Annotated in this window: 113 protein-coding genes, 1 pseudogene and 1 riboswitch (1 of these 115 only partly in view); of the genes and pseudogenes, 52 read left to right on the top strand and 62 right to left on the bottom strand. The window is 70.4% G+C overall.

The window, feature by feature from the left end:
- The first annotated feature begins 195 nt into the window (after nucleotides 1-195).
- Nucleotides 196-1,077 (top strand): bifunctional methylenetetrahydrofolate dehydrogenase/methenyltetrahydrofolate cyclohydrolase, encoded by an 882-nt coding sequence (locus JNB62_RS12295; RefSeq protein ID WP_220301185.1) that lies wholly within the window; start codon nucleotides 196-198, stop codon nucleotides 1,075-1,077.
- 208 nt (nucleotides 1,078-1,285) lie between these two features.
- On the opposite strand, the gene JNB62_RS12300 is transcribed toward JNB62_RS12295, so the two are convergent.
- From JNB62_RS12300 to JNB62_RS12310, 3 genes are read right to left on the bottom strand one after another with little or no spacing between them, the layout of a single operon-like run.
- Nucleotides 1,286-2,017, bottom strand: a complete 732-nt coding sequence (locus tag JNB62_RS12300; RefSeq protein ID WP_220301186.1) for an amino acid ABC transporter ATP-binding protein — start codon at nucleotides 2,015-2,017, stop codon at nucleotides 1,286-1,288.
- Nucleotides 2,014-2,964, bottom strand: a complete 951-nt coding sequence (locus tag JNB62_RS12305) for an amino acid ABC transporter permease (protein WP_222856038.1) — start codon at nucleotides 2,962-2,964, stop codon at nucleotides 2,014-2,016. Before JNB62_RS12305 ends, JNB62_RS12300 begins: the two co-directional genes overlap by 4 nt.
- Nucleotides 2,965-2,989: 25 nt before the next feature.
- On the bottom strand, nucleotides 2,990-3,844 hold the full coding sequence (locus tag JNB62_RS12310; RefSeq protein ID WP_220301187.1) for an ABC transporter substrate-binding protein: 855 nt from the start codon (nucleotides 3,842-3,844) through the stop codon (nucleotides 2,990-2,992).
- 177 nt (nucleotides 3,845-4,021) lie between these two features.
- On the opposite strand from JNB62_RS12310, the gene JNB62_RS12315 reads away from it, so the two are divergent.
- Entirely contained in the window at nucleotides 4,022-4,324 is a 303-nt protein-coding gene (locus JNB62_RS12315; RefSeq protein ID WP_220301188.1) for a hypothetical protein, read from the top strand.
- Nucleotides 4,325-4,334: 10 nt separating this feature from the next.
- Here JNB62_RS12315 and JNB62_RS12320 read toward each other — a convergent pair whose 3' ends face one another.
- The 9 genes from JNB62_RS12320 to JNB62_RS12360 form a co-directional block, all read right to left on the bottom strand.
- Nucleotides 4,335-5,390 carry an RNA polymerase sigma factor gene (locus JNB62_RS12320; protein ID WP_220301189.1) on the bottom strand — a complete coding sequence of 352 codons (1,056 nt, stop codon included), beginning with the start codon at nucleotides 5,388-5,390 and terminating at the stop codon, nucleotides 4,335-4,337.
- Complete coding sequence (locus JNB62_RS12325) at nucleotides 5,390-5,770, bottom strand: YciI family protein (RefSeq protein WP_220301190.1); 381 nt, start codon at nucleotides 5,768-5,770, stop codon at nucleotides 5,390-5,392. Before JNB62_RS12325 ends, JNB62_RS12320 begins: the two co-directional genes overlap by 1 nt.
- A gap of 85 nt (nucleotides 5,771-5,855) precedes the next feature.
- Nucleotides 5,856-6,416: a hypothetical protein gene (locus JNB62_RS12330; RefSeq protein ID WP_220301191.1), complete on the bottom strand. Its 561-nt coding sequence runs from the start codon at nucleotides 6,414-6,416 to the stop codon at nucleotides 5,856-5,858.
- A gap of 62 nt (nucleotides 6,417-6,478) precedes the next feature.
- Nucleotides 6,479-7,282: an HpcH/HpaI aldolase family protein gene (locus tag JNB62_RS12335; RefSeq protein ID WP_220301192.1), complete on the bottom strand. Its 804-nt coding sequence runs from the start codon at nucleotides 7,280-7,282 to the stop codon at nucleotides 6,479-6,481.
- Entirely contained in the window at nucleotides 7,267-8,052 is a 786-nt protein-coding gene (locus JNB62_RS12340) for a 2-keto-4-pentenoate hydratase (protein ID WP_220301193.1), read from the bottom strand. Before JNB62_RS12340 ends, JNB62_RS12335 begins: the two co-directional genes overlap by 16 nt.
- A 98-nt stretch (nucleotides 8,053-8,150) precedes the next feature.
- Entirely contained in the window at nucleotides 8,151-9,314 is a 1,164-nt protein-coding gene (gene hpaD, locus JNB62_RS12345) for a 3,4-dihydroxyphenylacetate 2,3-dioxygenase (RefSeq protein ID WP_220301194.1), read from the bottom strand.
- A gap of 126 nt (nucleotides 9,315-9,440) precedes the next feature.
- Complete coding sequence (gene hpaE, locus JNB62_RS12350; RefSeq protein ID WP_220301195.1) at nucleotides 9,441-10,994, bottom strand: 5-carboxymethyl-2-hydroxymuconate semialdehyde dehydrogenase; 1,554 nt, start codon at nucleotides 10,992-10,994, stop codon at nucleotides 9,441-9,443.
- Nucleotides 10,995-11,068: 74 nt separating this feature from the next.
- Entirely contained in the window at nucleotides 11,069-11,764 is a 696-nt protein-coding gene (locus tag JNB62_RS12355) for a GntR family transcriptional regulator (protein ID WP_220301196.1), read from the bottom strand.
- Nucleotides 11,761-13,359 carry a fumarylacetoacetate hydrolase family protein gene (locus JNB62_RS12360; RefSeq protein WP_220301197.1) on the bottom strand — a complete coding sequence of 533 codons (1,599 nt, stop codon included), beginning with the start codon at nucleotides 13,357-13,359 and terminating at the stop codon, nucleotides 11,761-11,763. The genes JNB62_RS12355 and JNB62_RS12360 overlap by 4 nt, the downstream gene beginning before the upstream one ends.
- Before the next feature lie 121 nt (nucleotides 13,360-13,480).
- Between JNB62_RS12360 and JNB62_RS12365 the strand changes: the two genes are divergently transcribed.
- Entirely contained in the window at nucleotides 13,481-14,863 is a 1,383-nt protein-coding gene (locus JNB62_RS12365) for an MFS transporter (RefSeq protein ID WP_220301198.1), read from the top strand.
- Between the two features lie 62 nt (nucleotides 14,864-14,925).
- Here the strand turns inward: JNB62_RS12365 and JNB62_RS12370 are convergent, their stop codons facing one another.
- Nucleotides 14,926-15,534, bottom strand: a complete 609-nt coding sequence (locus JNB62_RS12370) for a TetR/AcrR family transcriptional regulator (RefSeq protein ID WP_220301199.1) — start codon at nucleotides 15,532-15,534, stop codon at nucleotides 14,926-14,928.
- Between the two features lie 83 nt (nucleotides 15,535-15,617).
- Between JNB62_RS12370 and JNB62_RS12375 the strand changes: the two genes are divergently transcribed.
- From JNB62_RS12375 to JNB62_RS12420, 10 genes are all read left to right on the top strand, one after another.
- On the top strand, nucleotides 15,618-16,373 hold the full coding sequence (locus tag JNB62_RS12375) for an enoyl-CoA hydratase/isomerase family protein (protein ID WP_374450881.1): 756 nt from the start codon (nucleotides 15,618-15,620) through the stop codon (nucleotides 16,371-16,373).
- Nucleotides 16,374-16,702: 329 nt separating this feature from the next.
- Nucleotides 16,703-17,515, top strand: coding sequence for a 3-hydroxyacyl-CoA dehydrogenase family protein (locus JNB62_RS12380; RefSeq protein ID WP_220301201.1), 813 nt, complete (start codon nucleotides 16,703-16,705; stop codon nucleotides 17,513-17,515).
- Nucleotides 17,500-19,629 (top strand): phenylacetic acid degradation bifunctional protein PaaZ, encoded by a 2,130-nt coding sequence (paaZ, locus tag JNB62_RS12385; protein ID WP_220301202.1) that lies wholly within the window; start codon nucleotides 17,500-17,502, stop codon nucleotides 19,627-19,629. Before JNB62_RS12380 ends, paaZ begins: the two co-directional genes overlap by 16 nt.
- Before the next feature lie 211 nt (nucleotides 19,630-19,840).
- Nucleotides 19,841-20,239: a hydroxyphenylacetyl-CoA thioesterase PaaI gene (gene paaI, locus JNB62_RS12390; protein ID WP_220301330.1), complete on the top strand. Its 399-nt coding sequence runs from the start codon at nucleotides 19,841-19,843 to the stop codon at nucleotides 20,237-20,239.
- Between the two features lie 104 nt (nucleotides 20,240-20,343).
- On the top strand, nucleotides 20,344-21,321 hold the full coding sequence (gene paaA / locus JNB62_RS12395; protein ID WP_220301331.1) for a 1,2-phenylacetyl-CoA epoxidase subunit PaaA: 978 nt from the start codon (nucleotides 20,344-20,346) through the stop codon (nucleotides 21,319-21,321).
- Nucleotides 21,321-21,626 (top strand): 1,2-phenylacetyl-CoA epoxidase subunit PaaB, encoded by a 306-nt coding sequence (gene paaB / locus JNB62_RS12400; RefSeq protein ID WP_220301332.1) that lies wholly within the window; start codon nucleotides 21,321-21,323, stop codon nucleotides 21,624-21,626. The genes paaA and paaB overlap by 1 nt, the downstream gene beginning before the upstream one ends.
- A 170-nt stretch (nucleotides 21,627-21,796) precedes the next feature.
- The gene (gene paaC / locus JNB62_RS12405) at nucleotides 21,797-22,606 is read left to right on the top strand and encodes a 1,2-phenylacetyl-CoA epoxidase subunit PaaC (RefSeq protein ID WP_220301203.1); all 810 of its coding nucleotides are present in this window, start codon (nucleotides 21,797-21,799) and stop codon (nucleotides 22,604-22,606) included.
- Nucleotides 22,600-23,103, top strand: a complete 504-nt coding sequence (paaD, locus tag JNB62_RS12410) for a 1,2-phenylacetyl-CoA epoxidase subunit PaaD (protein WP_220301204.1) — start codon at nucleotides 22,600-22,602, stop codon at nucleotides 23,101-23,103. The genes paaC and paaD overlap by 7 nt, the downstream gene beginning before the upstream one ends.
- A complete protein-coding gene (gene paaE, locus JNB62_RS12415) occupies nucleotides 23,103-24,296 on the top strand; it encodes a 1,2-phenylacetyl-CoA epoxidase subunit PaaE (protein ID WP_223231124.1) in 1,194 nt (397 codons plus the stop codon). The genes paaD and paaE overlap by 1 nt, the downstream gene beginning before the upstream one ends.
- A gap of 142 nt (nucleotides 24,297-24,438) precedes the next feature.
- A complete protein-coding gene (locus JNB62_RS12420; protein ID WP_220301205.1) occupies nucleotides 24,439-25,200 on the top strand; it encodes an enoyl-CoA hydratase/isomerase family protein in 762 nt (253 codons plus the stop codon).
- A 593-nt stretch (nucleotides 25,201-25,793) separates the two neighbouring features.
- Here JNB62_RS12420 and JNB62_RS12425 read toward each other — a convergent pair.
- Entirely contained in the window at nucleotides 25,794-26,609 is an 816-nt protein-coding gene (locus JNB62_RS12425; protein ID WP_220301206.1) for an LLM class flavin-dependent oxidoreductase, read from the bottom strand.
- Between the two features lie 100 nt (nucleotides 26,610-26,709).
- The gene (locus JNB62_RS12430) at nucleotides 26,710-28,362 is read right to left on the bottom strand and encodes a thiamine pyrophosphate-binding protein (RefSeq protein ID WP_220301207.1); all 1,653 of its coding nucleotides are present in this window, start codon (nucleotides 28,360-28,362) and stop codon (nucleotides 26,710-26,712) included.
- Nucleotides 28,363-28,501: 139 nt separating this feature from the next.
- On the opposite strand from JNB62_RS12430, the gene JNB62_RS12435 reads away from it, so the two are divergent.
- Entirely contained in the window at nucleotides 28,502-28,813 is a 312-nt protein-coding gene (locus JNB62_RS12435; protein WP_220301208.1) for a hypothetical protein, read from the top strand.
- Nucleotides 28,814-28,869: 56 nt separating this feature from the next.
- Nucleotides 28,870-29,439, top strand: a complete 570-nt coding sequence (locus JNB62_RS12440; protein WP_220301209.1) for a VanZ family protein — start codon at nucleotides 28,870-28,872, stop codon at nucleotides 29,437-29,439.
- A gap of 9 nt (nucleotides 29,440-29,448) precedes the next feature.
- On the opposite strand, the gene JNB62_RS12445 is transcribed toward JNB62_RS12440, so the two are convergent.
- Nucleotides 29,449-30,150 (bottom strand): IclR family transcriptional regulator, encoded by a 702-nt coding sequence (locus JNB62_RS12445; RefSeq protein ID WP_220301210.1) that lies wholly within the window; start codon nucleotides 30,148-30,150, stop codon nucleotides 29,449-29,451.
- A 136-nt stretch (nucleotides 30,151-30,286) separates the two neighbouring features.
- Here JNB62_RS12445 and JNB62_RS12450 point away from each other — a divergent pair, with 136 nt between their 5' ends.
- Complete coding sequence (locus JNB62_RS12450; protein ID WP_220301211.1) at nucleotides 30,287-32,179, top strand: FAD-binding monooxygenase; 1,893 nt, start codon at nucleotides 30,287-30,289, stop codon at nucleotides 32,177-32,179.
- A gap of 120 nt (nucleotides 32,180-32,299) precedes the next feature.
- Nucleotides 32,300-33,769 carry an NAD-dependent succinate-semialdehyde dehydrogenase gene (locus JNB62_RS12455; RefSeq protein ID WP_220301212.1) on the top strand — a complete coding sequence of 490 codons (1,470 nt, stop codon included), beginning with the start codon at nucleotides 32,300-32,302 and terminating at the stop codon, nucleotides 33,767-33,769.
- A 218-nt stretch (nucleotides 33,770-33,987) separates the two neighbouring features.
- Here the strand turns inward: JNB62_RS12455 and JNB62_RS12460 are convergent, their stop codons facing one another.
- Nucleotides 33,988-34,242: a PLD nuclease N-terminal domain-containing protein gene (locus JNB62_RS12460; protein ID WP_220301213.1), complete on the bottom strand. Its 255-nt coding sequence runs from the start codon at nucleotides 34,240-34,242 to the stop codon at nucleotides 33,988-33,990.
- A 115-nt stretch (nucleotides 34,243-34,357) separates the two neighbouring features.
- Entirely contained in the window at nucleotides 34,358-35,026 is a 669-nt protein-coding gene (locus tag JNB62_RS19235) for a DUF6226 family protein (RefSeq protein WP_308291798.1), read from the bottom strand.
- A gap of 87 nt (nucleotides 35,027-35,113) precedes the next feature.
- Here JNB62_RS19235 and JNB62_RS19240 point away from each other — a divergent pair, with 87 nt between their 5' ends.
- The 4 genes from JNB62_RS19240 to JNB62_RS12480 all read left to right on the top strand — a co-directional run bounded on the left by JNB62_RS19240 (nucleotide 35,114) and on the right by JNB62_RS12480 (nucleotide 36,997).
- On the top strand, nucleotides 35,114-35,494 hold the full coding sequence (locus tag JNB62_RS19240) for a hypothetical protein (protein ID WP_223231138.1): 381 nt from the start codon (nucleotides 35,114-35,116) through the stop codon (nucleotides 35,492-35,494).
- Nucleotides 35,495-35,684: 190 nt separating this feature from the next.
- Nucleotides 35,685-36,122: a DUF1622 domain-containing protein gene (locus JNB62_RS12470; protein WP_220301215.1), complete on the top strand. Its 438-nt coding sequence runs from the start codon at nucleotides 35,685-35,687 to the stop codon at nucleotides 36,120-36,122.
- Nucleotides 36,123-36,289: 167 nt separating this feature from the next.
- Complete coding sequence (locus tag JNB62_RS12475; RefSeq protein WP_308291799.1) at nucleotides 36,290-36,649, top strand: DUF1294 domain-containing protein; 360 nt, start codon at nucleotides 36,290-36,292, stop codon at nucleotides 36,647-36,649.
- A 9-nt stretch (nucleotides 36,650-36,658) separates the two neighbouring features.
- Nucleotides 36,659-36,997, top strand: a complete 339-nt coding sequence (locus JNB62_RS12480; protein ID WP_220301216.1) for a TfoX/Sxy family protein — start codon at nucleotides 36,659-36,661, stop codon at nucleotides 36,995-36,997.
- A 46-nt stretch (nucleotides 36,998-37,043) separates the two neighbouring features.
- Here JNB62_RS12480 and arfB read toward each other — a convergent pair whose 3' ends face one another.
- From arfB to JNB62_RS19670, 3 genes and pseudogenes are all read right to left on the bottom strand, one after another.
- Nucleotides 37,044-37,481 (bottom strand): alternative ribosome rescue aminoacyl-tRNA hydrolase ArfB, encoded by a 438-nt coding sequence (arfB, locus tag JNB62_RS12485; RefSeq protein WP_220301217.1) that lies wholly within the window; start codon nucleotides 37,479-37,481, stop codon nucleotides 37,044-37,046.
- A gap of 220 nt (nucleotides 37,482-37,701) precedes the next feature.
- Nucleotides 37,702-38,115, bottom strand: a complete 414-nt coding sequence (locus JNB62_RS19665; RefSeq protein WP_374450926.1) for an NAD-binding protein — start codon at nucleotides 38,113-38,115, stop codon at nucleotides 37,702-37,704.
- A gap of 27 nt (nucleotides 38,116-38,142) precedes the next feature.
- Nucleotides 38,143-38,586, bottom strand: a pseudogene (locus JNB62_RS19670) (NAD(P)-binding domain-containing protein); the annotation flags it as partial.
- Between the two features lie 100 nt (nucleotides 38,587-38,686).
- On the opposite strand from JNB62_RS19670, the gene JNB62_RS19245 reads away from it, so the two are divergent.
- Nucleotides 38,687-38,986 carry a hypothetical protein gene (locus tag JNB62_RS19245; RefSeq protein WP_223231125.1) on the top strand — a complete coding sequence of 100 codons (300 nt, stop codon included), beginning with the start codon at nucleotides 38,687-38,689 and terminating at the stop codon, nucleotides 38,984-38,986.
- A 13-nt stretch (nucleotides 38,987-38,999) separates the two neighbouring features.
- Here JNB62_RS19245 and JNB62_RS12500 read toward each other — a convergent pair whose 3' ends face one another.
- From JNB62_RS12500 to JNB62_RS12515, 4 genes are read right to left on the bottom strand one after another with little or no spacing between them, the layout of a single operon-like run.
- Nucleotides 39,000-39,281, bottom strand: a complete 282-nt coding sequence (locus JNB62_RS12500) for a winged helix-turn-helix transcriptional regulator (RefSeq protein WP_220301219.1) — start codon at nucleotides 39,279-39,281, stop codon at nucleotides 39,000-39,002.
- On the bottom strand, nucleotides 39,278-39,682 hold the full coding sequence (locus tag JNB62_RS12505; protein WP_220301220.1) for a VOC family protein: 405 nt from the start codon (nucleotides 39,680-39,682) through the stop codon (nucleotides 39,278-39,280). The genes JNB62_RS12500 and JNB62_RS12505 overlap by 4 nt, the downstream gene beginning before the upstream one ends.
- Nucleotides 39,683-39,726: 44 nt before the next feature.
- Nucleotides 39,727-40,320 carry a hypothetical protein gene (locus JNB62_RS12510; RefSeq protein ID WP_220301221.1) on the bottom strand — a complete coding sequence of 198 codons (594 nt, stop codon included), beginning with the start codon at nucleotides 40,318-40,320 and terminating at the stop codon, nucleotides 39,727-39,729.
- Nucleotides 40,321-40,329: 9 nt separating this feature from the next.
- Complete coding sequence (locus JNB62_RS12515; protein ID WP_220301222.1) at nucleotides 40,330-40,884, bottom strand: sugar O-acetyltransferase; 555 nt, start codon at nucleotides 40,882-40,884, stop codon at nucleotides 40,330-40,332.
- A gap of 75 nt (nucleotides 40,885-40,959) precedes the next feature.
- Between JNB62_RS12515 and JNB62_RS12520 the strand changes: the two genes are divergently transcribed.
- Nucleotides 40,960-41,100: a hypothetical protein gene (locus JNB62_RS12520; protein WP_220301223.1), complete on the top strand. Its 141-nt coding sequence runs from the start codon at nucleotides 40,960-40,962 to the stop codon at nucleotides 41,098-41,100.
- A 49-nt stretch (nucleotides 41,101-41,149) separates the two neighbouring features.
- Here JNB62_RS12520 and map read toward each other — a convergent pair whose 3' ends face one another.
- Nucleotides 41,150-41,953 carry a type I methionyl aminopeptidase gene (map, locus tag JNB62_RS12525; RefSeq protein WP_220301224.1) on the bottom strand — a complete coding sequence of 268 codons (804 nt, stop codon included), beginning with the start codon at nucleotides 41,951-41,953 and terminating at the stop codon, nucleotides 41,150-41,152.
- Nucleotides 41,954-42,002: 49 nt separating this feature from the next.
- On the opposite strand from map, the gene JNB62_RS12530 reads away from it, so the two are divergent.
- Nucleotides 42,003-42,278, top strand: coding sequence for a helix-turn-helix transcriptional regulator (locus JNB62_RS12530; protein WP_220301336.1), 276 nt, complete (start codon nucleotides 42,003-42,005; stop codon nucleotides 42,276-42,278).
- 134 nt (nucleotides 42,279-42,412) lie between these two features.
- On the opposite strand, the gene JNB62_RS12535 is transcribed toward JNB62_RS12530, so the two are convergent.
- Nucleotides 42,413-43,315: an NmrA family NAD(P)-binding protein gene (locus JNB62_RS12535; RefSeq protein WP_220301225.1), complete on the bottom strand. Its 903-nt coding sequence runs from the start codon at nucleotides 43,313-43,315 to the stop codon at nucleotides 42,413-42,415.
- On the opposite strand from JNB62_RS12535, the gene JNB62_RS12540 reads away from it, so the two are divergent.
- Nucleotides 43,302-43,958 carry a TetR/AcrR family transcriptional regulator gene (locus tag JNB62_RS12540; RefSeq protein WP_308291800.1) on the top strand — a complete coding sequence of 219 codons (657 nt, stop codon included), beginning with the start codon at nucleotides 43,302-43,304 and terminating at the stop codon, nucleotides 43,956-43,958. The genes JNB62_RS12535 and JNB62_RS12540 overlap by 14 nt on opposite strands.
- A 6-nt stretch (nucleotides 43,959-43,964) precedes the next feature.
- On the opposite strand, the gene JNB62_RS12545 is transcribed toward JNB62_RS12540, so the two are convergent.
- Nucleotides 43,965-44,381, bottom strand: a complete 417-nt coding sequence (locus JNB62_RS12545; protein ID WP_220301226.1) for a glyoxalase — start codon at nucleotides 44,379-44,381, stop codon at nucleotides 43,965-43,967.
- A gap of 147 nt (nucleotides 44,382-44,528) precedes the next feature.
- Between JNB62_RS12545 and JNB62_RS12550 the strand changes: the two genes are divergently transcribed.
- Nucleotides 44,529-45,365, top strand: coding sequence for an alpha/beta fold hydrolase (locus tag JNB62_RS12550; RefSeq protein ID WP_220301227.1), 837 nt, complete (start codon nucleotides 44,529-44,531; stop codon nucleotides 45,363-45,365).
- Between the two features lie 128 nt (nucleotides 45,366-45,493).
- Here JNB62_RS12550 and JNB62_RS12555 read toward each other — a convergent pair whose 3' ends face one another.
- On the bottom strand, nucleotides 45,494-45,859 hold the full coding sequence (locus tag JNB62_RS12555) for a DoxX family protein (RefSeq protein WP_220301228.1): 366 nt from the start codon (nucleotides 45,857-45,859) through the stop codon (nucleotides 45,494-45,496).
- Nucleotides 45,860-45,962: 103 nt separating this feature from the next.
- Between JNB62_RS12555 and JNB62_RS12560 the strand changes: the two genes are divergently transcribed.
- Together JNB62_RS12560 and JNB62_RS12565 are read left to right on the top strand one after the other, a co-directional pair.
- Complete coding sequence (locus tag JNB62_RS12560) at nucleotides 45,963-46,403, top strand: winged helix-turn-helix transcriptional regulator (RefSeq protein WP_220301229.1); 441 nt, start codon at nucleotides 45,963-45,965, stop codon at nucleotides 46,401-46,403.
- Nucleotides 46,404-46,555: 152 nt separating this feature from the next.
- Nucleotides 46,556-47,635: a winged helix DNA-binding domain-containing protein gene (locus tag JNB62_RS12565; RefSeq protein ID WP_220301230.1), complete on the top strand. Its 1,080-nt coding sequence runs from the start codon at nucleotides 46,556-46,558 to the stop codon at nucleotides 47,633-47,635.
- Between the two features lie 12 nt (nucleotides 47,636-47,647).
- Here JNB62_RS12565 and JNB62_RS12570 read toward each other — a convergent pair whose 3' ends face one another.
- Nucleotides 47,648-49,084, bottom strand: coding sequence for an XRE family transcriptional regulator (locus JNB62_RS12570; protein WP_220301231.1), 1,437 nt, complete (start codon nucleotides 49,082-49,084; stop codon nucleotides 47,648-47,650).
- Nucleotides 49,085-49,209: 125 nt separating this feature from the next.
- Here JNB62_RS12570 and JNB62_RS12575 point away from each other — a divergent pair, with 125 nt between their 5' ends.
- Nucleotides 49,210-51,090 (top strand): phosphoenolpyruvate carboxykinase (GTP), encoded by a 1,881-nt coding sequence (locus JNB62_RS12575; RefSeq protein ID WP_220301232.1) that lies wholly within the window; start codon nucleotides 49,210-49,212, stop codon nucleotides 51,088-51,090.
- A 573-nt stretch (nucleotides 51,091-51,663) separates the two neighbouring features.
- Here the strand turns inward: JNB62_RS12575 and JNB62_RS12580 are convergent.
- Nucleotides 51,664-53,649: an ABC transporter ATP-binding protein gene (locus JNB62_RS12580; RefSeq protein WP_220301233.1), complete on the bottom strand. Its 1,986-nt coding sequence runs from the start codon at nucleotides 53,647-53,649 to the stop codon at nucleotides 51,664-51,666.
- A 26-nt stretch (nucleotides 53,650-53,675) separates the two neighbouring features.
- Nucleotides 53,676-53,891 carry an AsnC family protein gene (locus JNB62_RS12585; RefSeq protein ID WP_141892890.1) on the bottom strand — a complete coding sequence of 72 codons (216 nt, stop codon included), beginning with the start codon at nucleotides 53,889-53,891 and terminating at the stop codon, nucleotides 53,676-53,678.
- 188 nt (nucleotides 53,892-54,079) lie between these two features.
- On the opposite strand from JNB62_RS12585, the gene JNB62_RS12590 reads away from it, so the two are divergent.
- From JNB62_RS12590 to JNB62_RS12610, 5 genes are read left to right on the top strand one after another with little or no spacing between them, the layout of a single operon-like run.
- A complete protein-coding gene (locus JNB62_RS12590; RefSeq protein ID WP_220301234.1) occupies nucleotides 54,080-55,021 on the top strand; it encodes an ABC transporter ATP-binding protein in 942 nt (313 codons plus the stop codon).
- Nucleotides 55,018-55,914 carry an ABC transporter permease gene (locus tag JNB62_RS12595; RefSeq protein ID WP_223231126.1) on the top strand — a complete coding sequence of 299 codons (897 nt, stop codon included), beginning with the start codon at nucleotides 55,018-55,020 and terminating at the stop codon, nucleotides 55,912-55,914. Before JNB62_RS12590 ends, JNB62_RS12595 begins: the two co-directional genes overlap by 4 nt.
- On the top strand, nucleotides 55,911-56,729 hold the full coding sequence (locus JNB62_RS12600; RefSeq protein ID WP_220301235.1) for an ABC transporter permease: 819 nt from the start codon (nucleotides 55,911-55,913) through the stop codon (nucleotides 56,727-56,729). Before JNB62_RS12595 ends, JNB62_RS12600 begins: the two co-directional genes overlap by 4 nt.
- 38 nt (nucleotides 56,730-56,767) lie before the next feature.
- Complete coding sequence (locus JNB62_RS12605) at nucleotides 56,768-57,394, top strand: SRPBCC family protein (RefSeq protein WP_220301236.1); 627 nt, start codon at nucleotides 56,768-56,770, stop codon at nucleotides 57,392-57,394.
- Nucleotides 57,391-58,080: a DUF4166 domain-containing protein gene (locus JNB62_RS12610; protein ID WP_308291801.1), complete on the top strand. Its 690-nt coding sequence runs from the start codon at nucleotides 57,391-57,393 to the stop codon at nucleotides 58,078-58,080. Before JNB62_RS12605 ends, JNB62_RS12610 begins: the two co-directional genes overlap by 4 nt.
- A gap of 165 nt (nucleotides 58,081-58,245) precedes the next feature.
- On the opposite strand, the gene JNB62_RS12615 is transcribed toward JNB62_RS12610, so the two are convergent.
- The 6 genes from JNB62_RS12615 to ribD form a co-directional block, all read right to left on the bottom strand.
- Nucleotides 58,246-59,700, bottom strand: coding sequence for an MFS transporter (locus JNB62_RS12615; protein ID WP_220301237.1), 1,455 nt, complete (start codon nucleotides 59,698-59,700; stop codon nucleotides 58,246-58,248).
- Between the two features lie 231 nt (nucleotides 59,701-59,931).
- Nucleotides 59,932-60,285: a Fe-S protein gene (locus JNB62_RS12620; protein WP_220301238.1), complete on the bottom strand. Its 354-nt coding sequence runs from the start codon at nucleotides 60,283-60,285 to the stop codon at nucleotides 59,932-59,934.
- A 37-nt stretch (nucleotides 60,286-60,322) separates the two neighbouring features.
- Nucleotides 60,323-60,799: a 6,7-dimethyl-8-ribityllumazine synthase gene (ribH, locus tag JNB62_RS12625; RefSeq protein ID WP_220301239.1), complete on the bottom strand. Its 477-nt coding sequence runs from the start codon at nucleotides 60,797-60,799 to the stop codon at nucleotides 60,323-60,325.
- A complete protein-coding gene (ribA, locus tag JNB62_RS12630) occupies nucleotides 60,796-62,088 on the bottom strand; it encodes a GTP cyclohydrolase II (protein WP_220301240.1) in 1,293 nt (430 codons plus the stop codon). Before ribA ends, ribH begins: the two co-directional genes overlap by 4 nt.
- Nucleotides 62,085-62,705 (bottom strand): riboflavin synthase, encoded by a 621-nt coding sequence (locus tag JNB62_RS12635; protein WP_220301241.1) that lies wholly within the window; start codon nucleotides 62,703-62,705, stop codon nucleotides 62,085-62,087. Before JNB62_RS12635 ends, ribA begins: the two co-directional genes overlap by 4 nt.
- The gene (gene ribD, locus JNB62_RS12640; protein WP_220301242.1) at nucleotides 62,705-63,745 is read right to left on the bottom strand and encodes a bifunctional diaminohydroxyphosphoribosylaminopyrimidine deaminase/5-amino-6-(5-phosphoribosylamino)uracil reductase RibD; all 1,041 of its coding nucleotides are present in this window, start codon (nucleotides 63,743-63,745) and stop codon (nucleotides 62,705-62,707) included. The genes JNB62_RS12635 and ribD overlap by 1 nt, the downstream gene beginning before the upstream one ends.
- A 68-nt stretch (nucleotides 63,746-63,813) precedes the next feature.
- Nucleotides 63,814-63,976, bottom strand: a riboswitch (FMN riboswitch).
- A 123-nt stretch (nucleotides 63,977-64,099) separates the two neighbouring features.
- Between ribD and JNB62_RS12645 the strand changes: the two genes are divergently transcribed.
- On the top strand, nucleotides 64,100-65,827 hold the full coding sequence (locus tag JNB62_RS12645; RefSeq protein ID WP_220301243.1) for a glycerol-3-phosphate dehydrogenase/oxidase: 1,728 nt from the start codon (nucleotides 64,100-64,102) through the stop codon (nucleotides 65,825-65,827).
- A gap of 68 nt (nucleotides 65,828-65,895) precedes the next feature.
- Entirely contained in the window at nucleotides 65,896-67,434 is a 1,539-nt protein-coding gene (glpK, locus tag JNB62_RS12650) for a glycerol kinase GlpK (RefSeq protein ID WP_220301244.1), read from the top strand.
- Between the two features lie 68 nt (nucleotides 67,435-67,502).
- Here glpK and JNB62_RS12655 read toward each other — a convergent pair whose 3' ends face one another.
- From JNB62_RS12655 to sdhC, 10 genes are all read right to left on the bottom strand, one after another.
- Nucleotides 67,503-68,363: an Fpg/Nei family DNA glycosylase gene (locus JNB62_RS12655; RefSeq protein WP_220301245.1), complete on the bottom strand. Its 861-nt coding sequence runs from the start codon at nucleotides 68,361-68,363 to the stop codon at nucleotides 67,503-67,505.
- Nucleotides 68,364-68,419: 56 nt separating this feature from the next.
- A complete protein-coding gene (locus tag JNB62_RS12660; protein WP_220301246.1) occupies nucleotides 68,420-68,986 on the bottom strand; it encodes a GNAT family N-acetyltransferase in 567 nt (188 codons plus the stop codon).
- A gap of 15 nt (nucleotides 68,987-69,001) precedes the next feature.
- Complete coding sequence (gene trpS, locus JNB62_RS12665; RefSeq protein ID WP_220301247.1) at nucleotides 69,002-70,009, bottom strand: tryptophan--tRNA ligase; 1,008 nt, start codon at nucleotides 70,007-70,009, stop codon at nucleotides 69,002-69,004.
- Between the two features lie 62 nt (nucleotides 70,010-70,071).
- Nucleotides 70,072-70,920 carry an exodeoxyribonuclease III gene (locus tag JNB62_RS12670; RefSeq protein WP_220301248.1) on the bottom strand — a complete coding sequence of 283 codons (849 nt, stop codon included), beginning with the start codon at nucleotides 70,918-70,920 and terminating at the stop codon, nucleotides 70,072-70,074.
- 30 nt (nucleotides 70,921-70,950) lie between these two features.
- On the bottom strand, nucleotides 70,951-72,195 hold the full coding sequence (locus tag JNB62_RS12675; protein WP_220301249.1) for a YihY/virulence factor BrkB family protein: 1,245 nt from the start codon (nucleotides 72,193-72,195) through the stop codon (nucleotides 70,951-70,953).
- Between the two features lie 27 nt (nucleotides 72,196-72,222).
- Nucleotides 72,223-73,449: an MFS transporter gene (locus JNB62_RS12680; RefSeq protein ID WP_220301250.1), complete on the bottom strand. Its 1,227-nt coding sequence runs from the start codon at nucleotides 73,447-73,449 to the stop codon at nucleotides 72,223-72,225.
- A 42-nt stretch (nucleotides 73,450-73,491) separates the two neighbouring features.
- Nucleotides 73,492-74,265 carry a succinate dehydrogenase iron-sulfur subunit gene (locus JNB62_RS12685; protein ID WP_141892911.1) on the bottom strand — a complete coding sequence of 258 codons (774 nt, stop codon included), beginning with the start codon at nucleotides 74,263-74,265 and terminating at the stop codon, nucleotides 73,492-73,494.
- Entirely contained in the window at nucleotides 74,265-76,088 is a 1,824-nt protein-coding gene (sdhA, locus tag JNB62_RS12690) for a succinate dehydrogenase flavoprotein subunit (protein ID WP_220301251.1), read from the bottom strand. The genes JNB62_RS12685 and sdhA overlap by 1 nt, the downstream gene beginning before the upstream one ends.
- 40 nt (nucleotides 76,089-76,128) lie before the next feature.
- Nucleotides 76,129-76,578: a succinate dehydrogenase hydrophobic membrane anchor subunit gene (locus tag JNB62_RS12695; RefSeq protein ID WP_220301252.1), complete on the bottom strand. Its 450-nt coding sequence runs from the start codon at nucleotides 76,576-76,578 to the stop codon at nucleotides 76,129-76,131.
- Nucleotides 76,578-77,009, bottom strand: a complete 432-nt coding sequence (gene sdhC / locus JNB62_RS12700) for a succinate dehydrogenase, cytochrome b556 subunit (RefSeq protein WP_220301253.1) — start codon at nucleotides 77,007-77,009, stop codon at nucleotides 76,578-76,580. Before sdhC ends, JNB62_RS12695 begins: the two co-directional genes overlap by 1 nt.
- A gap of 241 nt (nucleotides 77,010-77,250) precedes the next feature.
- On the opposite strand from sdhC, the gene JNB62_RS12705 reads away from it, so the two are divergent.
- From JNB62_RS12705 to JNB62_RS12745, 9 genes are all read left to right on the top strand, one after another.
- The gene (locus JNB62_RS12705) at nucleotides 77,251-78,414 is read left to right on the top strand and encodes an endo-1,4-beta-xylanase (RefSeq protein ID WP_220301254.1); all 1,164 of its coding nucleotides are present in this window, start codon (nucleotides 77,251-77,253) and stop codon (nucleotides 78,412-78,414) included.
- Between the two features lie 71 nt (nucleotides 78,415-78,485).
- Complete coding sequence (locus JNB62_RS12710) at nucleotides 78,486-79,601, top strand: mannose-1-phosphate guanylyltransferase (protein ID WP_220301255.1); 1,116 nt, start codon at nucleotides 78,486-78,488, stop codon at nucleotides 79,599-79,601.
- A 182-nt stretch (nucleotides 79,602-79,783) separates the two neighbouring features.
- Complete coding sequence (locus tag JNB62_RS12715) at nucleotides 79,784-80,902, top strand: BMP family lipoprotein (RefSeq protein ID WP_220301256.1); 1,119 nt, start codon at nucleotides 79,784-79,786, stop codon at nucleotides 80,900-80,902.
- 89 nt (nucleotides 80,903-80,991) lie between these two features.
- Nucleotides 80,992-82,506 carry an ABC transporter ATP-binding protein gene (locus JNB62_RS12720; RefSeq protein ID WP_220301257.1) on the top strand — a complete coding sequence of 505 codons (1,515 nt, stop codon included), beginning with the start codon at nucleotides 80,992-80,994 and terminating at the stop codon, nucleotides 82,504-82,506.
- Nucleotides 82,503-83,834, top strand: a complete 1,332-nt coding sequence (locus tag JNB62_RS12725) for an ABC transporter permease (protein ID WP_220301258.1) — start codon at nucleotides 82,503-82,505, stop codon at nucleotides 83,832-83,834. The genes JNB62_RS12720 and JNB62_RS12725 overlap by 4 nt, the downstream gene beginning before the upstream one ends.
- A complete protein-coding gene (locus JNB62_RS12730; RefSeq protein ID WP_374450903.1) occupies nucleotides 83,831-85,105 on the top strand; it encodes an ABC transporter permease in 1,275 nt (424 codons plus the stop codon). The genes JNB62_RS12725 and JNB62_RS12730 overlap by 4 nt, the downstream gene beginning before the upstream one ends.
- An 8-nt stretch (nucleotides 85,106-85,113) precedes the next feature.
- A complete protein-coding gene (locus JNB62_RS12735; protein WP_220301259.1) occupies nucleotides 85,114-85,515 on the top strand; it encodes a cytidine deaminase in 402 nt (133 codons plus the stop codon).
- A complete protein-coding gene (locus JNB62_RS12740) occupies nucleotides 85,512-86,831 on the top strand; it encodes a thymidine phosphorylase (protein ID WP_220301260.1) in 1,320 nt (439 codons plus the stop codon). The genes JNB62_RS12735 and JNB62_RS12740 overlap by 4 nt, the downstream gene beginning before the upstream one ends.
- A 72-nt stretch (nucleotides 86,832-86,903) precedes the next feature.
- Nucleotides 86,904-88,019, top strand: coding sequence for an adenosine deaminase (locus JNB62_RS12745; protein WP_220301261.1), 1,116 nt, complete (start codon nucleotides 86,904-86,906; stop codon nucleotides 88,017-88,019).
- Between the two features lie 210 nt (nucleotides 88,020-88,229).
- On the opposite strand, the gene JNB62_RS12750 is transcribed toward JNB62_RS12745, so the two are convergent.
- From JNB62_RS12750 to JNB62_RS12800, 11 genes are all read right to left on the bottom strand, one after another.
- Entirely contained in the window at nucleotides 88,230-89,186 is a 957-nt protein-coding gene (locus JNB62_RS12750; protein WP_220301262.1) for an SDR family oxidoreductase, read from the bottom strand.
- Entirely contained in the window at nucleotides 89,183-90,220 is a 1,038-nt protein-coding gene (locus JNB62_RS12755) for a bile acid:sodium symporter family protein (RefSeq protein WP_220301263.1), read from the bottom strand. Before JNB62_RS12755 ends, JNB62_RS12750 begins: the two co-directional genes overlap by 4 nt.
- Complete coding sequence (locus JNB62_RS12760) at nucleotides 90,217-91,629, bottom strand: flavin-containing monooxygenase (protein ID WP_220301264.1); 1,413 nt, start codon at nucleotides 91,627-91,629, stop codon at nucleotides 90,217-90,219. The genes JNB62_RS12755 and JNB62_RS12760 overlap by 4 nt, the downstream gene beginning before the upstream one ends.
- 165 nt (nucleotides 91,630-91,794) lie before the next feature.
- On the bottom strand, nucleotides 91,795-92,517 hold the full coding sequence (locus JNB62_RS12765) for a TSUP family transporter (protein WP_220301265.1): 723 nt from the start codon (nucleotides 92,515-92,517) through the stop codon (nucleotides 91,795-91,797).
- A 39-nt stretch (nucleotides 92,518-92,556) separates the two neighbouring features.
- Nucleotides 92,557-93,321: an alpha/beta hydrolase gene (locus JNB62_RS12770; RefSeq protein WP_220301266.1), complete on the bottom strand. Its 765-nt coding sequence runs from the start codon at nucleotides 93,319-93,321 to the stop codon at nucleotides 92,557-92,559.
- A 141-nt stretch (nucleotides 93,322-93,462) separates the two neighbouring features.
- Nucleotides 93,463-94,623, bottom strand: coding sequence for a mannitol-1-phosphate 5-dehydrogenase (locus tag JNB62_RS12775; RefSeq protein WP_220301267.1), 1,161 nt, complete (start codon nucleotides 94,621-94,623; stop codon nucleotides 93,463-93,465).
- Nucleotides 94,623-95,060 carry a PTS sugar transporter subunit IIA gene (locus JNB62_RS12780; RefSeq protein WP_220301268.1) on the bottom strand — a complete coding sequence of 146 codons (438 nt, stop codon included), beginning with the start codon at nucleotides 95,058-95,060 and terminating at the stop codon, nucleotides 94,623-94,625. The genes JNB62_RS12775 and JNB62_RS12780 overlap by 1 nt, the downstream gene beginning before the upstream one ends.
- A 145-nt stretch (nucleotides 95,061-95,205) precedes the next feature.
- On the bottom strand, nucleotides 95,206-96,768 hold the full coding sequence (locus JNB62_RS12785; RefSeq protein WP_220301269.1) for a PTS mannitol transporter subunit IICB: 1,563 nt from the start codon (nucleotides 96,766-96,768) through the stop codon (nucleotides 95,206-95,208).
- A gap of 22 nt (nucleotides 96,769-96,790) precedes the next feature.
- The gene (gene ptsP, locus JNB62_RS12790) at nucleotides 96,791-98,389 is read right to left on the bottom strand and encodes a phosphoenolpyruvate--protein phosphotransferase (RefSeq protein ID WP_374450928.1); all 1,599 of its coding nucleotides are present in this window, start codon (nucleotides 98,387-98,389) and stop codon (nucleotides 96,791-96,793) included.
- Nucleotides 98,390-98,468: 79 nt separating this feature from the next.
- Entirely contained in the window at nucleotides 98,469-98,747 is a 279-nt protein-coding gene (locus tag JNB62_RS12795; protein ID WP_220301271.1) for an HPr family phosphocarrier protein, read from the bottom strand.
- A 52-nt stretch (nucleotides 98,748-98,799) separates the two neighbouring features.
- Nucleotides 98,800-99,153: a PTS sugar transporter subunit IIB gene (locus tag JNB62_RS12800; protein WP_220301272.1), complete on the bottom strand. Its 354-nt coding sequence runs from the start codon at nucleotides 99,151-99,153 to the stop codon at nucleotides 98,800-98,802.
- Between the two features lie 129 nt (nucleotides 99,154-99,282).
- On the opposite strand from JNB62_RS12800, the gene JNB62_RS12805 reads away from it, so the two are divergent.
- The gene (locus JNB62_RS12805; RefSeq protein ID WP_220301273.1) at nucleotides 99,283-101,205 is read left to right on the top strand and encodes a BglG family transcription antiterminator; all 1,923 of its coding nucleotides are present in this window, start codon (nucleotides 99,283-99,285) and stop codon (nucleotides 101,203-101,205) included.
- 131 nt (nucleotides 101,206-101,336) lie between these two features.
- Here the strand turns inward: JNB62_RS12805 and JNB62_RS12810 are convergent, their stop codons facing one another.
- Both JNB62_RS12810 and JNB62_RS12815 read right to left on the bottom strand, forming a co-directional pair.
- Nucleotides 101,337-102,290, bottom strand: a complete 954-nt coding sequence (locus JNB62_RS12810; protein ID WP_220301274.1) for a type IV toxin-antitoxin system AbiEi family antitoxin domain-containing protein — start codon at nucleotides 102,288-102,290, stop codon at nucleotides 101,337-101,339.
- A gap of 250 nt (nucleotides 102,291-102,540) precedes the next feature.
- The gene (locus JNB62_RS12815) at nucleotides 102,541-103,125 is read right to left on the bottom strand and encodes a GNAT family N-acetyltransferase (protein ID WP_220301275.1); all 585 of its coding nucleotides are present in this window, start codon (nucleotides 103,123-103,125) and stop codon (nucleotides 102,541-102,543) included.
- Nucleotides 103,126-103,332: 207 nt separating this feature from the next.
- Here JNB62_RS12815 and JNB62_RS12820 point away from each other — a divergent pair, with 207 nt between their 5' ends.
- From JNB62_RS12820 to JNB62_RS12845, 6 genes are all read left to right on the top strand, one after another.
- Nucleotides 103,333-104,910 (top strand): ABC transporter substrate-binding protein, encoded by a 1,578-nt coding sequence (locus tag JNB62_RS12820; RefSeq protein WP_220301276.1) that lies wholly within the window; start codon nucleotides 103,333-103,335, stop codon nucleotides 104,908-104,910.
- Nucleotides 104,911-104,975: 65 nt separating this feature from the next.
- A complete protein-coding gene (locus tag JNB62_RS12825) occupies nucleotides 104,976-105,935 on the top strand; it encodes an ABC transporter permease (protein WP_220301277.1) in 960 nt (319 codons plus the stop codon).
- Entirely contained in the window at nucleotides 105,932-106,798 is an 867-nt protein-coding gene (locus JNB62_RS12830; protein ID WP_220301278.1) for an ABC transporter permease, read from the top strand. The genes JNB62_RS12825 and JNB62_RS12830 overlap by 4 nt, the downstream gene beginning before the upstream one ends.
- Nucleotides 106,798-107,616, top strand: a complete 819-nt coding sequence (locus tag JNB62_RS12835) for an ABC transporter ATP-binding protein (protein ID WP_220301279.1) — start codon at nucleotides 106,798-106,800, stop codon at nucleotides 107,614-107,616. Before JNB62_RS12830 ends, JNB62_RS12835 begins: the two co-directional genes overlap by 1 nt.
- Nucleotides 107,613-108,518 carry an ATP-binding cassette domain-containing protein gene (locus JNB62_RS12840; protein ID WP_220301280.1) on the top strand — a complete coding sequence of 302 codons (906 nt, stop codon included), beginning with the start codon at nucleotides 107,613-107,615 and terminating at the stop codon, nucleotides 108,516-108,518. The genes JNB62_RS12835 and JNB62_RS12840 overlap by 4 nt, the downstream gene beginning before the upstream one ends.
- Before the next feature lie 393 nt (nucleotides 108,519-108,911).
- Nucleotides 108,912-109,796, top strand: a complete 885-nt coding sequence (locus JNB62_RS12845; protein WP_220301281.1) for a patatin-like phospholipase family protein — start codon at nucleotides 108,912-108,914, stop codon at nucleotides 109,794-109,796.
- 67 nt (nucleotides 109,797-109,863) lie between these two features.
- On the opposite strand, the gene JNB62_RS12850 is transcribed toward JNB62_RS12845, so the two are convergent.
- Nucleotides 109,864-110,769: the 3' portion of a phospho-sugar mutase gene (locus JNB62_RS12850; RefSeq protein ID WP_374450930.1), read on the bottom strand. 996 nt of this gene lie beyond the right edge of the window; only the last 906 of its 1,902 coding nucleotides appear in the window; its start codon lies beyond the right edge, outside the window; it ends in the stop codon at nucleotides 109,864-109,866.

Below are 110,769 nucleotides of genomic sequence, written 5' to 3' on the forward strand. Positions count from 1 at the left end.
CGGTCTCACGGTCGGGTGCGGCGGTCCCGGCCCCGGTCCCGGCCCCGCCGCACCCGACCGTGAGACCGGAGGCGACGGACGAGACCCCGGGGTTCGCCCAGGGTCTCGTCGGTCGCCTCCGGTCTCAGGGTGAGGAGGCGGGGTACGGAAGCACCGGTCGCCGCACGCAAGGACCATCACGACAGGAGAACGAGCATGACCGCACAGAGACTCGACGGGCGCGCGGCGTCCGCCGCCATCAAGGACGAGCTGCGCGAACGCGTCGCGGCGCTGAAGGCCCGGGGCATCACGCCGGGCATCGCGACCGTGCTCGTCGGCGCCGACCCGGGCTCGCAGCTGTACGTCGGCATGAAGCATCGCGAGTCCGAGGCGATCGGCATGAACTCGATCCAGGTCGAGCTGCCCGCCGAGGCCACGCAGCAGGAGGTCGAGGCCGTCATCGACCGGCTCAACGCCGATCCCGCGTGCCACGGGTACATCGTGCAGCTGCCGCTGCCGAAGCACCTCGACACCGACGCGATCCTCGAGCGCATCGATCCGTCGAAGGACGCCGACGGACTGCACCCCACCAACCTCGGCCGGCTCGTGCTGAACGTCAACGCGCCCATCACGACGCCGCTGCCGTGCACGCCCCGTGGCGTCATCGAGCTGCTGCTGCGCAACGACTACGACCTCAAGGGCAAGCACGTCGTCGTCGTGGGACGCGGCGTGACGATCGGCCGCTCGATCGGACTGCTGCTGACGCGTCGCGAGATCAACGCGACCGTGACCCTCACGCACACCGGCACCGTCGACCTGCCGTCGTACCTGCGCCAAGCCGACGTGATCGTCGCCGCGGCGGGCGTCAAGCACATCGTGCAGGCGTCGGACGTCAAGCCGGGCGCCGCTGTGCTCGACGTCGGCGTGACGCGCGAGACCGACTCTGAGACCGGCAAGTCCCGCGTCTACGGCGACGTCGCTCCCGATGTCGCCGAGGTCGCCGGCTACCTGTCGCCCAACCCCGGGGGCGTCGGCCCGATGACGGTCGCGCTGCTCATGACCAACGTCGTCGAGGCCGCCGAGCGCGCCGCCGGCTGACCCCGCACCCGCAACGCGACGCGCGCTCCACTTCGGATGCGCGGTTCGCCAGGGTGGCGCGGATCGCTGCTTCGGCGGGGTGGATGCCGCACTCCGCGTCACCCGAATCGCCCGGGTGTGCATCCACGCGCGTTCAGGTGGCGCGGATCGCTGCTTCGGCGGGTGGATGCCGCACCCTGCTCCGCCCGGATCGCCGGCGTGTGCGGCGCTACGCGGTGAAGCGCGCGAGGAACTCGCGCGTGCGCTCCTCGCGGGGCGCTCCGAAGACCTCCGCCGGCGGACCCTGCTCGAGGATCCTGCCCGCGTCGAGGAACACCACCCGGTCGGCGACGTCGCGCGCGAAGGCCATCTCGTGCGTGGCCATCACGATCGTCATGCCGTCGTCGGCGAGGTCGCGCACGAGGTCGAGCACCTCGCCCACGAGCTCGGGGTCCAGCGCCGAGGTCACCTCGTCCAGCAGCAGCAGCTCGGGTGACGTCGCGACCGCGCGGGCGATCGCCACGCGCTGCTGCTGCCCACCCGACAGCCGGTCGGGATGCTCGGCTGCCTTGTCGGCGAGACCCACCCGCTGCAGGAGGGCGGTGGCCGCGGCATCCGCCTCGCTCTTCTTCATGCGGTGCACGTGCCGCAGCGCGAGCGTGATGTTGTGCTGCACGGTGAGGTGCGGAAAGAGGTTGTACTGCTGGAACACGACGCCGATGCGCGCCCGGACGGCGTCGACGTCGACCCGCGGATCGCTGATGTCGACGCCGCCCAGCACGATGCGGCCGTCGTCGATCGGCTCGAGGAGGTTGATCGTGCGCAGCAGCGTCGACTTGCCCGACCCGCTCGCGCCGATGAGAGCGACGACCTCGCCCTGCGCGACCTCGAGGTCGATGCCTCGCAGCACGTCGTGGTCGCCGAACGACTTGTAGACGTCGTCGAGTCGCAGGAGGCTCATACGATCCCCCCGACCTGCTCGCGGGCTCGCACGCGCGCCGTGTACCAGTCGGTCAGGCGGATCGTGGGGATGGCGAGCAGCACGAACAGCAGAGCGGCCACGACGTACGGCGTGAAGTTGAAGTACGCGGCCGTCTCGATCTGCGCGGCCTTGACGGCATCCACGGCGCCCAGCAGCGAGATGAGGCCGACGTCCTTCTGCATCGCGACGAAGTCGTTCATGAGGGCTGGAGTCACTTTGCGGAACGCCTGGGGCACCACGACGAGCCGCATCGTCTGACCGTGGCTGAGACCCAGGGAGCGGGCCGCGTGCCGCTGCGAGGGATGCACCGCCTCGATGCCCGCGCGGAACACCTCGCTCACGTAGGCGGAGTAGGTGAGGGTGAGGGCCAGCGTGCCCCAGAACTCCACGGGCAGCCGCACCGGGATCATCTGCAGGCCCGGGATGCCGAAGCCCACGAGGTACAGCACGATGATCAGCGGGATGCCGCGGAACACGTCGGTGTACGCCGCCGCGAGCGCCCGCAGCGGCAGCCACACCGGCCCGCGCAGCGTGCGCAGCGTCGCCAGCAGCAGGCCGAACAGCAGCACGAGCACCGCCGACATCGCCAGCACACGCAGATTCAGCAGGAAGCCGTCCCACACGCGCGGCAGCGACGCCAGCGCCACCTCGGGGTTGAAGAACTGCTGCTGCACGCGCGCCCAGCCGGGCGTGTTGATGACGAAGAGCCACGCAAGGACGGCGAGCACCAGCGTCGAGACGACGCTGATGACGATGGATGCCGCCCCCTGACGCTTGCGGAAGGCCCGGCGCTCCAACTCGACGGTGCTTACCTCGCGGGGCGGGCTGCTCACCTCGCGGGGCGGGCTGCTCACCTCGCGGGGCGGTATGGCGACCTCGCCGGGCGGGCTGCCGGCCGGGCGCGGCCAGCCCGATGAGGAGTTCATCGGGTCAGGGTAACGGCGCGCGGGTTCACTTCAGCAGCGGAGCCTGGCCCTCGCCGCCGAGCCACTCGGCGGCGAGCTCGTCGAGCGTGCCGTCCTCGCGGAGGGCATCGACGGCGGCGGTGACCTTCTCGGTGAGCGGTGAGTCCTTCGCGAGCACGAGGCCGAACTGGTCGCCGCTCTCGCCGTCGGGAGTCGGCAGCTGGCCGACCAGCACGCCGTCGGTGAGCTCGACGCCCGAGATGTAGAACGCCGTCGGCAGGTCGACGACGATCGCGTCGACCAGACCGTTCTCGAGCGCGAGCTTCGCGTCGTCGTTCGTGTTGAACGCCTGAGCCGGCTGCGTCGGCTCGATGACCGACTCGATCGCGGTGAAGCTGGTGGTGCCCGTCTGCGCGCCGATCAGGAGGTCCTTCAGATCGGCGATCGACGTCGCATCCGCCGCGGGCGAGGCGCCGGTGGTCACGACGACCTGCGTGGTCTCGTAGTACGGCGAGCTGAAGTCGACGGACGCCTTGCGCTCGTCCGAGATCGAGAACTGCTGCAGATTGACATCGAAGTCCTTCGGCCCCGGAGCGATCGCCTCATCGAACCCGGTGCGCACCCACACGACGTCGTCTTGCGAGAAGCCGAGCTGATCGGCCACCGCGTAGGCGACCGCCGCCTCGAAGCCCTCGCCCGACGCGGGGTCGTCGTCGATGACCCACGGGTAGTACGCGGGCTCGCCGGTCGCGATCGTGATCTTGCCCGGCGTCACCCAGCCCTCATCGTCACCGGTGGCGCCGGCGTCGGGTGTGCCGCTGGAGGCGCAGCCGGTGAGGGCCAGCGCAGCGACGGCGACGCCGGCAGCGGCGAGACGGATCAGGCGGGTGCGACGCGACATGATGCCTCCAGGAGTCGGGTGGCGGAGCGCGTGCTGTCGCGCCTCCGCTGGCTCCATCTTCGCGACACCTGCTCGTGCGTGCTCCCGCGGGTCGCATTGTTACAGCGGGGCCGACGCGTCTGCGAGGGGCAGAATGGCCTCGACGGACGGTGGGCCGTCAGAACAGGAGGCGCACGCATGGCCGGCATCGATGGGAAGTGGGCGATCGACGTCGTCACCCTGGCCGGCTCGCGCCGGTACGACCTCACGCTGACGGCGGTGGGCACGGCGCTGACGGGCACAGCGGTCGGCGACACCGGGCCGATCGCCATCCGCGACGGCAGCATCGCCGGAGACACCGCGTCGTTCCGCGTCGACTTCGTCGCTCCGCTGCCGCTGTCGCTCCGGTTCGTGCTGAAGGTCGTGGGCGACCGGCTCGTGGGCACCGCCCAGGCCGGACCCTATCCGGCGACGAACGTCGTGGGCGTGCGCATGCCGTGAGCAGCGCGGATCACCGCGGGTCGAGACGGGCCTCGGCGGCCGCGAGCGCCGCGCGCGCACCGTCTGTGGGCGCGATCGCCACGAGGCCGCGGTACAGCGTGACGAGGGTGTCGACGTCGAGGACTCCCGTGCGTGCGCGATCGCAGTGCACGGCCTGGATCGCGGCCTCGAGCTGGAACCGCCCGAGCGGGCGGTCGAGCGCCGCCGCCCTGCGCAGCATCGCCGCCGCCTCGGCGATGAGCGCGCGATCCCACTGCGACGCGTCCTGCTCGTCCAGCGGCGGCCAGGGCCGCTCCGCGCGCACGGGCGCCCGCGACTGCGCGTACGTGAGCAGCGCGGCCAGTCCCCACGCCTCGGCCTCGTCGTCGAGCAGCGACGCGGTGAGCACCGCGAGCCAGCGCGCCTCGTCGGCGAGCGACTCCCGCGGCTCGACGCCCTGGTCGAGCCAGCCGATCGCGTAGGCGCCGTAGATCGCCTCGAGCACAGCGGGCAGGCGGTCGGGCATGTCGGCGCGTGAGGGGACGCGGAAGGGGATGCCCGCGTCGCGGATGCGGCGCTTGGCGCGCACCAGCCGCTGCGCCATCGTCGCCGGTGCGACACCGAAGGCGCGTGCGATGTCGGCGGCCTCGAACCCGAGCACCGTCTGCAGCATGAGCGGGGTGCGCACCGCCGGGTCGATGGCGGGATGAGCGCACGCGAACAGCAGCTCGAGCCGCTTGTCGGGGATCGCGTCGGCGCGGGCGAGCTCTTCGACGGCGTCGGGCGCGTGCTCGTCGGCGAGCACAGCGGCCAGAGCCTCGTCCAGAGGCACGCCCGTGCGGTGCGCGGCCGAGCCGAAGACGTCGCGCAGTCGGTTGCGGGCCACGGTGACCAGCCACCCTTCGGGATTGGCGGGGATGCCGGCGTCCGGCCACGTCCGCAGGGCGCGCTCGAAGGCGTCGCCGAGGGCGTCCTCGGCGGCCGCGACGTCGAGCGTCGACGCCGCGACCACCGAGAGGATGCGGCCGTACGACGTCCGCGCGGCGCGTTCGGCAGCCGCGCGGACGCCGTCGACGGGACCGGGCATCAGCCCGCGAACGGGGTCCAGGCGCCGTCGCGGAAGTGCGTGGAGCTGGGCCGCACCTCGACGGGACCCCATGCCACGGACGGCGCCTTGCCCGCCCACGCGATGGCGGCGTCGAGGTCGTCGACCTCGATGACGAACGTGCCGCCGAGCTGCTCCTTGGTGTCGGCGAACGGGCCGTCCTGCACGCGCACGCCGCCGTCCCCGGCGGTCACGGTGGTGGTCACCGCGGAGGGCTGCAGCACTTCGGCCGAGATGAGCACGCCGGCGTCGTGCAGCGCCTTCGCGTACGCGTCGAACTCGCGCATGCCTTCGGCCAGGGCCTCGGGGCCGAGGTCGTCCGCCGTCAGCTCGGGGTAATGGAGGAGGAGTGTGTACCGCATGGTGTCGTCCTTTCTGGTGGGTTGCGACACCCCGATGACGATCCCGGACCGTCTCGATCGACAGCAGATCCGAGATCCGCCGGAATCAGCCGCCCAGCTCGTCGAGCATGCGGCGCTGCTCGTCGGTGAGGCCGTCGTTCAGCTCACGCCTGCCCGCAGACGCCTCGGGGCTCGGGACCGGCGGAGTGGCGGCATCCAGCGATTCCGTCTTCGAGCCCGTGGCCCTGTCGTACAGCGCTCCCGCGTGGGCCTCGACCCGGTCGTCGATGGCGGCGTAGATCGCCCATCCGATGAGCAGGATGATCGGCGGCAGCACGTAGCCCCAGATCGCGCCGAAGAATCCGCCGCCGATGCGGACGCCCGAGAAGAGCACCGTGGCGATCCAGATGAGGAAGGCGATGGCGAACGCGATGAAGAACTCGACGAGCTTCTCGCCCGCCTTCGTGCGGCTGCCCGCCGACTTGGCCGCCGACGAGCGGAACCACTTCTCGACGAGCGGCTTGACCCAGATCACGAGGGCGGTCATGACGATGCCCGCCCACAGCGCCGACCAGCCGACACGGGCGGGGGTGAGCCAGCCGACGATCAGCAGCACGACGATGTTGAAGACCAGCAGCGACACGAACCGCACGACCCACTTCTTCATGCGTTCACTGTGCCACGTTCCGGCGATCGCCGGGAATGGATGCCGGCGGCGCTGGTTGCGCGTCAGTAGGAGGCGCGGGTGGTGTCGGGGGTGGTGGGGATGAAGCGGGCGGCGAGGGCTTCGGAGCCGCGGGCGAGGAGGGAGACGTCGGCGGCGACGGCGATGAAGGCGGCGCCGCCGTTGATGTACGCGTCGGCCGCGGCCGGGTCGAACGCGTTGACGCCGACGGGCTTTCCGGCCGCGCGGACGGCGTCGAAGGTGGTGTTCACTGCGGCGATGACGTCGGGGTGTGTCTGCTGTCCGAGCACGCCCAGTGAGGCGGCGAGGTCAGCGGGGCCGACGAAGATCCCGTCGATGCCGTCGACTGCGGCGATCTCGGCGGCGCCCGCGACGGCTTCGGCGGATTCGACCTGGACGAACAGTGACACGTGCTGGTCGGCATCCTGCAGGTATCCGTCGACGCGGTTCCAGCGGGCCGAGCGTGACAGTGCCGAACCGACACCGCGGCGCCCGTGGGGCGGGTAGCGGACGGCGGCGACGAGGTCGCGGGCCTGCTGGGCGGTGGACACCATGGGCACGAGCACGTTCTGGGCGCCGAGGTCGAGCACCTGTTTGAGGATCACGTCGTCGCCGTACGGGACCCGCACCACCGGGGTGACCGGGTAGCCGGCGACGGCCTGCAGCTGGGCGAGCACGGTGTCGAGGGTGTTCGCGGAGTGCTCCATGTCGATGAGCAGCCAGTCCACCCCGGACCCGGCGAGGATCTCGGCGACCAGCGGTGACCCCGAGCACGCCCACAGGCCGACCAGCGTCCGGTCGGAGCCGTCGAGGCGGTCGCGGAAGGTCGGGTTCAGACGAAGCGGCATTCGATCACTCCCATCGGTCCGTAATCGCACCTTACGGTGTCGCCGCGCTGCACCCACATCGGGCGGGTGAAGGATCCGGCGAGGATGATCTCGCCGGCCTCCAGCCGGGCGCCGTGCTGGTGGAACTTGTTCGCCAGCCACGCCACCCCGGTGGCGGGGTGGCCGAGCACCCCGGCGGCGACGCCGGTCTCTTCGATCTCGCCGTTGCGGCTGAGCACGCCGGGCACCCACCGCAGGTCGATCTCGTCGGGACGCTTGTGCACGGTGCCGAGCACCATGGCGCCGTACGCGGCGTTGTCGCTGATGGTGTCGACGATGGTGCGGCCCTCCAGCTCGATGTGGGAGTTCAGCACCTCCAGCGCGGGGACGGCGTAGTCGATCGCGGCCAGCGCGTCCTGCAGCGTGCAGTCCGGGCCTTCGAGGGGGCGGGCGAGCACGAACGCGAGCTCGACCTCGATGCGCACGTTCGAGAACAGGTCGACGGGGATCTCGGCGCCGGAGTGGTACACGGTGTCGTCGAACATGACGCCGTAGTCCGGCTCGGTGATCCCGGTGGCCTGCTGCATCGCCTTCGAGGTGAGCCCGATCTTGCGGCCCACCAGGCGCCGCCCGTCCGCGATCATCCGGTCGCGCCACACGCCCTGGATCGCGTACGAGTCCTCGACCGTCGCGTCCGGGTAGCGCGCCGTGATCCGCGGGATCACACCATGCGTGCGGTCAGCCTCGGCCAGCTCAGCCGCGATCGCGGCGATCACGTCAGGGGGCAGCATCCACTCATCTCCTCAGGGTCGTCCGCCGGTCGGGGCGTTTCGTCTTCGCTCGTCCCTCGCTCCGCGGGGCGAGCGCGAACCCGGTCGAGACGAAACGCTCACAGCTGGTGGCCGAGCTTGTACTCGCCCTGCTTGTACTCGGGCATCGGTTCGGTGTCGTCGGGGCGCGTGTACGAGAAGCCGTCGGCACCGATCGTGACCGCCATCTCGGACGCGTCGGTGCGGGCGACGACCGGCTGCGGGTTGCCGTCGAGGTCGAGGACGAGGGATGCCTCGGTGTACCAGCTCGGGACCACCGGGTTGCCCCACCAGTCGCGGCGCTGGTTGTCGTGCACGTCCCACGTGACTACGGGGTTGTCGGGGTCGCCGGTGTAGTAGTCCTGCGTGTAGATCTCGACGCGGTGGCCGTCGGGGTCGCGCAGGTACAGGTAGAACGCGTTCGAGACGCCGTGGCGGCCCGGTCCGCGCTCGATGGCGTCCGAGCGGCGCAGCGCGCCGAGCTTGTCGCAGATCGCGAGGATGTTGTGCTTCTCGTGTGTGGCGAAGGCGACGTGGTGCATGCGCGGGCCGTCGCCGCCGGTCATCGCGGTGTCGTGCACGGTCGGCTTGCGGCGCATCCACGCGGCGTAGACCGTGCCCTCCTCGTCCTGGATGTCTTCGGTGACGCGGAAGCCGAGCGACTGCATGAAGTTCACCGCGCGGGGAACGTCGGGGGTGACCTGGTTGAAGTGGTCCAGCCGCACCAGCTCGCCGGGGGTGTGCAGGTCGTACCGCCACGAGAGGCGCTCGACGTGCTCGGTGGCGTAGAAGAACTCGTACGGGAAGCCGAGCGGGTCGGTCACGCGCACCGAGTCGCCGATGCCCTTCGTGAATCCCTCCGCGCGACGCTCGATGCGGCAGCCGAGCTCCTCGTAGAAGGCCACGGCCTTGTCGAGGTCCTCCGGGGTGCGCACGCGGTACGAGAACGCGGCGACCGCGGCGACGGGTCCCTGGCGCAGGACGAGATTGTGGTGGATGAACTCCTCGGTCGACCGCAGGTAGATCGTGGTGTCGTCCTCCTCCGTGACGTACAGGCCCAGCACGTCGACATAGAAGACGCGGGATGCTGCGAGATCCGTCACCACGAGCTCCATGTACGCGCAGCGCAGGATGTCGGGCGCCGGCGCGGTGGGCGTCGGGATCGGGTTGTCAGAGAGGATCGGCGCCTCCTGGCTCACGTAGAAGCCCGAGGAGGTGAGGGTCATGTCTTTGCGGTGCGTCATGTCGCGTCCTTGCGTTGGTGCTGGTTCGGGGCGTTTCGTCTCGGTCGTTCCTCCCTCGCTCAACGACCGGGGACCCGGTCGTTGAGCGAGCGAAGCGAGACGAAACGCAGAAGTGGATGCCGGGGCTCAGCGCGGGTCCGGATCGTCGAGGTCGGTCGGCTCGTGCGGGTCGGCCTTGCCGAACGTGGGGTTGTGTGCCGGACCGAGCGTGATGTGCACCGCCTGCTGATCGGTGTAGAAGTCGATCGAGCGGTAGCCGCCCTCGTGGCCGAGGCCCGAGGCCTTCACGCCACCGAAGGGCGTGCGCAGGTCGCGCACGTTGTTGGAGTTGAGCCACACCATGCCGGCCTCGATCGCCTGCGAGAAGTTGTGCGCGCGCTTGAGGTCGTTCGTCCAGACGTAGGCGGCAAGGCCGTACTTGACGCCGTTGGCGAGCTCGAGGGCCTCCTCGTCGGTGTCGAACGGCGTGATCGCGACGACGGGGCCGAAGATCTCCTCCTGGAAGATGCGCGCCTCGGGCGACACGTCCGCGAACACCGTCGGGCGCACGAAGTTGCCGGTCTCGAACCCGTCGGGGCGGCCGCCGCCGGCGACCAGGCGCGCCTCGGACCTTCCGATCTCGATGTACGAGACGACCTTGTCGTAGTGCTCGGGGTGGACCAGGGCACCCACCTCCGTCGCAGGGTCGTGCGGGTAGCCCACGACGACGCGGTCGGCCTGCGCGGCATAGCGCTTCACGAACTCGTCGTAGATCGGGCGCTCGACGAGGATGCGGGATCCCGCGGTGCAGCGCTCGCCGTTGAGCGAGAAGACGCCGAAGATCGTCGCGTCGATCGCCGCCTCCAGGTCGGCGTCGGCGAACACGACGGCCGGCGACTTGCCGCCGAGCTCCATCGACAGTCCCTTGAGGAACGGTGCGGCGTTGCCGAAGATGATCTGCCCGGTGCGGCTCTCGCCGGTGAACGAGATGAGGGGGACCTCGGGATGCTTCACCAGCGCGTCGCCGGCATCCTCACCCAGTCCGTTCACGAGGTTGAACACGCCCTGCGGCAGGCCCGCCTCTTCGAAGATGCCGGCCCACAGCGACGCCGACAGCGGGGTGAACTCGGCGGGCTTGAGCACGACCGTATTGCCGGTCGCCAGCGCCGGGCCGAGCTTCCAGGACTCGAGCATGAACGGCGTGTTCCACGGCGTGATGAGGCCGGCCACGCCGATCGGCTTGCGGTTGACGTAGTTCATCTGGCGGCCGGGCACCTTATAGGCGTCGTCGGCCTGCGCCACGATCAGGTCGGCGAAGAATCGGAAGTTCTCGGCGGCACGCCGCGCCTGGCCGAGCGCCTGCGTGATCGGCAGACCCGAGTCGAAGGACTCCAGCTCGGCGAGCCGCGCGTCGCGGGACTCCACGATGTCGGCGATGCGGTGCAGCACGCGCGAGCGCTCGCGCGGCAGCATGCGCGGCCACGGGCCCTCGGTGAACGCCCGCCGCGCGGCGGCGACGGCGCGATCGATGTCGGCCTTCTTGCCGGCGGCGGCCCGCACGTACGTCTCGTTCGTCACCGGGTCGAGCACGTCGAACGTGTCACCGTCGAGCGAGTCGACGAATTCGCCGTCGATGTAGTGCTGGATGCGCTCGGGCAGGCCTTCGGGCACGTGGCGGGTCTGCAGTGCGGTGTCTGTCATGGTGTCTCCTTCGTCGGAGGGGTCTGGCGGATGGAACGTCGGGGGAGGGATGCCGGGCGCCCGGCATCCCCTCATCAGAAGGCGGGAAGGCCCAGGGCCTCGTCGGGGTGCTCGTGGATCATGTAGGCGTCCAGGGTGGCGGCGCGGTGCCGGCGCGCGACCTTCTCGATCTCGCCGAGCGGCGCGCCGGCCTCGATGAGCCGCACGATGTTCTCGTGCTCGCGGACCGATTCCTGCGCGCGGCCGGGGACGAAGCTGAACGTGGAGTCGCGCAGGTGGCCGAGGCGGCCCCACTCGGCGTTCACGAGCTCGAGCATCCGGGGATTGGCGCACTTCGAGTACAGCGTCGAGTGGAACTCCTGGTTGAGGGCGGTGAAGGCGCGCGGATCGAAGTGCTCCAGCGTCTCGATCATGAGCTCGTTGATGCGTCGCGCGTCGCGCAGGTCGTCGGCGGTGAGCCGGCGTGCGGCGAGCGCGGTCGCCGTGCCTTCGAGGATCGACAGCGCCTGCATGCTGTAGCGGTAGGCCGAGTCGTCGACCATCGACACGCGGGCGCCGACGTTGCGTTCGAACGTCACGAGCCCCTCGGCCTCCAGCTGGCGGATCGCCTCCCGCACCGGGACGACGCTCATGTCGAGGTCGGCGGCGATCGTGCCGAGCACGAGCCGGTAGCCGGGGGTGAACTCCTGGCCTGCGATGCGCTCCTTGATCCAGTGGTACGCGCGCTGGGACTTGCTCTGCGCGCTCTGCGCGGTCGTGTCGGCGGTCATCGCGCACCCGGTCCCTGAGCCTGTCGAAGGGCCGCCTCGTAGCGGGCGCGCCATTCGGCGTTCATGGGGAACAGCCCGTCGACGGGATGCCCCTCCGCGACCCTCTCGGCGATCCAGGCGTCCTCGGCCTCCTGCGCGAGGGCCGCGTCGGCGACCTCCTCGGCAAGGCTCGGGGGGATGACGATCACACCATCGCTGTCACCGACGATGATGTCGCCGGGCTGGACCGTGGCGCCGCCGCACGCGATGGTGACGTCGTGCTCCCACGGGACGTGCCTGCGGCCCAGCACGGAGGGGTGCGCGCCCTTCGAGAAGACGGGAAGCCCGATCTCGGCGACGGCGTCGAAGTCGCGGACGCCGCCGTCGGTGACGACGCCTGCGGCGCCGCGCGTGCGGGCCCGGAGCGCGAGGATGTCGCCGAGCGTCCCGGTGCTGTCGTCGCCGCGCGCCTCGATCACGATGACCTCGCCCTCGGCGACCGCATCGAACGCGCGCTTCTGCGCGTTGTAGCCACCGCCGTGAGTCGCGAAGAGGTCTTCGCGGAAGGGCACGAAGCGCAACGTCTTGGCGGTGCCGACGATCTTGGCGCCCTCGAGGTTGGCCGAGACGCCGTCGATGAAGCACGAGTGGTGCCCGAGCTTGCGCAGCTGCGCCGACAGGCCGGCGGTGGGCGCGGCCTCGAGCTTCGCGCGCAGTTCGGGGGAGATGTCGCCGGTCGTTGAGCGAGCGAAGCGAGACGAAACGTCGTTCGTGTGGTCGGGGCGTTTCGTCTCGCTCGTTCCTCGCTCGCTCAACGACCGGGCAGCATCGCCATCGGCGGGCAGGCCCGCCGCCTCGCGCGAGCCCCAGGCCTCGGCGCGCTGCAGGTCGTCGACGGCGGGGAGGGAGCCGAGCGCCTCGTCGAAGCCGGCCTCGCCCTGCACGACGGTGGTGAGCAGGCGCCCGGACGACGGACCCCCGTCGACCGAGACCTCGACCTCGACGACGTCGCCGGGCACCGCGACCGATGAGCCCGCGGGCGTGCCGGTGAGGATGACGTCGCCGCTCTCGAGCGTGAAGTGCTGCGACAGGTCTGCCACGAGCTGCGCGAGCGGGAAGATCATGCCCGCGGCGGAGTCGTCCTGCACCAGCCGGCCGTTCAGCCACGTGCGCACGCGCAGGCTGTCGGGGTCCACGTGGCGGGCGTCGATGAGGCCGGGGCCGATCGGCGTGTACCCGTCGCCGCCCTTGGAGCGCACGTTCGAGCCCTTGTCGTTGGCGCGCAGGTCGTACAGGCCGAAATCGTTCGCGGCGGTGACGGCGGCGACGTGGGACCACGCGTCGGCGAGGGCGACCCGGCGGGCGGGGGTGCCGATCACGAGCGCGATCTCGCCCTCGAAGGCGAGCAGCTCGGTGCCCGCGGGGCGCTCGATGGTGCTCCCGGATGCCGCAACGGAACTCGACGGCTTGAAGAAGTACGAGGGGGCCGCGGGGCGGCGGCCGCGCTGGTCGGCGCGGGAGGCGTAGCTGAGGTGGATCGCGATGATCTTGCCCGGACGCCCGGGCAATGCCGCGAACCGCGGATCTGCGGCATCCACTGCGATGTCTACCGTCATGAGCTCCCTCACTCTTGCGTCGTATCCGAAATCGTATATGATCGGTCGCACATCCGGCAACACCTTCCCCGATCGCGTTGACCGGTGACGACGACGTCAGCACCCGACACAGGAGTCACACATGAGCACGCTCCCCAACGAGGGATTCACCCCCACCGGCACCATCGCGGCGTCGGCCGACCGCAAGAGGGTCGTCTTCGCGACCGTCGTCGGCACGACCGTCGAGTGGTACGACTTCTTCATCTACGCCACCGCGGTCGGGCTGGTCTTCGGCCAGCTCTTCTTCGCACCGCTCGGGGCCAACAGCGCGCTCGTCGCCTTCGCGACGGTCGGCGTGAGCTTCTTGTTCCGCCCGCTGGGCGCGTTCCTCGCCGGGCATTTCGGCGACAAGTACGGCCGCAAGGTCGTGCTGATGTGGACGCTGATCCTCATGGGCGCCGCGACCGCCCTCATCGGCGTGCTGCCCACGTACGACGCGATCGGCGTCTTCGCGCCGATCCTCCTCGTGCTGCTGCGCATCCTGCAGGGCATCTCGGCCGGCGGCGAGTGGGGCGGCGCGGTGCTGATGGCCGTCGAGCACGCCCCGAAGACCCGTCGCGGCGCGTTCGGCGCGGCGCCCCAGATCGGCGTCCCCCTGGGCCTGCTGCTCGCGTCGGGCGTCATGGCGCTCATGGCGATCATCGCCCCGACCGACGAGGCGTTCCAGGCGTGGGGCTGGCGCGTGCCGTTCCTGCTCAGCGTCGTGCTGATCGTCGTGGGCTACTACGTCCGGCGCCGTGTCGAAGAGAGCCCCGTGTTCGCCGAGCTCGCCGAGCGCAAAGAGAAGGCGCGCATGCCGATCATCACGCTGTTCCGCAAGCACCTGCTGCTCGTGATCATCGCGGCGTTCGTCTTCGCCGGCAACAACGCCGTGGGCTACATGACCACGGGCGGCTACATCCAGGGCTACTCGACCAACCCCGAGGGGCCGCTGGGCCTCGACCGCGGACCGGTGCTGTGGGCCGTCGCCGGCTCCGCCGTCACGTGGCTGCTCTCGACGCTGTTCGCCGGCTTCGTGTCGGACCGCATCGGGCGCCGCACCACGTACATCATCGGCTGGATCCTGCAGCTGGTGGGTGTGTTCACGCTCTTCCCGCTGGTGAACACCGGCAACATCTGGCTGCTGTTCGCCGGCCTCGCGATCCTCACGATCGGCCTCGGCTTCACGTACGGCCCGCAGGCCGCACTGTACTCCGAGCTGTTCCCGGCCTCGATCCGCTTCTCGGGCGTCTCGATCTCGTACGCGATCGGCGCCATCCTCGGCGGCGCGTTCGCCCCGACGATCGCGACCGCGCTCGTGCAGGCCACGGGCTCGACGATGTCGGTCACGTGGTACCTCGCCGGCATGACGCTCCTGGGTCTCATCGCGACCCTGCTGCTGCGCGACCGCTCCGGCATCCCGCTCGGCCCCGAGCACGAGGCCGAGCAGGAGGTCAGCCCGGTCTACGGCCTCGCGAAGGCCTGATCCACGGAAATGGATGCCGTCGCCCCGGGCTTGTCGTGAGCCCGGGGCGGCGGCATCCGTCGTCAGCGGGTGCGCATGCCGTCCAGCGCGACCGTCACGACGTCGTGCGCGAGGCGGTCGCGGTCGATCGCGCCGCCCGGGCGGTACCACTCCACGAGCGAGTTGACCATGCCGAACACGAGGCGCGTCACGACGGCGCCGTCGACGTCGGAGCGGACGCTGCCGGTCGACTGCGCTTGGGCGACGAGCTCCGTCACGCGGTGGTCGAAGGCGCGCCGCCGCTCCAGCGCGGCGCGCTCGACGTCGCTGTTGCCGCGGACGCGCAGCAGCAGCGTCACGTAGGGAAGCCGGTCGACGAGCACGAGCACGGCCCCGCGCAGCACCGCGGCCAGTCGCTCGGCGGGGGCGGCGCCGGCGATCTCGGGATCGTCGAGCACGCCCTCGAGTCCGCCCAAGGCCTCGTCGAGGGCGAGGGCGAGCAGCTGCTCCTTCGAGTCGAAGTGGTGGTAGAGCGCCGACTTCGTGAGGCCGAGGCGCTGCGCCAGATCGGCGACGGAGGTCGCGTCGTAGCCGTGCTCGTTGAACAGGTCGACGGCGACCGCGAGCACCTGGTCACGGTCGTAGCCGGGACGGCCGCGCCGCGCGGGGGCGGGCTCGGCGCTGGCGGACATGCGCCCAGTCTCGCACTTCGCGGGCAATACTGAACGATCGGTCACGTATTATGTGAGCAGCCGCGAAGAAGCGGATCGAGAGGATGCCGATGCCGGTCCCCGCACAGCTGCCGCTGGTCGTCGAGCGCCGCGACGACCGGGTCGTGGCGACGCTGTCACGGCCCGACGTGCGCAACGCCATCGACCAGCGGACCATCGATGCGCTGCATGAGCTGTGCGCCGAGCTGGAGCGCCAGCCCCGCACGCTGATCCTCATCGGCGCCGACGGGGTGTTCGCGTCGGGCGCCGACATCGCCCAGCTGCGCGACCGCGGCGCGGCCGACGCGCGGCGGGGCATCAACACGCGCGCGTTCCAGCGGGTGCGCAACCTGCCGATGCCGGTGATCGCCGCGATCGACGGGTATGCGCTGGGCGGCGGCGCCGAGCTCGCCTACGCCGCCGACATCCGCATCGGCACGCCGCGACTGCAGATCGGCAACCCCGAGACCGGGCTCGGCATCATCGCTGCGGCCGGCGCGACATGGCGCCTGCGAGAGATCGTCGGCGAAGGGCGCGCCGCCGAGATGCTGCTGACAGGCCGGATCCTGGATGCCGCCACCGCCGTGGACTGGGGGCTCGTGTCATCGCTGTTCGAGCCCGCCGATCTGCTCGCCGCGGCCCACGCCCTCGCCGACCGCATCGCCCGCAACGACCCGCTCGCGACGCGGCACACCAAGACCGCGCTGCTCGCCCCGCCTGCCGCCCATCCCGAGATCGACCTCGAACTGCAGGCCGAGCTGTTCGAGAGCCCTGAGAAGCAGCGCCGCATGACGGCGTTCCTCGAGGGGAGGAGCCGATGAGCGGTCACGGCTTCGCGGACGGTCGAGGCGTTTCGTCTCGCTTCGCTCGCTCAACGACCGGGAAGGCGACCGACCCGGTCGTTGAGCGACCGAGGACGCTTCGTCTCGTCGCTGGCGCTCCTCGCTCAGCGACCGACTCGGGAGACGAAACGTCGCGAGCCGACCTCGGGAACGTCCCGCACGCCGCCGGCCCGGTCGTTGAGCGACCGAGGAACGAGGGAGACGAAACGTCGCGAGCCGACCTCGGGAACGATCCGCACGCCGCCGGCCCGACGAGCCTGGCGCGGACGAAGATCCCCCAGCGCGTCGGCGTCATCGGCGGCGGGCGCATGGGCGCGGGCATCGCGCACGCCTTCGTGGTCGCGGGGGCCCGGGTCGTCGTCGTGGAACGGGACGAGGATGCGGCGGTGGCGGCATCCACTCGGCTTCACGACAGTCTGCGGCGCAGCGTCGAACGCGGCGCCACGGACCGCTCGCTCGATGCGCTCGCGGCGGCCGTCGACACGACGGCCGACGCCGCGGCGCTCGCCCCATGCGGGCTCGTGATCGAGGCCGTGCCCGAGGATCGCGCCCTGAAGGCCGAGTCCCTCGCGCGCGCGGAGGCCGTGCTGACGCCGGAGGCGGTGCTCGCGACGAACACGTCGTCGATCTCGATCGACGAACTGGCCGCCGGCCTCAGGCGCCCTGACCGGTTCGTCGGCCTGCACTTCTTCAACCCGGTGCCCGCGTCGCAGCTCGTCGAGGTCGTGACCGGCGCCGCCACAGCACCTGACCTCGTCGACGACGCACGCGCGTGGGTCGAAGCCCTCGGCAAGACGGCGATCGTCGTGCGCGACAGTCCCGGGTTCGCGTCGAGCCGCCTGGGTGTCGCACTCGGGCTGGAGGCGATCCGCATGCTCGAAGAGGGCGTCGCGAGCGCCGCCGACATCGACGCGGCCATGGAGCTGGGGTACCGGCATCCGGTCGGTCCTCTGCGCACCACCGACCTGGTGGGGCTGGACGTGCGCCTCGGCATCGCCGAAGAGCTGCACCGGGAGCTGGGTGACCGGTTCGCGCCGCCCGACCTGCTGCGGCGGCTCGTCGCCGACGGACATCTCGGCCGCAAGAGCGGCCGAGGCTTCTACGAATGGAGCGAGAAGTGACGGACATCCTCGAGAGCTACGTGCGCGACGCGTGGTGGGCTCCGGATGCCGGGGCCTCCAGCGTCGCGGTCCTCGATGCCTCTACCGGCGAGGTCGTGACGCACGTCAGCACATCCGGCATCGACCTCGCCGGTGCGCTCGACCACGCGCGCACCGTGGGGCAGGCGAGCCTCGGCGCCCTCACGTTCCACCAGCGGGCGCTGCTGCTCAAGGAGTTCGCGGTCGCCCTCACGGCCCGCAAAGAAGAGCTGTACGAGCTGTCCAAGCGCGCCGGTGCGACCGTGCGCGACTCGCTCAACGACGTCGACGGCGGCATCGGCGTGCTCTTCACGTACGCGTCGAAGGGGCGCCGTGAGCTGCCGAACGCACAGGTCTACCTCGATGGTCCGGTCGAACCGCTCGCGAAGGACGGCTCGTTCCTCGGGCGTCACGTGTACTCGCGGCTGCCCGGCGTCGCGGTGCAGATCAACGCCTTCAACTTCCCGATGTGGGGTGCGCTCGAGAAGTTCGCGCCGGCGTTCCTCGCGGGCGTGCCCTCGCTGGTGAAGCCGGCGACCCCCACGGCCTACATCGCCGAGGCGTGGGTGCGGATCCTCGTCAAGACCGGCCGCCTGCCCGCCGGGTCGCTGCAGCTCGTGAGCGGGCCGGTTCCCGGCCTGTTCGACCACCTCGGCCTGGGCGATCTCGTCGGCTTCACCGGAAGCGCCTCCACCGCCGCGGGGCTGCGGGAGCAAGCCGCGCCCGGGGTGCGCTTCACGAGCGAGACCGACTCGATCAACGCCTCGGTGCTCGGCCCCGACGCCCTGCCCGGAACGCCCGAGTTCGACGCCTACATCAAGCAGCTGCTCGTCGAGCTCACGACCAAGGCGGGCCAGAAGTGCACCGCGATCCGCCGCGCGATCGTGCCGTCGGCAGCCGTGGATGCCGTCGTCGACGCCCTGCGCGGCAAGATCGCGGAGCGCGTCGTCGTGGGCGACCCGCACGCCGAGGGCGTCACGATGGGCCCGCTCGTCTCGCGGGAGCAGCGCGACGAGGTGCTGCGCGCCGTGGCCGCGCTGCAGGAGTCAGGGGGCCGGGTCGTCGTGGGCAGCACGGATGCGCCCGACGTGCTGCGCGCCGACGGCACCACGGGTCCCGCGCCCGACGGTGCCTTCGTGGCGCCGATGGTGCTCGCGTTCGACGGTGACGCCGCGGCACTGCCCGATGCGGTGCACGACGTCGAGGCCTTCGGGCCGGTCGCGAGCCTGCTGCCGTACCGCAGCGTCGACGAGGCCGCCGACCTCGTGGGGCGCGGTGGGGGCTCGCTCGTCACGAGCGTCGCCACCGCCGACCCTTCGGTCGCGGCCACCCTGCTCGCCCGCACCGCGGCGTACAACGGCCGCCTGCTGTTCCTCGACCGCGACGACGCCCCCACCTCCACGGGACACGGCGCGCCCGTGCCGCACCTGGTGCACGGCGGTCCGGGCCGCGCGGGCGGGGGAGAGGAGCTCGGCGGCATCCGTGCCGTGCTGCACCACATGCAGCGGACGGCCGTGCAGGGCTCGCCCGCGATGCTCACCGCCCTGACCGGCGTCTGGCATCAGGGGGCGGCATCCCGGTCCGACAAGCACCCGTTCCGCAAGCCGCTCGCCGAACTCCGGATCGGCGACCAGTTCGCCTCGCCGCTGCGCGCGGTGACGCTGGACGACATCGAGACCTTCGCGCACTTCACCGGCGACCTCTTCTACGCCCACATGGACGAGGAGGCGGCGGCGGCCAACCCGTTCTTCCCGGGCCGCGTCGCGCACGGGTACCTGCTGGTGTCGTGGGCGGCAGGGCTGTTCGTCGACCCCGCGCCCGGCCCGGTGCTCGCCAATTACGGCCTCGAGAACCTGCGCTTCGTGACCCCGGTCTCACCCGGCGACGAGGTGCGGGTCGTGCTCACGGCCAAGCAGATCACGCCGCGCGAGACCGACGAGTATGGGGAGGTGCGGTGGGACGCCGTGCTCCTGAATCAGCGCGACGAGATCGTCGCGACGTACGACGTGCTCACGCTGGTCGCGAAGACGTGGGACGAGGTGGATGCCGGGCGCCCGGCATCCAGGCCGTCCGAAGCCGCGGAGGTCGGGGCATGATCGCGGCGGTCGCTGCGGTCGCGATGTCGCCTGCGCGGAATCCTGCGCGCTGTCGAAATCGGCATGCGCGCCCGAAACTTTCTGGCGCGGATGCTGGTTCCGACAGCGCGAGCCGTGGGCGCGCCGTGGGAACAGCAGCGGATGCAGGTTTCGACAGCGCGAAGGTGAGGCTGTGACCGACCCCGAGGAGCACTTCGCGGGCCAGCGCGAGATGCTGCGCCGCGACCGGGCGTCGGCCGCCCTCGGCATGGTCGTCGAGCGCGATGAACCGGGGGAGGCCGTCGTGTCGATGCGGGTGCACGACGACATGACCAACGGCTTCGCCATCACGCACGGCGGGATGGTGTTCGCGCTCGCCGACACCGCGTTCGCCATGGCCTGCAACGAGGACGACAGCGTCACCGTTGCGGCGGGAGCCGACATCTCGTTCCTGAAGGCCACGCACGCCGGGCAGACGCTCACCGCGCACGCGCGTCGCCGGAGCGTGTCGGGCCGCACCGGCCTGTACGACGTCACCGTGACCGACGAGACGGGTGACGTGGTCGCCGAGTTCCGCGGACGCTCGTTCACGACCCGGCGCTCGGACCCCGCCCGCGAGTCCGGTCGTTGAGCGAGCGAAGCGAGACGAAACGCGGTGCACGAGGTCGCTCGTTCGCGCCACAGCCGGGGGCGTATACTTTACTGAACGAACGGTCTGTAAATGAGGAGTCGATGATGACGACCAAGACGCTGATCGACCCTGCGCCGTCTGATCAGGCAGCCGAGCAGGCGGCGTTCGACGCGGTCATCGAAGCCGACTCGCGCATCGAACCGCGGGATTGGATGCCGGCGGCCTATCGCAAGACGCTGATCCGGCAGATCTCGCAGCACGCCCACTCCGAGATCATCGGCATGCAGCCCGAGGGCAACTGGATCACGCGGGCGCCGAGCCTCAAGCGCAAGGCGATCCTCATGGCCAAGGTGCAGGACGAGGCCGGCCACGGGCTCTACCTGTACTCGGCCGCGCAGACGCTGGGCATCACGCGCGACGAGATGACCGAGCAGCTCATCGAGGGCCGCGCCCGGTACTCGTCGATCTTCAACTACCCGACGCCGACGTGGGCCGACATGGGGGCCATCGGCTGGCTCGTCGACGGCGCCGCGATCTGCAACCAGGTGCCGCTGTGCCGCGCGTCGTACGGCCCCTACGCGCGGGCGATGGTGCGCATCTGCAAGGAGGAGTCCTTCCACCAGCGCCAGGGGTTCGAGATCCTGCTGACCCTCATGCAGGGCACCGAGGCGCAGCAGCGGATGGCGCAGGACGCCGTGGACCGCTGGTACTGGCCGAGCCTCATGATGTTCGGCCCGCCCGACGACGAGTCGCCGAACTCGGCGCAGTCGATGGCCTGGAAGATCAAGCGCTTCTCGAACGACGACCTGCGTCAGCGCTTCATCGGAATGCTGGTTCCCCAGGCCGAAGTGCTGGGCGTGACCCTCCCCGACCCCGAGCTGCGGTGGGACGAGGCGGCCGGCCGGTGGATCACGAGCGACATCGACTGGACGGAGTTCCACGAGGTGCTCGCCGGCCGCGGCCCGATGAACGCCGAGCGCATCCGCCGGCGCCGTGAGGCGCACGAGGACGGCGCCTGGGTGCGCGAGGCGGCCGCCGAGTACGCGCGCACGCAGCAGCGCCGGCGAGAGGAGGCGGCGTGATGACGACCCCGGGTGCCGCCGACCGCGAGACGTGGCCGCTGTGGGAGGTGTTCGTGCGGGCCGGACGTGGGCTCAGCCACGTCCACGCCGGGTCGCTGCACGCGCCGGACGCCGAGTTCGCCGTGCGCAACGCGCGCGATCTGTACACGCGGCGCGGCGAGGGCACGTCGATCTGGGTGGTCCCGGCCGACGCGATCACCACGAGCGACCCCGACGCCAAGGGCGCGTTCTTCGAGAGCCCCGCGGGCAAGAACTACCGCCACGCGTCGTACTACACGGCGTCCGAGGGGGTGCCTCACCTGTGATGGATCCGGATGCCGGCGGCCCAGGCGTTTCGTCTCGCTCCGCTCGCTCAACGAGCGGTCTGCCGGTCGTTGAGCCATCGAGCACGCTTCGTCCCGTCGCAACCATCCCGCTCGTTGAGCGACCGAGGGACGAGGGAGACGAAACGTCGCAGGCCGACCTCGCCGACGACGTGCACGGCGACGTCACCGTCGACCGGGTCGAACTGTCGGCCGAGCTCGCCGGGGGCGAGGGGCGCGCCGGGTCGGCCGACGTGGCCGAGTACGCGCTGTGGCTCGGCGACGACGCGCTCATCCTCTCGCAGCAGCTCGGCGAGTGGATCGCCCGTGCCCCCGAGCTCGAGGAGGACGTCGCGCTCGCCAACATCGCCCTCGACCTGCTGGGCCATGCGCGTTCGTTCCTGCGGTACGCCGGAACGTTCGACGGGCGCTCCGAGGACGACCTCGCCTACTGGCGCGACGAGCCCGAGTTCCGCTGCGCCTGGCTCTTCGAGCAGCCGAACGGGGACTTCGCGCAGACGATCGCGCGCCAGCTTGCGGCATCCACCTATCTGTTCGAGCTGTACACGGCGCTGCAGGGGTCGTCCGACGCGACATTGGCCGCCATCGCCGCGAAGGCGGTGAAAGAGGTCGAGTATCACCGCGACCATGCCGTGCAGTGGACTCTGCGGCTGGCCGGCGGCACCGACGAGTCGCGACGCCGCATGGTGCGTGCGGTGGGGGACGTGTGGCCGTACGTCGGCGAGCTGTTCCGGGACGAGCCGCTCATCGACCGGCTCGACGGCATCGCCGTACGGCCGTCCACGCTGCAGTCCGCGTTCGACGCGGTGATTGCGGCGGTGTTCGCCGAGGCGGCGCTCGAGGTCCCCGACGGCCCGATGTCATCCGGGGGAGGTCGTCGCGGATCGCACTTCCCGACGCTCGGCTACCTGCTCGCCGAGATGCAGGTGCTCGCCCGGCAGCACCCGGGGGTGACGTGGTGACTCTGCAGCCAACCCGGTCATCGAGCGACCGCGCATGGGCGGTCGCGGCATCCGTCCTCGATCCGGAGGTGCCGGTGCTGACCATCGAGGACCTGGGGGTGCTGCGCGACGTGTCGGTCGACGGCGACGCCGTCACCGTGACCATCACGCCGACGTACTCGGGGTGCCCCGCCATGGACGCGATCCGCGACGACGTGGTGCTCGCCCTCACGGAGGCTGGGTTCGCCCACGTCGAGGTGCGGCTCGCGCTCGCGCCCGCGTGGACCACGGAGTGGATGACGGATGCCGGCAAGCACAAGCTGCGCGAGTACGGCATCGCCCCTCCGACCGGGCGTCGTGCCGTGGCCGGGCCGATCCCGCTGCGGCTGTCGGTGCGCTGTCCGCGCTGCGGCTCGCTCGACACCCGCGAGCTCGCCCGGTTCGGCTCGACATCGTGCAAGGCCCTGTACGAGTGCCGTGCATGCCTGGAGCCCTTCGACCACTTCAAGGCCCACTGATGGCGCCCGGTCAGGCCGGCGACGCCGAGCGCGAGCGCATCGCCGAAGCGCTGCTCACGACGGCCGTGGGCGGGCCGCACGGCAGCCGGCGTCGCGGCAGGTTCCACGCGCTGCGCGTCGCGGCGGTGCGGCCGCTGACCGACGACGCGATCGAGGTGACCTTCGCGGTGCCCGAGGAGGTGCGCGACGAGTTCGACTACCTGGCCGGCCAGCACGTCGCACTGCGGGCGACGCTCGACGGTCGTGAGGTGCGGCGCTCGTACTCGCTGTGTCGCGCGGTCGACGCGGGTGGTGGCGGCGACGGCCCGCGCACCATCAGCATCGCGATCAAGCGCGACGCCGGCGGGCGCTTCTCGACATGGGCACAGACCGGCCTCAAGGTCGGCGATGAGCTCGAGGTGATGAACCCGCAGGGGTCGTTCACGTCGACGCTCGCCGATCTCGACGGCGCCCACGTCGCCGGCATCGCCGCCGGCTCAGGCATCACGCCGCTCATGGCGCTCGCCGCGACCGTGCTCGATCGTTCCGAGACCTCGCGGTTCACGCTGGTGTACACGAACAGGTCGAGCCTCGACGTGATGTTCCTCGACGATCTGTCGGACCTCAAGGACCGCTACCCGACGAGGCTCGCCCTGCACCACGTGCTCTCGCGCGAGCAGCGCACGGCGCCGCTGCTGTCGGGCCGCCTCGATGAGCCGCGCCTGCGTCGGATTCTCGACGAGCTCGTCCTGCCCGACACCGTGGACGAGTGGTTCCTGTGCGGGCCGTTCCCGCTCGTGCAGCTGTGCCGCGACACCCTCGCCGACCTCGGCGTCGACGCCGCGCACGTGCGCTACGAGCTGTTCACTCCCGCCGACGGCCCCCGCGACGAGCCTGTCGGCGGGCCGGTGACGATCGCCGCCGACGAGCCGGTGACCCGCATCGAGTTCACGCTCGACGGGCAGTCGCAGTCGGTCGACAGCCCGGTCGCCGCGCACGAGTCGATCCTCACCGCGGCGCTGCGGGTGCGGCCCGACGTGCCGTTCGCGTGCGCGGGTGGCGTGTGCGGAACATGCCGCGCCCGCCTGCTGCAGGGCTCGGTCACGATGACCGAGAACTACGCCCTCGAGCCCGACGAGCTCGAGCGCGGTTACGTGCTCACGTGCCAGTCTCACCCCACGACCGACGCCGTGGTCGTGGACTACGACGTGTGAGCGCATGGCCTTTGTCACCCCGCCGCCCAGGCGTCGTGGATGGTCGCTTCACAGGGGTGGATGCCGCAACCTGCACCTCCCGAAGGTTCGGGGTGGGTGGCGAGCATTGCCCGGGGGACGAACGGGACCGTAGCGTGAGGGCATGATCGAGCTCACCGTCGACGGCGCCGTCGCCGAGGTCGCGCTGAACGCTCCCGACAAGCTCAACGCGCTGTCGCTGGAGGCGCTGCGGCAGCTGGACGACGCGTACGCCCGAGCGGCGGCATCCGGGATCCGGGCGCTCGTGCTGCGAGGCGAGGGCCGCGCGTTCTGCGCCGGACGTGACATCGCGGGCGTCGATCCGGCGACGGACGACGTTCCCCAGTACCTGGATGCCGTCGAGCAGGTCATGCGGCGGATCGCGGGGTTCCCCGTGCCGACCTTCGCCGCCGTGCAGGGTGCGTGCCTGGGTGTCGGGCTCGGCCTCGCGATCGCCACCGACGTCGTGTACGTCGCCGAGACCGCCAAGGTGGGGTCGCCGTTCGCGAACCTCGGCGCGCTGCCCGACTCGGGGGCGCACGCGCTGTTCGTGGATCGGCTCGGCGCCCACCGCGCGCTCGACCTCATCTTCACGGGGGAGCTGCTGTCGGGCGCCGATGCCGTCACGGCGGGCCTGTTCAGCCGTGCGGTGCCCGCCGACGAGCTGCTCGCCTTCACGCGCGAGCGGGCCGCCGTGACGGCCTCCGGACCCACCGCCGCCTTCGCCGCGTCGAAGCGCCTGGTCGCCCGCCTGCGGGACGCGCGCTTGTGGGATGCCGTCGCGGAGGAGTCCCGCGACCAGGAGGCGCTGCGCGCCACGGCCGACTACCGCGAGGGTTTCGCCGCATTCCAAGACAAGCGCAAGCCCGAGTTTCGCGGAGAGTGAGGACCCGCGAACCTCGAGGTTGCGTTTCGTCTCGCTTCGCTCGCTCAACGACCGAGGGTGTCGGTCGTTGAGCGGAGCGCGCTCTAGCGCGCGCAGACGAAACGCGTTCTGGCGCGAGGTTGCCCGTGCGGTCGGGGCGTTTCGTCTCGCTTCGCTCGCTCAACGACCGGGAACAGCGACCCGGTCGTTGAGCGGAGCGCGCTCTAGCGCGCGCAGACGAAACGCGGCTTGGCACGACGCCGCTCGTGCGGTTGGGGCGTTTCGTCTCGCTCGTTCCTCGCTCGCTCAACGACCGGGGGCAGGGAGTCGGTCGTTGAGCGGAGCGCGCTCTGGCGCGCGCAGACGAAGCGCGGCTTGGCACGAGGCCGCTCGTGCGGTTGGGGCGTTTCGTCTCGCTCGTTCCTCGCTCGCTCAACGACCGGGGACAGCGAACCGGTCGCTGAGCGGAGCGCGCTCTGGCGCGAGGTTGCCCGCGCGGTCAAGGCGTTTCGTCTCGCTCGTTCCTCGCTCGCTCAACGACCGGGGACAGGGAACCGGTCGCTGAGCGAGCGCCAGCGAGACGAAGCGTGTGTGCTGACAGCTCGACGGCCCGGTCAGGTCCCGGCGAGCTGCGCGACCAGCGGCACCACCGCGGCGGAGAGCTCGTCGGGCACCGTGAGGAACGACACCCCTGTCTCGTCCCGTAGCGCGCGCAGCGCGTCGGCGTCGCGCGCGACGTCGCCCGACAGCGCCGCGACCGCCCCGGCGGCGCGGAGCGACTCGGGCGTGAGCCCGGCGCTGCGGCGCAGCCACTCCGGCACGGCGTCTCCGACCCCGGCGATCTGCAGCGACAGCTCGACCGCCTCACGGTCCGGGGGAGTGGCCGCGCGCACCCGGCCGACCACTTCCGTCACCGCGGCGAGATCGGCGTGCGGCGGCAGGGGGAGCGCCACCGTGTGCGCGTGGCGCCCGGCCAGCCGCATCATGCGGTCACCACCCGCGGCCAGCGTCAGCGGTACGTCGTCGCCGCACGCCTCGCGCACGGCGTGGATCGTCGCCTCCACTTGATCGACGCGCTCGCGGCCGGAGCCCCACGGCACGCCGAGCGCTGCGGCATCCGCCTCGCCCTGCGGCCGTCCCGCACCGAGGCCGAGCTCGAAGCGCCCGCCCGACAGCTCGACGAGCGTGCGCGTCTCGCGGACGGTGGCGGCGGGAGTGCGCAGCGGCGCCGCGAGCACCCACGTGCCCAGGTGCAACGTGTCGGTCGCCGCCGCCGCGACCGACAGGGCGAGGAAGGGCGACGGCGTGTACAGCGTGTCGGGTACGAGCAGCGCCGAGAAGCCGTCGCCCTCGAGTCGCCGGGCCGTCTCGCTCCACGCCGGGGCGTCGCCGTGGCTGCCGGTCACCACACCGAATCGAAAGGAGGTCATGCTGCCATGCTCGTCCGGCAGCGGCGGCCGCGCATCCGCCTGCGGGAGGCATCCTGATTCCTCCCACGGGAGCACCGCCCGCTCCACCGCGTGAGTCGCGCTAGGAGTTCACGCGGATGATCTCGCGCTGGTACGGCGCGACGACCTCGCCCGAGACGCGGCAGTCCAGCACGAGGAAAGGGCGGGATGCCGGCGGCTCCGCGCTCCACGAGGCTAGGCGTTCCAGGTCGTCGAGGGTGCGCACTACGACGCCCTCCGCGCCGACGCCCGCCGCGAGGGCGGCGAAGTCGACCTCGGGGATGAGCATCGGCTGCTCGGCGAGGCCCTTGAGCCCGTAGAGGTGAACCTCGGCGCCGTAGGCGGCGTCGTTCCACACGACGGCGACGCCGCGACCGCCGGCCACGCGCACCGCCGTCTCGAGGTCGGCGAGGGCCATGAGCCCACCGCCGTCGCCCGTCGTGAGCACGACCGTCGACCAGGGCTTCGCGAGCGCCGCGCCGGCGACCGAGGGCCAGCCGAGGCCGATAGACTGGAAGGCGGTGCCGACCATCATCATGCGGTCGGGCGAGGCGACGGGCCAGTACATGTTGGCCCAGCCGATGAAGTGCCCGCCGTCCGACACCACGACGCGGTCCTCCGGCAGCAGCTCGCTGATCCGCCGGGCCACGGCCCGCGGGTCGAGCCGGCCGTCCGCCGCGACCGCATCGCCGGGCTCGTACGCGCGCAGCGCGGCGACGTCCACCGACTCGCGCCACCCGCTGGGCGCCGCACCGCGTGCGCGCAGCGCAGAGGCGACGGCGCGGGCTGCGACGCCGGCATCCGCCCTCACGAATCCGCCCACGTGAGGGTGCGTGGCAGCCGGCGCCACGTCGATCTGGAAGACCCGGGTTCCCGGGGCGAACAGGTCGCCGAACCGCATCGTGAACTGATTGAGGGATGCCCCGAACACGACCGCCACGTCGGCCTGGCGCACGAGTTCCATGGCTCCTTCTGCGCCGAACCCGCCCGTGACGCCGAGGTCGAACTCTGCTCGGGGGAAGACGCCGCGGCCGAGCGCCGTCGATGCGGTCACGGCGCCCACCATGTCGGCCACCTCGCCCAGCGCCTCGGAGGCGCCGGAGATCCAGGCTCCGCGACCGGCGAGCAGGAACGGCCGCTCGGCCGTCGCGAGGGCCCCGACGAGTCCGTCGAGCGCTCCGGCGGCGAACGGTCCCGCGGGCGCCAGCGGGTCGGGGAGCCGGGGCTCGGGCGCCTCGGGAACCGGGCCGGCGTCGCGCGCGGCGACGTCGTAGGGGATCGCGAGCACCGTGGGCACCCGGTAGGTGAGGGCATGCTCGATCGCGATGACGGTCGTGGCGGCGGCATCCGCCCGCCCGACCGTATACGTGCGCGCTCCGACCGCGGAGGCCATCGCGATCTGGTCGACGTCCCACGGGCGCGGGCCCGACGTCGGCTCGTCGCCCACCACGAGCACCAGCGGCACGTGCGCCTGCACGGCCTCGGCCAGCGCCGTGAGCGTGTTCGTGAAGCCGGCGCCGTACGTGGCGGTGGCGGCGGCCAGGCGGCCGGAGGCGCGATGGAAGGCGTCGGCGGCGACGACGCCGCCCGCCTCGTGGCGGACGGCGGTGAAGTGCACGTCGGTCGAGCGCTCGAGCGCGTCGAGGAAGTAGGCGTTGCCGTTGCCCATCACGCCGAAGACGTGGTCGATGTGGCGGGCGAGCGTGAGGGCGACGTGGGCGGAGACGGAAGGCATGACGGATCCCTGGAGACTGCAGACGGATGAGAGGCCGTATGTGTCTCGCGCGTCAGCGCTGCGTGCCCATTTTTCGAGCACCGGCGGGCGACGATGCCGCCGGACGGAACCGAGTATAGGCGTACGCCAAGATGGAGGCATGAAGACGATCCAGCTGCGCCGGTACACGCTCGTCGACGGGGAGTACGACGCGTTCGTCGACTGGTGGAACGAGTGGATGCCGCGCGTCCGCCCCGCAGCCGGGTTCACGATCGAGTTCGGATACGGCATCCGCGAGACCAACGAATTCGTGTGGGCCGTGAGCGCTCCCGGCGACGAGGACGCGTTCCTCGCCCTGGAGAAGGCGTACATGGCCTCGGACTCGCGTGCGGAGGCCTTCGACGGCGTGCCGCAGCGGATCGCCGAGTACAACATCCGCTTCGTGTCGGAGTTCCCGACGACCGCCCGCTGACGGGCTGGGCCCGGGCGGGCTCGGTGTTCTCCGAGCCTTTCGCGGGAAGATGGCGTGTGACCTCCCCGGAAGAGCGGCCCGGCCGCCGCGCCCTCGTGATCGTGTCGTTCGCGGTCTACCTCGTGCTGCTGGCCTGGGTGGTGCTCTGGAAGCTCGAGGTGCCCTGGATCGGCGACGCGGCGAGACTCGTCCGCCCGGTCAAGCTGGTGCCCTTCGTCTCGGACGGCGATGCGGGTGCGAGCGCTCCGATCGAGCTGCTGATCAACCTGGTGCTGTTCGTGCCCCTCGGCCTCTTCGTCGGGGCGCTGGCGCCGGCGTGGTCGTGGTGGCGTGCAGGCCTCGTCGCGCTGGGAGTGAGCCTCGCCCTCGAGGTCGTCCAGCACCTGATCTCGACGGGCAGCTTCGACACCAGCGATCTGATCGTCAACACCGCGGGCGCTCTCGTCGGCTGGGCGATCTTCGCGGCCGTGCGTCGCAGGGCGGGGGAGCGCGCCCCATCGGTCATGAGGAGCGTGTGCGTCACGGTCGCCGGGCTGGCGCTGGTTGCCGTCGTCGCCTTCGTCGCGTCGCCCCTGCACTACGGCCCGCAGCGCGACGTCGTCGTCGAGCGCTCGACCTCGGGCTGACTCCGGGCGTCAGCCGCCCAGCGCGTCACGGATGGCGGTCGCCGACCGTGTGAGCCGGGCGGCGATCTCGTCGTCGCTGTGCGTCGTGGCGACGAACACGACGGCGATGGCGGCTGGCGCGCGCCCCCGCACGCTGAGCGGCACGGCGACCGCCCGCAGCGTCGGGATCACCTCGTCGTGACTCGTCGCGTAGCCGCGGGTGGCGGCATCCCGGATCTCTTCGGCCAGCGCGTCGCCCACCTCGGCCGGCCATGCGCCCTCGGGCACCAGCGAGAGGATCGCCTTGCCGGGGGCGCCGCGCGTCACCGGGTGCCGCGTGCCCGGCCGCTGCGCCACGGGGTTCACCGCGTGCCGCGGCTCGACGCTCGAGAGCGTCACGCACTCGTCGTGGTCCGCGACCACGAGAAAGCTCGTCACACCGAGGTCTGCGGCGACCGCGGTCAGCTCGGGGAGCGCCTCGGCCTGCAGATCGTGGGCGACGCCTGCGGCGAGGGCGGCCATGCGCGGGCCGAGCTGCACGCGGCCGCTCGAGTCGCGCACGACGAGCCCGTGGTCTTCGAGCGTGCGCAGCAGCCGGTACGCCACGGACCGGTGCACGTCGAGACGGGCGGCGAGCTCGTCGATCGTGAGCGGCTCGCGGGCGTCGGCGAGGACTTCGAGGATCCGGATGCCGCGACTCAAGGTCTGCGAGGCGGGCGCTGTCGAGCTCACACGGGTCTCCTGCCTTGTCGGACCATCGACACTTCGTATACGATCTGTTCAATAGTAGAACGGCGTGTTCGAATATAGAACACGCGACGATTCCCCCACAACCTCCGACGAAGTCGTCGGGAAAGGGATCAGGACGATGCAGTTCCATCACCACGGATACGTCTCGGGCGACCCCCGCGTGCAGGACGCCGCCGGCACGGGCATCGACCGCCCGGCCGACCTCCCCGACGAGATGGACGTCCTCATCGTCGGCTCCGGGCCTGCCGGCATGCTCCTCGCCGCACAGCTGTCGCAGTTCCCCAGCGTCACGACGCGCATCATCGAGCGCCGCGACGGTCGTCTCGTACTGGGTCAGGCCGACGGCATCCAACCGCGCAGCGTGGAGACGTTCCAGGCCTTCGGCTTCGCCGAGCGCATCATCGCCGAGGCCTACAACATCGGCTGGATGAACTTCTGGGGCCCCGATCCCGAGAACCCCGCGAACATCGTGCGCACCGCGCGCACCGAGGACTACGCGTTCAAGATCAGCGAGTTCCCGCACCTCATCGTCAACCAGGCGCGAGTCCTCGACTACTTCGCCGAGGCTGCGGCGCACGGGCCGGGACGCATCGTGCCCGACTACGGCATCGAGTTCGTCGGCCTCACCATCAACGAGGGTGAGGAGTACCCCGTCGAGGTGCGCGTGCGCCACGTGGCGGGGGAGCGCGCCGGCGAGGAGCGGACCGTCCGCGCGAAGTACGTCGCCGGATGCGACGGCGCCCGCAGCCGCGTGCGCGAGGCCATCGGCCGCAAGCACGTGGGCGGCATCTCGGCGCACGCGTGGGGCGTCATGGACGTGCTCGTGAACACCGACTTCCCGGACTGGCGCACCAAATGCGCGATCAACGCCGAGGCGGGCAACATCCTCCACATCCCGCGCGAGGGCGGGTACCTCAGCCGCATGTACATCGACCTCGGCGAGGTCGCCGACGACGACGACCACCGCGTGCGGCAGACCCCGATCGACGAGATCATCCGCAAAGCCAACGCGATCCTGCACCCGTACTCGATCGACGTGAAGCAGGTCGCGTGGCACAGCGTGTACGAGGTCGGGCACCGTGTCACCGATAAATTCGACGACGTCGACGTCGACCAGGATCACGCCCCGCGCGTGTTCCTCACCGGTGACGCATGCCACACCCACTCGGCCAAGGCCGGGCAGGGCATGAACGTGTCGATGCAGGACGGCTTCAACCTCGGCTGGAAGCTCGGCCACGTGCTCACCGGCCTCAGCCCGGCGTCGCTCCTGGAGACCTACTCGGCCGAGCGGCAGCCCGTCGCGCAGCAGCTCATCGACTTCGACCGCGAGTGGTCGTCGCTCATGGCCCGCAAGCCCGAAGAGATCTCCGACCCGCAGGAGCTCGCCACCTTCTACCTCGGCACCGCCGAGTTCCCGTCCGGCTTCATGACGCAGTACGGCCCGTCGATGATCGTGAAGGATGCCGCCCACCAGGGCCTCGCGTCCGGCTTCCCGGTCGGCAAGCGCTTCAAGTCGTCCGAGGTGGTGCGGGTGTGCGACGGCAACGCCGTGCACCTCGGGCATCACGCCAAGGCCGACGGACGTTGGCGGATCTACGCGTTCGCCGACGGCGCGGCGCCGGGTGCGGCATCTACTCTCTCGTCGTGGGCGGAGTACATGGCGTCGGACGAGTCGCCGGTGGCGCGCTTCACGCCGACGGGCGCCGACGTCGACGCCGTGTTCGACATCAAGGTCGTGTACCAGCAGGCGCACGAGGACGTCGACATCATGGCGGTGCCGAAGCTCTTCCTGCCCGAGACCGGGCCGCTCGGGCTGATCGACTGGGAGAAGGTCTACGCGGCCGCGCCGAGCGCGTGGACGAAGACCGACATCTTCGAGGAGCGCGGATTGTCACGCGACGGCGTGGTCGTCGTCGTGCGGCCCGACCAGTACGTCGCCGCCGTGCTGCCGCTCATCGCGACGGACGAGCTGGCCGACTTCTTCGCGGGCGCCCTGCTGCCGCAGTCCTGACGTACGCTGCGGCGATATGCAGGTGCCTTGTGTACGCACCGTATATGCGCCAGGGGCTGTCGGCACGACGAGAATGGCCCCAGGCATGAATCACCTTCACCCACAGACGAGGGAGTCCCCGTGACTGAGAACCGTGAGACCGAGCTGCTGGCGTCCGTCCCCGACGGGCTGTTCATCGGCGGCCAGTGGCGTGCGGCGACCGCCGACAAGACCCTCAAGGTCTACGACCCGTCGAACGGTCAGGTCGTGAAAGAGATCGCCAATGCCTCGCCCGAAGACGGCAAGGCCGCCCTCGACGCGGCGGTCGAGGCGTTCCCGGCGTGGGCGGCGACCCCGGCCCGTGAGCGCGCCGAGCTGCTGCGTCGCGCGTTCGACCTGCTGCAGGAGCGCAAGGAGGAGTTCGCGCTCCTCATGACGATCGAGATGGGCAAGCCGCTGGCCGAGGCACGCGGCGAGGTCGCGTACGGTGGCGAGTTCCTGCGCTGGTTCAGCGAAGAGACCTCGCGCATCCAGGGCCGCTACGGCGCCAACCCCGAGGGCACCGGCCGCATGATCGTGTCGCAGCACCCGGTGGGTCCGTGCTTCCTCATCACCCCGTGGAACTTCCCGCTCGCAATGGCGACCCGCAAGATCGCGCCCGCGCTCGCCGCCGGCTGCACCGTGGTCATCAAGCCCGCCGAGCTCACGCCGCTCACGACGCTGTACTTCGCGAAGCTGCTCGAAGACGCAGGCCTGCCTGCCGGTGTGGTCAACGTGTTCACGACCTCGACGTCGGGCGCCGTGTCGGAGCCCATCATCCGCGACCCGCGCCTGCGCAAGCTGTCGTTCACGGGGTCGACGCAGGTCGGCCAGCGTCTGCTGGAGCAGGCGTCGCAGGGCGTGCTGCGCACCTCGATGGAGCTCGGCGGCAACGCGCCGTTCGTCGTGTTCGACGACGCCGACCTCGACAAGGCGGTCGACGGCGCGATCGCGGCGAAGTTCCGCAACATCGGCCAGGCGTGCACGGCCGCCAACCGCTTCATCGTGCACCGCTCGGTCGCCGACGAGTTCGCCCGCCGCGTCACCGAGCGCGTCAACGGCTTCAAGATCGGCCGCGGCACCGAAGACGGCGTGACCATCGGCCCGCTGATCGACGACCGCGCGGTCGCGAAGGCTGCCCAGTTGGTTCAGGATGCCGTCACCCGCGGCGCGTCCGTCGCCACCGGTGGCAAGGCGGTCGAGGGCCCCGGCACGTTCTACGAGCCGACCGTCGTCACCGACGTGCAGCCGGGCTCCGAGATCCTCCGTGAGGAGATCTTCGGACCGGTGCTCGCCATCGTCCCGTTCGACACCGAGGACGCGGCCGTGCGCCTGGCCAACGACACCGAGTACGGCCTCGTCTCGTACGTCTTCACCGAGAACCTCGCGCGCGGCCAGCGCATGATCGAGCGCCTCGAGACCGGCATGATGGGCCTCAACATGGGCGTCGTCTCCAACGCCGCGGCACCGTTCGGTGGCTGGAAGATGTCGGGCCTCGGCCGCGAGGGCGGTGCCGAGGGCATCCACGAGTACCTGCAGACGAAGTACACCCTGACGCCCAACCCGTTCTGACGCGCGGGAGTGAGATGAGCGGATGCCTCGGCGACGGGGTGTCCGCTCGTCTTGTTGTTGAGGGGAGTTCAGTGGGGGCGCGTTTGTGGTCCCGGTGCGGGCGAGAGTGCCGGGCGGGGTTTAAGGGTATCCCGGAGGGTGGCGTTCGCTCGACACCTGGACGCGGCGGCACGTCTGCGGGAGTACCGGGTCTCGGGCGTGAGCTTCACCCATCGGCGCTAGCTGTTCGTGGTCTCAGTGGTGCCCTGCGCGACAGCCGCGCGCCGACCGACGGCCAGCCACGCGATGGGACCGAGCACCGGGACGACGAGGATCAGAAGCGTCCAGATCGTCGCTTGGATGAGCGAGAGCGGGCGCCCGGACCGGATGAGCGAGATGAGGGCCAGGCAAGTGAGCGCGATGACCACTACAGCGACGATCGACCACGTGATGTCGTAAGCAGCGGGGACGAGGGGGTTGTTTTCGTCGCTCATGGTTGTTCGAACGTAACCGACAGCGGATGACTCACGCGAGCGATTGCGATCACGGGGTGCGCACCGGCACTGTTGACCTCGTTGACTGCGCGCTCGACGACTGGCTGACGAGCACCTAGGTCGCGTCGCTAGAGGACGGGTCGCGTCTGGGCCACTCGCCCCATCCGTCGGGGACTGTCCGGAGGATCAACTGTGCTGCGTTGAGACGCTCGGGTGAGACGCCATGCTCGCGGGATCCGCCTGAGCTGGACCCGCCGTCGGGATACCTGAACGAGTGACCGATCCAGGGGTCGAGTTCTCGGAGCTCGATAGTTTCCCGGTAGTGTCCTGCGACGACCGCGAACACTTGTCGCTCGAGGTCGTCCGCTTCGTGCTCCCAGTTCGAGTCGCAGGCGTCGCAACCGCAGACCGGGTAGTGGAACTCGTTCAGAAGCCCGGCGTGCATGTATATCCCGGGATACGCGGTGAAGATCAGCGTCAGTGACGCGCACGTCGGATCATTCGGTCGAATTCGCACGGCTCGCACCACGTCGTGATAGCTCGGGTGCAGGAGATCCGCGGCGAACTCTGCGCCCTCGCCGACGTCGACGTCGTAGGTGGCACGCAGGTGTGCGATCAGGGCATCGGCGACAGTGTGGAGGGGTGCGAACCGCTCCGGGTGCGTGTCGACCGAGTATGTGTCTTCCGGAGGCGACCCGTTCCACCGGTGGCCGTAGTCGATCACCTCACCGTCGGCGTCGCGGAACTCCGGTCCGTTGATGGACGGGCGTGCATAGGAGGCCACCCCGTCATCCTGCCGCACACCGCTCGTGAGCACCTCGCCGCCGGCGGCGCAGTGATTCGAGAGATATCTTCCGGATAGGGTCACAGCATGACAGCGCAGCCCGTCGTAGGTACGAACCCGCCTGCGAAGCGAACCCGACGAATCGGCCGCAGCTCCGTCCTCCTGCTCGGTGTCGTCCTGGTTCCAACGGCTCTGAATATCGTGTTCAACAGCTACGGTGCGCTCACAGTCGACGGTGCGCTTCGCATGGCGTTCGCGACGGTTGCCGGCCAGACGGTCGCCATCCTTAGCGCGATCACAGCTCTTGTCCTCACGGTGAAGCGCGGATACGCCTGGCCGGCGATCGTGGCGTTCGCGATCATCACCGCCGTGGTCGTCGGGTTGGCCGTCAGCAGTATCGCGGCGGCCGGCGACACCTTGCTGAGCCGCCTCGATAGCATCGCCCAGGTCAACGAGCTCAACGGCTGACGTCACCACCGCCCAAAGGAACCCGGTCGAGGACCGGTTTTGGACCGAAGGCGGGACGGTCCGATCGAGCGCGCGAGAGCATTCGAATGCGCTAGACGCGTCGACGGCGTCGATGAGACACCGATCTCTTGCCCCAGCACCTGTTGCGGGTCGCCTAGCCACGTCCGGGCGGGGGCCATACGCTGAGCGCGTGGATTTCGAGTCGGTGTTCACTGCCGTCGCCATCGGGTTCGAGGTGATCGGCGCCGTCGTCATGGTCGCCGGATTCCTCTTCGCGGTCGTGCTCGGGATCCGTTCCCTTCTGCGCGGCGAGGGCGGCCACGCGGCCTACACGGCCTTGCGCACGACCCTCGGCGCGGCGATCCTGCTCGGACTCGAGGTGCTCGTCGCGGCCGACCTCGTGCGCACGATCACCTCCAAGCCGTCGCTGGAGGACGCCCTCATCCTCGGCATCATCGTGATCATTCGGACGATCCTCTCGATCTCCATCCAGATCGAGATCGATGGGGTCGCCCCGTGGCGTCGTGCGCTGCTGACGAGCGGCGGTCAGCTGCTCAGCCAGGCAGCGGCGAAGGATCGCGCCGCCTCAGCCCGTGCCGCGGCTTCGCCCGCAGAACGCGCTGAGTAGTTCCGCTCTTTCATCAGTCAGCCCGCGAGTCGGTGCGTCTCCCTAGAATCGAGCACGTGACCAGCGGCTCAAGCAGATCGACACGTCTGGACGTCGCCGATCCTCGACCGCGCGACATGTCGAAGCCGCTTCCCTCGGCGCTGAGCTGGACGGTTCTCTTCGTCTTCGTGGCCGCGTTCGCCGTTGCGTATCTCGTGGCAGAGCTGCCGCTGTGGATCCCTGCGCTCTACCTCGTGATGAGCGGGTGTGGCTTCGCCGCCTACGGCCTCGATAAGTCTGCGGCGAGAGCAGGTCGTCAGCGCGTTTCCGAGCAGACGCTTCTCACCGTGGGCGTCCTCGGCGGCTGGCCGGGAGCCCTCGTCGCGCAGCAGGTGTTCCGGCACAAGACGCGCAAGCGCTCCTTCCGGCGGATGTTCTGGTTCACGGTGGTCATCAACATCGCGGTGCTCGCCGATCTCGTCTATGCCGCTGTGACGCAGCCGGGCGCGCTCGATCTGCCGTTCCTCACGGCACTCGGAGGGGTTTGACCGATGCCGATGAGCGAAGCGCAACAGGAGTTGACCGACCGCGCCCGGGCGCTCCTGGCCGACGAAGCAGACCTCACCGAGAAGGCGATGTTCGGCAGTCACGCGTTCCTGCTCGACGAGCGGATCGTGGTCGCCGTCATGCGAGATGCCCAACTGCTGGTGAGGGTCAGCATCGAGGATGCCGCGACACTGATGCTCGAGGCGGGCGCGGCCCCTGCGGTCATGGGCCCGAATCGACGCGAGATGGGACCCGGCTGGCTGCTTGTCGCGCCCGACGCACTCGCTGACGACGAGCGACTCCTCTTCTGGATCGACGCGGCGAGAGAGTTCAACCGGCTCGACCGCTGACCGCCGCTTCGCTGCCCTGCCCCGTCTGACGATGCGCGTCAGGCGATCAATCGCGGGGTGGCCGACGGAGCTGCTTCACGTCGGTGCGATGCTTCTTGGCTGCCAGGCGTCGTTCCTTTGCGCCGCGACTGGGTGTGGTGGGTCGTCGCGCCGGCGGGGGAGGGCGGAGCGCGTCAGCGATGACTGTGGCGAGCCGTTCGCGCGCGGCATCCCGATTGCGGCGTTGCTCGCGGTGTTCGGATGCCGCGATCGTCAGCACTCCGCCTACCAGTCGACCGCTCAGGTTCGTGAGGAGCCGCTCTCGCTGATGGGGCGAGAGGGCGGCTGACCGTGCCGCATCCCACACGAGTTCGGCCCGGGAGTCGGCGGTGTTCACGCCTTGCCCGCCCGGGCCAGAGGAACGTGAGAACCGCCACGACAGCTCGGACTCGGGGATCGTGACCCCGGCGTTGATGCGAAGTCCGGGACGGTGCGCGGCCGGCATGAGTCCATCATCCTCTCCCGGCTCTATCGACCTTCACCCCCCATGCACCCGCCATAGCGCCAGCGGGCCCGCCACGGACCGGCTCCCGACGTAGATGATGTCCTGAGATCACAGCGCCTCGCGGAGATCCGTCACGTTGGGCTGCGGCGGTGGATCCGTCCGGAACGACTCCTGCCACGCGGACGCTTCTGGCACGGTCCGGCTGGTGACTTCGAACGGATCACCGCGCCAATGGCCGACCGGACCGCTCCTCGAGAAGCTTGGCTGCGAGCAGCTCTCCCGCCACGGGCCCGTACGCCGCGAGTGCCTCTTCATGCACGCGCGCAACGACCGAGGAGAGTTCGAACGGGACGGCGAAGTCGGCGGCCATCGCTCTCATCGTGGCGATCTGCTCCACCACACGGTCGATGCCGAAGGCACCCATGTAGTCACCGCGCAGCACCGCGCCGTAGTCCCGCTCGAGCATCACGCTCGACCCGGCGCGCGCGGCGAGCAGTTCCTGCAGCCGGGCTGGTTCGATACCGGTCGCGCGCCCCAACAGCATGGCTTCGGTGACGGCGACCACCTGGCCGAACCACAACAGATTCGACAGCAGCTTGACGGTCTGAGCCTCGGCGGGGTCGGTTCCGATCACGTCGACGCCACCAGGAGCCGCCAGCAGCTCCAACGGTGGCGTGATCCGCTGGACGGTCTCGACCGCGCCGGCGACGGTGAAAAGCAGTTCCCTGGCGCGTGCTGCAGCAGGACCGCCCGCCATCGTTGCGGTCACACACGCGACGCCGGCTTCGTGCATACGCTCCACCACACGCCGCGTGACACGGGGATCGCCCGTCGAGAGGTCGAGCCAGATCGAGCCCGCCGTGAACCGATGCTCGACGGCATCCATCACCGTCGCCGTCTCACCCGGCCCGGGCAGCACGGTGATCATCACCTCGGAGGCCCGCACGACTTCCTTCATCGACCGCGCGACCGGAATCCCGCTCGCTGCAGCCGCCTCCGCTCTGCCGCGATCGATGTCGTACGCCAGCACCTCGTGCGCACCCGCAAGCGTCGCGGCCACGGGTGCGCCCATCACGCCCAGCCCCACCACGCCGATCCTCACCTGAGCAGTATGTCGGTTCGCAGGCCGCGCCCCGCGCTGTCAAGCCCCTACGCATCCACAGTGGCGGACTCGGATGCTGGAGGTCAGAGCCAGGAGGACCGAAATGACGAACCAGCAGCCAGCTTCCTTCGAGCCCCGAGACGACGAAGGCTACGAAGGGCCGGACGTCGAGATGCCTGTCGACGGCGACGCCGACCTCGGTGACACCGCCGACGACCTGAACGACAGCGCCGACTCGTACGTGAGCCCGGCCCGCACCGGGGCCGACGACTCGGGCGAGCCGAAGCCTGACGGACTGGGCCGAGACCGGACCATTCCCGATGAACCCGAAGGCGTCGCCGCGGGTTACACGGGCGAGCCCTCGACGTTCGAACCGGAGGAAGACGGTCAGTCCGACGGCTGAAACGGCGGCCCGCCTAGGTCTGCTCGGCTCCCCACCGCCCGAGGGCCACGATCGCATCGCGCAGCGCGAACCCGCGCTCGGTGAGCGCGTACGCACGCGTGTTGTGATGGAGAGGCAGGCGGTACAGGACGCCCGCCGCTTCCAGCTCGCGCAGGCGTGTCGCGAGCATGTTCGTCCCGGCGCCGAGGACGCGCTGCAGGTCGCCGTAGCGTTGCGGGCCCTCTAGCAACTGTTCCACGATGAGCAGAGCCCAGCGCGCTCCGACGACGTCGAGGGCCGCAGCGAGGCCGCTCACGCCGTCGGTTCGGCGTCCGGCTTCATCCAGAACGGCGAGTAGTGGTAGCCGTCGGGGTCGTCGAACTGCCGCTGGTACATGAAGGGGTAGTCGTCGGTGTCGCCGATGCGGCCGCCCGCAGCGCCGGCGCGCTCGACGAGTTCGTCGACCGCCTCGCGACTGGTGAGGTCGAACGAGACCGTGACCTTCGACGGCGTATCCGGTCCGCCGATCAGCGACTCGACGCCGCCGACGCGCGCATACATCTCGCGACTGCCGAGCATGACGTACTGCTCGGGCGCAATGGCGAAGCACGACACGTTGTGATCCGACATCTCGGCGTTGAGCGTCCAGCCGAGGGCGGTGTAGAAGGCGGTCGCGCGCTCCACGCTCTCGACCGGGCAGGTGATGAAGAGGCTCATGACGCTGATACTTCCAAAATGGAAGTGCGCCGTCAAGCCCCTCGTCAGCCCTGGCCGGGTCCGCCCCAGTTGCCCTCGGGGCACACGGATCCGGCGGGCTTCACGCCGATCTCGGCACGGATGGCGACGCCCTCGGCGCTCTTCCTGATCGTGTAGGCGATGCCTTCGAGCGAGTCCTGCGCCGGAGCGTTGCCGACCGTCACCTCGTCGTAGTCCGTGCCTTCGGGAATCGGCCCAGGGGTCGTGACCATGAGCCCCCCGGTCGGATGCTGCTGCATCCACTTCGCTACCTGGGTGACACTGCTGGCCTCGACTGTCCAGTAGCCGGTCCGCTCGACCATGGGCTGACACGGCCAGCCGTAGTAGCTGAGAAAGTTCGCCGGTTTCGTCTCCGTGGCGACCGCGCCCGGTGGGACCACTGCGTCGTCGAGCCAGGACTGGGCGAGAGCCTCGGCATCGGCATCCACGATCCCGCTTAGTGTCGGCGTCGGCGACGGGCTCTCGCCCACGTCCGAACCCGCGGCACTGCCCGAGCCGCCGCCATCACGGGCCGTGGTGTTGGTCGCGCACCCCGCCAGCATCAACGTCAGGGCCAACCCGAGAACCATGCTTCGCCGCACTCGCACGACGCTCACCATAGGTGACACCTACGGTGCGGCATCCAGATTCCGGCGCGTGATGTACCCGGCACCGCTGACGACGCAGTTCGGCGGCACATCCTTCGCGACGACCGTGCCCGCGGCGATGACGGAGCCCGCGCCGATCCGCACACCCGGAGTCACCGTGACATCAGCGCCGATCCAGACGTTCGAGTCGATCACGATCGGCGCAACCGTGATGCCGTCGAAGCGTTCACCGGGCTGGACCGGGTGGCCGGCGGTCGTGAGGGTGACGCCGGGGCCGATCATGGTGTGGTCGCCGATGGTGATTCCGCCGATGTCGTAGAACGAGCAGTTCTGGTTCACGAAGACGTGCTCGCCGAACTCCAGATTCAGGCCGTAGTCGCAGAAGAACGGCGGATACAGCGTCAGCGTCTCGGGCGCGGGCCGGCCCAGGATCTCGCCCAGCAGCTCTGCCCGCGTGTCGACGTCGCTGTGCCGCAGCACGTTGAGGCGGGAGGTCAGGTCCATCACGATCTGCGTCCGCTCGGCCACTTCTCGGGACTCCGGGGTGCGCCGCGGGATCAGACGTTCGTTCTTCATCGGTGCCCATCATGACGCCGCCCCCATGTCGAGGCATCCAGGCCGCCCGGTGTGTGGCGACTCTAGGCTGGGGACGTGTCCGACCGACCCGCAGACCCGCTGGCGTGCCCGACGTGCGGCGACCCGCTGAGCTTCGAGATCCTCGATGACGAGAAGTTCCTTGTGGCCTGGTCGTGCGTCAACTGCGGACTGGTGCGCACGACCGAGCCCACGTGAGCATCACAGCATGAGCGAAGTGGATGCCGGGGGCCGCGGCATCCCCTTCTCACGAGGACGTGACGCTCGGTGCGTTCGCCACTCGGCTCGGGAGGGTGAGGACCTCGGCGCCGTCGTCGGTGATCGCGATCGTGTGCTCGCTGTGGGCGGTGCGGCAGCCGGTGGCGCTGCGGAGCGTCCAGCCGTCGGCATCCACGATCAGCCGATCGGTGTCGGCCATGACCCACGGCTCGAGCGCGAGCAGCAGTCCGGGGCGGAGCCGGTAGCCGCGGCCGGGGCGGCCGGCGTTGGCGACGTGCGGATCCTGGTGCATCGACGAGCCGATGCCGTGGCCGCCGAACTCCAGATTGACGGAGTAGCCGGCCTCCATGAGCGTCGTTCCGATGACGTGCGAGAGGTCGCCGATGCGCGCGCCCGGTCCGGCGACGGCGATCGCGGCCTCCAGTGCACGCTCCGTGGCTTCGATCAGCTCGACGCTCTCGGCCGGGCGCGCCTCGCCCACGATGAAGCTGATGGCCGAGTCCGCGGCGATGCCGCCCGTCGAGACCGCCAGGTCGAGCGTGAGGAGGTCGCCGTCGGCCAGCGCGTAGTCGTGCGGGCGTCCGTGCAGGACGGCATCGTTCACCGCGGTGCAGATGTAGTGGGCGAAGGGACCACGCCCGAACGAGGGCGCGTAGTCGACGTAGCAGGAGGTGGCCCCGGCATCCTCGATCATGGTCCGCGTCCAGCCGTCGATCTCGAGCAGGTTCGTGCCGACGCGCACGCGGTCCTTCAGAGTGGCGAGGATGTCGCCGACGAGTGAGCCGCTGATGCGCGCCTGCGCGAGCTGGGTGGGGGAGAGGATCTCGATCATTCCAATAACAATACCGGTATTGTGATCCCGGTATTACTATCGGAGCATGATGGTTCGGATGCCGCACACCCCCGATGAGGTCGAACGCGGTCAGCGGCTCGGTGCCGCGCTGCGAGAGGCGCGTGGCCGTCGCTCCATGCTGGACGTGGCTCTGGACGCCGGCGTCTCGCCCGAGACGCTGCGCAAGATCGAGTCGGGACGCGTGCCCGCGCCAGCCTTTCCGACGATCGCCGCGATCGCATCCGCGCTGGGGTTGTCGCTGGACGCCGTCTGGGCCGAAGTCAACGGGGATGCTCAGGCGTCCTCGGGCCAGCTCGCCTCCTAGCCGCGCTCGATCCGTGACGACTGCTGAACCCTGGACGGAGTTCGGCGCCTGACGTGCTGCGCGCACACCATGAGAGAGGTGGATGCCGCGAGCCGCGGCATCCACCTCACACGAGGGCGTGACGCCCGAGGGTGTCAGCGGGCGAGCCCGGCCGCTTGCGGCGAACGCTCCGTCGCCGGGCGCAGCACCTCGCGGCACCAGGTCCGGAAGTCGGTCGGCGCCGTCTCGGCGACAGTCCAGTCGGCGTCGTAGATGCCGGACTGCTGAGCGTCGAACATCTCGACCGTGTCGACGATGGACTGCTCGCTCGCTCCGCGTGAGCGCAGCATCGCGGCGAAGTCGGTCAGGGCGATGCTCTGGAACGCCACCGGACGTCCGAGCTCTTCGCTCATCACCTCGGCCATCTGGGCGGGCGTGAGCCGATCGGGACCGAACAGCGGCAGATTCTGCTGTCCCGTCCACGAGAGATCGGTCAGCAGGTCGACGGCGCGGTCGGCGATGTCGCGGGTCGCGATGGTGGCGAGTGGGCGATCGGCGTCGCATGCCAGCGAGAAGACGCCGCGCTCGCGGATCGCCTCAGCCTGACCCACGAGGTTCTCCATGTAGAAGGGCAGCGAGAGCGCCCGGTATGCGGCGCCGGACGCCGAGAGCATGGCGTCCATCGCGAAGGCGGCAGAGAGCAGGCCTGCGCGCCCCTGCCAGTCGTGGCCGGCGCTGGTCACGCCGACGACGTGGCCGACGCCGTGCCGCTCGACCGCCGCCGCACCCGCGCGCGCGAACGCGAGGTAGTGCTCTTCGGCACTCGGTGCTGCGGGGTTCGGGGGAACGAGCCAGAACAGCGCGTCGGCTCCGGCCAGCGCTTCATCTAGGACCGCCTCGTCGGCATGCGAGCCTTCGACGATCTCGACGCGGTCGCGAACGCGCTCGCCGAGGTGCGAAGCCTCGCGCACGATGACGCGCACGGGGGCGCCCCGCTGCAGCAGGCCGGTGACGACCCGGTTGCCGATCCGTCCGGTGGGGGTGGTGACGACGATCATGAGTTCTTCTCCAAACAAGAACCTGAGTTCCGGTTCCGAATATACTCGATGGTACGCCCGCGTCAACTACAGTGAGGGCATCATGACGTCTTCTGCCCGACCGCTGCGCGCCGATGCGCGGCGCAATCGACAGGCCGTGCTCGACGCAGCCGGCGAGCTGTTCGCGTCTCGGGGCGACGACGTGCAGATGGACGAGATCGCCGCCAAGGCGGGTCTCGGCGTCGGCACGCTGTACCGGCATTTCGCCGACAAGAGCGCGCTGCGCACGGCGATCATCGGCCGGCGGTTCGAGGCCGTGACCGACATCGCCCGTCAGGCTGAACAGCTCGAAGACCCGTGGGAGGCCTTCGAGGCACTCCTACACGGGTACCTCGCGTCAGTCGAACCCGACGCCGCCTTCCGCTTCGCGATCCTGAGTCCCCAGGAACCCACCTGGGGCGACATCGACAGCGAGAAGAACGATTTCGGCGCGATCATCCGGCGCATCGTGCAGCGCGCCGTCGACGCGGGACGCCTGCGCCCGGACTTCGGCGCCGACGACTTCATCCTCATCACCCGTGGCGCCATGGCGAACATGGGCGGCCGCGACGATTGGCGCAGGCACCTGCTGCTGCAGGTCGAGGGCATCCGCGCCCCTGCGTGACGCGGATCAGTCGTCGTGGAGCTCTGCGAAGTACGACAGCCCCACGAGCATCCCTTCCGGGCTGAGCATGCGTGCGGTCGTCTGACCCCACGGTTCGACGTGGGTCGCCACCAGGATCTCGTGCCCCGCTGCCCGCAGCTCGCGCTCGCCCTCGGTCACCGCCTCGGGCGACGCGAGTTCGAATTCGAGCCATGCCTGAGGCACGGCGAGGTGCGCGGGCCACTCGGTGTTCCCGAACGTCGACTGGGCGGCATCCGTCAACCGCCACAGCGCGAAGGCTTTCACGCCGCCGAGCGAGTTGGTGTGGAGATATCCGGGCGGTGACTCGTGGAGGGGGAGAGCCAGATCGTCTCGATAGAAGGCCTGGGAGGCGGCGTCGTCGCGAACGATGGGGCCGAAACCGGCCACGAACTTCACGTCCATGCGCCCACGGTAGGGGAGGGATGCGACATCTTCGCCGGACGCGGAATATCGAGACCGCCCCGGTCGCTACGTCGGGATGACTTCGCGACCACGCGGAGAACGCGACAGGACCCGGGCAAGACCCGGCCGATGCAATTGGAGTTCCTCATGCCCTTTGTGACCACAGACGACGGTACGGAGATCTACTTCAAGGACTGGGGCCCCCGTGACGCCCAGCCGATCGTGTTCCACCACGGCTGGCCGCTCTCGTCGGACGACTGGGACGCCCAGATGCTCTACTTCCTCGGCAAGGGGTTCCGCGTCGTCGCGAGCGACCGGCGCGGACACGGGCGCTCCTCGCAGACGGGCGTCGGCCACGACATGGACCACTACGCGAGCGACGTCGACGCCGTCGTGCGCCACCTCGACCTGCGCAATGCGATCCACGTCGGACACTCCACCGGCGGCGGTCAGGTCGCCCGTTACGTCGCGAAGTACGGTCAGCCGCAGGGTCGCGTCGCGAAGGCGGTCCTCGTCGCCGCCGTCCCGCCGCTCATGCTGCAGACCCCGGACAACCCCGAGGGCACCCCGCTCGAGGTCTTCGACGGCTTCCGCGAAGCTCTGCTCGCCAACCGCGCGGACTTCTTCCAGGCGGTCGCATGCGGCCCGTTCTACGGGTTCAACCGACCCGGTGCGAAGGTGTCCGAGCCCACGGTCGCGAACTGGTGGCGCCAGGGCATGATGGGCAGTGCACTCGCGCACTACGAGGGCATCAAGGCGTTCTCCGAGACCGACCAGACCGAGGACCTCAAGGCCATCACGGTGCCCGTCCTCGTCCTCCAGGGCGATGACGACCAGGTCGTTCCGTACAAGGCCGCCGCCGTCAAGCAGGCGGAGCTGCTCGCCGACGCCACGCTCAAGATCTACGAGGGTTACCCGCACGGCATGCTCACCACGCACGCAGAGGTCCTCAACCCCGACATCCTCGCGTTCATCCAGCAGTAATCGCTGCAGGGCCCAGAGGGCGGCGCGCTCGAGATCGTCGAGCGCGCCGCCGCGCGCATGCTGCGGCAACAAGAAGAGAAGTGGATGCCGGGCGCCCGGCATCCACTTCGCTTCTGAGTCTTCGCGGATCAGAGCACGACGATGAACCCGAGGACGGCGCTCGCGATCGACAGCACAGCGAGCACGACGGACGGCGTCGCGTTCTCTTTGCGGCGGACGTGCACGGCGATCGCGCCGATCATGACGACGGCGAGGGCGGTCGCGGCGATGGGGGTGAGGATCGGGGCGATGCCGGTGAGCAGCGGGAGGATGAGGCCGATGCCGCCGACCAGTTCCGCAACACCGATGAGCTTGACCGTGGGGTCGGCGAAGTCGTCGGCCCACGCCATGCCGCTCGCGACGAGCGAGCTCTTGGGGCGGACCGCCTTCATCGAGCCGGCCATGATGAAGGCGAGCGCCAGGAGTCCGTTGAGGATCCAGAGGGCGATGATCATGCAGTTCTCCAACGGGGGGTTTGTTACTGTTTGTAAGCAACCACATGATGCGTCATTTTTGAGGGCGTACAAAAGGCACACGGATGTAAGCAGGTGACATGCGATGGCGAACACGCTGACGATCGCGCCCGCCGGTGAGCCCGCGCCGACGGGCTACGAGCGCTCGTGCGAGGGCGCGGCGCCCGGCACCGACCACGGTCGCGCGATCCGCGATGTGCTCGACCGCATCGGCGACAAATGGTCGCTGCTGGTCGTCGGCACGCTGCGGGGCGAGCGGCTGCGGTTCACCGAGCTGCAGCGGCACATCCCGGGCATCTCGCAGCGCATGCTGACGCTCACGCTGCGGCAGCTCGAGCGCGACGGGCTCATCACGCGCACCGTCCACGCCGAGGTGCCACCGCGGGTCGAATACGAGCTGACGCCGCTCGGCGGCACTCTCGTGCAGCTCGCCATGGCGCTCGCCGACTGGGCGATCGAGAACCATCCGCGCATCGAGCGCTCGCGCGACGCGTACGACGCTGCCCACGCACCTGCTGCTCGCTGATCCGCGTCGGCACAGGCTGCGCTTCGTCTCGGTCGTCCCTCCCTCGCTCAGCGACCGGAGAAGGCGACCACCCGGTCGCTGAGCGAGCGCCAGCGAGACGAAGCGCGCGGCACAGGATCGCACGTGTCGGTGCTCCACGCCATGATGGGCGGGTGGATGTCTCGAAGATGCGCGCCGAGCGACTCCGGTCGCATCGCCTGAGCGCCCCCGCGCCCACCATCGCGGAGGCCGCGCGCCACATGCTCGCGACGCAGGCCCAGGAGTTCTGGGGCGGACGCTGGGCGATCGCGCAGCGCACCCGCACCGCGCCGTCGATCCGCGACGTCGACGCGGCGTTCGATCGCGGCGAGATCGTCCGGTCGTGGACGATGCGCGGGACGATCCACCTGATCCCGGCCGAAGATCTGTCATGGGTGCTGTCGATCACGGCAGACCGGCAGCACCGGCAGATGGCGGGCGTGCGGCGCGCCGAGGCGATCGACGACGCCGAGCTCGACCGTGCCGAGGAGGCCGCCCGCGCAGCACTCGGCGGCGGCAACCGTCTGACCCGCAAGGAGCTCGCCGAGGTGTGGGAGCTCGCCGGGGTCTCGACCGCCAAGCAGCGCGGGTATCACCTGCTCGTCGCCCTCTCGCTGCGCGGCGTCGTCTGCCAGGGGCCCGTCGTGCCGCGCGCCGGAGGGCCGACGCGCGAGCAGTACCTCGTGCTCACGGAGGAGTGGATCCGCGACCCCGTGACGCCTGCCGATCCGGCTGCGGAGCTCTTCGTGCGGTACATCGCCTCGCACGGGCCGGCCGGTGCCCGCGACTTCGCGTGGTGGACGGGGCTGCCCCTGGGGGTCTCGCGCGCGGCCGCCGAGGCGGCGGGTGACCGGCTGACGATCGTCGACGACGAGCCCGAGCCGCTGTACGTGGCGCCGGGCCCGGCGCCTCGGCGTGCGGCATCCGCCCCCGAGGTCCTGGCGCTGCCGCCCTTCGAGGAGTACTACCTCTCGTACGTCGACCGGACCGTGCCGTGCGCGCCGGAGTTCCTCTCGGCGATCGGGCCGAGCATGAACGGCATCGTGCGCCCGATCATCGTGGCCCGCGGCGAGGCGATCGGCGTCTGGACGCACTCGGTCGCCGTCGGCCGGCATGCCGACGACCCGATCCCCGAGCTGTTCGCACCCGGGGCGGCGACGGACGCCGAGGTCGCGGCATCCCTCGATCGCTACCGGGCGTTCATCACCGCCTGACGTCGCCGCGGCTCACGCGTGGCGGTCGAGGAAGTCGTACACCTCGTTGTCGTCGACACCGGGGAACGCGCCGCGGGGGAGCGGTGAGAACATCTGCATGTGCACGCGGGCGCTGGGCCAGGCCTTGCCCGACCAGCGCGCGGCGACATCGGGCGCGGCGCGCCGGCAGCACGACTCGTCGGGGCACGTGGACGTCGCGCGCTTCTGGGTCTCGCGCCCGCGGAACCATCGCGCGTCGTCGAACGGCACGCCCACCGTGATCGAGAACTCGCCGGCCGATGTGGTCCCGGTCTGCGTCGAGCACCAGAACGTGCCGGCGGGTGTGTCGGTGTACTGGTAGTGCTCGGTGGTGCGGTTCTGCTCGTCGAACGCCGCACGTGCCGAGAACTTGCGGCACGCCATCTGCCCGTCCACCGCGCCGGTGATGTCCATCGGCAGCGGCAGGTCGTCGTTCTCGTACACGCGGGTGATCGCCCCGGAGCCGTCGACACGGAGGAAGTGCAGCCGGATGCCGAGGTGCTGGGTCGCGAGATTGGTCAGGCGCATGCCCGCTGCCTCGTGCGTGACGCCGAAGGCATCGCGGAAGTCCTCGACCGCGAGGTTGCGATCCTTCTTCGCCTGCTGCAGGAACGCCACCGACGCCGTCTCGGGCATGAGGCAGCACGCGGCGTAGTAGTTGATCTCGAGTCGCTGCTGCAAGAAGTCGGCGTAGTCTGTGGGCCGCTCGTGGCCGAGCAGGCGGTGCGCCATCGCCTGCAGGGCCATCGAGCGGAGGCCGTGCCCGCCGGGAATGGATGCCGGCGGCAGATAGATCCGGCCGTGCTCCAGGTCGGTGACCGACCGGGTGGAGTGCGGCAGGTCGTTGACGTAGATCAGCTCGAACCCGAGCTTCTCGGCCATGATGCTGACGGTGCGGTGGGTGAGCGCGCCCGAGACGTGACCTGCCGCCTTGAGCTGCTTCTCGGCGAGCTTCTCGATGTCGGGCAGGTAGTTGTCGAGCTCGCGCATCCGCAGCCGCAGCTCGGTGTTGGCGCGGCGCGCCTCCTCGGGCGTCGCGATGGCCTCGCGCTCGCGCCGCTGCAGCTCGCGATGCAGGCCGAGGATCGACTCGATGGTCTCGTCGCTCATGCCCTTCGTGACCTTGACGGGCGCCACCCCGAGCTGCCGGAACACCGAGCTGGACTGCGCGCGCTCCAGCTCGATCTCCAGCGCCGCGCGGCGGTTGGGCGGCTCGGCCGAGAGCAGCTCGGCGACCTCGACGCCGGTGACGGACGCGATCGACTGCAGCAGTGACAGCTTGGGCTCGCGCTTGCCGTTCTCGATGAGGCTCAGCTGGCTGCCGGCGACGCCGACGAGGGCGCCCAGCTCATCGAGCGTGTAGCCGTGGGCGAGTCGCTGATGACGGATGCGGTGGCCCAGCGTCGACAGTTCGAGAGAGGTCGGCGGCATTCCTTGATGATAGCGAAAGAATCGCAACTCTTGACGCCCAGAATCGGTGGAAGAGGCATCCATCTGCACCGAAAGTAGAGGAAGAGCACGAATCTGCACCGTCGAAATCAACGAGGAGCGACACCATGGCCCTTGCCGACATCTTCACCCGAACCGAAGGCTCCGCGTCTGTCCGTCCGACCCCCGCCCGGGCGTTCGGCGGAATGCCGACGATCGCCGGTGACGGCATGATCGCCCTGCGCGAGTGGGTCGACGAGATCGCGGCCCTCACCAAGCCGGCCCGCATCCACTGGGTGGACGGGTCGCGCGCCGAGAACGACGCGCTCCTGCGCGAGCAGGTCGACGAGGGAAAGCTCATCAAGCTCAACCCCGAGTGGCGGCCCGGTTCGTACCTCGCCCGGTCGCACCCGAGCGACGTCGCGCGCACCGAGGCGCGCACGTTCATCGCCTCGGAGCGCGAGGAGGACGCCGGCCCCACGAACAACTGGGTCGCGCCCGACGAGATCCGTGCCACGATCACGCCCCTGTTCGACGGCTCGATGAAGGGCCGCACGATGTACGTCGTGCCGTTCTCGATGGGTCCTGTCGGCGGGCCGCTGTCGCACATCGGCGTGCAGATCACCGACAGCGCCTACGCGGTCACCTCGATCGGCATCATGACGCGTGTGGGCACCGACGTCCTGCGCGAGATCGCCGGGGGCGCCCCGTGGGTCAAGACCGTGCACTCCGTGGGGGCGCCGCTGCAGCCCGGCCAGCAGGACGACGCGTGGCCCTGCAACGACGAGAAGTACATCGTGCACTTTCCCGACACGCTCGAGGTGTGGTCGTACGGCTCGGGCTACGGCGGCAACGCGATCCTCGCCAAGAAGTGCTTCGCGCTGCGCATCGCGTCGGTGATCGGCCGCAACGAGGGCTGGCTCGCCGAGCACATGCTGCTCATCCGCGTGATCGACCCCGCGGGTCGCGCCTACCACATCGCCGCCGCGTTCCCGTCGGCGTGCGGCAAGACGAACCTCGCCATGCTGCGTCCCACGATCCCGGGCTGGCGCGTCGAGACCCTCGGCGACGACATCGCCTGGCTGCGCCCCGGCGAGGACGGCCGGCTGTGGGCCATCAACCCCGAGGCGGGCTTCTTCGGCGTCGCGCCCGGCACCGGCGAGTCGACCAACGTCACCGCGGTCGAGACGCTGTGGGGCAACACGATCTTCACGAACGTCGCACTGCGCCCCGACGGCGACGTGTGGTGGGAGGGCCTCACCGACGAGCCGCCGGCGGAGCTCACCGACTGGGAGGGCAAGCCCTGGACGCCGGCATCCGGTCGCCCCGCCGCCCACCCCAACTCGCGCTTCACCGTCGCCGCGGCGCAGTGCCCGCAGATCGCCGACGACTGGGACGCGCCGCAGGGCGTGCCGCTCGACGCGATCCTGTTCGGCGGACGCCGCGCGACGAACGTGCCGCTCGTGGTCGAGGCGACCGACTGGACGCATGGCGTCTTCATGGGCTCGAACGTGTCGTCCGAGCGCACCGCCGCTGCCGAGGGCACCGTCGGCGAGCTGCGCCGCGACCCGTTCGCGATGCTGCCGTTCTGCGGCTACAACATGGCGGACTACTTCGGCCATTGGCTCAAGGTCGGGCAGAAGCTGCGGTTCGACCGCGCGCCGCGCGTGTTCCAGGTGAACTGGTTCCGCAAGGGTTCGGACGGCCGGTTCCTGTGGCCCGGCTTCGGTGACAACTCGCGCGTCATCGACTGGATCATCCGCCGCATCGAGGGCGAGGTCGGCGCGGTCGAGAGCCCGATCGGCCGCCTGCCCCACCCCGAGGACCTCGATCTGGACGGCATCGACGTGTCGCAGGACGACCTCGACGAGCTGTTCGCCGTCGACCCGCAGCTGTGGCTGCAGGAGGCCGACCTCACCGAGGAGTTCTACCGCACCTTCGACGGCCGCGTTCCCGCTCCGCTGTGGGCCGAGCTCGCCGCCCTGCGCTACCGCCTGCAGCGCGCCTGACCCGACGACTTCGGGAGCGGATGCCCCGGCCTCACCTGTGCGGTGGCCGGGGCATCCGCGTGTCGTTCGTGGCGAGTCGCCAGTTTCGGCGCGTGTGGGGCGTCGTTCGTGGCGACTGGCAACCGCGTCGCCCCGCGGCGGGCCGGGTGGTGGCATCCGTTCGCTGACGGCGGTTGTTGGCGAGTCGCCAGGTTCGGTGCGCGTCGGGCGTCGTTCGTGGCGGCTGGCCACCGTCGGCGCGGCGGGCCGGGTGGTGGCATCCGTTCACTGACGGCGGTTGTTGGCGAGTCGCCACGTTCGGTGCGCGTCGGGCGTCGTTCGTGGCGGCTGGCAACCGTCGCCGCGCGGCGGGCCGGGTGGTGGCATCCGTTCGCCGGCGACGGTTCTTGGCGAGTCGCCAGCTTCGGTGCGTGTGGGGCGCTGTTGGTGGCGACTCGCGACGTTCGGCGCGCGGCGGGTCGGGTGGCGGCATCCGTTCGCCTGCGGCGGTTCGTGGCGAGTCGCCAGGTTCGGCGCGTGTGGGGCGTCGTTCGTGGCGACTCGCCACGTTCGCCACGGACCCCGGCGCCGGACTCAGACGAGCAGCTGGTGCTTCGCGAGGTCGCGGTAGAGCGGGGTCGTCTGCACGAGCTCGGAGTGGGTGCCCTGGCCCACGACGCGGCCGTGGTCCATCACGACGATGTGGTCGCTGTCGACGACGGTCGACAGGCGGTGCGCGATCACGATGAGCGTGCGGCCGGCGGCGACGGCGTCGATCGCGTCGCGCATGCGCTGCTCGTTGAGGCCGTCGAGCGACGACGTGGACTCGTCGAGCAGCAGGATCGGGGGAGCGGCCAGCAGCGCCCGGGCGATCGCGAGGCGCTGACGCTCGCCGCCCGACAGCATGACGCCGGACTCGCCGACCGGTGCGTCGATGCCGAGCGGGTTGCGGTCGAGCACCTCGCCGAGGTTCACCGCGCGCAGCACCTCCTCGCACTCCGCGTCCGACGCCTCCGGCGACGCGAGCCGCAGGTTGTCGCCGATCGTCCCCGCGAGCGTGGGCGCGTCCTGCTCCACGTACCCGAGCTGCGCGCGTAGCGCGTCGCGGTCGAGCGTGCGCACGTCGTCGCCGCCCAGCAGGATCGCGCCGCCGGTCGGGTCGTAGAACCGCTCGATGAGCGCGAGCGTCGTGCTCTTGCCCGCACCCGACGGGCCGACGAGCGCCACGCGGGCGCCGCGGGGGACCGTGAACGACACGCCCCGCAGCACGTCGCCGTCGGAGTCGAGGGATGCCGGAGCCTCCGTCTGCCCGTCACTCGAGGTGCCTTCGCCCAGCGCGATGACCGACGTGTCGACGTGCGCGCTCTCGAGCACCGCCAGCGCCTCGGACTCCGCCTTGCGCCGCGCGGCGACGACGTTCTCGGGGTAGCGGAAGCGCACGTCGCGGAACTCGATCGCCGCGGCGGCGGCCGAGGCCGACGGGGCGGCCGAGTCGGAGGCATCCGCTTCTCGCACGCGGGCGGCGATCGCGGCGTCGTCCTGCGCCTCGGTGGGAAGGTCGAGCACCTCCTGGATGCGGCCGAGCGCGCCGAGCGCCTGGCTGACCGACGTGATGGCGCCGAAGAAGGAGCCGAGCGGCGCGATCAGCATGAACAGGAACATGATGAACGTCACGAGGTTCGCGATCGACAGCGCTCCCGTGGCGACGCGGAAGCCGCCGAGTCCGATCACCACGAGCAGCGACACCTGCAGCGCGATCCCCGCGATCGGCACGACGAGTGCCGACACCTTGGCGATGCGCACGCCCACGTCGAACGCGTCGGTGGCCTGCGCCGTGACGGCGGCCACCTCGCGCTCGGTCGCCCCCGAGGCGCGCACGGTGCGGATCGAGCCCACGGCCCGCTCGACGCCCGACGCGAGGGTGCCCACCTTCTCCTGCTGCTCGGTCGAGGCGCTGCGGATGCGGCCGCTCAGCGCCACGACGCCGATCACCGAGACGCCGATCACGAGGACGATGATGCCGAGCAGCACGGGGTCGATGACCGCCATGGCGACCAGGGCCCCGACGAACAGCAGCGCGTTGCCGACGGAGTCCGCGAGGCCCTGCGTGAGCGCGGCGTAGAGGAGCGTCGTGTCGCTGCCGACGCGCGAGACGAGGTCGCCGGTGCGGCGCGCGTCGAACTCGCTGATCGGCAGGTGCAGGATGCGGGCGATGAGCCGGCGCCGGCTGGAGTACACGACGGCCGTGCCGGTGCGCTGCAGCAGGTAGTGCTGGTAGCCGGAGATGAGGGATCCCAGGATCACGAAGCCCACGAGGGCCCACACCAGCAGGCCCAGGTCGAGGTTCTGCTGCACGCGCGTGATGACCTGGCCCACCAGCAGCGGCTGCACGAGCGAGGCGCCGGCGCTCAGGATGCTGAGCACGATGACGACGGCGATCGTCGTCCTGTGCTCGAACAGGTAGGGCAGCAGCTGGCGGAACGTCGCGCGCGGGCCCTCCTGCTTGGTGCGGCGCGATCGGATGCCGCGACCTCGCGCGGGTGCGGCTGCGGGGGCTTCGTCGAGTTCGGCGGAGGGCATGGGTGTACCTCGTTCGTGAAGGGGGCTTACCTTCGACCGTACTTCTTGTGGACGGCCTGTCTGCTCACGCCGAGGGCGCTCGCGATCGCCTGCCAAGAGAAGCCGAGGTTGCGCGCCTTGCGCACCTGGACCTCCTCGGCGCGGGCGAGCTCCCGGCGCACCTCGGCGAGGCGGTGCAGCTCGGCGAGCGGCTCGCGCTCGCCGGCCGCGCCGATGAGGGTCTGCAGGTCATCGCCGCTCATCGTGCCGCCTCTCGTGTCGAGTGGATACTCCCCACGCCCACTCCACGCATCGCTTCGCGCTGCGCGGAGCCTCGGGGCGCGTGGGCCCACCGGCCGAGGCATCCGCCGTCAACCATAGTTGACGCTCGCGGAATCGTCAACTCACGTTGACGTGTCGCCGTGTCGGCAGGGCGCGCTAGTGTGATCCGGTGCCCGCCCCCGTGATCTCAGCGTCGAACCTCGCCAAGGCCTACAAGGTCAAGGGCAAGCCCGACTTCGTGGCCGTCGACGGCCTCTCGTTCGAGGTCGCCCCGGGCGAGTCCTTCGGGCTGCTCGGTCCGAACGGCGCCGGCAAGTCGACGACCATGAAGATGATCGGCGCCGTCTCGACCCGCTCCGGCGGCGACCTGTCGATCCTGGGACTCGACCCCGACCGGTTCGGCCCCGAGATCCGCTCCCGACTGGGTGTGGTGCCCCAGCAGGACAACCTCGACGGCGAGCTCAACGCGCGCGAGAACCTCTACATCTACGGCCGCTACTTCGGGCTGCCGAGCAAGGTGTGCCAGCAGAAGGCCGACGAGCTGCTGGCGTTCGCGCAGCTCGAAGACAAGGCGAAGAGCAAGGTCGACGCGCTGTCGGGCGGCATGAAGCGGCGACTGACCATCGCCCGAGGGCTCATCAACGACCCGCGCATCCTGCTGCTGGACGAGCCCACCACGGGCCTGGACCCCCAGGCGCGTCACGTGCTGTGGGACCGCCTGTTCCGCCTGAAGGAGCGCGGCACCACCCTCGTGCTGACGACGCACTACATGGACGAGGCCGAGCAGTTGTGCGACCGGCTCATCGTCGTCGACAAGGGCCGGATCATGGCCGAGGGCACTCCGGCGTCGCTCATCCGCGAGCACTCCAGCCGCGAGGTGCTCGAAGTGCGGTTCGGGTCCGACCGCAACCAGGAGGTGGCCCCGCAGCTCGAGGGCATCGGGGATCGCGTCGAGGTGCTGCCCGACCGCATCCTGGTCTACGCCGAGAACGGCGAGGCGGCGCTGGAGGCCGTCACGCACCGCGGGCTCACGCCGCTCACGTCGCTCGTGCGCCGCTCGAGCCTGGAGGATGTGTTCCTGCGGCTCACCGGAAGGTCGCTGATCGAATGAGCGAGCGTTCCGAAGAGAGCATGCCGCACGCCGCGGTGTCCGGGGCGACCCTGCCGCACCCGACCACCGAAGAGCTGCGCGCCGAGGCGATGGAATGGGGGCGCAAGCCCCGCAGCCTCGGGACCTGGTACGTCACTGAGCACATGGTCCGCGCGATGCGCGCGTACGGCTGGACGATCGTGGTCGGCGCCCTCGGGCAGCCGATCCTGTACCTGCTGGGCCTGGCCGTCGGGCTCGCCGCCCTGCTCGACGCGCCGATCCAGGACGGCGGTCAGACCGTCCCGTACCTGGTGTTCGTCGCGCCGGCGCTGCTCATGACCGCGGCGATCTCGGTGGCGACGGAGGAGTTCTCGTTCCCCGTCATGGCCGGGTTCAAGTGGCGGCGCTTCTTCTACGGTTTCAGCGCCTCGCCGCTGTCGCCCGGCCAGATCGCGGGCGGCGTGGTGATGGGCGCCGCCGCACGCATGTTCGTGGTCGTCGTCGCGTACTACGCGCTGATCTGGATCTTCGGCGCGGTGCCGCACCCCGAGACCGGCTGGCTCACGATCCCGATCGGCCTGCTGGCCGGCCTCTCGTTCGGCATTCCCTACATGGCATACGCCGCCTCGATCACTGAGGACAAGGGCCAGTTCGCCCTCGTGCAGCGGTTCATCTTCATGCCGATGTTCCTGTTCTCGGGTACGTTCTACCCGCTCGACACCCTGCCGCTGTGGCTGCAGTGGATCGGCTGGGTCTCGCCCCTGTGGCACGCGTCAGAGCTCGGCCGCATCGTCACGTACGGCAAGCCCTTCGAACCGTTCGGAGTGCTCGTGCACATCGTCTTCCTGCTCGTGCTGGCCGTGGGCGGCTACATCGTGGCGCGACGCCTGTTCCAGAGGAGGCTCGGCGAATGACGGTCATGGTCGAGGCGCCGGTGCGCTCGGGCGGCGTGCGCGCGCTGTGGGCGGGCAACCCGCAGGCCGTCGTGCAGCGCGGCCTCATCGCTGCCCGATCGTCGAGCTGGGCCGTCGTGCTGTCGGGCTTCTTCGAGCCCGTGTTCTACCTGCTGTCGATGGGCATCGGCATGGGGGCGCTGATCGGCGACGTCACGACGTCGGGCGGCGTCGAGGTGAGCTACGCGGCCTTCATCGCACCCGCCCTGCTGGCCACGTCGGCGATGAACGGCGCGATCTACGACTCGACGTGGAACGTGTTCTTCAAGCTCAACTACGGCAAGCTCTACGAGGGGATGCTGGCCACCTCGCTCGGGCCGCTCGATGTCGCGCTCGGCGAGATCCTCTACGCGCTGCTGCGCGGGCTGCTGTACGCGACCGGGTTCATGGTCATCATGCAGCTGCTCGGACTCAATCTCGCCTGGACCGCGATCCTCGCGATCCCCGCCGTACTGCTGATCGCCTTCGGCTTCGCGAGCCTCGGCATGGCGGTGACGAGCTACATGAAGACGTTCCAGCAGATGGACTGGATCAACTTCGTGCTGCTGCCGATGTTCCTCTTCTCGGCGACGCTGTTCCCCATCACCGCGTACCCGGAGTGGATCCAGGCGATCATCATGGCGTTCCCGCTGTGGCACGGCGTCGAGCTGGTACGGGGGCTGACCACTGGCATCCTCACTCCCGACATGTGGTGGCACGTGCTGTACTTCGTCGTCATGATCGGGGTCGGACTCGTCTTCACCACCAAGCGACTGCGGGCGCTCTTCCTCGACTGACACTTTCTGAACGCGTTCAGTTCTGCTAGCTTCTGGGCATGCAGACACCTCAGCGTCGGCGGCGCGCGGAGCCGATCTTCGTGAGCATCCGCATCGACGCGCCCCTGGAGCGCGTGTGGCAGCTGACGCAGGATCCGGCTGCGCACGTCCGGTGGGACGCCCGGTTCTCGGCGATCGCGCCGATCGCATCGCTCGACGGCGGCGGATACCGGTTCCAGTACACGCGCCGCATCCCGGGTCACACGATCATCGGCACCGGCGCGACGATCGGGGAGCGCGAGCGGCCGGACGGCACCCGCACGTCGGCGCTCCGGTTCGACACCGCCGACCGGCTGTCGCCGCTCGGAGCCGGCCGGGGCTACTGGCGCTACGTGCCCGACGGGGACGGTGTGGTGTTCTCGACCGGCTACGACTACGAGCCCGGCTGGGGACGCCTGCTCGACCGCGCCGTGCGGCCCGTGATCGGCTGGCTCACCGCGTGGAGCTTCGACCGGCTGCGGCTGTGGGCCGAGAGCGACGCCGCGCCCGAGCGTTGGCCGCTCGCCACGGCGCTGCAGCCGTGGCGGAGCGGGCGGCCCCGGGCCGCGCGCTGCGGGCGGCGATCGCCGCGCGCGCACGCGATGGCCGACGCTCCGGCCGCCCTCGCGGAGCTGGTGGCGCCGTGACCGCGGCGGTCGGGCAGGCCACGTCGATGTTCGCCGCGGCGATGGGCGAGGACTTCGCGCGTCTGCATCCGATGCTGCAGCGCCGGTTCGGCGTCGGGCTGGCGTCCGGGTACGCGTGCGTGGGTGAGGGCGTCATGTCGCGCATCCGCCGTGGCCCGTGGTGGACGGTGCCCTTCCTGCAGATCGGCCGGTTCCGCAACATCCTCGTTCCCGAGGTCGGCGCCGACGTCCCATTCACGATCGAGAACTTCGCGTACCGCGACCCGTTCGGCCGCGAGACCGTCACGTTCGTGAGGGAGTTCCGGATGCCGCACCGCCGGCGCCGGTTCGACGCGACGATGGTGCTGGCACAGGGGAGGATCGTCGACTACCTCGGCACGCACCAGCACCTGGCGGTCGACCTCGACCTCAGCGCGGACGCCGACGGCGGCCTCGTGCTGCGGTCCGACGCCCAGCGCTTCTACGCCGGCCCTCTCGGCTTCCGGTTCCCGATGCTCTTCAGCGGGAGGGCCCTGCTGCGCGAGTCGTTCGACGACGACACCGGCCTGTTCCGCATCCGCCTCGAGGTGCGCAACCGCGTCTTCGGCTTCCTCTTCGGCTACGAGGGCACGTTCCGCTGCACCTTCGTCGATGTGGTCGACGCGCCGCAGCGCCTGAAGCCCGTGCACCACGAGCCCCGCACCTGACGGGTCCGCGGGCGCCGGGTCGCCGGCATCCCCCCGAATCCGCCGTTCGAGACCGGCGGATTCGCCCCCGCGGCACGGAGCGCGGGCCGAGACCCCCGGACGATGCCGTGGGTCTCGGCCCGAAGCCTGTTCCCGGCGCGAACGCCGGCGGACGCAGCGGAGCGGCTATAGAGAACCCGTCACGCCGACGCCCAGGTCAGCCTCGTAGTCGACGTCCTTGGTCTCGGGCGTGAAGATCAGGGCGATGAAGGTCAGCACGCTCATCGCCGAGAGATAGAGGCCGACGAGCACCGGGCTGCCGCCGGCGGCCGCCCACAGCGCCACCGCCACGATCGGCGCGAGCGCGGCGCCGAGGATCGACGACACGTTGTACGAGATCGCCGAGCCCGAGTACCGCACGTTTGTCGGGAACAGCTCGGGAAGGATCGCACCCATCGGCCCGAACGTCGCGCCCATGAGCATGAACCCGAACACGAGGAACGCCTGCACCAGAGCGCCCGTGAACTTCGGGTCGAGCTGCGGCAGTAGGAACAGGTTGAACGACAGGCCGAACACGATGATGAGCGCGGTCACCCACAGCAGCAGTCGGCGCCGGCCGACGGCATCCGCGATCGGTCCCGACAGCAGCGTGAAGATGCCGAAGAACACGACGCCGATGATCTGCATGAGCACGAAGTCGGTGTAGCCGAAGCCGAGGCCGGGCACGTACGTGGCGGCGTCGAACGCGGTTCCGGATGCCTCTGCCGCCGCGCGTGCGCCCTCCGTCGTCGCCTTGGTGCCGTACGACAGCGTGAAGTTCGTCATGAGGTAGAACAGCACGTACGTCGCGAGCATCACGAAGGTGCCGAGGATCAGGTGCCACCAGTGACGGCGGATCACCGTGCCGAGCGGGAACTTGCGCAGCGCGCCCTTCTCTTCGGCCTTGACGAAGGTCTGCGACTCGACGAGACGCAGGCGCACCCACAGGCCGATGATCACCATGACGGCCGAGAAGAGGAACGGCACGCGCCATCCCCACGCGAGGAACTCCTCGGACCGCTGCCCGGCGCCCTCGGGGTGCGGCAGCGCGAAGTTGATCGCGAGGAAGATACCGTTGGCGATGATGAAGCCCAGCGGGGCACCGAGCTGCGGGAACGTGCCGTACCAGGCGCGCTTGCCCTTCGGGGCGTTCTCGGTCGCCACGAGCGCGGCGCCCGACCACTCGCCGCCGAGCGCGAAGCCCTGGAAGAGGCGCAGGACCAGCAGCAGGACGGCCGCCCACACGCCGATCTCGTTGAACGTCGGCAGGCAGCCGATGAGGAACGTCGCGATGCCCATGGTGAGCAGCGACGCGACGAGCGTGGCCTTGCGTCCGAACCGGTCGCCGAAGTGGCCGAACACGATGGCGCCGAGGGGCCGCGCGACCATCGCCGCGCCGAAGACGCTGAACGACAGCAGCAGCGAGGTCGTGTCGTTGCCGGTCGGGAAGAAGAGGAGGGGGAAGACGAGGACCGCGGCCGTCGCGTAGACGTAGAAGTCGTAGAACTCGATCGTCGTGCCGATGAGGCTCGCGAGGATGACGCGGGAACGGGGGTTGGCGGGCGCCGCCGCGGTCGCGGCGGTCGGGCTGGGGGAGGTCATATTCACCTGGGCATGCGCAGAACGGACATCCGGGTGGGATGCTGCGGTGGGCGGACGCCGGGCGCAGGATGACGCGTCAGGCGGCACTGCACTGGATCACCATGGGTGCGAGCTGGTCGCCCGGCACGAGGATCAAGCCTACCCCTGCAGGCGAGTCGCGGCGCCAGAGACGAAGAGTGGATGCCGCGGCCCAGGGCCGCGGCATCCACTCCCGGATCCCGTATCAGTCGGTCAGCGCCACAGCACCGCGATGGCGGCGTTCGCGAGCGTCAGGACGCCGATGGACCAGAAGACGCCGCCGGGCACCGAACCGGTCTTGCGCTGGCGACCGGCGCCGATGCCGAGCAGGGCGCCGATGATCACCAGGATGACGAGCTTGGTGCCGATCTTGACGTAGTTCAGGTCGTACTCGATGCCCCATGGGGCGGCGAGGATGAGGCCGGCGAGGCCGGCGATCGCGAGTCCCCAGTTCATGAGGCGCGTGATCTGGTGCTTTCCGTTGACCGCCTCGACGACCCAGGCGCCGAAGAGGATGGCGAAGCCCACGAGGTGGACGAGCACGACGACGTGACGGAGGATTTCCATGCCCTCAGTCTAGCTGAAGGTTGGCCCTCCGCCAGAGTCAGGCCCGCAGTGCGCGCAGCACGAGCGCCGTCCGGATCGCGGCGTCGGCCGCCTCGAACCCCTTGTCCTCCTCCGACCCCGGGAGCCCCGCGCGGGCGATGCCCTGGGCCTCGTCGTCGAGCGTCAGCACACCGAAGCCGACCGGCTTGCCGGTGTCGAGCGCGACGCGCGTCAGGCCGTCGGTGGCCGCGTTCGACACGAACTCGAAGTGCGGCGTGCCGCCCCGGATGATGACGCCGAGGGCCACCGCCGCGTCGGCGCCGGCGTCGAGCGCGGCTTTCGCGACCACGGGAAGCTCGAACGAGCCCGGCACCCGCACGACGCGGTACGTCGCGCCGGACGCGTCGAGCGCGCGCTGCGCGCCCGCGATCAGCCCGTCGGTGATCGTCTCGTGCCACGTGCCCGCGACCACGACGACGTCGAGGCCCGTCGCGTCGACCGTCCCGGTCGCCTGGGGAGCGCCTTTGCCGCTCATGCCTGTGCTCCTTCGTTGTGCGCTGCGCTGTCGTGCATGTGTGCCAGGGCGTCGGCGAAGTCCTCGTCGGCGATGATGTGGCCCATGCGGTCGCGCTTGGTGGCGAGGTACTGGTGGTTGTTCGGGCCGACGCCGACGAGCAGCGGCACCTGCTCGACGATCTCTAGGCCGAGCTCGCGCAGCTGCTTCACCTTGTCGGTGTTGTTGGTCAGCAGGCGCACCTTCTCGACACCGAGATCGGTGAGGATGCCGGCGGCCGCGGCGTAGTCGCGGGCATCGGCCGGCAGGCCCAGCGCCAGGTTGGCGTCCACCGTGTCGAGGCCGCGCTCCTGCAGCGAGTAGGCGCGCAGCTTGTTGATGAGACCGATGCCGCGCCCTTCGTGGCCGCGCATGTAGATGACGACGCCGCCGTCCTGCTCGATCGCGTCGAGGGCGGCCTCCAGCTGCGGGCCGCACTCGCACTTGAGCGAGCCGAAGGCCTCGCCGGTCAGGCACTCCGAGTGCACGCGCACGAGCGGCGCTTCGTCGAGCTCGCCCGAGACGACGGCGATGTGGTCGGTGCCGGTGATGCGGTCCTTGTACGCGAGGAAGCGGAACGAGCCGTGCGACGTCGGGACGTTCGCTTCGGCGCGCAGGCTCACGCGGCGCTTGTGCGCGCCCCGGATCGCCGGGTCGCACGGGGCGTGCTCGTCGAGGTACGCGATGAGCTGCTCGATCGTGATGACCGGAATGCCGTACTCGGCGCCGAGGTCCTGCAGGCCGGGCAGGCGCATCATGCTGCCGTCCTCGGCGACGACCTCGCCGATGACGCCGACCGGTGACAGGTCCGCGAGCTTCATGAGCTCGACGGCGGCCTCGGTGTGGCCGGCGCGCTCGCGCACGCCACCGTCGACGGCGCGCAGCGGCAGGATGTGGCCGGGGCGCTTGACGCTGGCCCGCGTCGACTCCGGGTCGGCGAGCACGTTGAGCGTGTGGGCGCGGTCGGCCGCGCTGATGCCGGTGGTGACGTTGTCGGCGGCGTCGACGCTGACGGTGTAGGCCGTGCCGCGCGAGTCCTCGTTGTGCTCGACCATCGGGGGGAGGTCGAGGCGATCGGCCCAGTCCGAGGGCATCGGGGCGCACAGGAAGCCGCTCGTCCAGCGGACGGTCCAGGCCACCCACTCGGGCGTGGCGAGCTGCGCCGACAGGATGACGTCGCCCTCGTTCTCGCGGTTCTCATCGTCGGCGACGATGACGGGCCGGCCGGCGCGCAGCGCCTCCAGGGCCTCGGGGATGGTGGCAAGGCTCATCGCGAGCCTCCTTCCGTGAATTCCAGCAGCCGTCGCACGTGGCGCGCGAGGATGTCGGTCTCGAGGTTGACGCGGTCGCCCGCCACGCGGGCGCCGAGGGTCGTGACGGCGAGGGTCTCGGGGATGAGCGAGACCTCGAACCAGCCGTCGCCGGGTCCGGCGGGGCTGGCGGCGCTGACGGTGAGCGAGACGCCGTCGACGGCGATCGAGCCCTTGTCGACGACGAGCGGGGCGAGCTCCGCCGGGACCGAGATGCGCAGCACCTGCCACTGCGCGCCCGGGCGCACGTCGAGCACCTCGCCGGTGCCGTCGATGTGGCCCTGCACGATGTGCCCGCCGAGGCGGCCGTGCGCGGCGGTGGCACGCTCGAGGTTGACGGCGCGCCCCGGGGCGACGCCGGCGAGCGTCGACATGTCGAGGGTCTGCTTCATGACATCGGCGGTGAACCAGTCGGCGCCCTGGTCGACGACGGTGAGGCACACGCCGCTGACCGAGATCGAGTCGCCGTGTGCGGCATCCGACACGGCCTTCGGACCGCGAACGGTCACCCGCACGCCGTCGCCCGAGGGCTCCACGGCGGTGACCTCGCCGATCTCTTCGACGATTCCGGTGAACATCACTCGTCTCCTTCTTCCGGTCCCTGAGCTTGTCGAGGGGCGCAGACATACAGCACGTCGTCGCCGAGGGGGATCAGGTCTGCCACTTCCAGGCGCTGCGCCTGCGCGATGGTCGTCACGCCGATGTCGCGCAGCGACAGCCGGTCGCCGCCGAGCAGCACCGGCGCCACATACACGAGCACCTCGTCCACCAGCCCCGCGCGCAGGAACGAGCTGGCCACGTCCGGGCCGCCCTCGACGAACAGTCGTTGCACGCCCTCCTGGCGGAGGTCTTCGAGCAGGCCCGGCAGGTCGCGTCCGCTGTCGGTCACGAGGGGGAGCGGATGCCGCCGCACGGCCGCGTCGGCCGGCACGGGCCGCCGCCCCACGACGACAGGGCGCGGCTGGTGGTCGTAGAGCGAGCCGTCCGGTCGGCGCGCCGTGAGAGCCGGGTCGTCGGCCAGCAGCGTGCCGGTGCCCACGACGATGGCATCCGCGTCGGACCGCCGGCGGTGCACGTCCGCACGGGCCGCGGGGCCGGTGATCCACTGGCTCGTGCCGTCGGCCGCGGCGGCGCGGCCGTCGAGGCTCTGCGCCCACTTGACGGTCACGTGCGGGCGGCCGAGCCGCTGCACGGTGAGCCACGAGTCGAGCAGCGCGGAGGCGTCCTCGGCCAGGAGCCCGGCCTCGACGTCGACGCTGGCCTGGCGCAGACGCTCCGCGCCGCCCGACGAGTGGTCGCCGGGGTCCGAGACGGCGTAGACGACGCGCGCCACGCCGGCGGCGATGAGCGCCTCGGAGCACGGGCCCGTGCGCCCGGTGTGGTTGCACGGCTCGAGGGTGACCACGGCGGTCGCCCCGCGGGCAGCGCCCGGCTCGAGCTTCGAGAGGGCGTCGACCTCGGCGTGCGGGGTTCCGGCGCCGCGGTGCCAGCCCTCGGCGAGCACGCGGCCGTCGGCGGAGAGCAGCAGGGCGCCGACCTGCGGGTTCACCCCGCGCGGCCCGTTCGCGGCGATCGCCAGCGCCCGACGCATCGCGTCGTGTTCCGCTGTGCTCGCCATCCGGCCCTGCCCTCTCGCTGTCTGCTGAGGCTCCGGGGCAACGGGAAGCGGCGGCGCGCGTGACGCCGCTCGTGCTGCCTCCCATCCGGACTAGCGACGACTGCTCGTCGCATCACCGTCGGCTCCGGAATTCCACCGGATCGACCTCGGCTCACCTGTTCGACAGAGTGGATGCCTCGGCTCGCGGACTCTCACCGCCGGTTCGGATTCACACCGACCCCGGAGCACGTTGATGCTCTCGAGTGTAGTCAACGCGGCATCCCCCGATTCATTCCATGTCTTCGCATGAAGACAGGCGACCGGGGCGAGGCGCGGCCCGATGTCGCCGCCGCGGCATAGCCTGGGTGGGGGACGGTGAGACTCTTGACGACGACACGGGGATTCGACGAACTGGCAGCGCGACCGTACGCGGACGTGCTGATCATCGGAGGCGGCATCAACGGCCTCGCGACCTTCCGCGACCTGGCGCTGCAGGGCGTCGACGTGGCGCTGGTCGAGTGCGACGACTTCGTCAGCGGAGCCTCCGCCGCCTCGTCGCACATGATCCACGGCGGCATCCGGTACCTCGAGAACGGCGAGTTCCGGCTCGTGCACGAGGCGGTGACCGAGCGCAACGCGCTGCTGCGCACCGCGCCGCACTATGTGCGGCCGCTGCAGACGACGATCCCGATCTTCTCGACGTTCTCGGGCGTGCTCACCGCACCGCTGCGGTTCCTCCGCCATGGCAAGGGCAGGCCGCGCGAGCGCGGTGCGGCGCTCATCAAGATCGGGCTCGTGATCTACGACTCGTTCTCGCGCGGCGGGGGGATCTTCGGCCGTGGCACGGTGCCGCGGCACGCCTTCCACGGGCGACGCCGCTCGCTCGCGCTGCTGCCCGAGCTCAATCCCGAGGTGAAGTACACCGCGACCTACTGGGACGCGTCGCTGCACGATCCGGAGCGTCTCGCGCTCGACGTGCTGCGCGACGGCCGGGCAGCCGGCGGCGACCGCGCCCGGGCCGCCAACTACACCGCGGCCGTCGGCGTCCAAGGCGGCCGGGTGGTGCTGCGCGACGCCGAGACGGGCCGCGAGACGTCGTTCGCGGCATCCGTCGTCCTCAACGCGAGCGGGCCGTGGACCGACCGCACGAACCTCGCCCTCGGCGACCCGACGCGCTACATGGGCGGCACCAAGGGCTCGCACATCGTGCTCGACCACCCGCAGCTGCTGGCGGCGACCGGCGGACGCGAGCTGTTCTTCGAGAACGAGGACGGGCGGATCGTGCTCATCTACCCGCTCAAGGGGCGGGTGCTGGTCGGCACCACCGACCTCGAGCACGACATGCGCGAGCCGATCGTGTGCACCGAGGCCGAGGTCGATTACTTCATCGACCTGATCGCGCAGGTGCTGCCGGCCATCGCCGTGGACCGTGCGCAGATCGTCTACCGGTTCGCGGGCGTCCGGCCGCTTCCCGGGCACGGCGACCTGGCGCCCGGCTTCGTCTCGCGCGACTACCGCATCGAGTCCGCACCCCTCGCCGGCGGGCAGTCGACCGTGCTGAGCCTCGTCGGCGGCAAGTGGACGACGTTCCGCGCGTCTGCCGAGCACCTCGCCGATCGTGCCCTCGAGCTGCTCGCGCAGCCGCGCCGGCGCTCCACGAAGGGCATGCCGATCGGCGGCGGGCGCGGCTTCCCTGCCACCGAGCGGGCACGCCATCAGTGGATCGCCGCGCACGCCGGCGACCTCGATCCCGCGCGCGCGGCGACCCTGCTCGACCGGTACGGCACGGTCGCGGCATCCGTCATCTCGGCGATCGCGGAGGATGCCGCCGACGCGCCCCTCGAGCACGCCCCGGGCTACTCGTCCGGCGAGCTGCGGTACCTCGCGTCAGCGGAGTCGGTGGTGCACCTGGACGACCTGCTGCTGCGCCGCACGTCCCTCGCCTTCACCGGGGGCGCGACGCCCGCCGCCGCCGGAGAGATCGCGGTCGCGGTCGCGCCCGTGCTCGGATGGGACGCCGCCCGCGTCACCGCCGAGGTCGAACGGGGACTCACCCGCGTGCACGCCGCCGATCCGACGTGGGCCGGAGCGGCCGCGCGCTGAGGGCGGGGCGGACGATAGCCTGACGAGCACGCGTCCCGGCGCGCGCACCGGGGGAGAAGGAGACGACGTTGTCCGATCACGTGCTGGCGATCGACCAGGGAACCACCTCGACCCGCGCCATCGTGTTCGACCGGGAGGGCGCCGTGGTCGCCGTCTCGCAGCGCGAACACGAGCAGATCTTCCCGCGCGCGGGCTGGGTCGAGCACGACCCGGTGGAGATCTGGACCAGCACCGAGTGGGTCATCGCGTCGTGCCTCACGCGGGCTCGGATCACGGCATCCGACGTCGCGGCCATCGGGGTGACCAACCAGCGCGAGACCGCCATCGTGTGGGAGAAGCGCACCGGGCGCCCCGTGCACAACGCGGTCGTCTGGCAGGACACCCGCACTCAGCCCCGCATCGACGCGATGGCGGCCGAGGGCGGTGCCGACCGCTTCGCCGACACGACGGGGCTGCCGCTGGCGACCTACTTCTCGGCGTCGAAGGTCGCCTGGATCCTCGACAACGTGCCCGGTGCCCGAGCCGCCGCCGAGGCGGGAGAGCTGCTGTTCGGCACGCCCGACACATGGGTCGTGTGGAACCTCACGGGCGGCGCCCGCGGCGGCATCCACGTCACCGACGTCACCAACGCCTCGCGCACGCTGCTGATGGACCTGCGCACGCTCGACTGGTCGGACGAGCTTCTGGCCGTGTGGGGCATCCCGCGGGCGATGATGCCCCAGGTCCGCTCGTCGTCCGAGGTGGTCGGCCACTCGCAGCTGCCGTCGGTGCTCGACGGCGTGCCCATCGCGGGCATCCTCGGAGACCAGCAGGCGGCCACATTCGGACAGGCGGCGTTCGACGCCGGCGAGTCCAAGAACACCTACGGCACGGGCAACTTCCTGCTCGTGAACACCGGCACCGACATCGTGCGCTCGCCGAGCGGACTCATCACGACCGTCGGGTACCGCCTCGGCGACGAGCCCGCGCACTACGCGCTGGAGGGCTCGATCGCCGTCACCGGGTCGCTCGTGCAGTGGCTGCGCGACAACCTCGGCATCATCCAGCGCTCCGAAGACGTCGAGACCCTCGCCGCGAGCGTCGACGACAACGGCGGCGCATACTTCGTCCCGGCGTTCTCGGGGCTGTTCGCGCCGTACTGGCGGCCCGACGCGCGGGGCGCCCTCGTCGGGCTCACGCGGTACGTCAACAAGGCGCACATCGCCCGTGCCGCCCTGGAGTCCACGGCATTCCAGACGCGCGACGTCATCGACGCCGTCGTCGCCGACACCGGACGCACGCTCGACGAGCTGCGCGTGGACGGAGGCATGACGCGCGACGACCTGCTCATGCAGTTCCAGGCCGACATCCTCGGCATCCCCGTCGTGCGCCCGAAGGTCGTCGAGACCACCGCGCTCGGCGCGGCATACGCCGCCGGCCTCGCCACGGGCGTGTGGCGCGACCTGGACGAACTGCGAGCGCACTGGCGCGAGGACGCCCGCTTCGAACCGAGGATGCCGTCCGACGAGCGCGAACGACGGTATCGGCAGTGGCGCAAGGCCGTGTCGAAGTCCCTCGACTGGGTCGACGACGACGCCCGTGTGCTGATGGGGACGACCGAGGGCTGAGTCCGACACACCGGTCGTTGAGCGAGCGACGAAGGAGCGAGACGAAACGCCCGCACGGCGTCCAGCCGCTACTTGAGCAGCCGCGACAGGCGCCGGTCGGCGAGGACCTTTCCGCCCGTCTGACACGTCGGGCAGTACTCGAGCGAGTTGTCGGCGAAGAACACGCTGCGCACCTCGTCTCCGCACACGGGGCATTTCTCGCCGCGACGGCCGTGCACCTGCATGCCGCGTCGCTTCGCGTCCTTGAGGTCGGCAGGGGGCTTTCCGGATGCCGCCGCCACGGCATCCCGCAATGTCTCGGTCATGGCGTCGAACAGCCGCGTCACGTCGTCGTCGCTCAGCGACGAGGCGAGCGCGTACGGCGACATCTTGGCCGCGTGGAGGATCTCGTCGGAGTACGCGTTGCCCACCCCGGCGATGATCGACTGGTCGCGCAGCACGCCCTTGATCTGCGTGCGGCGGCCGGCGAGCAGCGCGGCGAAGGCATCGCGCGAGAACGAAGGGTCGAGGGGGTCGGGACCCAGCCGTGCGATGCCGGGGACATCAGCGGGGTCGCGCACGACGTAGTACGCGAGCGACTTCTTGGTGCCCGCCTCGGTGAGGTCGAAGCCGGCGCCGTCGCTGAGGGCGACGCGCAGCGCGATCGGCGTCTTGCCCGGGCGGATGAGCGTCTGGGGGAGCGCGTCGTACCAGCGCAGCCAGCCCGCCTTCGCGAGGTGGAACACGAGGTGCGGACCGGTCGTGGCGAGGTCGATGAACTTTCCGTGCCGCGCGGCGCCGGTGATCTCGGCGCCCTTCAGCGCCTCGATCGGCGGGTCGTAGGTCTTCAGCGCGGCGATGTTCGCGACGGTGGCGCGCTCGATGCGCACGCGGGCGAGCCGCTCGCCGAGGAAATCGACGAGCCCCTGCACCTCCGGCATCTCAGGCATGCGCTCATCCTGCCATGCGGGCCCGACACGCGGGTCGTGCGTGCGGGCCTCGCGCGTCAGGCGTCGAGCACCGGCCAGGGGTGCGGCATCCGGTCGTCCGTGGCGAGCAGTCCCGCGATCCAGCCGTCGTCGCGGCCTCGCGGGCCCACGAGCGCCTGGCGGAGCAGCCCTTCGTAGCGGAATCCCAGCGCCCGTGCTGCGCGCGCCGAAGCGACGTTGCCCGCCACTGCGCGCCATTCGATCCGCACCAGGCCCAGTCCGTCCGGAGCGAAGCCCCAGTCGATGACGGTCTGGGCCGCTTCACGAAGGTATCCGCCGCCGCGCGCGTCGGGCGCGATCCAGTAGCCGATCTCGCCCGAGCCCTTGCCGTCGACGCGGTAGAAGCCGATCGTGCCGATGAGGCGCTCGCCCTCGCGGATCACCCACGTCAGGTGGACGCCGCTCTCCCAATCCCGAGGCACCCGCTCGACGAAGGCCTCCGCGTCACTGCGCCGGTACGGCGACGGGATGGGAGTGAAGCGCTGGATGTCGGCGTCCTGGCACGCCTCGAACAGCGCGTCGACGTCGCCCGCTGCGGGGAGGGTCATCGCGAGCCGAGGCGTGCGCAGAATGACGGGATCCATCGCATCAAGTACGGTTCAGCGCGCGCGACGCAACAGGCCGACCCTGTCGTACACGTCGGCGAGCGTGCGGTTCGCGACTTCCTCGGCCTTCGCCGCGTTGGCGGCGAGGACGCGGTCGAGCTCGGCAGGGTCGGCGAGCAGCTCCATGGCGCGCTCGCGTACGGGACCGAACTCGTTCACGACGACGTCGGCGAGGCCCTTCTTGAAGTCGCCGTAGCCGCGGCCCGCGTACTCGTCCTCGATGGCGGGGATCTGACGACCCGTCAGGGCCGCGTAGATCACCAGCAGGTTCGAGACGCCGGGCTTGTTCTCGCGGTCGTAGCGCACCGAGCCCTCGGAGTCGGTCACGGCGCGCATGACCTTCTTGGCGGACTTGGACGGCTCGTCGAGCAGCCACAGCACGCCCGCATCGGACTCCGCGGACTTCGACATCTTGGCGGTCGGGTTCTGCAGGTCGTAGATGCGGGCCGTCTCCTGCTGGATGACCGGCGTCGGCACCCGGAACGTCTGCCCGAAGCGGCTGTTGAAGCGCTCGGCCAGGTCGCGCGTGAGCTCGACGTGCTGCTTCTGGTCGTCGCCGACCGGCACGATGTCGGTCTGGTACAGCAGGATGTCGGCGGCCATCAGCACCGGGTACGTGAACAGGCCCACCGACGTCGCGTCAGACCCGTAGCGCGACGACTTGTCTTTGAACTGTGTCATGCGCCCGGCCTCGCCGAAGCCCGTGATGGTCGACAGGATCCATGCCAGCTCGGGGTGTGCGGGCACGTGCGACTGCACGTACAGGGTCGACTTCGACGGCTCGATGCCTGCGGCGATGTACTGCGCCGCCGTGCGACGCGTCTTCTCACGCAGGTGCGCCGGATCCTGGGCGACGGTGATCGCGTGCAGGTCGACGACCGAGAAGAACGCGTCGTAGGACTGCTGCAGGTCGCGCCACTGCATGAGAGCCCCGATGTAGTTGCCGATCTGGAGCGAGTCGGCCGAGGGCTGCATGCCGGAGTACAGGCGCGGTTTGTTCATCGCTCAAGTCTATAAAGGGGATGCCGCCACCCCGCTCCCGTGCGGTGACGGGACCCGCGGGGTCAGAGCCCGATCGCGTAGTCGGCGACGACGGGGGAGTGGTCGCTCCACCGTGTGTCCCACGACGGAGCGCGCACCACACGGTAGTCCGTCACGCGCTCGCCGAGCGCCGGCGTCGCGAGGTGGTAGTCGATGCGCCACCCGGTGTCGTTGTCGAAGGCGCGCCCGCGCATCGACCACCACGTGTACGGGCCGTCGACGTCGCCATGGAATCGGCGTCCGACGTCGACCCAGCCGAGGCCGGTGCCGGTGGAGCCGTCGACGCCGGTCACCTGCGCGCCGGCCTCGCCGAAGAAGCGGTCGAAGTACGCACGCTCGCGCGGGAGGAAGCCGGCCTTCTTGACGTTGCCCTTCCAGTTACGGATGTCGAGTTCGCGGTGCCCCACGTTGAGGTCGCCCATGACGACCACGAGCGGGCTGTCGGCGGCGAGCTGCGGCATCCGCCGCTCCATGGCGTCGAGGAACGCCCACTTCGCATCCTGCTTGGGCGTGTCGGCCTCACCGGTGTGCACATAGGCGCTCACCACGACGAGCTTCTCGCCGTCGATGTCGAAATCGGCCTCGATCCAGCGGCCGGCGCTGTCGAGCGGCTCGGGACCGAGCACCCGTCGCACCTCGACCGACGGCATGCGGCTCGCCAGCGCGACGCCCGCCCGGCCCTTGGCGAGAGCCTCGTCGTTGACGACCTCCCACCCGGGCAGTGCGGCGCGCAGCTCTTCTTCGGTGGCGCGCACCTCCTGCAGCGCCATCACGTCGACATCGGCCTCGTCGAGCCATTCGAGCATGCCCTTGCGGGTCGCTGCGCGGATTCCGTTGACGTTGACAGAGGCGATGCGTACGCGGCGGGGCATGGTGAAGAGACTATCCGCCGGCTCCGACACTCAGCGTTCGCGCGGATGCCTGCCCGACGGCGCCGCCACGGGCGCGGTGGCAGGCGCGGCGGCCTCGACCTGCGACAGCTCCTGCTCGGCCGCCCGCACCGCACGGTCGGCGGCCCACGCGCGGTACCAGGGGGCCGAGTCGCGCGCGTCCTGCGCCGTGCGCAGCCGCACGCGCGCCGCGACGAGGAGGGCCTGGTGCTCGGCCGCGAGCCGCTCGGCCTCGGACTGCGGGATCAGCGGAACGTCGGCATCCTTCGCGGCGACAGCCACCCACGAGGCGGCCACCAGCATGATGATGCCGATGATGCGGAACCACAGCAGGAGCGCGATGAAGATCGCGAACGTGGCCAGCAGCGCGTTCGTGGGGGTGTAGACGAGCAGCCAGCCGGTGAAGAACTGCAGCACCGTGATCGCGCCGCCGCCGAGCAGCGCGCCCGGCCAGATGCGGCGCCACTTGAGCTGCGTGCCGGTGAGGAAGCGGATGAGGGCCGCGAGAGCGCCGCTGAAGATCACGAACGAGATCACCACCGAGCCGATGCGCGCGACGATCTCGTAGCCGTTCGACAGGTCGGTCCACCCCAGCCATCCGGACACGGTGGTGAGCGCCCACGTCCCGAACGAGGTGGCGGCGAAGCCGAGCAGCAGGGCGACGGCGAACAGCACCGCTCCGAGGAAGTCCCGTGCCTTCAGCATGAAGTAGCTGCGCAGGTCGGGCGGGAGCCCGAAGATGTCGCGGACCGCGCGACGCGTGAACGTGATGAACCCGATCGCGGTCCAGAGCAGGGTTCCCAGGGCGATCGCACCGGTGATGCCGAGGGTGGTGGCGCTGTTCGTCGCGATGGCCGCGACCTCTTCGTTCGTGAAGACGCCGCCCGACGGCGCGATGAGTCCGGGGATGTAGGAGTTGAGGAGCTGGATCAGCCCGTCGATCGCCTCCTGGCTGCCCCCGAGCCACAGTCCGACGATCGCGAATGCGACATACACGCCGGCGAACGTCGCGAACAGCGCCTGGTAGCTGACGCCGGCCGCCAGCAGGAAGCCGTTGTGCTGCAGGAAGTGCCGCCACACCCGCACCGGGAACCACGCCAGCGTGCGCTTCGTGAGTGCGCTCGCCTTGCTGATGGGTTCGTCGAACCGCTCCCGGAGCTCTTCCTGCGTCGCCTCCCAGCGCGCGCGCAGCGTCTCCTCCTCACGCTCGGCCGCATCCGCCTGATCGCGTGTCCGGACGTCGCGCTTTTCGCTCACGAAGTCAGAGTATCGACGGATGCCGTCTCACGCGGTGGACGCGGCGCTCGGGGTCGCGGCATCCCTCGCCGACCGGGTCGTGCGGAACCAGCGCAGCACGAACAGCACGGCCAGCAGCACGACGGCCGGGATCAGGAAGCCGAGGCCGAGGCTCGGACCGCCGGCCAGCACCCCGACCAGCACCGCACCGACGATGACGCCCGCGTAGTTGAAGATGTTGACCCGCGCGATGACCTGGTCGCTGTGTGCGGGGTCGAGCTCGCCCGCCGCCCCGAAGGTGACCGGCACGACGGCGCCCACCGCGACGCCCGCCAGGCCGAAGCCGACCACCGCGGCGGCTGCGAAGGGGAGGAGCGCCACGAGCAGGCACCCGACGATCGAGACGAGCGTCGCGATGAGGACGAGCCGAACCCGGCCGATCCGCGGCAGCAGGCGGTCGGTCGCAAGTCGGGTCACCAGGATGCACGCCTGATAGACCGCGTACCCGAGCGGCGCGACCCACGCGAGCGCCTGCAGGTTGTCTTGCAGGTAGACGGTGCTCCAGGTGCTGACCGACGAGTCCACGACGAAGACCGCGAGGATGACGACGCCGAACGCCCAGATGCCGGCGCGGGGGAGCTTCGAGCGCTCCGCCTTCGGGAGCGCCTCGTCGACCGGCACGTCCTGAGCGAACAGGCGTGTGCCGACGAGCGCGACGGCGAGGATCACGACGGCGGCGACCGTGATCGCGACGCCCGCACCGACCGCCGAAGCAGCCACGCCCGAGACGAGCAGCGCGCCGGCGATGGCGGCTGCCGTGTAGCCCGCGAAGAATCCGCCCATCAGCGAGCGTCCGTACGAGCGCTGCACCAGCATACCCTGCATGGCTGAAGCCGCGTCGACGCAGCCGAGCCCGACGCCGTACACCGCCAGGGCGCCCACGAACACCGCGAACGGCGTCTCGAACGCGATGACGGGGAGCAGCGCGGCCTCGATGATGAGTCCCGTGGCCAGCGCCGCACGGCTGCCCCAGCGCACCGCCACGAGGTCGGCGAGCACCGATCCGAGCGCCGCGGCGACGCTCACGCCGAGGAGGATCAGCGAGATCGTCATGTCGTCGACCTGCTGCCGCTCCTTCAGGGCGGGCAGCGACGTGACGAGCACGGCATACCCGAGCGCCTGGGCGGCGTAGGCGGCGGTGACGGAGATCCGCGAGGCACGCGGCATCCGCCCGATCTCACGCTGTTCCCGGTCGCTCCGTTGCGACGTGGTCATGTGCGTCCTTCTCGCGTCAGCGGGCGAGGCGCGCGGGTGCGGTCATCGGGTGCCGCCGCGCAGGACGGCCTGCTTGACCTCGGCGATCGCCTTCGTCACCTCGATGCCGCGGGGGCACGCCTCGGTGCAGTTGAAGGTGGTGCGGCAGCGCCACACGCCCTCCTTGTCGTTGAGGATGTCGAGGCGCACATCGCCCGCGTCGTCGCGCGAGTCGAAGATGAAGCGGTGTGCGTTGACGATCGCGGCGGGGCCGAAGTACTGGCCGTCGGTCCAGAACACGGGGCACGACGAGGTGCACGCGGCGCACAGGATGCACTTCGTGGTGTCGTCGAAGATGGCGCGGTCGGTGATCGACTGGATGCGCTCCTTGCCGGGCTCGGGCGTCGAGTTGGCGATGAGGAACGGCTGCACCTCGCGGTACGACGCGAAGAACGGCTCCATGTCGACGACGAGGTCCTTCTCCAGCGGCAGACCCTTGATGGCCTCGACGTAGATGGGCTTCGAGATGTCGAGGTCCTTGATCAGCGTCTTGCAGGCCAGGCGGTTGCGGCCGTTGATACGCATGGCGTCCGAGCCGCAGATGCCGTGGGCGCACGAGCGGCGGAAGGTGAGCGAGCCGTCGACCTCCCACTTGATCTTGTGGAGGGCGTCCAGCACACGGTCGGTCGAGTACAGCTCGACGTCGTAGTCCACCCAGCGCGGCTCTTCGTCGACCTCGGGGTCGAACCGGCGGATGATGAACGTGACGAGGAACGACTGGATGCCGGTGTCGTTGGTGGTCTCGGTAGCGGAATCCGCGTCGGCGACGAGCGTCATCAGTACTTCCTCTCCATCGGCGGGTAGTTCAACTCGCCCTTCTCGTTCTTCGTGAAGACGACGGGCTTCCAGTCGAGACTGATGTGGTCCGCCGCGTCGGACGAGTGGGGGTCGCCCGTGAGGTAGGCCATCGTGTGCTTCATATAGTTCTCGTCGTCGCGCGTCGGGAAGTCGTCGCGCATGTGGCCGCCGCGGCTCTCTTTGCGGTTGCGGGCGGCGTACACGACGACCTCGGCGAGGTCGAGCAGGAAGCCGAGCTCGACCGCCTCGAGCAGGTCGGTGTTGAACCGCTTGCCCTTGTCGTCGACGTGCACGTTGCGGTAGCGGTCGCGCAGCTCCTCGATGACCTCGAGCACCTCGCCCAGCGACTCGTCGGTGCGGAACACCTGCGCCTTGCGGTCCATCTCGTCCTGCAGCGTCTTGCGCAGGACGGCGATGCGCTCGGTGCCCTGGTTGTTGCGCAGGCCCTCGATCATGTTGCGGACCTCGGCAGCCGGGTCTTCGGGCAGCGGCACGAAGTCGGCGGTCTTGACGTACTCGACCGCGTTGCGGCCGGCGCGCTTGCCGAAGACGTTGATGTCGAGCAGCGAGTTCGTGCCCAGGCGGTTCGAGCCGTGCACCGACACGCACGCGCACTCACCGGCGGCGTACAGGCCGGGGACGACCGTCGTGTTGTCGGCGAGCACCTCGGCGGCGGTGTTGGTCGGGATGCCGCCCATCGCGTAGTGCGCGGTCGGCATGACCGGGACGGGCTCGACGACGGGGTCGACGCCCAGGTAGGTGCGCGCGAACTCGGTGATGTCTGGGAGCTTCGTCTCGAGCACCTCGGCGCCCAGGTGCGTGCAGTCCAGCAGCACGTAGTCGCGGTGCGGACCGGCGCCGCGGCCCTCGGCGACCTCCTGGACCATGCAGCGGCTGACGATGTCGCGCGGGGCGAGGTCCTTGATGGTCGGTGCGTACCGCTCCATGAACCGCTCACCGGTCACGTTGCGCAGGATCGCTCCCTCGCCGCGCGCACCTTCGGTGAGGAGGATGCCCAGCCCGGCCAGCCCCGTCGGGTGGAACTGGAAGAACTCCATGTCTTCGAGGGGCAGGCCCTTGCGCCAGATGATGCCGACGCCGTCGCCCGTGAGGGTGTGGGCGTTGGAGGTCGTCTTGAAGATCTTGCCGAAGCCGCCGGTCGCGAAGATGACGGCCTTCGACTGGAAGACGTGCAGCTCACCGGTGGCCAGCTCGTACGCCACGACACCGGCGATCTGCTTGGCCTTGCCCTCGCCGACGGTGATGAGGTCGAGGACGTAGAACTCGTTGAAGAAGTTGATGCCGAGCTTGACGCAGTTCTGGAACAGCGTCTGCAGGATCATGTGGCCGGTGCGGTCGGCCGCGTAGCACGCGCGACGCACGGGCGTCTTGCCGTGGTCGGCCGTGTGGCCGCCGAAGCGTCGCTGGTCGATCTTGCCGTCCGGCGTGCGGTTGAACGGCAGACCCATGTTCTCGAGATCGATGACCGCGTCGATGGCCTCCTTGGCAAGGATCTCGGCAGCGTCCTGGTCGACCAGGTAGTCGCCGCCCTTGACGGTGTCGAAGGTGTGCCACTCCCAGGAGTCCTCTTCGACGTTGGCCAGCGCCGCCGCCATGCCGCCCTGCGCCGCGCCGGTGTGCGAGCGGGTCGGGTAGAGCTTCGTGATCACGGCGGTCTTCGCGCCGGGGCCGGCCTCGATGGCCGCCCGCATGCCGGCGCCGCCGGCGCCGACGATCACGATGTCGAACTGGTGGTAGTGGACGCCGTCCTTGACGTAGGAGTCGATGGTCTCAGTGCTCACGCTGATGCTTTCGATGTCGATGCCCGGGGATGCCCGGCCGTTATCCGCAGATTCCGATGATGACGTCGGACGCCGTCTCGGGGTCGAAGCCGATGCACGGGTCGAACGTGAACACGACGAGCGTGCCGAGGACGATCAGGAATGCGGCGGCGAGCCACAGCGCCCACACCAGCACGCGGCGGGTGCCGTTGTGCGTGACGTAGTCGTTGACGATCGTCCGCATGCCGTTGGCGCCGTGGATGAGCGCGAGCCACAGCATCAGCACGTCCCACCACTGCCAGAACGGGGTGGCGTACTTGCCGGCGACGAACGCGAAGTCGATGCCGTGGATGCCCTCGCCGACCATGAGGTTGACGAACAGGTGGCCGAAGATGAGGACGACGAGCAGCACGCCTGAGGCGCGCATGTACATCCAGCCCCACTTCTCGAGGTTGGGGCCCTTGCGGCGGACGGCGGCGCGCGGCGCGCGCGGGTCGGCGATGGCGGTCATCAGTGCCCCCCTGCCGGTGCGAACGCGAGCATGAGGTGGCGCGGGGCGAAGCCCAGCATCGTCACGGCCCACAGGCCGATGACGCCCCACCACAGCTGCCGCTGGTGACGCGTGGCCCAGGGCCAGAAGTCGACGAGGATGATGCGCAGGCCGTTGTACGCGTGATACGCGATCGCGGCGACGAGAGCGACCTCGCCGAGCGCCATGATCCAGTTCTTGTACGTGCCGATGACCGCGTCGTACGCCTCGGGCGAGACGCGGATGAGCGCCGTGTCGAGGATGTGCACGAGTAGGAAGAAGAAGATGGCGACGCCGGTGATGCGGTGCAGCACCCACGACCACATGCCTTCGTTCCCGCGGTACAGGGTGCCGCGGGGGACTCGGGAAGTGGTCTCGGATACCGACGGTGTGACGCGTGCTGGTGCAGACACGGCCGTCCTCCCTGATTGGAACCTGTGCGTTCATCCTATTCCCGTCGCGCTGGACTCGGGGATTAGGGGCGCCTAACTTCTCTCGATATCGAGATATCTCCGCGGTCAGGCGTGCGTCCGTGGAAAACCTGACGAAACCCTTTGCCCTCCGACTCGGCGGCTCCTACCGTTTGTTGCGCAAGCGAACATATGCGCCGCCCGGCGGCGCATGACAACCGACAACGATGTCAGGAGATCTCCCATGCGCCGATCGATCAGATCGCTGCTGGTGGCCACGGCCGCCGCGACCGCTCTCGTCCTGCCGCTGTGCGCCGCGACCGCGGCCAGCGCCTCGCCCCCCGGATTCAGCAACGCCGACAAGGACTCCCTGCGCAACCAGGCGCCGCGGGACCTCGCCATCGGCAGCGCGGTCTGGGCCCAGCAGCACCTCGTCGGCTACGACGCCGCTGCGCCGACCGAGTTCCAGGAAGTGCTCGCCGGTCAGTTCTCGTCGCTGACGCCCGAGAACGACATGAAGTGGGACGCCGTCCACCCCGCGCCGGACGTCTACGACTTCACGTCGGCGGACGCCCTGATCGCATTCGCCAAGGCGAACCACCAGCAGGTGCGCGGACACACGCTGCTGTGGCACAGCCAGAACCCGGCGTGGGTGACGGCGGCCAGCGCCACCTGGACGTGCGACGATGCGCGGGCCGTGCTCGAGGACCACATCCGCACCGTCGTCGGCCACTTCAAGGGCGAGATCTACGAGTGGGATGTGGCCAACGAGATCTTCCAGGACGAGTGGGACAACGGAGGCGTGAAGCTGCGCACCACGGCGAACCCGTTCCTGAAGGCGTGCGCCGCGGACCCGGTCGGGCTGCTCGCCGATGCGTTCCGCTGGGCGCATGAGGCCGACCCCGACGCGGTGCTGTTCCTCAACGACTACAACGCCGAGGGCATCAACGCGAAGACCGACGCCTACTACGCGCTGGCGCAGCAGCTGCTCGCTGCCGGCGCACCGCTCGGCGGCTTCGGCGCGCAGGGGCACCTCAGCCTGCTGTACGGCTTCGACACGTCGATCCAGGCCAACTTCGAGCGCTTCGCCGCGCTGGGCCTCAAGGTGGCCGTGACGGAGGCCGACGTGCGCATCCCGCTGCAGGCGGGCGAGACGGGCCCGACGCCCGAGCAGGTCGCGGTGCAGGCGGAGCGCTACGACGCCATGCTGCAGGCGTGCCTCAACGTGACGGCGTGCTCGTCGTTCACGGTCTGGGGCTTCTCTGACGCGTATTCGTGGGTCCCGGGCGTCTTCCCCGGCGAGGGCTGGGCGACGATCAGCGATGAGGAGTTCACGCCGAAGCCGGCCTTCGACGCGCTCCTCGGCTCGCTGCACGACGCGACGCCCGGCACGTCGCCGCGGCGCTGATGCGGTCGGCGCGACAGAGGCGGGGACGCGTCCGCCTCTGTCGCGCCGTGATCGCGGGTAGCCTCGTTGACATGCCTGGACCCATCGACGACTTCTACGCCGTGATCCCCGCGGGCGGGATCGGCAGCCGTCTCTGGCCGCTGTCGCGCGCCGACGCGCCGAAGTTCCTGCACGACCTCACGGGCTCGGGGCGCACGCTGCTGCGCGACACCTGGGACCGCCTCGAGCCGCTCGCCGGACCCGACCGCATCGCGGTCGTGACCGGGCGCGCCCACCGCGCGGCGGTCGAGAAGGAGCTGCCGGGCATCGCCGACCTCAACGTCTTCCTCGAGTCCGAGCCGCGCGACTCGACGGCCGCGATCGGCCTCGCCGCCGCGGTGCTGTCGCGGCGCGAGCCCGACGTCATCATCGGCTCGTTCGCCGCCGACCACGTCATCCGGGTGCCGCAGCTGTTCGAGTGGGCGGTGAATCAGGCGGTGGCGACGGCCCGCGAGGGGTACATCTGCACGATCGGCATCCAGCCCTCCGAGCCCTCGGTCGGCTTCGGCTACATCAAGAAGAGCGATGCCCTTTCGGTCGACGGCGCACCCGAGGCGGCGCTCGTCGAGAGCTTCGTCGAGAAGCCCGACCTCGAGACGGCGAAGGAGTACTTCGCCGACCGCAACTACCTGTGGAACGCCGGCATGTTCATCTCGCGCGCCGACGTGCTGCTGGGCGAGATCGCCGAGAACGAGCCGCAGCTGTACGCCGGCCTCATGGACCTCGCGGAGGCCTGGGACGACCGGGACGCGCGCGGCCCGGCCGTGGACCGCATCTGGCCGACGCTGAAGAAGATCGCGATCGACTACACGGTGGCCGAGCCCGCCGCCGCGAGGGGGCGCCTTGCCGTCATCCCCGGCCATTTCGACTGGGACGACGTGGGCGACTTCGCGAGCCTCGCCAAGCTCAACTCGCACGGCCGCAAGAACGACCTCGCGATCCTCGGCGAGAACGCCCGCATCCTCTCCGACGCCGCCAGCGGCATCGTCGTCAGCCAGACGCGTCGCGTGATCAGCCTCATCGGCGTGCGCGACATCGTCGTGGTCGACACCGAGGACGCGCTGCTGGTCACGACGAGCGAGCACGCCCAGCGCGTGAAAGGCGTCGTCGACGCTCTCAAGCTGAGCGGGCGCGGCGAGGTGCTCTGACGCCGCGACGTCGGGAACCCGGATGCCGGGGGCCGCGGCATCCCGTGCTCATTTGAGCACCATATTGCGGTCTTGCAACATTTCGCGAACAGTGCCCCGCACAGCATGCAACCGCGCCGACACAGTGGGTAACTTTGTGCAGTCCCCGTGAAGGACGCGGGGGGAATCCTGTGGAGGCTGAGTTGACCATCTCACGCACCAAGAAGCTCGCCGGCTTTGCAGCCGCCGCGGGCATCGCCCTGGTCCTCGCGGGCTGCGGCACTGCGCCCGAAGACACGTCGTCGACCGGCGACGCGGGCAGCGACCTCGTCGAGGGCTTCAAGCCCTGCCTCGTGTCCGACGCGGGCGGCTGGAACGACAAGTCGTTCAACCAGTCGGCGAAGGAGGGCCTCGACTCCGCGCTGGACGAGCTGGGCGTCGAAGGCCTCGAGCTCGAGTCCACCTCCGAGAACGACTACGCGCCCAACATGGAGACCGCCGTCTCCGAGGGCTGCACCCTGATCATCTCGGTCGGCTTCAACCTGTCGGCCGCGACCGTCGAGTCGGCCAACGCCAACCCCGACGTCAACTACGCGATCATCGACGACTACGCCGACACCGACTTCGACGGCACCACGGACGCCCCGAACATCAAGCCGCTGGTCTTCAACACGGCTGAGGCGGCCTACCTCGGCGGCTACGCCGCGGCGGCATGGTCGGCGCAGGACGGCGTGAACAAGGTCGGCACCTTCGGCGGCATGCAGATCCCGTCGGTCGCCGTCTTCATGGACGGCTTCCAGCTCGGCGTCGAGAAGTACAACGAAGACAAGGGCGGCGCCGTCGAGGTCTTCGGCTGGGACATCGAGACGCAGGAGGGCTCCTTCACCGGCGGCTTCGACGCGAACGACACCGCCAAGCAGACCGCTCAGGGCGTGCTCGACCAGGGTGTCGACGTGATCCTGCCCGTCGGCGGCCCGATCTACCAGAGCGCAGCGGCGGCCATCGCCGACAGCGGCACCTCGACCGTCATGATGGGTGTCGACAGCGACCTCGCCGTCGCCGACGACAGCGTCGCCGACATCACGCTGGTGTCGATCATGAAGGCGATCGACGTCGCCGTGCACGACACCGTCGTCTCGGCCTCGACGGGCGACTTCGACGTGGCGCCGTACATCGGCACGCTCGAGAACGAGGGTGTGAAGCTCTCGAGCTTCCACGACTTCGAGTCGCAGCTGCCCGAGGGCCTGCTGGACGAGCTGGCCACGCTGCAGGAGCAGATCATCGCCGGTGACATCACGGTGGAGTCGCCGAACTCCCCGTGACACACGGCTGAAGCGGCGGTCGGTCGGATGCGCGCATCCGGCCGGCCGCCGTCCTTTCTGCTGAAGAACGGACTGGATAAGGTGCAGATATGAAGCTCGAGCTCCGCGGGATCACGAAGAGATTCGGCAGCCTCGTCGCCAACGACCACATCGATCTCACGGTCGAGCCGGGGGAGATCCACGCCCTGCTGGGCGAGAACGGCGCCGGCAAGTCCACGCTCATGAACGTGCTGTACGGCCTGTATCAGGCCGACGAGGGCGAGATCCTCCTCGACGACGTGCCGCAGGGCTTCCGCGGCCCCGGCGACGCGATGGCCGCCGGCATCGGCATGGTCCACCAGCACTTCATGCTCATCCCGGTGTTCACCGTCGCCGAGAACGTCATGCTGGGGCACGAGGACACCAAGGGCATCGGCGCCCTGGACCTCGCCAAGGCACGCGAGCACGTGAAGACGGTCGCCGCCCGCTTCGGCTTCCAGATCGACCCGGACGCGCTCGTCGGCGACCTTCCCGTCGGCGTGCAGCAGCGGGTCGAGATCATCAAGGCCCTCTCGCGCGACGCCAGGGTGCTCATCTTCGACGAGCCGACGGCCGTGCTCACGCCGCAAGAGACCGACGAGCTCATGGCGATCATGCGCCAGCTCCGCGACGAGGGCACCGCCATCGTGTTCATCACGCACAAGCTGCGCGAGGTGCGCGAGGTCGCCGACCGCATCACCGTCATCCGCCTGGGCAAGGTCGTGGGCGAGGCCGAGCCCACCGCGACCAACGCCGAACTGGCCTCGCTCATGGTCGGCCGCGCCGTCGAGCTCACCGTGCACAAGGACCCGCCGAAGGTCGGCGAGGGAGGCCTGGAGGTGCGCGACCTCCGGGTGCTGACGCCGGGCGGAGCGATCGTCGTCGACGACGTCAGCTTCGACGTGCGACCCGGCGAGGTCCTCGCCGTCGCCGGCGTCCAGGGCAATGGACAGACCGAGCTGGTGGAGGCGATCGTCGGACTCGCCGCACGCGTCGAGGGGTCGATCACCCTCGGCGGCGTCGAGCTCGTCGGGCGCGGCGTCCGGGGCATCCTCGACGAGGGTGTCGGGTTCGTGCCCGAGGACCGCAACGAGGACGGACTGGTCGGCGGGTTCTCCGTCGCCGAGAACCTCATCCTGGACCGCTCGACCGATCCCGCGTTCGTGCGAGCGGGCACGCTGCGCCGCGACGCGCTGGCCGAGTTCGCGCGCGAGCGCATCGCGGAGTTCGACATCCGCGCACAGGGGCCCGCCACGCCTGCTGGGACGCTGTCGGGCGGCAACCAGCAGAAGGTCGTGATCGCGCGCGAGATGAGCCGCGATCTGCGCCTGCTCGTGGCCGCACAGCCCACCCGCGGCGTGGATGTCGGCTCCATCGAATTCATCCACAAGCGGATCATCGAGACGAGGGATGCCGGCATCCCGGTCATCGTCGTCTCCACAGAGCTCGACGAGGTGAGCGCCTTGGCCGATCGCATCGCGGTGATGTACCGGGGCACGATCGTGGGCATCGTGCCCGGTGACACTTCACGCGAGACGCTCGGCCTCATGATGGCCGGAGCAACGGACCCGGAGGCGGCGGCATGAGCCACAGCACCACTCCGGCCGGCGACCCGTCGGCCGGCCTTCCCCCCGAGCAGCTTCCCCCGGTGTCGGGCCCCCTGACGGGGCACGAGCAGGGGCCGCCCCGCACGAGCATCTTCGTGAAGGAGCTGCTGCGCGGCAGCGCCGTCACCACGATCCTCGCGATCGTGCTGGCGCTCATCGTCGGCGGCATCCTCATCGCCCTCACCGACGAGGACGTGCAGACCGCGTCGGGCTACTTCTTCGCCCGGCCCGGCGACACCTTCGTCGCGATCTGGCAGTCGGTGTACGGCGGCTACGAGGCGCTCTTCCGCGGTGCCGTGTTCAACTACAAGGCGCCCGACTTCGCCGCCCAGATCCGGCCGCTGACCAACGCGCTCGGCTTCGCCGCGCCCCTGATCGCCGCCGGCCTCGGCGTGGCGCTCGCCTTCCGCGTGGGCCTGTTCAACATCGGTGCACGCGGCCAGATGCTCATCGGCGCGATGTTCGCGGCGCTGTTCACCTTCCACATCGATCTGCCGATGTGGCTGCACCTTCCCCTGACGCTCATCGCGGGCATCGTGGGCGGTGCGCTGTGGGGCGGTCTCGTCGGCGTCCTCAAGGCCCGCACCGGCGCGCACGAGGTGATCCTCACGATCATGCTCAACTACGTGGCGTACTACCTGCTGCTGTGGATGATCCGCACGCCCGGCCTGCTGCAGCGCGAGGGCACCAACCAGCCGATCACCGCCGCCACGCCCGAGACGGCGCGGTTCCCCGACCTGTTCGGGCCGCGGTTCCCGCAGCTCGACTGGGGCTTCGTCATCGTCATCGTGGCGACCGTCGTGGTCTGGTGGATCATCGAGCGTTCGAGCCTCGGCCTGCGCATGCGCGCGGTCGGCGAGAACCCGCACGCCGCCCGCGCCGCGGGCATCAGCGTGCAGCGCATCTACATCTACGCGATGCTCTTCGCCGGGGGCCTCGCCGGTCTTGCGGCGATGAACCAGGTGCAGGGCTCGGTCACGACGGGCTTCACCGCGGCGATCGACGCCGGCATCGGCTTCGACGCCATCACCGTGGCGCTCCTCGGACGCAGCCGCGCGTGGGGCACCTTCGCCGCCGGCATCCTGTTCGGCGCTCTCAAGGCGGGCTCGTTCTCGATGCAGGCGCAGGGGATCCCCGTCGACATCGTGCTGGTCGTGCAGTCGCTGATCGTGCTGTTCATCGCCGCGCCCCCGCTGCTGCGGGCGGTGTTCTTCCTTCCCAAGACCGATCAGGAGAAGGCTGCGCAGGCCCGCGCCAAGGCTGCCAAGCAGCGAGCCAAGGCCGTCGAAGACAAGGCGGTGGCATGATGACCACTCTCGCTCCCCAGGAGGCAGCAGACGGCACGGTCCAGCTGGCCACGGTCCGCGAACGGCACTTCAAGGTGCCGATCGTGCTGGCCGCGGCCACGGTGCTGCTCGCGGCGCTCTTCTTCTTCGTCCCGCGCGACGGCACCAGCAGGTTCCGGCTCGACGGCGGTCTCGGCGAGATCGCGGTGCCCACCGCGGCCACGAGCTGGATCGTCGTGGGCCTGCTCGTGGTGTTGACGGCGTGGGCCTTCTTCGACGCGTGGTCGTACCGCCGTCCGGCGCTGTGGCTCACGATCGTCTTCGGTGTGCTGGCGGTGTTCGCGTTCCTCGTGTGGGCGGCTGCCGGCGGTCTCGTGCCGGTGACGAGCCTCCTGTTCGGCGCGATCTCGCTGTCGGTGCCTCTCGTCTTCGGCGCCCTCGGCGGCGTGATCGGCGAACGCGCGGGCGTCGTCAACGTCGCGATCGAGGGGCAGCTGCTGCTGGGCGCGTTCTCGGCGGCGCTGCTCTCGAGCATCACCCACAACCCGTTCATCGGCTTGATCGGCGCGATGATCGGCGGCGTGCTGGTCTCGTTCGTGCTGGCGGCGTTCGCCATCAAGTACCTCGTCGACCAGGTGATCGTCGGTGTCGTGCTCAACGTGCTGGTGACCGGGCTCACCGGCTTCCTCTACGGCGCGCTGCTCGTCCCCAACGAGGACGCCCTGAACCGTCCGGTGCGATTCGGCCGCTGGGAGATCCCGTTCCTCAGCGACATCCCCGTCATCGGTCCGGTGCTGTTCGACCAGACCTTCATCGTGTACCTCATGTACATCACGGTCGCGGTCGTCGCGTGGGCCCTGTACCGCACCCGGTGGGGCCTGCGGCTGCGCGCCGTCGGCGAGCACCCCCAGGCGGCCGACACCGTCGGCATCCGCGTGAACCCGACACGGTTCTGGAACGTCTCGCTCGCGGGCGCGATCGCCGGCATCGGCGGCGCCTACTTCACGCTCGTGTCGGTGCCGCAGTTCGGCAAGGAGATGACCGCGGGCCTCGGCTTCATCGCCCTCGCCGCCGTCATCTTCGGCCGCTGGGATCCGATCCGCGCCAGCCTCGCGGCGCTGCTGTTCGGCTTCGCGACCAACCTGCAGAACCTGCTGACGATCCTCAAGACCCCGATCCCGAGCGAGTTCATGCTGATGCTCCCGTACATCGTCACGATCCTCGCCGTGGCGGGCTTCGCCGGGCAGATCCGCGGTCCTGCCGCCGCGGGCAAACCATACATAAAGGGATGAACCGACCCGTGACCGATATCGACTGGGACGAGCTGCGTGCCGCGGCGACCGATGCCATGCAGCGCGCATATGCGCCGTACTCGCGCTACAAGGTGGGGGCGGCGGCCCTCGTCACCGACGGACGCATCGTGACCGGCTGCAACGTCGAGAACGCCTCGTACGGCGTGACCCTGTGCGCGGAATGCGGCCTGGTGAGCGAGCTCGCGATGACCGGCGGCGGGGGGCTCGTGGCGTTCGTGTGCGTCAACGGCCACGGCGACACGATCATGCCGTGCGGCCGCTGCCGTCAGCTGCTGTACGAGTTCGCGATCCCCGGCATGCTGCTCGAGACGGTGTCGGGCATCCGCACCATCGACGAGGTGCTGCCCGACGCGTTCGGTCCGCGCGACCTCGAGGAGGCCTCCCGATGACGCCCGAGGCGCCTGAACTGAGCGAGGGACGAGTCGAAGCGTACGATGCCGTCGACGTCATCCGCGCCAAGCGCGACGGGGGAGCGGTGCGCGAGCCCGCGCTGCGGTGGATGGTCGACGCGTACACGCGCGGCTACGTCGCCGACTCGCAGATGGCGGCGTTCGCGATGGCGGTGCTGCTCAACGGCATGACGCGCGACGAGATCCGCGTCATGACCGACGCCATGATCGCGTCGGGCGAGCGCATGAGCTTCGCCGACCTCGGCAAGCCGACGGTCGACAAGCACTCCACGGGCGGCGTGGGCGACAAGATCACGCTGCCGCTCGCCCCGCTGGTGGCGAGCTTCGGTGTCGCGGTGCCGCAGCTGTCGGGCCGGGGCCTCGGCCACACCGGCGGCACGCTCGACAAGCTGGAGTCGATCCCCGGCTGGCGCGCGGCGCTGTCGAACGACGAGATGTTCGCGCAGCTGCGCGACGTGGGCGCCGTGATCTGCGCCGCCGGCTCCGGTCTCGCGCCGGCCGACAAGAAGCTCTACGCGCTGCGCGACGTCACCGGCACCGTCGAGGCGATCCCGCTCATCGCGTCGAGCATCATGTCGAAGAAGATCGCCGAGGGCACCGATTCGCTCGTGCTCGACGTGAAGTTCGGCTCGGGCGCCTTCATGCAGGACCTCGACCGCGCGCGCGAGCTGGCCCGCACGATGGTCGAGCTCGGCACAGACTCGGGCGTCGCGACGACGGCGCTCCTGACCGACATGAACACGCCGCTGGGCCTGGCGATCGGCAACGCGAACGAGGTGCGCGAGTCGGTCGAGGTGCTCGCCGGCGGCGGCCCTGCCGACGTCGTCGAGCTCACGGTGGCCCTCGCACGCGAGATGCTCGCGCTGGCCGGTCAGCCGGACGCCGATGTCGAGGCAGCCCTCGCGGACGGTCGTGCGATGGACGCGTGGCGCGAGATGATCCGCGCTCAGGACGGGGATCCGGATGCCGCCCTGCCGGCGCCGAACGAGACCCACACCGTGACGGCATCCCAGGCCGGCTACGTCACGCGGCTCGAGGCCCTGCCGTTCGGCATCGCCGCCTGGCGCCTGGGCGCAGGGCGCGCGCGGGCGCAGGATCCGGTGCTGCACGCGGCGGGCATCGACCTGCACGTCAAGCCGGGCGACCAGGTCGCCGCCGGACAGCCGCTGTTCACCCTGCTGGGCGAGGATGCATCGAGGTTCGACCGGGCCCTCGACGCCGTCGACGGCGCATGGTCGATCGGGGCGGAGGCTCCGGCGACCACGCCCCTCGTCCGCGAGCGCATCACTGCCTAGACTGTTCAGTCGCGCCGGTTCGCGGCACCCAATTCTCACCCACCCCCTGCGATCGCCCTCGAGGAGAACCCCATGCCCATCGACCAGCACGGCGACGCCATCCTCGACGGGGTGTCGATCCGCAGCCTGCCGAAGGTCTCGCTGCACGACCACCTCGACGGCGGCGTGCGTCCGGCGACGATCATCGAACTCGCCGACGAGATCGGCCTCGACGTCCCCGAGTCCGACGCGGACGACCTGGCGGACTGGTTCGCCGACAAGAGCGACTCGGGCTCGCTCGTCGAGTACCTGAAGACGTTCGACCTCACGATCGCCGTGATGCAGACCCGCGAGGGTCTCACGCGCGTCGCCCGTGAGTTCGTCGAGGACCTGGCCGCCGACGGCGTCATCTACGGGGAGGTGCGCTGGGCCCCAGAGCAGCACCTGACCCGCGGCCTGTCGCTCGACGAGGTCGTGGCCGCCGTGCAGGAGGGCATCGAGGAGGGCGAGGATGCGGCCGAGAGCCGTGGCCACGACATCCGCGTAGGGCAGCTCATCTCGTCGATGCGTCACACCGACCGGTCGCTGGAGATCGCGCGCCTCGCGGTGGACTGGCGGACGCGCGGCGCGGTCGGCTTCGACATCGCGGGCCCCGAGGACGGGTTCCCGCCGTCGCGCCTGCGCGAGGCGTTCGACTACCTCGCGTCGGAGTTCTTCCCGGCGACCGTCCACGCCGGCGAGGCCGCCGGGCTCGACTCCATCCGCTCGGCCCTCATCGACGGACGCGCGCTGCGCCTCGGCCACGGCGTGCGCATCGCCGAGGACCTCGAGGTCGTCTCGCGCGCCGGCGAAGAGGTGCTCGTGCAGTTCGGCGACCTGGCCCGCTGGGTGCGCGACCGTGAGATCCCGCTGGAGCTGTCGCCGTCGTCGAACCTGCAGACCGGCGCCATCGAGCGCTGGGGCACGACCCTCGAGGACCACCCGTTCGACCTGCTGTACCAGCTGGGCTTCGCCGTCACGGTGAACGTCGACAACCGCACGATGAGCCGCACGTCGCTCACGCGCGAGCTGGCCCTGCTCGCCGAGACGTTCGAGTACGGTCTCGACGACCTCGAGGCGTTCCAGCTCAACGCCGCCGCGGGCGCGTTCCTGCCCGTCGAAGAGCGCGAAGAGCTGATCGACCTCATCGCCGACGGCTTCGACGCCTGATCGCGAGCGTTCGAGAGAGTGGATGCCGGGCGCCCGGCATCCACTCTCTCGCTGGTTCTGCCGCGAGCGCACCGGCCGGACTCGCGAAGATCTGGGCCGTTACGAGATCTGTAGCGCGTGCCGAAAGGGACAGCGCGAACGACGAGGGGGAGCTCGGGAGCGCCGCCCGGCTGCTCAACCGCAGGCGCCGCTTCAGCCGCAGGCGCCGCTTCAGCCGCGGGCCACGCCGGGGTGGGACTCCAGATAGGCCTCGAACGCCTCGGCCGAGGTCTTCGCCGGCGTGTAGCCGAAGTCGCGCTTGAGGGCATCGTTCGCGAGCACGGGCCGGTAGCGCAGGAAGCCGACCTGCTCGGGTCCGTGGACGGTCAGCCGCAGCGCCCGGCCCACGCGCAGTCCGGCGCCGAGCAGCCCCGCGGGCACCCACACGACGCGCTTGCCGAGGCGACGGGCGATCTCGGGCACCGTGACGCGGCCGTCTCCCGCGACGTTGTACACACCCGGCGGCCCGTCGGTCGCGGCGCGCGCCATGGCGGCGGCGACATCGTCGACCCACACGAACACGAAGGGGGACTCCGAGCCGCGCACGCCCAGCAGCGCCGGGCCGTCCCACAGTGCGGTGATCTGGTTCTGCACGGTCGGCCCGAGGATCGTGCCGATGCGGAAGACCACCTGCTCCAGCTCGGGGTGCGCCTCGCGGTATCCGGCGAGCAGCTGCTCGACCAGCCGCTTGTGCCGGGAGTACGGGAACTCGTCGTTGCCGCGCACCGGGTCGCTCTCGCGCAGCCATTCGGGATTGTCGGCGCGGTATCCGTACGCCGCGCCCGACGACGACACGACGATCCGCTCGACGCCCGCCTCGACACAGGCTTCGAGCACGTGCCGCGAGCCGTCGACGTCGACGCGGTACTCCAGCTCGTGGTCGCGCCCCGGGTTCACGATCGCCGCGAGATGCACGACCACGTCGATGCGGTGCTCGCGCAGCAGCGGCGTCAGGGCGTCGGGCCGGGTGACGTCGCAGTCCGCATAGACGACGCCGTCGAGGGGATGCCGCGGCCCGCGCACGTCGCCTGCGACGACCAGCTCGACATCCGGCCGTGCCACGAGGGCTGCCGCGACGTGGGTGGCGAGGAACCCGGAGCCTCCGGTGATCAGGACGCGGCGGCTCATGATGCGACTTCCGGCGGGTCGTCGGCGGCGGGGGATCCGTCGTTCGGTGCGGCACCCGGGGCCACTGAGGTGCCCGGGGCCGCGGCATCCACCGTCCGCATCGCGTGACGCGACGCGTCGCCCTTCGGCGACCCGGTGCGTCGGCGGGTGTGGCGGGCCCACAGGGCGGCGACGATCAGGCCCGCGATGATGTCCCAGATTCCCCACCAGCCCGCGACGATGGCCATGCCGCCGAGGCCGCCGAAGAACGTGAAGATCAGGCCGAGGCCGAGGCCCGAGTTGCGGATGCCGACCTCGAACGTCATGGCCTTGCGCTCGCGCGTGCCGAGGCCGCCGACGACCGCGGTGCCGTAGCCGATGGCGAGGGCGACGGCGTCGTGGACGGTCACGACGAGCACGATGAGGCCCAGGAACGCGATGAAGTACGCCCAGTTGCCCGCCAGCGCGCCGACGATGAAGCCGCACAATGCGATGAGCGAGAACCACTTCACGAAGGGCTGCACGCGGCGCGCGAACGCGGCGAAGCGGTGCCGGATGAACAGGCCCATCGCGAAGGGCAGACCGATGATCAGCAGGATCTCGCCGAGCATCGCCCACGGGTCGAGCGCGACGGTCTCCAGCAGCTTGCTCGCCGCCGGGTGCAGCGATCCCCAGAATGCCACCGACAGCGGCAGCACGAAGATGTAGATGAGGTTCGACACGGCTGTCATCGAGACCGACAGTGCCACGTTGCCGCCCGAGCGGTGCGTCAGCACCTGAGAGATGTTGCCGGGCGGGCAGCACGCCACGAGGATCATGCCCAGCGCCATCGACGGCGTGACAGGCAGGATCAGCGTCAGTGCGAAGGTCACCGCGGGCAGCACGACCAGCTGCGCGAGGATCGCGATCACGAACGGCTTGGGCTTGCGCAGGACCACCTTGAAATCGTCGAATGTGGTGTCCAGCGCGATGCCGAACATGATGAGCCCCAGCACGACGTCCAGGATCAGCAGCGTGCTCGGATTGAAGCTCAGGACGACGTCGTCGGGATTCACGCCGGCACCTCCTTCTGGCCGTCGGCACGACGGGAGGTCGACCGGATGCGTGGTCTCGTACCCCGCTCAGCACGAGTGCCGTCACGCCGGGGCGCGGCATCCCTTCTCAGTCCCTCGGTCTCGATGCGCACGGCGCGGCGGTACGCGTCCTTGTTCACGTAGTACGACATGCGTTCCAGGCCCAGATACCTGTACCCGCCGGTGAGGTCGGGCCACGGCTCGAGGGCGACGCGCGCGCGGAAGGCGGCGGCGCGCTCGGGGTGGTGCTCGAGGGCGGAGAGGTACGCGGCGATGAGCTCGGCCTGCTCGTAGCGCCCCTGCCAGCCGATGCCCGAGGCCTCGATCATGCCCATGACGTAGAGCCCGTTGAACGACGGGGGGAAGACGTTGAGGAACAGCTTCGGCGAGAAGCCCTGCCACGCGAGCGCCTCGCGGGCGACGAACGGATAGTCGAGCTTGTAGCCGGTCGCGAGCAGCACCGTGTCGTACTCGGCCGAGGAGCCGTCGCGGAAGTGCACCGTCCGCCCGTCGAAGCGGTCGATGTCGGGCATGATGCGCAGGTCGCCCTGCCCCAGGTGGTTCAGGATCAGCGTGTTGACGATCGGGTGCGACTCGTAGATCTTGTAGTCGGGCTTGGGGAACCCGAACCGCACGGGGTCGCCGGTGAACGCCCGCAGCACACGGCTGTCGAGTGCCTGCTTGAGGCGCGCCGGGAGCGGACGGCCCTGGTTGAGGGTGTCCGAGGGCTTGCCGAAGAGGTAGCGCGGCACGAAGTAGTAGCCGCGGCGGACGCTCATGTCGACCGACGCGGCGTGGTGCACGGCGTCGACGGCGATGTCGCAGCCGGAGTTTCCGGCGCCGATGATGAGCACGCGCCTGCCCGTCATCTGCGATGCCGACTTGTACGCGCTCGTGTGCAGCAGCTCGCCGGTGAACTCGCCGCGGAACGGGGGGATGTTGGGCTCGGCCAGCGTGCCGTTGGCGAGGATGACGCCGGCGTACTGCGCGCTCACCGTGCCGTCACCCCCGGTCCCTGAGCCTGACGAAGGGCCGGCGTGCAGCATCCATCCGCCGCCCTCGGCGGGTTCGAGCGAAGTGACCTTCGTGTCGAAGCGGAAGCGACCGGTGAGCCCGAAGTGGTCGGCGAAGCCGCGGAAGTACCGGATCAGCTCGCGGTGGCTCGGGTAGTCAGCCGTCGAGTCCATCGGGTACTCGGCGAACTCGGTGGTCGTGCGGGAAGAGATGAGGTGCGCCGACTCGTACATCGTCGATCGGGGGTTCTCGATGTCCCACAGTCCGCCGACACCGCGTGATGCCTCGTACCCGTCGAACTCGATGCCGGCGCGCTGCAGAGCGCGCGCCGCCGACAGTCCCGACGGGCCCGCGCCGATGACGGCATACCTGCTCATTGCTCCATGTCTTTCTCGCACTCCATCGTGTCGGGCGCGGCACTGCGCCGACAGAACCCTAAGCGTTACTCGGCATTGACAGAAATCGCGCATCCCCGCGCCGGTGACTTGGCGTATGTGTACGCGACACGCTGGCGTGTCGCGTACACATACGCCAAGTCACGCTCATGGGAAGAGTGCCAGGATGCCGCGCACGAGCACCACCGTCGCCCCGGCCCACGCGATCACGAGCATCGCGGCACGAGCGATGCGCGGAGCGAGGTTGCGTGAGAGCACCGTGCCGATCGCGATGCCCGCGATCGTGGCGACGACGAGGGTGCCGACGTCTTCGGGCGGTGTGACCGGCAGGCCGCGCAGGGCCACCGTCGCGATGTCGAAGGCGATGAAGATGAGCTGCGCGCTCGCGGCGAAGCTGCGCTGACCCCACCGGTCGCCGACGGCGTATGCCGCCAGCGGCGGTCCGCCCAGCCCGCTCGCGACGTTCATGAAGCCCGCGGCGGCACCCGCCGCGACCGCGCCGCGCCGCCCGGTCAGCGGAGCCGACAGGGCGGGGATGTGACCCGCGACGAGGGTGAGGTACGCCATCGCCGCGATGACGAGCAGCAGCGCGGCGTCCGGGAGCAGCCGCACCACGAGCGCGCCGAAGGGCGCCGCGACGAGGCCCGGCCAGATGAGCCACCCCGACCGCTTCCAGTCGATGTGTCGCCACACCATCGGGAGGGCCGCCAGCGAGGCGACGAACGCCAGCAGCACGGCGAGCGTGACGCCCTCGACGGGGCCGTAGAGCAGGACGATGGGGCCGACCAGCACCAGCACGAAGCCCAGTCCGGTGATGCGCTGGATGATCGCGGCGACGAAGGTCGCGATGCCCGCGAGGATGACGGTCACGGGATTCCAGTCTAGGCGGCTGTGCGAGGGCGCCCCGGCTCAGCCGCCGGAGACGTCGAGCGCGAACGGGCCCACCAGCTCGGTCAGCTGATCCCGCATGTCGTCGTCGTCGATCGTGGGCGTGCCGTCGCCGGGCTGAGGACCGTAGTCGCCGAACGACGAGTGGCTCGCGCCGGCGATCTCGTGCAGCGCGGCGTCAGCGGGCAGCACGTCGCGTGCGTCGGCGATCTTCTCGGGCGTCGACAGCCCGTCCTCACTGCCCGACACGCTGATGACCGGCAGCCCCGAGTCCGACAGGTCGTTCGCGCAGTACGAGGCGAACAGGGCCAGGCCGTCGGCGTCGACGGCGAGCTGGCACGCGCGCACGCCGCCGAGCGAGTGGCCTCCGACGAGCCACGTGTCGACGTCCGGCGCCAGGTCGGTGAACGTCGAGAGCGGACGCAGGTCGAAGAACGCGAGGTTCAGCCACGGCTTCGTGATGACGACGGTGACGCCGTCGTCGGCGACGAGGCCCGAGAGCTTGTACGCGTACGCCCACGGATCGACCTTGGCGCCGGGGATGTACACCAGCCCGACGTCCGCGGACTCGCCCGTGGGAGCCAGCACGATGCCCGCATCGGTGTCGGTGACCTCGATCGCCGGGTTCGCGCGCACCTCGGCGAGCGGTTCGGGCTCGGCGGCCATGACGCCAACCTGGCTCCAGATCACGACGCCCACGACGGCCAGCACGATCAACGCGCCGATCGACCCGAGGACCCACCAGAGGATGCGCCGACGGGATCTCGGGGTGCGGGTGCTCACCACACGAGCGTATCCGGGCGCGACGCTTCGTCTCGCTGGCGCTCGCTCAGCGGCCGGGTGGTCGCCTTCGCCTTCCGGTCGCTGAGCGAGCGAGGCACGAGCGAGACGAAGCGCAACCCGTGCCGACGTGAACGAGCGACTGTGTCAGCCGGCCACTCCGAGCTCTGCCTGGCGCGCCGCGACGACCGCCTCGACCTTGGCGAAGAGGGGATGCTGCGGCTCGAGGCCGGTGACGGCGGCCGTGACGCTCGCGGCATCCTGCTCCCGCAGCATGCGCTGCAGGTCCACCGACTGCGCGTCCTCGGTGTCGTCGAACGCCAGGGCGGCGCCCATCGCGGCGACCAGCGCGTCGACGGCGAGCCCGCGCTCCGCCGCCTCCGCGGCGGGGCCCACGAAGCGCTCGTGCCGCGAGAGCTTGCGCAGCGGCTGGCGTCCGACGCGCCAGACCGTGTCGGGCAGGGCGGCGTTGCGGAACCGGCGCAGGATCGTCGCGCGGTAGTCGGCCAGCGACGTGGGATCGAGGTCGTGCTTGACCGCGAGCAGCGCCGAGGTCTCTTCGAGCGCCGCCGACACACGGGCGGCGATCGCCGGGTCGGACAGGGCCGCCGCGATCGTGTCGATCCCCGCCTGCGCACCGAAGTACGCCGTCGTGGCGTGCCCGGTGTTGACGGTGAAGAGCTTGCGCTCGATGTAGGGCGCCAGGTCGTCGACGAAGTGCGCGCCCGGGATCGTCGGCGGGTCGTCGCCGAACGGCGGGCGTTCGATCGCCCACTCGAAGAACGGCTCGACGGTGACGTCGACGCCTGCTCCCTCGGGCTGCGCGGGGACGATGCGGTCGACCGCGGTGTTCGCGAACACCGCGCGTCCCGCGAGCGCGTCCCACGCCTCGCCGGCCTGCGCCTTGATCTCGTCACGCAGCAGGTCGGTCGCGTTGATGGCGTTCTCGCACGCCATGATCTGCAGCGGCGGGCTGGACGGATCGCGCAGCGCCAGCCCCGACATGATGAGCGGCGCGACGAACTTCAGCACGGTGGGCCCGACCGCGGTCGTCACGACGTTGGCACCGGCGATCTCTTCGATGACGGCATCCGGATGCTCGGCGCTGTTCAGCGCCCGGAACCCGGTGACGACCGTGTCGCGGCCACCCTCGCCCACCTCGTGCACCGTGTACCGGTCGACGGTGTTGATGGCGTCGACGAGCGGCGCCGCGACGTCCGAGAACACCAGCTCGTAGCCGCCCTGGTGCAGCAGCAGCCCGACGAAGCCGCGCCCGATGTTGCCGGCCCCGAAGTGGACGGCCTTCATCACACGCCCGCCGCCGACACGAGCCCGAACAGCTCCTCCGGCGTCTGCGCCGCCTTCAGGCGTGCCACGTCGTCCTCGTCCGAGAAGAGGATCGCGATCTGCGACAGGATCTCGAGGTGCTCGTCGCCCTTGCCGGCGATGCCCACGACGAACGTCACCGGGTTGCCGTCCCAGTCGACGCCGCCGTCGTAGCGCACGACCGACAGCGCGGACTCCAGGATCTCGCCCTTCGTCTCGTTGGTGCCGTGGGGGATGGCGAGCTCGTTGCCCATGTAGGTCGACACCGTCTGCTCTCGCTGCAGCATGGCGTCGTAGTAGGCGCCCGTGACGGCGCCCGCGGCCTGCAGGATGTCGGCGGCCTCCTTCATCGCCTCCTCCTTCGACGCGCTGCCGGAGTGGATGCGCACCTGACCGATGCTCAGAACCTCGCGTGCCATGTTCTCGCCCTTCTCGTGTGATTCGGAGATGAATGGATGCTTCGTCTCGTGCCTCGCTCAGCACACCTGCCGCCACCCGGCGCCGCCGGGTGAGAGGCGGTGGGGCCGGGGGCCTCGCGCCCGCCCGGCCCCGCCGCGGTCTCTGCTAGGACCTATCCTCGTGCTGGCTGCGCACGAGGTCCACGACCTCGTCGTAGCGGGGCGAGTTCATGAAGTTGTCCACCGACACGTGCACCGCGTCGGGGGTCTTCTGCCGCGCCCTGTCGGTCAGCTGGTTCTGGGTGATGACCAGGTCGGCTGAGGGGTCGAGCGCCGCGATCGCCTTGTTGACCACCGTGACGTCCTCGATGCCCGCCTTCTTGATCTTGTTGCGCAGCACGCTCGCGCCCATGGCGGACGAGCCCATGCCCGCATCGCACGCGAACACGATGTTCTTGATCTGCTTCTCGGTCATGGTGGCGGGCTCGATGCCGCCGTCGGCCTGGGTGGCCGCGCCGCCGCGCAGACCGGCGAGCGCGTCGGAGGACTTGCCCTTGGCCGCCTCGGTCTGCGTGATCGCCGCGCCGAACGCGTCGTCGGTCGCCGCCATCGCCTCGAGGTCGCGCTTGCGCGAGGCGCGCAGGATGATCCACGAGATGAGGAATGTCACCGTTGCAGCGAGCACCACCGACAGCAGGACCGCCACGTAGGAGTTGTTCGCCACCTGGGCGACCACCGCGATGATGCTGCCTGGCGCCGCGGGTGCGCGCAGAGCGCCGCCCAGCAGCATGTTCGTCGTGACACCGGTCATGCCGCCCGCGATGAGCGCGAGGATCAGCATCGGCTTCATGAGCGCGTACGGGAAGTACACCTCGTGGATGCCGCCGAAGAACTGGATCACGGCCGCACCGGGAGCCGAGGCCCGGGCGGCGCCGATGCCGAAGAAGGTGAAGGCCAGCAGCAGGCCGACGCCGGGGCCCGGGTTCGCCTCGAGGAGGAACAGGATGGAGCCCTGCCCGGTGTCGGCGGACTCCGCGATGCCGAGCGGGGTCAGCACGCCGTGGTTGATGGCGTTGTTGAGGAAGAACACCTTCGCCGGCTCGATGAGGATGCTGGTCAGCGGGAGGAGGTTCGTCTCGACGAGCCAGCCGACGGCGTTGCCGAGCGCCTGCATGATGCCGTTCACCAGCCACGCGATCGGGTAGAACCCGATGATCGCCATGACGAAGCCCCAGATGCCGGCCGAGAACATGTTGACGAGCATCTCGAAGCCCGCCTTGATCTTGCCCTCCCACAGGCTGTCGAGCCACTTCATGGTGTAGGCCGCCAGCGGCGCCATGATCATCGCGCCGATGAACATGTGCACCTGGCCGAGCGGCGCGTCGCCCTCGGGCAGCGCCGCGTTGAAGTTCGCCACCAGCAGGTCCGAGCCGGCGATCGCCCCCATCGTGCCGATCGTGGCGACGACCCCGCCGCGGACGCCGTAGACGATGTTGCCGCCGGTGTAGGCGATGATGAGCGGCAGCAGATAGTGGATGAACGGACCGACGATCGTCGCGAGGTCGGCGTTCGGGGTCCAGCCCACGTCGATGAAGAACGCGGTGAAGATGCCCCACGCGATGAGCGCGGGGATGTTCGGCATGATCATGCCGGACAGGAACGTGCCGAAGCGCTGGACTCCGACTCGCGCCTTGCTCGTGCCCTGGGTGGGCGTTGACGCCGTTGTCATGATGGGTCTCCTTGTTCTCGGGTTACGGACGGGCCGCGGCTTCCTGGGCGGCGAGACGGGCGGATGCCGCGTCGGACGCGGCGAGGGCGGCCGAGGCGATGGCGCGCGCCTGGTCGAGGGTGTGCTGCAGCAGGGTGGCCCGCACGTCGGCGAGCGCCGTGGGCGCCATCGACAGCGACGTGGCGCCGAGGCCGACGAGCACGACGGCCAGCAGCGGATCGGCTGCCGCCTCGCCGCAGATGCCGACCGGCTTGCCGTTGGCGCGGCCGGCATCGCCGACCTCGCGGATGAGCCGCAGCACCGCCGGGTGCCACGGGTCCTGCAGTGACGCGACCGACCCGAGCAGCCGGTCGGCGGCCATCGTGTACTGCGTGAGGTCGTTCGTGCCGATCGACGCGAAGTCCGCGTCGACGAGGATGCGGTCGGCCAGCAGCGCCGACGAGGGCACCTCGACCATCACGCCCGCGGTCTTGATGCCGTAGTCGCGCGCGAGGTCCGTGAAGTACCGCGCCTCTTCGACTGTGGCCACCATCGGCGCCATGACCCACAGGTCTGCCTGGGTGGCGGCATCCGCCTCGGCGAGAGCCGTCAGCTGCTCGCGCAGGATGTCTTCGCTGGCGCGCAGCGCGCGGATGCCCCGCAGTCCGAGCGCCGGGTTCTCTTCGTGTGCGTCGTTGAGGAACGCGAGCGGCTTGTCGGCCCCTGCGTCGAGCACGCGCACCACGACCTTCTTGCCGGGGAACGCCTCCAGCAGCTTCGTGTAGGCCTCGCGCTGCTGCTCCACGGTGGGCGCCTGGCTCGAGCTCAGGAACAGGAACTCGGTGCGGAAGAGCCCGACGCCCTCGGCGCCGAGCGCGACCGCCTCGGCGGCGCCGTCGGCGTTGCCGAGGTTCGCCAGCAGCGGGATCGCGGTGCCGTCGGCCAGGGCGCCGTCGGTGATGGGGGCGGATGCCGCAGCCGCCCGATCGGCGGCACGCCGGTGCGCGCGTTCGAGCTCGTCGGCGGTGGGCTCGGTGGTCACGACGCCGGCTGCGGCATCCACGATCACCGTCTCGCCGTCGCGCAGTCCGGTCGCCTCGACCGCCCCGACGACGGCGACGATCGACTTCTCGCGCGCGAGGATCGCCGTGTGCGACGTCGGGCCGCCCTCGGTGGTCACGAGCGCGAGCACCTTGTCGAGGTCCAGGAGCGCGGTGTCGGCGGGGGCGAGGTCCTTCGCGACGAGGACGAAGGGATGCCCCGGGTCGGGCACTCCCGGAGCGGGCACGCCCCGCAGCCGGGCGATGACCCGCTGGGCCACGTCGTCGAGGTCTGCCGCGCGCTCGCCGAGGTACCCGCCGAGCGCCGTGAGCTGATCGCGGAAGGACGCGAACGCGTCGAACACCGCGAACTCACCGGTGCGGCCCTGCGCGACGCGCGCGTTCACCTCGTCGGCGAGACTCGGGTCCTCGGCCATCATCGCCTGCGCCTCGAGCACCTCCTGCGCCGCGCCGCCCGCCTGGGCGCCGCGGGCCTCGAGCTCGCGCGCGACGGCGGCGACGGCATCCGCGACCCGCGCCTTCTCTTCGTCGGCGGTCAGCGTGCTGGGGGCGTCGGACGGCGGCGGAGCCGGCTCGGCCATGCGCGCGACGGGACCCTGGGCGACGCCCAGGCCGATCCCCACACCTCGCAGCTCTCGAGAAACAAGGGGCTCCGTCATGTCAGGCCTCCGCGTCGTGGTCGGTGGTCAGCAGCTCGGTGAGCGCGTCGAGCAGGTCGTCGGCGCCGTCACCCTCCGCGGTCAGGGTGACGTAGTCGCCCTTCTCGACGCCGAGCGCGATCACGCCGAGGATGCTCGCCGCGTTCACGGGGCTCGCCGCACCCTTGGCGATCGTCACCGGCAGGCCGGAGTCCTTGGCCGCCTGCGCGAAGAGCTTGGCGGGACGGGCGTGCAGCCCGTGCGCGGATCCGATCCGGACGGTGCGGGAGACGGGTGGCATATCGGACCTCTCTGTCTTTCGGGCTCGGTGCTGTCGGTGCGGGTCAGGCTGTTCAGGTGTCGGTGCCGGCGGTCTCGCCCGCGGCCGGAGGCGGCCCCCCGGTGCTTCCGACCGCGGCGCGGACCAGCGCGAGCGTCCGCGTGCCGTCCCGGTCGGTGAAGATGTCGGGCGGCAGCAGCACCACCGTCGTGCCCCGGGGCGCGGCATCCCGTTCGATGCGCTCGAGCGCATGAACCAGATGCGGTCCCACGAGGACCACGTCGGCGGAATCGAGGTCGATCGGAAGCGACGCCTCGGTGCCGGCGAAGGCGGCGTAATCCAGACCCTGTTCGTGGGCTGCGTGACGCACGCGCTGTGCGACGAAGGTGCTCGAGGCACCCGCTCCGCAGACCACCAGGATCCTCATCGATCCGCCTCCTTTCGGCCCATTCTTGTGAAACCGCTGGGAGTCGACAACCAGTCCTTCTTCCGCAGGGGCGGAAAAGCGTCGTCCGCTGCCGGTCCGCCTGTCCGGTGCTCGTGGTTGACTGGGCTCGTGACCCGGGCCCGCCAAGATCGTGTGCTCGGACTGCTGGTGCGCGAGGGCGACTGGGTGACGGCATCCGCTCTCGCCGACGCTCTCGGGGTGACACCCCGCAGCATCCGCTCGTACGTCACCGCGGTCAACGCGCGCGTCGACGGCGGCGTCGCCATCGAGTCCGGTCCGCAGGGGTACCGTGCCGGAGCCGAGGCCGCCGCGGCGCTGCGTGTCGAGGCCGACGCCGGCACGCCGCGCGACCGCCTGCACACGGTCGTGCGCGCGCTGCTGGACGAGCCCGACGGCATCGACGTGTTCGAGACCGCCGATGCGCTGCACGTGTCGCCCGCGACGCTCGACGCCGACCTCGCGCGCGTGCGGGGCCTGCTCGGGGGCACCGAGCTGACGCTCGAGCGCTCCGCGTCGCGTGCACGCCTGCGCGGCACCGAGGGTGCGCAGCGGCGACTGCTCTCCAAGCTCGCCCATGACGAGATGGATGCCGGATCCTTCGACCTCTCGGCTCTCCGGCGCACCCTCGGGGAGCGGTCGGTGGGCGCGCGGGCGTTCGGGCCCTTCAAGACCGAGCTCGTCGCGCGCCTCGGCGAGCTCGGTTGGTTCGTCAACGAGTTCGGCATCGCCGACGTCGTGATGCACATCGCGATCGCCGCGGACCGCGTCGCGCAGGACCGGCCGCTCGACGCGGCCGAGCCGGCCGTCGCGGGGGAGCGGCCCACCCAGACGCAGGTGGCCGACATCATCGCCGAGCTCTCGGAACGCCACCTCGGCGTGCGCCTGGGCACCGCGGATCTGCAGCACCTTTCGACCCTCGTGCTGACCAGGGTGGTCGCTCCCGATCGAGGGGTGGCGGCATCCACTCTTCCGGGACTCGATCCGTCGGTCGAGGCGACCGTGCGCGAGGTGGTGACCGCGGCGGCCGAGGAGTTCCTCGTCGACATCGCGCACGACGACTTCGTCGCGCGCCTCGCGCTGCACGTGCAGAACCTCCTGCACCGCGCGCGCGAGCAGGCGTGGTCGCGCAACCCGCTCACGCGATCGCTCAAGTCGACGTACCCGATGATCTTCGAAGTCGCGGTGTTCATCGCCAGCCGGCTGCAGCAGCGGCTCGGCATCCCGCTGCCCGACGACGAGATCGCCTACGTCGCCATGCACGTCGGCGGCCGCCTGGAGCGCAGCCGCCGCGCCGACCAGTTGCTCACCGCGACCATCGTGTGCCCCGGGTACTACGACCTGCACGAGCTGCTGCGCTCCAGCGTCGACCGGTCTCTGGGGCAGGCGATCGAGGTCGTCGGCGTCGAGACGCGCGTCGACCCGGACTGGGCGTCGATCGACACCGACCTCGTTCTCACCACGATCGACCCGTTGACGCCGGCCGACCGGATCGTGCGGATCCAGCCGTTCCTCACCGACGCCGACGTCGAGCGCGTGCAGGCCGCGGCCGGACGCATCCGCCGCTCGCGCCGCCTGGCGCGGCTGCGCGCGGAGCTGGAGCGCTACTTCGAGCCGTCCGCGTTCGTGCGGGGGCTCGACGGCGACGAGGATGCCGTGATCCGCAGCCTCGGCGGCCTGCTGCGCGAGCGCGGAGTGATCGACGAGACCTACATCGACCGCACCCTGGAGCGCGAGCGGCTCTCGTCGACGGCGTTCACCGACGCCCTCGCCGTGCCCCACGCCCTGGAGATGACGGCATCCCGCACCGCCATCGCCGTCGGCATCGCCGACCCCTCCATCCCGTGGGGCGACGGGCGCGTGCAGGTGGTGGCGCTCGTGGCGTTCTCCGAGACCGACCGCGAGGCGTTCCAGACCGTCTTCGAGCAGTTCGTCGAGGTGTTCAGCGAACGCGACAGCGTGCAGCGCATCGTGCGCCGCGGCACGGACTTCAACGCCTTCCTCGACGAGCTCGTCGCCGTCATCGACGGCTGACCCCTCCGTCCCTCTCTCCCGGCTGGGTTTGGGGCGCATCACGTGCGTTTGGGGCGTGTCTCGTGCGCCCCGAGTGCACGAAATACGCCCCAAACCCGAGGGGTGCAGGTACGCCGGCCGGGGTCGCTACCTCAGCCGCGCGCGACGATGCCGAATGCCGCGAGGCGTGCGCCGAGGTCCGCGGAGGTGCGGAGATGCGGCCAGCCCCATCGCACGAACGGCCGCTGGGTCGTGCCGCGGATCCAGTCCTCGCGCTGCTTCTCTTCGTCGAAGATCTGCGCGGCGGAGCGGCCGTCGACGATCCTGCCGTCCACGTACTTGAGCCGTCCGTCGAACTCGCCCCAGGCCGAGGCGTCCTCGAGCCCGAAGTCGATGTAATACGTCTTGGTGCCCGGGCCGGGCACGGGCACCTGAAGGGCGATGACGCGGAACCCGAGCTCGCACAGCCGAACGCGGCTGACGCTCTCGCCGGGCAGCTGGGCGCGCCCGTCCGCGAATGCCAGAACGCGCTTTGCACGCCCCTGCCCGTGCGGGAACCGCCGGACGATGCCGAAGACGGTCCGCCGGAACTCTTCGGCCCCCGCGGCGTCGTACACACCCGGCGTCGGTACGAACTGCGCACGCAGGGCAGCATCGGCGACCGTGACCGCCTGCTCGAACGTCGCTGTGCGGGCGACGTCTGCCACCGTCCGCGCGAGCGAGGTGACACGAAGCCCGTTGATCTCGACGACCTCGTCGTCGGGGAGCTCGCCGCGGTGGCGGACGACGGCCGAGGCCGCTCCGGGTCGTTCGACAGGGACGATGACGTGGACGCGTGTCGTATCCGGGCGGAACAGTCCGAGCCCGTGCGCGGCGGCGGCCGACTCATGGGAGATGACGGGCGCGAGTTCGGACGTGAGCGTCAGCGCGTGGGCGCGTGCCACGATGCGCGCTTCCGGCACGGCGGCGGTCCACGCCGCACCGTCGACGTAGATCCCGCTCCGCACGCGCACGAGCGTGCCGGCGCGAGCGGCTGTGGCGAGATCCCGGCTCGACCGGCCGGTCGTCAGGAGGTCCTCTCGGCGATGCAGAGTCAGCGGGGGCACACTCGAGTGTTTGCACGCACGTCCCGCGTGAGCGGCCACTCCCCGGAATCTGTGGAGAACCCACGCCTGTGGAGGAAGGTCTCGGCCGGCCCGCGCGCTCGGGCTTGGGGCGCACTCCGTGCGCTCGGGGCGCACTCCGTGCGCTCGGGGCGCACTTCCTGCGCCCCAAAGAGATGAAACGCGCCCCAAAGCGGGGAGAAGACGGTGGGATGCCGGCAGCCGTGGCCGCCGGCATCCCGAACGTTCTGCGTCAGCCGCGGGCCAGGCGCTCCTGAAGCCCCAGGCGCACGGCGGGCCACTCGTGGGGGAGGATCGAGAACACGACGGTGTCGCGCAGCGTGCCGTCGGGGCCGAGGCGGGCGTTGCGCAGCACGCCGTCCTGCTTCGCACCGAGGCGGGCGATCGCGGCCCGCGACTGGCGGTTGTGCCAGTGCGTGCGGAACTCCACCGCGATCGCGTCGCATTCGTCGAACGCGTGGCCGAGCAGCAGCAGCTTCGAGGCGGTGTTGACGAACGTGCGCTGCGCCTCGACGCCTATCCAGGTGTACCCGATCTCGACGTGGCGGTTGGGCTGGTCGATGTTGCAGTAGGTCGTGACGCCGACGACGCGCCCGGTGTCGAGGCGACGCACGGCGAACGGGTTCATGTGACCCGCGTCGCGTGACGCGAGACGCTCGGCGATGACGGCGCCCACCGTCTCGGGGGTGGGCACCGAGGTGTACCACGTGTACTCGAGTCCCACGGTCGCGGCGGCGAGGTCGGCTTCATGGTCGACAGCGAGCGGTTCGAGCCGGACGTAGGGGTTCTCAAGGGTCACGGGGGCGGTGAGGAGCATGCTCCGAGCGTAGGGCCGCGCGTGCACGCGCCCGTTCCGGATGCGCAGGGTGACCAGCCGGTATCGATCCACAGCGCGAATCTGCACGAGAGGCCGCCGTCACACTTCGCAATTCTTCGGCCTCTCGGCGCCGACGTCAGCGGCGCCCGCCTAGGCTCGAGAGGCGTCCATTCCGGCGCATGCACAGCGAAGAGGATCCCGAATCTCATGAAGACCCCGAAGCTCACGAAGAGGCGAGTGATCGCGCCCGTCGCCCTCGCGCTGGCCGCGACGTTCACGCTGGCCGCCTGCGCCCAGGGCGGCTCGGCCCCCGAGTCCACCTCCGCCGAGAAGACCGGCGAGTTCACGTACGCCATCGCGAGCGACCCGTCGTCGCTCAACCCGATCAACGTGAGCGACCGCTGGGGCCTCACCGCCACGAACATCGTCTACTCGCCGCTGGCCCGCGTCGAGGGCGACGGGACCGTCGTCAACGAGCTGGCGGAGTCGATCGAGCCCTCGGACGACGGCCTGTCGGTCACCGTGACGCTCAAGGACGGCCTGAAGTGGTCCGACGGTGAGCCGCTCACCGCCGACGACGTGGTCTTCACCTACACGAACAAGGCCGTGCGCGAGAACGGCAACGCCGACCTGCTGTACGTGGGCGACCAGCCCATCACCGCCGAGGCGACCGACGAGCGCACGGTGGTGTTCCACCTGCCGAGCGTGAGCGCGGCGGCCCTCAGCAACATCGCGACCGAGACCTACATCATCCCCGAGCACGTGTACGGCGACGTCACCGACTTCTCGGTGACCGAGCTCGACCCGCTCGCGGTCGGCTCCGGTCCCTACAAGCTGACCGACTACGAGCGCGGCCAGTACCTGACCTTCGAGGCCAACGAGAACTACTACGGCCCCAAGCCGAAGATCGAGAAGCTGACGCTGCGCATCGTGGCGGACGCCAACACGACGAAGACGGCGCTGCAGACCGGTGAGGTGGACGCGTCGTTCGCGACCGCCGACCAGATCACCGAGCTCGAAGGCGCGGGGCTGAACGTCTACCCGTACGCCGAGGGCCGCGTCGCCTACCTGGGCCTCAATGCCGCGAAGCTCACCGACCCCAAGGTGCGCCAGGCGATCTTCTTCGCACTGAACCGCGACGACATCAACACGGCCGCGTTCCTCAGCGAGGACTACTACCAGAACGCCTACACGATCCTGCCGCCGAGCAACTCGTTCGCGACCGAGGACGTCGAGAAGTACGAGCAGGACGCCGACAAGTCCGCCGCGCTCCTCGAAGAGGCCGGCGTCTCGGACCTGACGTTCACGCTGGCGTACGCCGGCGCCGACCCCGCCCAGACCACCGAGGCGACGCTCATCCAGGAGCAGCTCGGCAAGGCCGGGATCACGGTCGAGCTCAAGGGCGTCGAGCCCGCGGCGGTGTATGACGAGATCGAGAAGGGCGCCGACTCGCAGTACGACGCGTTCCTCGGCGGCTACATCATGGGCCAGGACCCCGACGCGTACAGCGCGCTGTACCGCACCGGTGCCTCGGCGAACTACTTCTCGTACTCGAACCCCGCCACCGACGCGCTGTTCGACCAGGGTGCGGCCGAGCTCGACCCCGACGCCCGCAAGGAGATCTACGCCGACCTGCAGGCGCAGATCGCCGAGGACGCCGTGATCTTCCCCCTCGCCGACAACCTGAAGATCCTCGCGGTCAACCCGCGGATCGGCGGCGTCGAGGACGCGAAGCTCGTTCCGATCTACACTCTGGAGAACTTCGGGCTTCTCACCGAGAAGTAAGGACCGGGTGGATGCCGGCGGCCGAGGCCGCCGGCATCCCTGTGCGTCCGCCGGAAGGGAGAACGATGGCGGTCTACATCCTGCGCCGCCTGCTGCAGGTCATCCCGATGCTGCTGCTGGTGACGTTCGTGGTGTTCCTGCTCGTGCACGCGGCGCCGTACGACGTCGTGGATTCGATCACGACGCCGCAGATGTCGGACGAGACCGTCGCGGCGATGCGCGAGCGGTACGGCCTGGACCAGCCGATGCTCGTGCAGTACGGCCTGTGGCTGGCCCACGTGGTGCAGGGCGACCTCGGGTACTCGCTGGCGAGCCGCCACTCGATCGCTGAAGAGCTCGCGGTGCGCATCCCGAACACCATCATCCTCGTGGCGCCCGCCTACCTCGTCGCGCTCGCCCTGGCCGTCGTCCTCGGTCTGCTGGCGGGTTCGCGCCGCGGCAGGCTCACCGACAAGATCATCGACGGGCTCGCGGGCATCGGCATCGCGACCCCGTCGTTCTGGTTCGCGCTGCTGGTGATCTACGTCTTCGGCTATGTGCTGCGGTGGTTCCCCATCATCGGGATGCACTCGGTGGGCAAGCAGGGCGACCCGCTGGACTTCCTCGCGCACTTCGCGATGCCGTTCCTGGTGCTGCTCGTGGCCTTCTTCCCCGAGCTGGCGCGCTACGTGCGCTCGGCCACGATCGGCCAGCTGTCGCAGGACTACGTGCTGGTGCAGCGCGGCTTCGGGGCGTCGGGCGGACAGATCCTGTCGCGGCACGTCAGCCGCAACGTCATGCTGCCCATCATCACGCAGCTGGGTCTGGCACTGCCGATCCTCGTGACCGGCGCGATCGTCACCGAGTCGATCTTCGGCTGGCCGGGCGTCGGCCCCTACTTCCTCACGGCCACGCGCAGCCTCGACTATCCCGTCATCCTCGCCGTCCTGCTGCTGTCGGCGGTGCTCGTGATCATCGGCAACCTCATCGCCGACATCCTCTACGTCCTCGTGGATCCCCGCATCCGGATCGGAGCGGGCTCATGACCTCGATCCCCGACGTCGAGGGCGCCCTCGACGCGCGCACCCTCGTTCACCGCACGCGGTCGTTCCGCTCGGTGTCGGCGCTCCTCGCGATCGCCTTCCTCGTGGTGCTCGGGCTCGTGTCGCTGCTGGCGCCGCTGCTGCCGCTGGACCCGACCACGACCGACCTGGCAGCGCGCTGGCAGCCGCCGAGTGCGGAGCACTGGTTCGGCACCGACGAGCTGGGCCGCGACTACTTCTCGCGCGTGGTCTACGGCGGTCGCATCTCGCTGACCGTCGGCGTTCTGGCGATGGCCGCGGCGACCGCGATCGGCGTGGTCGTGGGCCTCGTCGCCGGGTACGCCGGCGGGCGCGTCGACGACCTGCTGATGCGCTTCGTCGACTTCCTGTCGTCGATCCCGTGGATGGTGCTGGTCATCGTCGTCAGCGTGTTCCTCAAGCCGGGGCTGTGGACGATCATCCTGGTGATCGGCGCGTTCTCGTGGATGGCGACGGCCCGTCTCGTGCGCGCCGAGACGCTGTCGCTGCGCGAGCGCCCGTATGTCGGATACGCGCGGTACATCGGCGTGCCCCGCGTGCTCGTCGTGACCCGTCACGTGCTGCCGGATGCCGCGCCGACGATCATCGTGGCGGCGACTGCGAGCATCTCCAACGCGATCCTCACGGAGTCCGCGCTGAGCTTCCTGGGCCTGGGCATCCAGCCCCCGATGGCCTCGTGGGGCAGCCTGCTCGAGACCGCGCAGGACAGCCTGCAGGTGGCGCCGTACCTGGCCCTCATCCCCGGCATCCTGATCCTGCTCACGGTGCTGTCGTTCAACGTGCTCGGCGATGCCCTGCGTCAGTCGGTCAGCGAAGGGGGTGCGTGATGGGTGTGGATGCTGCATGCCGGAGCGATGTGCTGCTGAGCGTCGACGGGCTCACCGTCGACCTCCCGGGCCGCACCGGCGGGCGCGTGCGCGTGCTCGAGGACGTGTCGTTCGAGGTGCCCCGCGGCCGCGTGGTGGGGATCGTGGGGGAGTCCGGTTCGGGCAAGACGATGCTGCTGCGCTCGCTGCTGGACCTGCTGCCGGACGGGGCCGACCGGTCGTGGCGCAGGGTCGCGCTCGACGGCGACGACATCACGGCCGAGCTCCCGCGCCGACGGCTGCCGGCGGCGATGGTGTTCCAGGACCCGATGACCTCGTTCAACCCGCTCGTGCGCATCGGCGCGCATCTCACCGAGGTGGCCCAGCGCTTCCAGGGCGTCGGCCGGCGCGAGGCCACGGCGCTCGCCCGCGACGCGCTCGCCGCCGTGCGCATCCCCGACCCCGACCGGGTGCTGTCGCGCTACCCGCACGAGCTGTCGGGCGGCATGCGCCAGCGCGCCATGATCGCCATGGCCCTGCTGGCGCGCCCGGAGCTGCTGCTGGCCGACGAGCCGACGACCGCGCTCGACGCGACGATCCAGGCCCAGATCCTCGCGCTGCTGCGCACCCTCCAGGCCGAGCGCGCGCTCACGGTCCTCATCGTGACGCACGATCTCGGCGTCGTGGCGGCGGTGTGCGACGACGTGCTCGTGATGAAGGACGGCCGCATCGTCGAGACGGGGCCCGTGGACCGGGTGTTCGCCGAGCCGCGGCATCCCTACACGAAGACGCTGCTCGCGGCAGCGCCGGCCGCACCCGACGGGGGAGGGGACGCATGAGCGTGCAGACCGAGGAGCTCGTGCGCGTCGACGGGCTGGTCAAGACGTTCCCGGTGCGCAACGCGTGGGGCCGCAAGACCGGCACGGTGCAGGCTGTCGACGGCATCGACCTGACGATCCGGCGCGGCGAGACGCTGGCGCTGGTCGGCGAGTCCGGCAGCGGCAAGTCGACGCTCGGCCGCTGCATCCTCCAGATGGAGGAGCCCACCGCCGGCACGGTGGCCTACGACGGCGTCGACCTCACGGCGCTGCCGCGCGGGGAGCGGGCGGCGCACCACCGGTCGATGCAGGTCATCTTCCAGGACCCGTTCTCGTCGCTCAATCCGCACCGCACGGCGCTGCAGAACGTGCTCGAGCCGCTGCAGGCGCTCGCGCCCGGTGACGACGCGCGTGAGCGTGCGATCGAGGCGCTCGGCGCCGTCGGGATCGAAGGGGATGCCGTCCACCGACGCCCGCGCGCCTTCTCGGGCGGACAGCGCCAGCGCATCGTGATCGCCCGCGCGATCGCCGTGCGCCCCGGGTTCGTGGTGTGCGACGAGCCGCTGTCGGCTCTGGACATGTCGATCCAGGCGCAGGTCACCGACCTGCTGCTGCAGCTGCAGCGCGACCTCGACCTGACGTACCTGTTCATCACACACGACCTGTCGGTGGTGCGCGAGATCGCGACGCGCACCGCGGTGATGAACCGCGGCCGCATCGTCGAGCTCGGGCCCACCGCCGAGGTCTTCGCATCGCCGCAGCACGCGTACACGCGCCACCTGCTCGACGCCGCGTTGACGGCGGACCCGGTCCGCGCCCGCGCGCGCCTGGAGCGCATCTCGGCGCGCCCCGATCCGGTCGGCCTGGAGCCCGACGGAACGGCGCTCGTCGAGGTGTCGCCCGGCCACGTCGTCCTGCGCTGACCCCCGGTGGTCGAGCGGAGCGAGGAACGAGGAGGCCCCCGCTCGTTGAGCGGAGCGAGGAACGAGCAGGCCCCCGCTCGTTGAGCGGAGCGAGGAACGAGCGAAGACGAAACGCCGTGTGCCGCCATGCGGACCCGACGACCTCGCCGACACACGCGGACGGCCGCGTTCCCAAGAGCGTCTCGCCACGTTTCGTCTCGCTCGTCCCTCGCTCGCTCAACGACCCGAACGTGGACCGTGTTCGTGCTAACGTCGTCGCGATCGTGGTTCGACGACAGGAGGTGACACCCATGAACGCAGTATCCGTATCGGGTGCTCCCCGCTGTTCACGATCGCGCGGCTGAGGTCATCGCCGCCGGGAGCACCGCTCGCGAATCGCGAAAGGCGACTCCCATGAACAACACCTTCTCTCCTACCCGCGCCCTCGTCCTGGGCGGCGGCGGGTCCACCGGCAACGCGTGGCTCATCGGCATCGTCGCGGGGCTCTTCGAGGCAGGCGTGGACGTGACCACCGCCGACCTCACGATCGGCACGTCTGCCGGCGCGACGGCCGCCGCACAGCTGGCCGGCGCCGCGACCGCCGAGCTGTACGCGCTCACGGTCGCACCCCCGCCGGCGCGTCCGGACCCGCGTCAGGGACCGGCGTTCTCGTCGCGGCCGGGGGTCGACCACCTCGAGCGGACCGGCCGCATCATCGCCGAGTCGGCCGATGCCGCCGACATGCGCCGTCGCATGGGCACGTCTGCCATCGAGCTCGCCGTCGCCGACCCGGACTGGCAGCCGCGCTGGCGCCGCACCGTCGCGGCCCGGCTGCCCGACCCGCGCTGGCCCGAGCGCCCGGTGCAGCTGACCGTCGTCGACGCGCGCACCGGCGAGGGCGTCGCCCTCGACCGCGACAGCGGCGTGGACCTCGTGGATGCCGTCGCCGCGAGCACCGCAGGCGGCGCGGCGTACCGCATCGGCGAGGACTGGTACATCGATGGCGGCTACCGCACCAACGCCGACAATGCCGACCTCGCCGCAGGCTTCGACCGGGTGCTCGTGCTGTCGCCCTTCGGCGGACGCACCCGCACCCCGGCCGAGTGGGGTCTCGACCTCGCGACGCAGGTGGAGGCCCTCCGAGCGGAGGGCAGCCGCGTCGAGGTCGTCGGTCCGCCTGCCGAGGCCGAGCACCTCTTCGTGCACGCGATGAACGCCGCACTGCGGCCCGCGGCTGCCGAGACGGGGCACGCTCAGGGGCTCGCGCTCGCCGCGTCGCTCGACGAGTTCTGGCGCTGAACCGCAAGACGACGGGGATGCCGCGGCCCGCGGCATCCCCGTCGTCTTCGGATCACCCGATCGGGGTTCAGCCCCCGTACTCGACCAGCAGCGCGCGGGCGCCGTCGGCCAGCGCCGCGATGCGGGCTGCCGCGTCGTCGCGGTCGTCGCCGCGCACGTCGAGGTACAGCTTGAGCTTGGGCTCGGTGCCGCTGGGCCGAACGATGACGCGCGACCCGTCGGCGAGCCACAGTCGCAGGACGTCCCCGGGCGGCAGGTCCTCGAAGCCGTCCGTGAGGTCGTCGACGCGGTCGACCGCGACGCCGCCGACGGATTCGGGATGCCGGTCCCGCAGCGCCGCCATGATCCGGCCGATCTGCGACACGTCCTCGACGCGGATCGAGACCTGGTCGCTCGCGAACGCGCCGAACAGCTCGTCGAACTCGGCGAGCAGGTCGCGGAGCGTCGCACCGCGCCCGCGCGCCTCGGACACCATGCCGAGGATGGCGACGGCGGCCGAGATGCCGTCCTTGTCGCGCACCGTCCCCGGGTTCACGAGGTAGCCGAGCGCCTCCTCGAAGCCGAACGCGATGCCGGGCGCGCGCGAGATCCACTTGAAGCCGGTGAGCGTGGCGTGGAAGCCGAGGCCGTAGTGCTCGGCGACCGTCTGCAGGCCGGGCGACGACACCAGCGAGCACGCGAGCGAGGCGCCCGCCGTGTCACCGGTCTCGGCGACGAGGCGTGCCGCGCGCCACCCGAGCAGCAGCCCGATCTCGTTGCCGGTCAGCCGGCGCCAGCCGCCCTCGGCCGTTTCGTCGGGGATCGCGACCGCGAGCCGGTCGGCGTCGGGGTCGTTCGCGATGACGAGCTCGGCGCCCGCTTCGCGCGCGGCCTCGAACGACAGGTCCATCGCGCCGGGTTCCTCGGGGTTGGGGAACGCGACCGTCGGGAACGAGCCGTCGGGCTCGAGCTGCGCCGCGACGGGCACCGGCTC

The sequence above is a fragment of the Microbacterium jejuense genome, from assembly GCF_019511665.1.
Classification (GTDB): domain Bacteria; phylum Actinomycetota; class Actinomycetes; order Actinomycetales; family Microbacteriaceae; genus Microbacterium; species Microbacterium jejuense_A.

Bases quoted from the DNA above. Each gene is read 5' to 3' on its own strand.
- JNB62_RS12295 (WP_220301185.1), top strand. From the start codon at position 196: ATGACCGCACAGAGACTCGACGGGCGCGCGGCGTCCGCCGCCATCAAG.
- JNB62_RS12300 (WP_220301186.1), bottom strand. From the start codon at position 2,017: ATGAGCCTCCTGCGACTCGACGACGTCTACAAGTCGTTCGGCGACCAC.
- JNB62_RS12305 (WP_222856038.1), bottom strand. From the start codon at position 2,964: ATGAACTCCTCATCGGGCTGGCCGCGCCCGGCCGGCAGCCCGCCCGGC.
- JNB62_RS12310 (WP_220301187.1), bottom strand. From the start codon at position 3,844: ATGTCGCGTCGCACCCGCCTGATCCGTCTCGCCGCTGCCGGCGTCGCC.
- JNB62_RS12315 (WP_220301188.1), top strand. From the start codon at position 4,022: ATGGCCGGCATCGATGGGAAGTGGGCGATCGACGTCGTCACCCTGGCC.
- JNB62_RS12320 (WP_220301189.1), bottom strand. From the start codon at position 5,390: ATGCCCGGTCCCGTCGACGGCGTCCGCGCGGCTGCCGAACGCGCCGCG.
- JNB62_RS12325 (WP_220301190.1), bottom strand. From the start codon at position 5,770: ATGCGGTACACACTCCTCCTCCATTACCCCGAGCTGACGGCGGACGAC.
- JNB62_RS12330 (WP_220301191.1), bottom strand. From the start codon at position 6,416: ATGAAGAAGTGGGTCGTGCGGTTCGTGTCGCTGCTGGTCTTCAACATC.
- JNB62_RS12335 (WP_220301192.1), bottom strand. From the start codon at position 7,282: ATGCCGCTTCGTCTGAACCCGACCTTCCGCGACCGCCTCGACGGCTCC.
- JNB62_RS12340 (WP_220301193.1), bottom strand. From the start codon at position 8,052: ATGCTGCCCCCTGACGTGATCGCCGCGATCGCGGCTGAGCTGGCCGAG.
- hpaD (WP_220301194.1), bottom strand. From the start codon at position 9,314: ATGACGCACCGCAAAGACATGACCCTCACCTCCTCGGGCTTCTACGTG.
- hpaE (WP_220301195.1), bottom strand. From the start codon at position 10,994: ATGACAGACACCGCACTGCAGACCCGCCACGTGCCCGAAGGCCTGCCC.
- JNB62_RS12355 (WP_220301196.1), bottom strand. From the start codon at position 11,764: ATGACCGCCGACACGACCGCGCAGAGCGCGCAGAGCAAGTCCCAGCGC.
- JNB62_RS12360 (WP_220301197.1), bottom strand. From the start codon at position 13,359: ATGACGGTAGACATCGCAGTGGATGCCGCAGATCCGCGGTTCGCGGCA.
- JNB62_RS12365 (WP_220301198.1), top strand. From the start codon at position 13,481: ATGAGCACGCTCCCCAACGAGGGATTCACCCCCACCGGCACCATCGCG.
- JNB62_RS12370 (WP_220301199.1), bottom strand. From the start codon at position 15,534: ATGTCCGCCAGCGCCGAGCCCGCCCCCGCGCGGCGCGGCCGTCCCGGC.
- JNB62_RS12375 (WP_374450881.1), top strand. From the start codon at position 15,618: ATGCCGATGCCGGTCCCCGCACAGCTGCCGCTGGTCGTCGAGCGCCGC.
- JNB62_RS12380 (WP_220301201.1), top strand. From the start codon at position 16,703: ATGGGCGCGGGCATCGCGCACGCCTTCGTGGTCGCGGGGGCCCGGGTC.
- paaZ (WP_220301202.1), top strand. From the start codon at position 17,500: ATGGAGCGAGAAGTGACGGACATCCTCGAGAGCTACGTGCGCGACGCG.
- paaI (WP_220301330.1), top strand. From the start codon at position 19,841: ATGCTGCGCCGCGACCGGGCGTCGGCCGCCCTCGGCATGGTCGTCGAG.
- paaA (WP_220301331.1), top strand. From the start codon at position 20,344: ATGACGACCAAGACGCTGATCGACCCTGCGCCGTCTGATCAGGCAGCC.
- paaB (WP_220301332.1), top strand. From the start codon at position 21,321: ATGACGACCCCGGGTGCCGCCGACCGCGAGACGTGGCCGCTGTGGGAG.
- paaE (WP_223231124.1), top strand. From the start codon at position 23,103: ATGGCGCCCGGTCAGGCCGGCGACGCCGAGCGCGAGCGCATCGCCGAA.
- JNB62_RS12420 (WP_220301205.1), top strand. From the start codon at position 24,439: ATGATCGAGCTCACCGTCGACGGCGCCGTCGCCGAGGTCGCGCTGAAC.
- JNB62_RS12425 (WP_220301206.1), bottom strand. From the start codon at position 26,609: ATGACCTCCTTTCGATTCGGTGTGGTGACCGGCAGCCACGGCGACGCC.
- JNB62_RS12430 (WP_220301207.1), bottom strand. From the start codon at position 28,362: ATGCCTTCCGTCTCCGCCCACGTCGCCCTCACGCTCGCCCGCCACATC.
- JNB62_RS12435 (WP_220301208.1), top strand. From the start codon at position 28,502: ATGAAGACGATCCAGCTGCGCCGGTACACGCTCGTCGACGGGGAGTAC.
- JNB62_RS12450 (WP_220301211.1), top strand. From the start codon at position 30,287: ATGCAGTTCCATCACCACGGATACGTCTCGGGCGACCCCCGCGTGCAG.
- JNB62_RS12460 (WP_220301213.1), bottom strand. From the start codon at position 34,242: ATGAGCGACGAAAACAACCCCCTCGTCCCCGCTGCTTACGACATCACG.
- JNB62_RS19240 (WP_223231138.1), top strand. From the start codon at position 35,114: ATGACAGCGCAGCCCGTCGTAGGTACGAACCCGCCTGCGAAGCGAACC.
- JNB62_RS12480 (WP_220301216.1), top strand. From the start codon at position 36,659: ATGAGCGAAGCGCAACAGGAGTTGACCGACCGCGCCCGGGCGCTCCTG.
- arfB (WP_220301217.1), bottom strand. From the start codon at position 37,481: ATGCCGGCCGCGCACCGTCCCGGACTTCGCATCAACGCCGGGGTCACG.
- JNB62_RS19245 (WP_223231125.1), top strand. From the start codon at position 38,687: ATGACGAACCAGCAGCCAGCTTCCTTCGAGCCCCGAGACGACGAAGGC.
- JNB62_RS12505 (WP_220301220.1), bottom strand. From the start codon at position 39,682: ATGAGCCTCTTCATCACCTGCCCGGTCGAGAGCGTGGAGCGCGCGACC.
- JNB62_RS12510 (WP_220301221.1), bottom strand. From the start codon at position 40,320: ATGGTGAGCGTCGTGCGAGTGCGGCGAAGCATGGTTCTCGGGTTGGCC.
- JNB62_RS12515 (WP_220301222.1), bottom strand. From the start codon at position 40,884: ATGAAGAACGAACGTCTGATCCCGCGGCGCACCCCGGAGTCCCGAGAA.
- map (WP_220301224.1), bottom strand. From the start codon at position 41,953: ATGATCGAGATCCTCTCCCCCACCCAGCTCGCGCAGGCGCGCATCAGC.
- JNB62_RS12530 (WP_220301336.1), top strand. From the start codon at position 42,003: ATGGTTCGGATGCCGCACACCCCCGATGAGGTCGAACGCGGTCAGCGG.
- JNB62_RS12535 (WP_220301225.1), bottom strand. From the start codon at position 43,315: ATGATCGTCGTCACCACCCCCACCGGACGGATCGGCAACCGGGTCGTC.
- JNB62_RS12545 (WP_220301226.1), bottom strand. From the start codon at position 44,381: ATGGACGTGAAGTTCGTGGCCGGTTTCGGCCCCATCGTTCGCGACGAC.
- JNB62_RS12550 (WP_220301227.1), top strand. From the start codon at position 44,529: ATGCCCTTTGTGACCACAGACGACGGTACGGAGATCTACTTCAAGGAC.
- JNB62_RS12555 (WP_220301228.1), bottom strand. From the start codon at position 45,859: ATGATCATCGCCCTCTGGATCCTCAACGGACTCCTGGCGCTCGCCTTC.
- JNB62_RS12560 (WP_220301229.1), top strand. From the start codon at position 45,963: ATGGCGAACACGCTGACGATCGCGCCCGCCGGTGAGCCCGCGCCGACG.
- JNB62_RS12570 (WP_220301231.1), bottom strand. From the start codon at position 49,084: ATGCCGCCGACCTCTCTCGAACTGTCGACGCTGGGCCACCGCATCCGT.
- JNB62_RS12575 (WP_220301232.1), top strand. From the start codon at position 49,210: ATGGCCCTTGCCGACATCTTCACCCGAACCGAAGGCTCCGCGTCTGTC.
- JNB62_RS12580 (WP_220301233.1), bottom strand. From the start codon at position 53,649: ATGCCCTCCGCCGAACTCGACGAAGCCCCCGCAGCCGCACCCGCGCGA.
- JNB62_RS12585 (WP_141892890.1), bottom strand. From the start codon at position 53,891: ATGAGCGGCGATGACCTGCAGACCCTCATCGGCGCGGCCGGCGAGCGC.
- JNB62_RS12595 (WP_223231126.1), top strand. From the start codon at position 55,018: ATGAGCGAGCGTTCCGAAGAGAGCATGCCGCACGCCGCGGTGTCCGGG.
- JNB62_RS12600 (WP_220301235.1), top strand. From the start codon at position 55,911: ATGACGGTCATGGTCGAGGCGCCGGTGCGCTCGGGCGGCGTGCGCGCG.
- JNB62_RS12605 (WP_220301236.1), top strand. From the start codon at position 56,768: ATGCAGACACCTCAGCGTCGGCGGCGCGCGGAGCCGATCTTCGTGAGC.
- JNB62_RS12615 (WP_220301237.1), bottom strand. From the start codon at position 59,700: ATGACCTCCCCCAGCCCGACCGCCGCGACCGCGGCGGCGCCCGCCAAC.
- JNB62_RS12620 (WP_220301238.1), bottom strand. From the start codon at position 60,285: ATGGAAATCCTCCGTCACGTCGTCGTGCTCGTCCACCTCGTGGGCTTC.
- ribH (WP_220301239.1), bottom strand. From the start codon at position 60,799: ATGAGCGGCAAAGGCGCTCCCCAGGCGACCGGGACGGTCGACGCGACG.
- ribA (WP_220301240.1), bottom strand. From the start codon at position 62,088: ATGAGCCTTGCCACCATCCCCGAGGCCCTGGAGGCGCTGCGCGCCGGC.
- JNB62_RS12635 (WP_220301241.1), bottom strand. From the start codon at position 62,705: ATGTTCACCGGAATCGTCGAAGAGATCGGCGAGGTCACCGCCGTGGAG.
- ribD (WP_220301242.1), bottom strand. From the start codon at position 63,745: ATGGCGAGCACAGCGGAACACGACGCGATGCGTCGGGCGCTGGCGATC.
- JNB62_RS12655 (WP_220301245.1), bottom strand. From the start codon at position 68,363: ATGCCTGAGATGCCGGAGGTGCAGGGGCTCGTCGATTTCCTCGGCGAG.
- JNB62_RS12660 (WP_220301246.1), bottom strand. From the start codon at position 68,986: ATGGATCCCGTCATTCTGCGCACGCCTCGGCTCGCGATGACCCTCCCC.
- trpS (WP_220301247.1), bottom strand. From the start codon at position 70,009: ATGAACAAACCGCGCCTGTACTCCGGCATGCAGCCCTCGGCCGACTCG.
- JNB62_RS12670 (WP_220301248.1), bottom strand. From the start codon at position 70,920: ATGCCCCGCCGCGTACGCATCGCCTCTGTCAACGTCAACGGAATCCGC.
- JNB62_RS12680 (WP_220301250.1), bottom strand. From the start codon at position 73,449: ATGACCACGTCGCAACGGAGCGACCGGGAACAGCGTGAGATCGGGCGG.
- JNB62_RS12685 (WP_141892911.1), bottom strand. From the start codon at position 74,265: ATGACGCTCGTCGCCGACGCGGATTCCGCTACCGAGACCACCAACGAC.
- JNB62_RS12695 (WP_220301252.1), bottom strand. From the start codon at position 76,578: ATGACCGCCATCGCCGACCCGCGCGCGCCGCGCGCCGCCGTCCGCCGC.
- JNB62_RS12705 (WP_220301254.1), top strand. From the start codon at position 77,251: ATGCGCCGATCGATCAGATCGCTGCTGGTGGCCACGGCCGCCGCGACC.
- JNB62_RS12710 (WP_220301255.1), top strand. From the start codon at position 78,486: ATGCCTGGACCCATCGACGACTTCTACGCCGTGATCCCCGCGGGCGGG.
- JNB62_RS12720 (WP_220301257.1), top strand. From the start codon at position 80,992: ATGAAGCTCGAGCTCCGCGGGATCACGAAGAGATTCGGCAGCCTCGTC.
- JNB62_RS12725 (WP_220301258.1), top strand. From the start codon at position 82,503: ATGAGCCACAGCACCACTCCGGCCGGCGACCCGTCGGCCGGCCTTCCC.
- JNB62_RS12730 (WP_374450903.1), top strand. From the start codon at position 83,831: ATGATGACCACTCTCGCTCCCCAGGAGGCAGCAGACGGCACGGTCCAG.
- JNB62_RS12740 (WP_220301260.1), top strand. From the start codon at position 85,512: ATGACGCCCGAGGCGCCTGAACTGAGCGAGGGACGAGTCGAAGCGTAC.
- JNB62_RS12745 (WP_220301261.1), top strand. From the start codon at position 86,904: ATGCCCATCGACCAGCACGGCGACGCCATCCTCGACGGGGTGTCGATC.
- JNB62_RS12750 (WP_220301262.1), bottom strand. From the start codon at position 89,186: ATGAGCCGCCGCGTCCTGATCACCGGAGGCTCCGGGTTCCTCGCCACC.
- JNB62_RS12760 (WP_220301264.1), bottom strand. From the start codon at position 91,629: ATGAGCAGGTATGCCGTCATCGGCGCGGGCCCGTCGGGACTGTCGGCG.
- JNB62_RS12775 (WP_220301267.1), bottom strand. From the start codon at position 94,623: ATGAAGGCCGTCCACTTCGGGGCCGGCAACATCGGGCGCGGCTTCGTC.
- JNB62_RS12780 (WP_220301268.1), bottom strand. From the start codon at position 95,060: ATGGCACGCGAGGTTCTGAGCATCGGTCAGGTGCGCATCCACTCCGGC.
- JNB62_RS12785 (WP_220301269.1), bottom strand. From the start codon at position 96,768: ATGACAACGGCGTCAACGCCCACCCAGGGCACGAGCAAGGCGCGAGTC.
- ptsP (WP_374450928.1), bottom strand. From the start codon at position 98,389: ATGGCCGAGCCGGCTCCGCCGCCGTCCGACGCCCCCAGCACGCTGACC.
- JNB62_RS12795 (WP_220301271.1), bottom strand. From the start codon at position 98,747: ATGCCACCCGTCTCCCGCACCGTCCGGATCGGATCCGCGCACGGGCTG.
- JNB62_RS12800 (WP_220301272.1), bottom strand. From the start codon at position 99,153: ATGAGGATCCTGGTGGTCTGCGGAGCGGGTGCCTCGAGCACCTTCGTC.
- JNB62_RS12815 (WP_220301275.1), bottom strand. From the start codon at position 103,125: ATGCTCCTCACCGCCCCCGTGACCCTTGAGAACCCCTACGTCCGGCTC.
- JNB62_RS12820 (WP_220301276.1), top strand. From the start codon at position 103,333: ATGAAGACCCCGAAGCTCACGAAGAGGCGAGTGATCGCGCCCGTCGCC.
- JNB62_RS12825 (WP_220301277.1), top strand. From the start codon at position 104,976: ATGGCGGTCTACATCCTGCGCCGCCTGCTGCAGGTCATCCCGATGCTG.
- JNB62_RS12830 (WP_220301278.1), top strand. From the start codon at position 105,932: ATGACCTCGATCCCCGACGTCGAGGGCGCCCTCGACGCGCGCACCCTC.
- JNB62_RS12835 (WP_220301279.1), top strand. From the start codon at position 106,798: ATGGGTGTGGATGCTGCATGCCGGAGCGATGTGCTGCTGAGCGTCGAC.
- JNB62_RS12840 (WP_220301280.1), top strand. From the start codon at position 107,613: ATGAGCGTGCAGACCGAGGAGCTCGTGCGCGTCGACGGGCTGGTCAAG.
- JNB62_RS12845 (WP_220301281.1), top strand. From the start codon at position 108,912: ATGAACAACACCTTCTCTCCTACCCGCGCCCTCGTCCTGGGCGGCGGC.